Annotated in this window: 90 protein-coding genes, 4 pseudogenes, 4 CRISPR repeat arrays and 1 riboswitch (1 of these 99 only partly in view); of the genes and pseudogenes, 31 read left to right on the plus strand and 63 right to left on the minus strand. The window is 49.8% G+C overall.

Annotation, left to right across the window (positions count from 1 at the left end; all coding sequences use genetic code 11):
* Positions 1–2,217, minus strand: the 5' portion of a protein-coding gene (locus tag BN1247_RS08810) for a DNA internalization-related competence protein ComEC/Rec2 (RefSeq protein WP_074011100.1). It extends 504 nt beyond the left edge of the window; only the first 2,217 of its 2,721 coding nucleotides appear in the window; its start codon is at positions 2,215–2,217; the stop codon falls past the left edge of the window.
* A 215-nt stretch (positions 2,218–2,432) separates the two neighbouring features.
* Here BN1247_RS08810 and BN1247_RS17970 point away from each other — a divergent pair, with 215 nt between their 5' ends.
* Positions 2,433–2,633 (plus strand): hypothetical protein, encoded by a 201-nt coding sequence (locus BN1247_RS17970; protein WP_187119755.1) that lies wholly within the window; start codon positions 2,433–2,435, stop codon positions 2,631–2,633.
* Positions 2,634–2,648: 15 nt separating this feature from the next.
* Here the strand turns inward: BN1247_RS17970 and BN1247_RS08815 are convergent, their stop codons facing one another.
* The gene (locus BN1247_RS08815) at positions 2,649–3,158 is read right to left on the minus strand and encodes a GyrI-like domain-containing protein (RefSeq protein WP_054950056.1); all 510 of its coding nucleotides are present in this window, start codon (positions 3,156–3,158) and stop codon (positions 2,649–2,651) included.
* Between the two features lie 346 nt (positions 3,159–3,504).
* Here BN1247_RS08815 and BN1247_RS08820 point away from each other — a divergent pair, with 346 nt between their 5' ends.
* Positions 3,505–4,266 carry a polyphosphate polymerase domain-containing protein gene (locus BN1247_RS08820; protein ID WP_054950057.1) on the plus strand — a complete coding sequence of 254 codons (762 nt, stop codon included), beginning with the start codon at positions 3,505–3,507 and terminating at the stop codon, positions 4,264–4,266.
* Position 4,267: 1 nt separating this feature from the next.
* Complete coding sequence (locus BN1247_RS08825) at positions 4,268–4,951, plus strand: DUF4956 domain-containing protein (RefSeq protein ID WP_054950058.1); 684 nt, start codon at positions 4,268–4,270, stop codon at positions 4,949–4,951.
* 207 nt (positions 4,952–5,158) lie between these two features.
* On the opposite strand, the gene BN1247_RS08830 is transcribed toward BN1247_RS08825, so the two are convergent.
* From BN1247_RS08830 to BN1247_RS08840, 3 genes and pseudogenes are all read right to left on the minus strand, one after another.
* Positions 5,159–5,980 (minus strand): PepSY domain-containing protein, encoded by an 822-nt coding sequence (locus BN1247_RS08830; RefSeq protein ID WP_054950059.1) that lies wholly within the window; start codon positions 5,978–5,980, stop codon positions 5,159–5,161.
* A 47-nt stretch (positions 5,981–6,027) separates the two neighbouring features.
* A complete protein-coding gene (locus BN1247_RS08835; protein WP_054950060.1) occupies positions 6,028–7,380 on the minus strand; it encodes a HAMP domain-containing sensor histidine kinase in 1,353 nt (450 codons plus the stop codon).
* 29 nt (positions 7,381–7,409) lie between these two features.
* Positions 7,410–7,874, minus strand: a pseudogene (locus BN1247_RS08840) (winged helix-turn-helix domain-containing protein); the annotation flags it as partial.
* A 159-nt stretch (positions 7,875–8,033) separates the two neighbouring features.
* Here BN1247_RS08840 and istA point away from each other — a divergent pair.
* Positions 8,034–9,527, plus strand: a complete 1,494-nt coding sequence (gene istA / locus BN1247_RS08845; protein WP_231633401.1) for an IS21 family transposase — start codon at positions 8,034–8,036, stop codon at positions 9,525–9,527.
* The gene (gene istB, locus BN1247_RS08850; protein ID WP_054949837.1) at positions 9,524–10,246 is read left to right on the plus strand and encodes an IS21-like element helper ATPase IstB; all 723 of its coding nucleotides are present in this window, start codon (positions 9,524–9,526) and stop codon (positions 10,244–10,246) included. The genes istA and istB overlap by 4 nt, the downstream gene beginning before the upstream one ends.
* A 64-nt stretch (positions 10,247–10,310) precedes the next feature.
* Here the strand turns inward: istB and BN1247_RS08855 are convergent.
* From BN1247_RS08855 to BN1247_RS17110, 3 genes and pseudogenes are all read right to left on the minus strand, one after another.
* Positions 10,311–10,535 (minus strand): annotated as a pseudogene (locus BN1247_RS08855) (response regulator); the annotation flags it as partial.
* 270 nt (positions 10,536–10,805) lie between these two features.
* Complete coding sequence (locus BN1247_RS08860) at positions 10,806–11,399, minus strand: PepSY domain-containing protein (protein WP_054950062.1); 594 nt, start codon at positions 11,397–11,399, stop codon at positions 10,806–10,808.
* Positions 11,400–11,625: 226 nt separating this feature from the next.
* A pseudogene (locus BN1247_RS17110) lies at positions 11,626–11,769 on the minus strand (ATP-binding protein); the annotation flags it as partial.
* 19 nt (positions 11,770–11,788) lie between these two features.
* Positions 11,789–15,216: a CRISPR direct-repeat array (repeat unit 30 nt; unit sequence GTTTCAATTCCTCATAGGTAAGATCGTAAG).
* A gap of 75 nt (positions 15,217–15,291) precedes the next feature.
* Here BN1247_RS17110 and BN1247_RS08865 point away from each other — a divergent pair.
* On the plus strand, positions 15,292–15,603 hold the full coding sequence (locus BN1247_RS08865) for a transposase (RefSeq protein ID WP_054948915.1): 312 nt from the start codon (positions 15,292–15,294) through the stop codon (positions 15,601–15,603).
* A gap of 29 nt (positions 15,604–15,632) precedes the next feature.
* The gene (locus BN1247_RS08870) at positions 15,633–16,520 is read left to right on the plus strand and encodes an IS3 family transposase (protein WP_231633368.1); all 888 of its coding nucleotides are present in this window, start codon (positions 15,633–15,635) and stop codon (positions 16,518–16,520) included.
* Positions 16,521–16,752: 232 nt separating this feature from the next.
* Positions 16,753–18,120: a CRISPR direct-repeat array (repeat unit 30 nt; unit sequence GTTTCAATTCCTCATAGGTAAGATCGTAAG).
* Between the two features lie 348 nt (positions 18,121–18,468).
* Here BN1247_RS08870 and cas2 read toward each other — a convergent pair.
* The 21 genes and pseudogenes from cas2 to BN1247_RS08970 all read right to left on the minus strand — a co-directional run bounded on the left by cas2 (position 18,469) and on the right by BN1247_RS08970 (position 39,529).
* On the minus strand, positions 18,469–18,732 hold the full coding sequence (cas2, locus tag BN1247_RS08875; protein ID WP_054950063.1) for a CRISPR-associated endonuclease Cas2: 264 nt from the start codon (positions 18,730–18,732) through the stop codon (positions 18,469–18,471).
* Between the two features lie 276 nt (positions 18,733–19,008).
* A complete protein-coding gene (gene cas1b, locus BN1247_RS08880) occupies positions 19,009–20,013 on the minus strand; it encodes a type I-B CRISPR-associated endonuclease Cas1b (RefSeq protein WP_054950064.1) in 1,005 nt (334 codons plus the stop codon).
* A gap of 29 nt (positions 20,014–20,042) precedes the next feature.
* On the minus strand, positions 20,043–20,540 hold the full coding sequence (gene cas4, locus BN1247_RS08885; protein ID WP_054951579.1) for a CRISPR-associated protein Cas4: 498 nt from the start codon (positions 20,538–20,540) through the stop codon (positions 20,043–20,045).
* Positions 20,541–20,652: 112 nt separating this feature from the next.
* Complete coding sequence (locus tag BN1247_RS18175; RefSeq protein ID WP_054950065.1) at positions 20,653–23,118, minus strand: CRISPR-associated endonuclease Cas3''; 2,466 nt, start codon at positions 23,116–23,118, stop codon at positions 20,653–20,655.
* Complete coding sequence (gene cas5 / locus BN1247_RS08895; RefSeq protein WP_054950066.1) at positions 23,106–23,840, minus strand: CRISPR-associated protein Cas5; 735 nt, start codon at positions 23,838–23,840, stop codon at positions 23,106–23,108. The genes BN1247_RS18175 and cas5 overlap by 13 nt, the downstream gene beginning before the upstream one ends.
* Before the next feature lie 9 nt (positions 23,841–23,849).
* On the minus strand, positions 23,850–24,806 hold the full coding sequence (locus tag BN1247_RS08900) for a CRISPR-associated protein (RefSeq protein WP_187119756.1): 957 nt from the start codon (positions 24,804–24,806) through the stop codon (positions 23,850–23,852).
* Between the two features lie 3 nt (positions 24,807–24,809).
* Positions 24,810–26,801: a hypothetical protein gene (locus BN1247_RS08905; protein ID WP_054950067.1), complete on the minus strand. Its 1,992-nt coding sequence runs from the start codon at positions 26,799–26,801 to the stop codon at positions 24,810–24,812.
* 30 nt (positions 26,802–26,831) lie between these two features.
* The gene (gene cas6 / locus BN1247_RS08910; RefSeq protein WP_054950068.1) at positions 26,832–27,569 is read right to left on the minus strand and encodes a CRISPR-associated endoribonuclease Cas6; all 738 of its coding nucleotides are present in this window, start codon (positions 27,567–27,569) and stop codon (positions 26,832–26,834) included.
* A 337-nt stretch (positions 27,570–27,906) separates the two neighbouring features.
* A complete protein-coding gene (cmr6, locus tag BN1247_RS08915; protein ID WP_054950069.1) occupies positions 27,907–29,106 on the minus strand; it encodes a type III-B CRISPR module RAMP protein Cmr6 in 1,200 nt (399 codons plus the stop codon).
* A gap of 26 nt (positions 29,107–29,132) precedes the next feature.
* A complete protein-coding gene (cmr5, locus tag BN1247_RS08920) occupies positions 29,133–29,558 on the minus strand; it encodes a type III-B CRISPR module-associated protein Cmr5 (RefSeq protein WP_054950070.1) in 426 nt (141 codons plus the stop codon).
* Positions 29,555–30,499, minus strand: coding sequence for a type III-B CRISPR module RAMP protein Cmr4 (gene cmr4 / locus BN1247_RS08925; RefSeq protein ID WP_054950071.1), 945 nt, complete (start codon positions 30,497–30,499; stop codon positions 29,555–29,557). The genes cmr5 and cmr4 overlap by 4 nt, the downstream gene beginning before the upstream one ends.
* 61 nt (positions 30,500–30,560) lie before the next feature.
* Positions 30,561–31,679 carry a type III-B CRISPR module-associated Cmr3 family protein gene (locus tag BN1247_RS08930; protein ID WP_054950072.1) on the minus strand — a complete coding sequence of 373 codons (1,119 nt, stop codon included), beginning with the start codon at positions 31,677–31,679 and terminating at the stop codon, positions 30,561–30,563.
* Positions 31,676–33,334: a type III-B CRISPR-associated protein Cas10/Cmr2 gene (gene cas10, locus BN1247_RS08935; protein WP_054950073.1), complete on the minus strand. Its 1,659-nt coding sequence runs from the start codon at positions 33,332–33,334 to the stop codon at positions 31,676–31,678. The genes BN1247_RS08930 and cas10 overlap by 4 nt, the downstream gene beginning before the upstream one ends.
* On the minus strand, positions 33,331–34,332 hold the full coding sequence (locus tag BN1247_RS08940; protein WP_054950074.1) for an RAMP superfamily CRISPR-associated protein: 1,002 nt from the start codon (positions 34,330–34,332) through the stop codon (positions 33,331–33,333). Before BN1247_RS08940 ends, cas10 begins: the two co-directional genes overlap by 4 nt.
* 71 nt (positions 34,333–34,403) lie before the next feature.
* On the minus strand, positions 34,404–34,730 hold the full coding sequence (locus BN1247_RS08945) for a hypothetical protein (RefSeq protein ID WP_147675211.1): 327 nt from the start codon (positions 34,728–34,730) through the stop codon (positions 34,404–34,406).
* Positions 34,723–35,445: a TM1812 family CRISPR-associated protein gene (locus tag BN1247_RS08950; RefSeq protein WP_054950076.1), complete on the minus strand. Its 723-nt coding sequence runs from the start codon at positions 35,443–35,445 to the stop codon at positions 34,723–34,725. Before BN1247_RS08950 ends, BN1247_RS08945 begins: the two co-directional genes overlap by 8 nt.
* 25 nt (positions 35,446–35,470) lie before the next feature.
* Entirely contained in the window at positions 35,471–35,800 is a 330-nt protein-coding gene (locus BN1247_RS08955; RefSeq protein WP_187119757.1) for a hypothetical protein, read from the minus strand.
* A gap of 532 nt (positions 35,801–36,332) precedes the next feature.
* A pseudogene (locus tag BN1247_RS18635) lies at positions 36,333–36,735 on the minus strand (ATP-binding protein); the annotation flags it as partial.
* Between the two features lie 189 nt (positions 36,736–36,924).
* On the minus strand, positions 36,925–38,034 hold the full coding sequence (locus BN1247_RS08960) for a Cas10/Cmr2 second palm domain-containing protein (protein ID WP_054950078.1): 1,110 nt from the start codon (positions 38,032–38,034) through the stop codon (positions 36,925–36,927).
* A 30-nt stretch (positions 38,035–38,064) separates the two neighbouring features.
* Positions 38,065–38,493 carry a hypothetical protein gene (locus BN1247_RS08965; protein ID WP_054950079.1) on the minus strand — a complete coding sequence of 143 codons (429 nt, stop codon included), beginning with the start codon at positions 38,491–38,493 and terminating at the stop codon, positions 38,065–38,067.
* 64 nt (positions 38,494–38,557) lie between these two features.
* Positions 38,558–39,529, minus strand: coding sequence for a DUF6602 domain-containing protein (locus tag BN1247_RS08970; protein WP_054950080.1), 972 nt, complete (start codon positions 39,527–39,529; stop codon positions 38,558–38,560).
* A 257-nt stretch (positions 39,530–39,786) separates the two neighbouring features.
* Between BN1247_RS08970 and BN1247_RS08975 the strand changes: the two genes are divergently transcribed.
* The 3 genes from BN1247_RS08975 (at position 39,787) to BN1247_RS17450 (ending at position 41,570) form a co-directional block, all read left to right on the plus strand.
* Positions 39,787–40,098: a transposase gene (locus tag BN1247_RS08975; protein WP_054948915.1), complete on the plus strand. Its 312-nt coding sequence runs from the start codon at positions 39,787–39,789 to the stop codon at positions 40,096–40,098.
* A gap of 29 nt (positions 40,099–40,127) precedes the next feature.
* Positions 40,128–41,015 carry an IS3 family transposase gene (locus tag BN1247_RS08980; RefSeq protein WP_231633368.1) on the plus strand — a complete coding sequence of 296 codons (888 nt, stop codon included), beginning with the start codon at positions 40,128–40,130 and terminating at the stop codon, positions 41,013–41,015.
* Positions 41,016–41,426: 411 nt separating this feature from the next.
* Positions 41,427–41,570, plus strand: a complete 144-nt coding sequence (locus BN1247_RS17450; RefSeq protein ID WP_231633408.1) for a helix-turn-helix domain-containing protein — start codon at positions 41,427–41,429, stop codon at positions 41,568–41,570.
* Between the two features lie 403 nt (positions 41,571–41,973).
* Positions 41,974–45,228: a CRISPR direct-repeat array (repeat unit 30 nt; unit sequence GTTTCAATTCCTCATAGGTAAGATCAAAGC).
* Positions 45,229–45,464: 236 nt separating this feature from the next.
* Here the strand turns inward: BN1247_RS17450 and BN1247_RS08985 are convergent.
* Both BN1247_RS08985 and BN1247_RS08990 read right to left on the minus strand, forming a co-directional pair.
* Positions 45,465–46,391 (minus strand): IS3 family transposase, encoded by a 927-nt coding sequence (locus tag BN1247_RS08985; RefSeq protein WP_054948914.1) that lies wholly within the window; start codon positions 46,389–46,391, stop codon positions 45,465–45,467.
* Positions 46,382–46,693, minus strand: a complete 312-nt coding sequence (locus BN1247_RS08990) for a transposase (protein ID WP_054948915.1) — start codon at positions 46,691–46,693, stop codon at positions 46,382–46,384. Before BN1247_RS08990 ends, BN1247_RS08985 begins: the two co-directional genes overlap by 10 nt.
* Before the next feature lie 70 nt (positions 46,694–46,763).
* Positions 46,764–49,409: a CRISPR direct-repeat array (repeat unit 30 nt; unit sequence GTTTCAATTCCTCATAGGTAAGATCAAAGC).
* Between the two features lie 491 nt (positions 49,410–49,900).
* A riboswitch (molybdenum cofactor riboswitch) is annotated at positions 49,901–50,093 on the plus strand.
* Positions 50,094–50,219: 126 nt separating this feature from the next.
* Here BN1247_RS08990 and BN1247_RS08995 point away from each other — a divergent pair.
* From BN1247_RS08995 to modB, 5 genes are all read left to right on the plus strand, one after another.
* Complete coding sequence (locus BN1247_RS08995; RefSeq protein WP_082415866.1) at positions 50,220–51,314, plus strand: FecCD family ABC transporter permease; 1,095 nt, start codon at positions 50,220–50,222, stop codon at positions 51,312–51,314.
* Positions 51,311–52,090: an ABC transporter ATP-binding protein gene (locus BN1247_RS09000; RefSeq protein WP_054950081.1), complete on the plus strand. Its 780-nt coding sequence runs from the start codon at positions 51,311–51,313 to the stop codon at positions 52,088–52,090. The genes BN1247_RS08995 and BN1247_RS09000 overlap by 4 nt, the downstream gene beginning before the upstream one ends.
* A gap of 110 nt (positions 52,091–52,200) precedes the next feature.
* Complete coding sequence (locus tag BN1247_RS09005) at positions 52,201–53,385, plus strand: ABC transporter substrate-binding protein (RefSeq protein ID WP_054950082.1); 1,185 nt, start codon at positions 52,201–52,203, stop codon at positions 53,383–53,385.
* A gap of 225 nt (positions 53,386–53,610) precedes the next feature.
* Positions 53,611–54,489 (plus strand): molybdate ABC transporter substrate-binding protein, encoded by an 879-nt coding sequence (gene modA, locus BN1247_RS09010; protein WP_054950083.1) that lies wholly within the window; start codon positions 53,611–53,613, stop codon positions 54,487–54,489.
* A 53-nt stretch (positions 54,490–54,542) separates the two neighbouring features.
* Positions 54,543–55,184: a molybdate ABC transporter permease subunit gene (modB, locus tag BN1247_RS09015; protein ID WP_231633221.1), complete on the plus strand. Its 642-nt coding sequence runs from the start codon at positions 54,543–54,545 to the stop codon at positions 55,182–55,184.
* A gap of 724 nt (positions 55,185–55,908) precedes the next feature.
* Here modB and BN1247_RS09020 read toward each other — a convergent pair.
* The 10 genes from BN1247_RS09020 to BN1247_RS09065 form a co-directional block, all read right to left on the minus strand.
* Positions 55,909–56,511, minus strand: coding sequence for a class I SAM-dependent methyltransferase (locus tag BN1247_RS09020; protein WP_054950085.1), 603 nt, complete (start codon positions 56,509–56,511; stop codon positions 55,909–55,911).
* A 145-nt stretch (positions 56,512–56,656) separates the two neighbouring features.
* Positions 56,657–57,439 carry a TetR/AcrR family transcriptional regulator gene (locus BN1247_RS09025; protein ID WP_054950086.1) on the minus strand — a complete coding sequence of 261 codons (783 nt, stop codon included), beginning with the start codon at positions 57,437–57,439 and terminating at the stop codon, positions 56,657–56,659.
* A 188-nt stretch (positions 57,440–57,627) separates the two neighbouring features.
* The gene (locus BN1247_RS09030) at positions 57,628–58,551 is read right to left on the minus strand and encodes a D-alanyl-D-alanine carboxypeptidase family protein (protein WP_054950087.1); all 924 of its coding nucleotides are present in this window, start codon (positions 58,549–58,551) and stop codon (positions 57,628–57,630) included.
* Positions 58,552–59,026: 475 nt separating this feature from the next.
* Positions 59,027–59,695 carry a GTP pyrophosphokinase gene (locus BN1247_RS09035; RefSeq protein ID WP_082415868.1) on the minus strand — a complete coding sequence of 223 codons (669 nt, stop codon included), beginning with the start codon at positions 59,693–59,695 and terminating at the stop codon, positions 59,027–59,029.
* Positions 59,696–59,884: 189 nt separating this feature from the next.
* Positions 59,885–61,768 (minus strand): thiol reductant ABC exporter subunit CydC, encoded by a 1,884-nt coding sequence (gene cydC, locus BN1247_RS09040; protein ID WP_054950088.1) that lies wholly within the window; start codon positions 61,766–61,768, stop codon positions 59,885–59,887.
* Positions 61,765–63,618, minus strand: coding sequence for an ABC transporter ATP-binding protein/permease (locus BN1247_RS09045; RefSeq protein ID WP_054950089.1), 1,854 nt, complete (start codon positions 63,616–63,618; stop codon positions 61,765–61,767). Before BN1247_RS09045 ends, cydC begins: the two co-directional genes overlap by 4 nt.
* The gene (gene cydB / locus BN1247_RS09050) at positions 63,618–64,634 is read right to left on the minus strand and encodes a cytochrome d ubiquinol oxidase subunit II (RefSeq protein ID WP_054950090.1); all 1,017 of its coding nucleotides are present in this window, start codon (positions 64,632–64,634) and stop codon (positions 63,618–63,620) included. The genes BN1247_RS09045 and cydB overlap by 1 nt, the downstream gene beginning before the upstream one ends.
* Positions 64,621–66,021, minus strand: coding sequence for a cytochrome ubiquinol oxidase subunit I (locus BN1247_RS09055; protein WP_054950091.1), 1,401 nt, complete (start codon positions 66,019–66,021; stop codon positions 64,621–64,623). The genes cydB and BN1247_RS09055 overlap by 14 nt, the downstream gene beginning before the upstream one ends.
* A gap of 444 nt (positions 66,022–66,465) precedes the next feature.
* Positions 66,466–67,815 (minus strand): ABC transporter permease, encoded by a 1,350-nt coding sequence (locus BN1247_RS09060; RefSeq protein WP_054950092.1) that lies wholly within the window; start codon positions 67,813–67,815, stop codon positions 66,466–66,468.
* Positions 67,796–68,725: an ABC transporter ATP-binding protein gene (locus tag BN1247_RS09065; RefSeq protein ID WP_054950093.1), complete on the minus strand. Its 930-nt coding sequence runs from the start codon at positions 68,723–68,725 to the stop codon at positions 67,796–67,798. Before BN1247_RS09065 ends, BN1247_RS09060 begins: the two co-directional genes overlap by 20 nt.
* Positions 68,726–69,005: 280 nt before the next feature.
* On the opposite strand from BN1247_RS09065, the gene BN1247_RS09070 reads away from it, so the two are divergent.
* Entirely contained in the window at positions 69,006–69,764 is a 759-nt protein-coding gene (locus tag BN1247_RS09070) for a sugar phosphate isomerase/epimerase family protein (protein WP_054950094.1), read from the plus strand.
* Between the two features lie 107 nt (positions 69,765–69,871).
* On the opposite strand, the gene bshB2 is transcribed toward BN1247_RS09070, so the two are convergent.
* The 3 genes from bshB2 to BN1247_RS09085 form a co-directional block, all read right to left on the minus strand.
* Positions 69,872–70,543, minus strand: coding sequence for a bacillithiol biosynthesis deacetylase BshB2 (gene bshB2, locus BN1247_RS09075; protein ID WP_054950095.1), 672 nt, complete (start codon positions 70,541–70,543; stop codon positions 69,872–69,874).
* Positions 70,544–70,712: 169 nt separating this feature from the next.
* On the minus strand, positions 70,713–71,057 hold the full coding sequence (locus BN1247_RS09080; RefSeq protein WP_054950096.1) for a YojF family protein: 345 nt from the start codon (positions 71,055–71,057) through the stop codon (positions 70,713–70,715).
* Between the two features lie 230 nt (positions 71,058–71,287).
* Entirely contained in the window at positions 71,288–72,583 is a 1,296-nt protein-coding gene (locus BN1247_RS09085) for a NarK family nitrate/nitrite MFS transporter (RefSeq protein ID WP_054950097.1), read from the minus strand.
* Between the two features lie 289 nt (positions 72,584–72,872).
* Here BN1247_RS09085 and BN1247_RS09090 point away from each other — a divergent pair, with 289 nt between their 5' ends.
* The 8 genes from BN1247_RS09090 to BN1247_RS09125 all read left to right on the plus strand — a co-directional run bounded on the left by BN1247_RS09090 (position 72,873) and on the right by BN1247_RS09125 (position 83,230).
* Complete coding sequence (locus BN1247_RS09090; protein WP_054950098.1) at positions 72,873–73,577, plus strand: Crp/Fnr family transcriptional regulator; 705 nt, start codon at positions 72,873–72,875, stop codon at positions 73,575–73,577.
* A gap of 298 nt (positions 73,578–73,875) precedes the next feature.
* Positions 73,876–77,733, plus strand: a complete 3,858-nt coding sequence (locus BN1247_RS09095; RefSeq protein WP_054950099.1) for a nitrate reductase subunit alpha — start codon at positions 73,876–73,878, stop codon at positions 77,731–77,733.
* Positions 77,723–79,192 (plus strand): nitrate reductase subunit beta, encoded by a 1,470-nt coding sequence (narH, locus tag BN1247_RS09100; RefSeq protein ID WP_054950100.1) that lies wholly within the window; start codon positions 77,723–77,725, stop codon positions 79,190–79,192. Before BN1247_RS09095 ends, narH begins: the two co-directional genes overlap by 11 nt.
* 91 nt (positions 79,193–79,283) lie before the next feature.
* Positions 79,284–79,856: a nitrate reductase molybdenum cofactor assembly chaperone gene (gene narJ, locus BN1247_RS09105; RefSeq protein ID WP_054950101.1), complete on the plus strand. Its 573-nt coding sequence runs from the start codon at positions 79,284–79,286 to the stop codon at positions 79,854–79,856.
* A 22-nt stretch (positions 79,857–79,878) separates the two neighbouring features.
* Entirely contained in the window at positions 79,879–80,568 is a 690-nt protein-coding gene (gene narI, locus BN1247_RS09110) for a respiratory nitrate reductase subunit gamma (RefSeq protein WP_054950102.1), read from the plus strand.
* A gap of 326 nt (positions 80,569–80,894) precedes the next feature.
* On the plus strand, positions 80,895–81,767 hold the full coding sequence (locus tag BN1247_RS09115; RefSeq protein ID WP_054950103.1) for an amino acid ABC transporter substrate-binding protein: 873 nt from the start codon (positions 80,895–80,897) through the stop codon (positions 81,765–81,767).
* Positions 81,754–82,434 (plus strand): amino acid ABC transporter permease, encoded by a 681-nt coding sequence (locus BN1247_RS09120; protein ID WP_054950104.1) that lies wholly within the window; start codon positions 81,754–81,756, stop codon positions 82,432–82,434. The genes BN1247_RS09115 and BN1247_RS09120 overlap by 14 nt, the downstream gene beginning before the upstream one ends.
* Before the next feature lie 61 nt (positions 82,435–82,495).
* Positions 82,496–83,230 (plus strand): amino acid ABC transporter ATP-binding protein, encoded by a 735-nt coding sequence (locus BN1247_RS09125; RefSeq protein WP_054951583.1) that lies wholly within the window; start codon positions 82,496–82,498, stop codon positions 83,228–83,230.
* Between the two features lie 27 nt (positions 83,231–83,257).
* Here BN1247_RS09125 and BN1247_RS09130 read toward each other — a convergent pair whose 3' ends face one another.
* Positions 83,258–85,366: an apiosidase-like domain-containing protein gene (locus BN1247_RS09130; protein WP_054950105.1), complete on the minus strand. Its 2,109-nt coding sequence runs from the start codon at positions 85,364–85,366 to the stop codon at positions 83,258–83,260.
* A gap of 188 nt (positions 85,367–85,554) precedes the next feature.
* A complete protein-coding gene (gene trhA, locus BN1247_RS09135) occupies positions 85,555–86,196 on the minus strand; it encodes a PAQR family membrane homeostasis protein TrhA (protein ID WP_054950106.1) in 642 nt (213 codons plus the stop codon).
* Positions 86,197–86,794: 598 nt separating this feature from the next.
* Between trhA and BN1247_RS09140 the strand changes: the two genes are divergently transcribed.
* The 3 genes from BN1247_RS09140 (at position 86,795) to BN1247_RS09150 (ending at position 91,832) form a co-directional block, all read left to right on the plus strand.
* Entirely contained in the window at positions 86,795–88,258 is a 1,464-nt protein-coding gene (locus BN1247_RS09140; protein WP_231633223.1) for a YfcC family protein, read from the plus strand.
* 20 nt (positions 88,259–88,278) lie between these two features.
* Positions 88,279–89,580 carry a helix-turn-helix domain-containing protein gene (locus BN1247_RS09145; RefSeq protein WP_054950107.1) on the plus strand — a complete coding sequence of 434 codons (1,302 nt, stop codon included), beginning with the start codon at positions 88,279–88,281 and terminating at the stop codon, positions 89,578–89,580.
* A 143-nt stretch (positions 89,581–89,723) separates the two neighbouring features.
* Positions 89,724–91,832, plus strand: a complete 2,109-nt coding sequence (locus BN1247_RS09150; protein ID WP_054950108.1) for an N-acetylmuramoyl-L-alanine amidase — start codon at positions 89,724–89,726, stop codon at positions 91,830–91,832.
* A gap of 125 nt (positions 91,833–91,957) precedes the next feature.
* Here the strand turns inward: BN1247_RS09150 and BN1247_RS17125 are convergent, their stop codons facing one another.
* From BN1247_RS17125 to BN1247_RS09175, 6 genes are all read right to left on the minus strand, one after another.
* Positions 91,958–92,260: a DUF2399 domain-containing protein gene (locus BN1247_RS17125; RefSeq protein ID WP_082415870.1), complete on the minus strand. Its 303-nt coding sequence runs from the start codon at positions 92,258–92,260 to the stop codon at positions 91,958–91,960.
* A gap of 59 nt (positions 92,261–92,319) precedes the next feature.
* The gene (locus BN1247_RS09155) at positions 92,320–93,252 is read right to left on the minus strand and encodes an alpha/beta hydrolase (RefSeq protein WP_054950109.1); all 933 of its coding nucleotides are present in this window, start codon (positions 93,250–93,252) and stop codon (positions 92,320–92,322) included.
* Positions 93,253–93,741: 489 nt separating this feature from the next.
* Entirely contained in the window at positions 93,742–94,203 is a 462-nt protein-coding gene (locus BN1247_RS09160; RefSeq protein ID WP_315969688.1) for a DIP1984 family protein, read from the minus strand.
* A 112-nt stretch (positions 94,204–94,315) separates the two neighbouring features.
* Positions 94,316–95,623, minus strand: coding sequence for a GntP family permease (locus tag BN1247_RS09165; RefSeq protein WP_147675213.1), 1,308 nt, complete (start codon positions 95,621–95,623; stop codon positions 94,316–94,318).
* A 164-nt stretch (positions 95,624–95,787) separates the two neighbouring features.
* On the minus strand, positions 95,788–97,239 hold the full coding sequence (locus tag BN1247_RS09170; RefSeq protein ID WP_054950111.1) for a CoA-acylating methylmalonate-semialdehyde dehydrogenase: 1,452 nt from the start codon (positions 97,237–97,239) through the stop codon (positions 95,788–95,790).
* 140 nt (positions 97,240–97,379) lie between these two features.
* Positions 97,380–98,276, minus strand: a complete 897-nt coding sequence (locus BN1247_RS09175; protein WP_054950112.1) for an NAD(P)-dependent oxidoreductase — start codon at positions 98,274–98,276, stop codon at positions 97,380–97,382.
* Positions 98,277–98,651: 375 nt separating this feature from the next.
* Here BN1247_RS09175 and BN1247_RS09180 point away from each other — a divergent pair, with 375 nt between their 5' ends.
* The 4 genes from BN1247_RS09180 (at position 98,652) to BN1247_RS09195 (ending at position 104,782) form a co-directional block, all read left to right on the plus strand.
* Positions 98,652–100,436 carry a sigma 54-interacting transcriptional regulator gene (locus BN1247_RS09180; RefSeq protein ID WP_054950113.1) on the plus strand — a complete coding sequence of 595 codons (1,785 nt, stop codon included), beginning with the start codon at positions 98,652–98,654 and terminating at the stop codon, positions 100,434–100,436.
* Positions 100,437–100,640: 204 nt separating this feature from the next.
* On the plus strand, positions 100,641–102,599 hold the full coding sequence (locus tag BN1247_RS09185; RefSeq protein ID WP_054950114.1) for an acyl-CoA dehydrogenase family protein: 1,959 nt from the start codon (positions 100,641–100,643) through the stop codon (positions 102,597–102,599).
* Positions 102,600–102,768: 169 nt separating this feature from the next.
* Positions 102,769–103,554, plus strand: a complete 786-nt coding sequence (locus tag BN1247_RS09190; protein ID WP_074011104.1) for an enoyl-CoA hydratase-related protein — start codon at positions 102,769–102,771, stop codon at positions 103,552–103,554.
* 160 nt (positions 103,555–103,714) lie between these two features.
* The gene (locus BN1247_RS09195; protein ID WP_054950115.1) at positions 103,715–104,782 is read left to right on the plus strand and encodes an enoyl-CoA hydratase/isomerase family protein; all 1,068 of its coding nucleotides are present in this window, start codon (positions 103,715–103,717) and stop codon (positions 104,780–104,782) included.
* Between the two features lie 184 nt (positions 104,783–104,966).
* Here BN1247_RS09195 and BN1247_RS09200 read toward each other — a convergent pair whose 3' ends face one another.
* The 11 genes from BN1247_RS09200 to BN1247_RS09245 form a co-directional block, all read right to left on the minus strand.
* The gene (locus BN1247_RS09200) at positions 104,967–105,719 is read right to left on the minus strand and encodes a GntR family transcriptional regulator (protein WP_054950116.1); all 753 of its coding nucleotides are present in this window, start codon (positions 105,717–105,719) and stop codon (positions 104,967–104,969) included.
* Positions 105,720–106,054: 335 nt separating this feature from the next.
* Positions 106,055–106,891 (minus strand): beta/alpha barrel domain-containing protein, encoded by an 837-nt coding sequence (locus BN1247_RS09205; RefSeq protein ID WP_054950117.1) that lies wholly within the window; start codon positions 106,889–106,891, stop codon positions 106,055–106,057.
* Between the two features lie 7 nt (positions 106,892–106,898).
* Positions 106,899–108,473 (minus strand): PTS sugar transporter, encoded by a 1,575-nt coding sequence (locus BN1247_RS09210; protein WP_231633225.1) that lies wholly within the window; start codon positions 108,471–108,473, stop codon positions 106,899–106,901.
* Between the two features lie 392 nt (positions 108,474–108,865).
* Positions 108,866–109,042, minus strand: a complete 177-nt coding sequence (locus BN1247_RS09215; RefSeq protein ID WP_054950119.1) for a FeoB-associated Cys-rich membrane protein — start codon at positions 109,040–109,042, stop codon at positions 108,866–108,868.
* Between the two features lie 131 nt (positions 109,043–109,173).
* On the minus strand, positions 109,174–111,267 hold the full coding sequence (feoB, locus tag BN1247_RS09220) for a ferrous iron transport protein B (RefSeq protein ID WP_054950120.1): 2,094 nt from the start codon (positions 111,265–111,267) through the stop codon (positions 109,174–109,176).
* 1 nt (position 111,268) lies between these two features.
* Positions 111,269–111,535 carry a FeoA family protein gene (locus BN1247_RS09225; RefSeq protein ID WP_082415872.1) on the minus strand — a complete coding sequence of 89 codons (267 nt, stop codon included), beginning with the start codon at positions 111,533–111,535 and terminating at the stop codon, positions 111,269–111,271.
* A gap of 192 nt (positions 111,536–111,727) precedes the next feature.
* Positions 111,728–112,978: a sensor histidine kinase gene (locus BN1247_RS09230; RefSeq protein WP_082415873.1), complete on the minus strand. Its 1,251-nt coding sequence runs from the start codon at positions 112,976–112,978 to the stop codon at positions 111,728–111,730.
* A 165-nt stretch (positions 112,979–113,143) separates the two neighbouring features.
* Positions 113,144–114,070 carry an IS3 family transposase gene (locus BN1247_RS09235; protein ID WP_054948914.1) on the minus strand — a complete coding sequence of 309 codons (927 nt, stop codon included), beginning with the start codon at positions 114,068–114,070 and terminating at the stop codon, positions 113,144–113,146.
* Positions 114,061–114,372 (minus strand): transposase, encoded by a 312-nt coding sequence (locus tag BN1247_RS09240; protein ID WP_054948915.1) that lies wholly within the window; start codon positions 114,370–114,372, stop codon positions 114,061–114,063. The genes BN1247_RS09235 and BN1247_RS09240 overlap by 10 nt, the downstream gene beginning before the upstream one ends.
* Before the next feature lie 275 nt (positions 114,373–114,647).
* Complete coding sequence (locus tag BN1247_RS17980) at positions 114,648–114,806, minus strand: hypothetical protein (protein ID WP_187119759.1); 159 nt, start codon at positions 114,804–114,806, stop codon at positions 114,648–114,650.
* A 48-nt stretch (positions 114,807–114,854) separates the two neighbouring features.
* The gene (locus BN1247_RS09245) at positions 114,855–115,178 is read right to left on the minus strand and encodes a MazG nucleotide pyrophosphohydrolase domain-containing protein (protein WP_054950123.1); all 324 of its coding nucleotides are present in this window, start codon (positions 115,176–115,178) and stop codon (positions 114,855–114,857) included.
* Positions 115,179–115,343: the final 165 nt, after the last annotated feature.

The raw sequence follows: 115,343 nt of genomic DNA on the forward strand, positions 1-115,343 counted from the left end.
TAATGCCTGCATCAATTGCGTCTCTACTGTGGATGGCTCGCTCGTGTCAGGCCCACGTACAAAATGGCGCACGGGGACCGCTTCCACAATCGCCTGCATGCCCCCGATATGATCAGCGTCGCCGTGACTCATAACGAGGTAATCGATGGTGCGAATGCCGCGGTGGCGCAAATACGGGATGACGACCTGTTTGCCCGCATCGAACGGGTTACGGCGCTCTCGCCACCCTCCCGTACCGAATAGTGCCTTCGGTCCCGCATCGTACACAATCGTCTGCCGCTGCGGCGTCTCGACGACGACGGCATCTCCTTGACCGACATCGAGAAACGTCACCGTTAGCGGCCGATCCCCCCACGGTAACGGATTGTAAGCGAGCCACACGACCAACAGAAAGGCGAATGACGCGAACGCACGACGCCAGCAGGCGAGCACGAGTGGGCGCTGTAACCCGTACACGTACAACGCATACAGCGCGACAAAATACACGCCAATCCACCAAAGCGGCGGCGTCGCCCATACGAGGTGAAATTCTTCCCACGCAGCAAACTGATCAGCGAGCGCTAGCACACCCGTCACGACTAACGCGTTGAACTGTGCGAGCAAAGAGGCCAGCGGTACTGCAACCGCTGCCATCAATACCGTTAAAAATGCGAGCGGAATGACGACCACGCTTACAACGGGCACGACAATTGCGTTCGCCAACCCAGATAGAAGAGAAAATTCATTGAAGTAGTATATAATTAAAGGAAAGGAACACAGTTGTGCGATGAGCGTTGTAGCGAGTGTTTGCCGCAATACGAGTGGCCCGAACGCCAACCGTTCACTTAAAACTGGCACGCCGACGACGATGGCGACCGTAATGGCGAAGGATAATTGAAAGCCCGCTTCAAACAGCCAATACGGGTTCCACAGCAACATCGCCGCCCCCGCAAGCGCGAGAAAATGCAGACTGTCCTTCCACTGCCGCCAGACAATGGTGAGCAACACGAGCCCACCGACGATTGCCGCCCGTACGACCGGCGTACCCGCCCCAGTCAACAAGGCATACATCGGTAAAAACAGTAGCGCACAAAGTGCAGCCCGTTCCCGCGTCATCCCAAACCACTTTAACCCACCGTAACAGAGAGCCACGACGATCCCGACATGCAAACCGGAAATGGCGAGCAAATGGAGCAAGCCTAACGTCGCAAACTGCCGCTCGACAAGCGGGTCGACCGCCTGTCGCTCTCCGAGAATCATGCCGCGCACGAGTCCGGCGACCGGTTCGTCGTAAACGGCGGCAATGCGTTTACTCAAAAAGTTACGCAAGCTGTCTAACGGGCGCAACCAATGAAATCCGGAGGAGAGGCGCTCAACGTCCTCGAGCGTGTCCACTTTGGCGGTCCAGTGCACGTGCTGGCGGTACAAATAGGTGCGGTAATCGAAAGCGCCGGGGTTGCGCGCTTGCGGCGGCTGTTGCAACACAACTGTCATGCCGATACGGTTGCCGCGCTGGAGCGTTTGCGCCGTTTGTACGTCGGCGGGGCGCTTGACGGTGAGGCGGACGACAACTTTCTCCCCACCTGTTGCGGTGGGGGATACGATAGCCGCAGGCGTAGTGGCAACAGGCGGGGTGACAGCAGGCGGGATGACAACAGGCGGGAGTGCAGCAGGCGTAGTTGCAACAGGCGTAGTTGCAACAGGCGGGGGTGCAACAGGCGAGGTTTCCGCATGGAGGGTTGTGTCAGGCCAGGTTGCAGCTCGGGCATGGGGGCTTTCGCTAGGCGGTCGATTGTCCAATATTGACCGGTTTTCGCCCCATTGCCACGTCTCGCTCCTCAACGTGAATTGCACCCGGTTGCCGTCAATTGTAACTGGGGAAGCGATCTGACCGACAAGATAGCCGCGAAGTTCCACTGGATGAGTAGGTGATAGATGATTCGCTGATGGATCTTGAGCCGCTGAACGATCTGTTGACGCGGGTGCTGGCGGCTGTTCAGCTGACCAGACCGATCGGTTGTGGTCATCGACCCACGTCATATAGGTGGCCGCCATCAAAATAGCCGCAAGAAAGAGAAACGGTTGAAATCCGCTCCACCGCCAGTAGACCCACCACCCGCCAACCGCGATCACGAGAAGTGACACTGCAAGGAGCCATGCAAACGGTAGCCAACCGTGCGCGCCTCCCCACAGTCCAATGACCCATCCGGCAGTCCAAACGACCGACCACCTACGCATGACCCTCCCACGCTCCTTTTGCGGAAACTTACCTCTTAAATACTTATAACTATCTTTTAAACACCTATTAGGGGATATCTCCTGACACTCGTACTTTCTACAAGCCGCATATTTCCAAACAGCGTTCGATGAAAGCAAAGTATGAAAGTTAAAGTTTCTTGAGTTACGCTTCTTCCTGACAGATCATGGCAAGGTTGCCCTCCAGATCAGAAAGCGTGAAACAAGCCACGCCACCGTGGCGCTCGTTATTATGCACGTTCACGCAGCGGCAGACCGAGAAGTTCGCTGTACCACACCGCAGCGCGCCGCAAGTCCGTATCATGGACAAAAACAGTCGCTATCTCGTGTTGAAGCGGGTGGATCGAGCTGTGCAAGCCATCGTTTCAACCCCTTACGATTGTCGGTTCATTCGATAAGTTAGGTGAGCACATTCACTTACCCTCCTTATTTTTGGGGGAAATCGGGAAATACAGGTCAATCTCGGAATCTGGATCGCTCGCGTCCCGGTAGCGCTGGTCATAAAACTCAAACCCATACATGCCATCATATACATAGTCAGCCGTTGGCAGCCAAGAGTTCCAAAAATAATCGAACCCTTCCCCCAATCCATCCAGCATTCCCCGGTAAGTAACGACCGCATAAAGCGAAGCCGCGACCTCGACAGAGATCAATCCTTCAGGAAGGTGTTCGAACGAGTGAACGCCAACGCCGGCGATGTAGGTAAACGGGTCGCCCGGTTTAGACTCTGGGGTATGGTGAATTAGCCCATAACCGCGGTGTCCAACTTGATGAGAGATTTCGCCGGTACGCGCATTTACCCGATCCCACAGCTTGGCAATAGCGTTCTCCGACAGCTTCTCATCCATGCCTAATTGTACTTGCTCCTGAATGCCCACCACTCGAAAGACAGGCTTATGGACGAGCTTCGTTTCAATGATCATACGTCATCTTAACCTCCTTCACATGTTTGAGCTTCTTCACTTGCACGCATACAAAGAACATCGGGACGTCCTGACAAGGTTTGCGGGTCTGAGCGACGATCTAGTACTACACACATTCGACGTTGCCTCAGATATTCCTTCTAACCGGAACTAACCCGAAAAATGAACGTCTAGGTCATGGTTGCCGTGATCTCAGTTCTAATATAACAGAACAAACGTTCCGTTTCAATAGCAATCATAATAAGTTTCGGAAAAATTAATTCTCATCGGTTTCTAATCTTCTTCACAGAATGTACTCAGAATGGATAGTTATCGTTAACATAGAAACAGATGGGAGGTGAGACATATGGCCATTGAAATCTTCAGAAGGAGGGAACAAAAATATTTGCTGACACGCGAACAATACGCGCAGTTAGTCCACCACATGTCCCCCTTTATGCGTCCCGATCAACATGGCAAAGAGGGATGTTATACGGTGACGAGTCTGTACTTTGACAGCTGGGATCAAACGATATACTTCGAAACGAAGAACAAGTTAAAATTCCGTCAGAAACTTCGTTTACGAGTATACGACGACGCAGACATCTTTAGCGATGCCTTTTTTGAGGTTAAGCAAAAACATAAAAGTGTCGTCAACAAGCGAAGGATCGTCCTTCCACTCAAGGAGGCTTATCATTATTTGACCAATGGGACAAATAGTGCCTTTGAGAACTATCATCCATCCAATCCACAAGGTCTGCGCGAAATTCACCATTTCAAGCAACTATACGAATTGGAGCCTGAGATGGTCGTCAGTTATAACCGGCACGCCCTACATTGTAAGGACGATCCCGATTTAAGAGTGACGTTTGATTCGAATTTACGTTGCCGTAGAGAGGATCTACGGGTTGACCACGGCCCGTATGGCGATAACTTTGTTGACCCTAACGTCATCATTTTGGAAGTGAAAGTAAGCCACAGTGTCCCCTTATGGTTGACACGGATGTTACAAAATCTTAATTGCGAGCAAAAAAGTATATCAAAATTTTGCACAAGTATGGAGTTACTAAAACCAGAAGTCGTTCCAAATGAAGTCGCAAAAGAACTTATGAAAATAGGGAGTATGTAAAATGGATTTAATTAATGAGCTCTTCACATTTAATGCTGCAAAAAACGAACCAACTCTTTTAATGAGTTTAGTGGCAATGATCCTAGCCACCGTTCTGAGTTTAATCATTACGAAGGTATACCAAATCACATTTACTGGTGAGCGGTATTCACAAGCGTTCGTGCACACTATTATTATGATGAGCGTTATCATATCTGTGGTGATGAATGTTGTCAGTGGGAATGCAGGTGTCGCTTTCGGGTTATTTGCCGTATTTTCCTTGATTCGTTTTCGAAGTGCCGTAACTAACGCGAAGGATATCGCCTACATTTTTTTCGGGCTTTGCGTGGGCATGACATGCGGCTTATATCATTTTGGCTTAGCGGTTATGTTGACCTTATTTTCCTGCGCCATTTTTTACCTCATACATAAATTAAATTACGGTAAAGGAAGAAACACACAAATTTTAAAGGTAACAGTACCAGAAAACTTAAACTATGAAAATATGTTAGATGAAGTATTTAAGACGTATACGGAGCATCATGTCTTGCGGCAAATTGAGACGACAAATCTCGGGACGATGATTTTGTATACGTATGCGATTCGCAGTAAAAATAGTACAAAAGACAAAGAATTACTGGACCGCATTCGTGAAAAAAATGCCAATCTTAAAGTCTCCATTTCCTATTTACCGAGTGAAGAGTAATCACGTGAATTTATAAAGTTAAGGGCAATCAAGTTAACCCCCGCTAACCTGTAAGGGACAGCTTTTCACAAATAAACACCTCCCTCATTCGTACGCGAATGTAGGAGGTGTTTATTGATGCGTATTTATTGAAGCGTGTCTATTGTGGCGTGTTTATTGATGCGTGTTCATTTTTTCGTTCAATTGTTTTGATCGTTTAATCGTCGGCTAATCGTCGGCGTCGTCATCATCTTCTTCAAAAGTGACGGAAAGGATTTCACCAGTGTACGCCTGAACAATGACAGTGGCCTCTTTTCCTTTTGTTTCAATGTCTATTTCGTATACATACGAACCGTCACTTTCTTCGAGTTCAATGTCATCAATGACGCCTTTCACCTTCGATAACGCGATTTGCTTTGCCTTCTCGGGGGATATTTTATTTTTTGGCGTTGCTTTTTCGTTGTGCCGCGATTGGCCCTCTCGATCGTTCTGTTCGGTAGAATAAAATAAAACGTCCCCAGTATTTCCGTCAATCGTCAGCTCGACTTGCCCTTCCGCACCTTTGCCGTGAACGGTATAAACCGGTCTCCCCTTTTCGTTTTTCTGTTCAATTTTTGTAATTTTCCCGTTTCCTTTTATGCGATCTAGGGCGATTTGTTTCGCCTGGCGGTCATCGATTTTAGGCCGCGGCAATTTTTCGTCTGGTGATCCTTTTTTCTTTGCTTTAGTCCCCGCATCAGTCCCCGCATCTTTAGTCCCCGCAAATTTCTTAACGAGTTCAAGACTCAAAACATCCCCAGTTTGCTTGTCAAGCTGCACATTGTATGCTCCGAAAGTATTTTCCATGTAAATGTCATAAACATCTCCATCACTGGCAATTTTCTTTACGTTGCCGGCATACATCGTTTCTACTACCGTCACTGCCTCTGCCTCAGTTATCGTTTGTTTCTTTTGCGCAGCCATCAATTGCCTAGCACCGATCGCAATCCCGGTAACTAACAATAGGCCAATCAGCATGGCCAACCATTTCTTTTTTATGTGAGACTTCATGTGAGACCCCCCAACGTCAGACGTACAGTACGTTTAGCACGTCATTATTAATTATTGCTTAGAGCCGGAAAGATTACCGTCACTTTTGTTCCTACGCCTTCAACACTTTCCAGCTTAATGGATCCTTGGTGTACATCAACAATTTGTTTAGCAATCGCCAGTCCCAATCCCGTCCCACCGGTTGTGCGACTTCTTGCCTTGTCCACTCGGAAAAAACGGTCAAAGACGTGTGCCACCTCGTCTTCTGGAATGCCGATGCCGTGATCGTGCACTGCAAAAAACACGTGCTCCCCTTCTCTGCCGACTTGCACTTCGATCGCTTCTGAGCTGTATTTCCATGCATTATCCAAAAAAATAAACAAGAGTTGCTTCAGCTTTGACTCATCTGCTCGGGTGCGTACGTGCTTGCCGGATGCTTCAATGTGTACCTCCCGGTGGTACGTATTTTCGAATATCCGGCCTACATTTTCGCAAAGTTCTACTAGATCGACGCTTGAGTATTTTACGTTCAAGTCTTCGTCGCTTTCTGCTAGCTGCAACATTTGAGTCGTCATTTCTTTCATCCGAACGGTTTCCGAATGAATGGCATCAATTGCTTCCTCCAAAACCTCCGGCTTTTTCATTCCCCACCGCTTCAGTAGGCTTGCATAGCTTTCGATCACGGTCAACGGCGTTTTCAATTCATGCGACGCATCGGAAACAAATGCCCGTTGTTTTTCGAAGTTGTCCTCAAGGATGTCCATCGTGTGATTAAAGGTGTGCGCCATTTTATGCAATTCATCTTGTTGCTTTTCGCGTAAGGGGATTTTCTTGAATGTGCCACTTTGTTGAATATCGTTCATCGTATGAATCATGGAGTTGATCGGCCTCAATAAAATATTACCTAACAGTCGTCCCCCTAGTATTGAGGGGATCATCACCACAAAAAAGGCGATCGCTAATACCACCTTCAACACATTCAAGTTATTCCCAATCTCATGTAGGTTTTCGGTAACTTCTAATGTGACGACCCGCCCATCATTCCAAATAATCGGAACAGATACGACGCCGTAAGTTTCCCCCTTGACCTTTTGAAGACCAGTCGATTGAGACGATTGGAATTTAGGCGCAAGATCGGTCATTTCTGTGCTTTTTGTCGCTGTTAAGATCGGCTGGGAATGTCGGTTAACGACGCGGATCATGCCATTCGCAGGCAAATAAGCCCGCAGTAAATCCGCCGGGGCAACGTTGTTTCCCGGATTTACGGCAGTGGCGATGTTTTTCGTTTGACTCATCATGCGATTCAGCTCACTGTCCGTTGCGATTTTATAAAACAAAAAATAAATGGAAATGTTGACAATGAGCAAGATGACGAGTAACCAAGCTGTAGAGAAGAGATAAATCAATCGGCGGAGAGTCATTCGTTATTGCCCCTTGTTATTGCCTCTTGTTATTGCCCCTTTAATGTGTATCCCACGCCACGTACCGTATGAATAAGCGGCATTGCAAAACCTTCGTCTATTTTTTTCCTCAAGTAGCGAATATACACATCAACCACATTTGTATCCCCGTAATAATCAAATCCCCATACATTGGACAAAATTTGCTCTCTTGTTAATACTTGTCTTTCATTTTTCATTAAATAAATGAGCAAATCAAACTCGCGAGGCGTTAGGTCGATCGTTTGCTTTCCCTTCGTCACTTCTCGCGTTTTTTCGTTGACCGTGAGGTCTTCCACTTTAAGTATGCCCTCATGGGCTTTCCGTGTAACCGCGTGGCGCATTCGTAAGCACGCGCGAATTCGCGCGAGAAGCTCCTCAATTTCAAAAGGTTTCGAGACGTAATCGTTCGCCCCTTGGTCAAGGCCGCTCACCTTATCGGGAGTCGAATCCCTTGCTGTTAAAAGGATCACAGGCGTTGTATCTGTTTAGTGCAAAATAGAAATGGAGCAAAACGCAACTTAAAAATCCCGCATTGAGCTGGAAAACGAAAAGACCATTGCCAGCACCCCAATTAATTACTACCCTCTAATTGACGGCAATCAGTTAGAGGAGGAAAACACGAGGTGTTGACAATGGTTCACGTTCACTATATCAAGTCTTTATACGAAAGGGAAGGGCTATCTTTACGAGAAATTCAGCGGCGAACAACACACGACTTCAAAACGATTAAAAAGTACATCGACATGGAGGATTGGAATGAAACTCCGAAGCGGAAACCGCGTCGATCCAAACTGGATCCCTACAAGGAGACGATCGACGATTGGCTAGAGGGCGACTTAAAAGCTCCGCGTAAACAGAAGCATACTGCGCGACGCGTCTATGAACGCCTTAAGGAAATGCACGGTGAGGCCTTCAATGTATCGCTAAGGACCGTTCAGTACTACGTTGCCAAGAAGAAGACAGCACTTAAGGAGAAGACGCGCGGTTACATCCCGCTCGAACATACGCCGGGGGAGGCACAGGTCGACTTCGGAGAGGCTACGTTTGAAGAAAAGGGACAAGCCTTTAAAGGCTATTATTTAAACGTGTCGTTCCCATACAGCAATGCGGCCTACGTCCAAGTCTTCCGCGCACAAAATACCGAGTGTTTACTGGAAGGACTCAAACGAATCTTTGCGCATGTCGGTGGCGTCCCTACGCGTCTATGGTTTGACAACTTATCTGCGGCTGTAGCGACGATTTGTAAAAACGGTGAGCGCCAACTCGTCGATTCGTTTGCCCGGTTTGCCTATCACCACGGCTTCGAGCCTACCTTTTGCAACCCGAATAGCGGGAACGAAAAAGGGCATGTCGAAAATAAGGTCGGCTACCACCGGCGAAACTTCTTCGTCCCGATCCCTAAATTTGAGGATCTGGATGCTTATAACGCTGATCTACTACAGCGATGCGAACGGGATATGCAGCGTACGCACTATAAGCATCAGGAGCAGATCGCCGAACGGTTTCAAGCAGATGCTGCACAGTTCAAGCCACTGCCGCGCACAGCCTTTGACGTCCACCGCATGGTCAAAGCGAAAACTGATAAGTACGGAAAAGTATGCTTTCAGAAAAACCGTTACTCGACATCACCGGGGTTAGCACGTCAGGAAGTATGGCTCAAAGTGACCTGCGATCGCGTCATTGTACAAGATGAGTCCTATCGCACCATCGTCACGCACTCCCGTATCTACGGAGAAGGGAAAGAAGCGATGAAATGGACACCGTATTTGTCACTCATGGCGAAACGGCCCAATGCGATGAAGTATACGGCGTTTTACAGACAACTGCCCGACCCGTGGCGCGAGTACCTAACGGTCAAGGAGCGACGACCGAAGGGGTTGCGATTACTTGCGGAATTTCTAAGCCAAGGAGACATGCAACTTGCGACGACGGCATTGGAAGAAACACTCGCCCAAGGCGTGGATGACGCGGATAGCTTACTTGCCACTTGGTACCGTCTCACCGGGCGTGCGAATGAGTGCTCTACACTTGCTGTCTCACACGACGTGCCGTCACATGCTATTTACAAGACGGATCTTGGATCTTACGATCACTTGCTAAGAATAAGAAAAGGTGATGGGCGATGAAAGACATGATTGCCGCCCACTGCAAGGCGCTAAAACTCGGCAGTCACATCGTCGATGTTTATCCGACTATTCAGGCAGAGACACATGAACAGTTCCTTGCACAATTACTCGCTAGTGAAGTGGCACAGCGGGAGGTGAACCGTAAAAACCGGTTACTCAAGCAAGCGAATTTTGATAGGATCAAAACGTTTGAGGGGTATGTGTTCGAAGGGATCGAGCTCCCCCGCCCCCTCAGTATCGATACATTAAAGGAGGTATCTTTTGTTGCGCGTAAAGAAAACCTAATTCTTTACGGCCCAGTCGGCACAGGGAAGACGCATCTTGCCACAGCCATCGGTGTGGCAGCCTGCAACCAAGGGCAGCGCGTAAAGTTTTACCGCACAGCGGCGCTCGTGAATGCATTGATTGACGCTAACCAAAAGGGGCAATTGCAACGATTTATACAGCAGTTGGAGAAGGTGGACTTGCTCATCTGCGACGAATGGGGGTACATCCCCCTTAACGGGGAAGGCGCGCAGTTATTGTTTCAAGTCATTGCCGGATGCTATGAGAAGCGAAGCGTCATCCTCACGACTAACTTGGAATTTAGTAAGTGGAACAGTGTCTTTCACGATGAACGACTCACGAACGCGATCATCGATCGCCTTGTGCATTACAGTTACTTGATCACATTTAGTGGCACGAGTTACCGACTGAAGCATTCTTACATGAATTGGTAGATTTGGAAACCGGGGTGCTGGAAATTTTAATTGCACTTTGCTGGATTTTCTACTTGCATAATACAGTTGTATCGCCGGATTTGCGAATACGCCTTAGCACTTCAAGTCCGTTTAACTCGGGCAATCGAATATCAAGTAGTACGAGGTCAAAGTGGTTCCGTTGAAATGTTTCAAGTCCAATTCTCCCGTTTTCAGCGATTTCCGTCTTATAACCTTCATACTCTAACTCCAACTGAATGACACGTGCGATTTTTGCTTCGTCTTCAATAATCAGGATGCTCTCGGCCACCCCGGTACCTCCCACTGTAAATCCTTTTATACCTGTACCTTATCATCATATAAGAAAAAATCGCAGCCCGCAATTGTGGCCGATTCCGTGTAAACTGACTGATCAGGTGTAGACGGCTCACATAGGACATACAGTCAATAACATAGAACAGATTGTATATTGGACCACGGCAAGACAGTTGCAGGGATTTTACATAAAGACTATTGGAATAATTTTAATGTAACTTCCGCCGGACTGGCAGAAAAACGGGGCCTAAGCGGCACCCGTTTTTTAATCATCCAATTCCATCTCGACAACTTTTCCGGAATTGGCGTCGATTTTTAGATCGTATTCAAGCCCGTTTTGCGTCTCGATTTCAACTTTATACACCATTTCACCGTCATCTTGATCCAGTTTTACTTCTTCCACCCGACCATCTCGGCCATCTAGTTGGCTTAAAGCGATTTGCTCCGCATGGTCTATGCTAATTTTTGGATGAATCCCGTCTTTGTGCATTTGTTTATGTTTTCCCTCATCTTGTCCCTCATCGTGACCCTCATCGTCATCGCGTTCAACATCTATCTCGATGATTTTACCGGTCTCCGCGGAAACATCGCCGTCGATCCGTCCCTTTGCCGTATTTTTCATTTCCACCTCATACATTTTCTGACCGTGCTCCGTATCGATCTCAACGTTAATGACTTCTCCACCGAATTTATCTTTGGCAATTTGTACGGCCCGCGCCTCGTCGATCGGTTCTTGATCCGTTTGGGCAGCAGAAACTATATTAGCCGAACTAGACGAACCGAATACCGAACCAGCCACCCCAAAGCCCCCTACGACAACGAGTGATGCGATACAAATAGAAAAAACCTTTTTCTTCATTTAATGTTCCCCCCAAATTAGTTTCATCTTCCCTCAGATGAGTTTCAACCTAATCATAAAAGGATAAGATGAAAGCCCACTGAGAGCAACATTAAAATTTGATTAGAACACGTGTTTTTGAAAGCAAAAGGTATACAAAAATGCAAGGAAAAGTGCTGAGGGCTTGCCAGCCTAATTTTCATTAAGATTGGGCCGTCGGCGACACATGCGAAAGCGCGTGTGTCAGTCAGTAACTCTCCCCTTTGAAAGCTAAAATGTGTGCATGGTGCGCGGGACGATCTACCAAAGCTGCGGTTAACTGGTTGTTACCAAACACACGGTTCCATTGTCCGAACTCCAAATTGGAGGTCACAATGACGCTTTTTCGTTCCCGACCGCAACGACTAGTCGTTTCAATTCCTCATAGGTAAGATCGCAAGCTGTTAAACGCATCTCACAGTATCAATGATGCGTGTTTCAATTCCTCATAGGTAAGATCGCAAGGCGTCATCTCGCGCAGCTTCCTTCCGTCGTACGACCGATGTTTCAATTCCTCATAGGTAAGATCGTAAGGACGTCGTCCACAATTTCTGAAAGGGAATGAAACCGTTTCAATTCCTCATAGGTAAGATCGTAAGTAGTCGCGCATCGGTGTAGATTTCTCGGCACCGCTCCCAGTTTCAATTCCTCATAGGTAAGATCGTAAGGTTCCGCTCCGGCACATTGATGTTCGACGTGTCGGAGTTTCAATTCCTCATAGGTAAGATCGTAAGAGGAAACGGTGTCGGTTGGGGAGAAGTCTCCATCGACATGTTTCAATTCCTCATAGGTAAGATCGTAAGTATAAACAGCGACGGAATAGTATCTTTGCCGAACCAATGTTTCAATTCCTCATAGGTAAGATCGTAAGACATGATCGACCATGCAGTACAGGCGCGTGTAAAGGCGGTTTCAATTCCTCATAGGTAAGATCGTAAGCCGGAAACGTCTTTATTGATAGCGTTTCTTGATTATGTTTCAATTCCTCATAGGTAAGATCGTAAGAAGGAGATTCTCTGATGGCATACGCTCGTTTGTTATGTTTCAATTCCTCATAGGTAAGATCGTAAGGCGTTGAGCTTCGCGCATATCTAAATAGAGGCGATGTTTCAATTCCTCATAGGTAAGATCGTAAGTATCTCAGCGGGATTGCGTATGCACTACTTGGCGCGCGTTTCAATTCCTCATAGGTAAGATCGTAAGACTGGACAAGTGTATCTAGACGAGGGCGACTACATCGTTTCAATTCCTCATAGGTAAGATCGTAAGTTTACTCCGACGCTCGACCTACTTGCGGAAGTAGAGTTTCAATTCCTCATAGGTAAGATCGTAAGCGACGGGAAACCGTTGGGGATTCCAGAAAAATTCAAGTTTCAATTCCTCATAGGTAAGATCGTAAGGTTACAAAGAGAAACTGAAGGAAGAGCAGCAGCGCGAGTTTCAATTCCTCATAGGTAAGATCGTAAGGTTACAAAGAGAAACTGAAGGAAGAGCAGCAGCGCGAGTTTCAATTCCTCATAGGTAAGATCGTAAGGGGGCTGTATGCCCCAGAGCTTCGAGACCACTACTAGTTTCAATTCCTCATAGGTAAGATCGTAAGGTACGATCGTAGCGCAAGAACTTCACGGTCGGATCCTTGTTTCAATTCCTCATAGGTAAGATCGTAAGAGCAAATATGACGCTGCCCGCTGGCAGCGACCGTTCATGTTTCAATTCCTCATAGGTAAGATCGTAAGTCTATTTTTCTAGCTTCGGACGCATATATTGTGACGTTTCAATTCCTCATAGGTAAGATCGTAAGTGAGAAACTGCGAGATAGAAAATGTGACGGATGCGAGTTTCAATTCCTCATAGGTAAGATCGTAAGCGCGATCGCCGATCTTGACTCGCGTTGTCCAGCCGGTTTCAATTCCTCATAGGTAAGATCGTAAGCGGACACTTCTGTTTGCTACGGTGTCAGAATTTGTGTTTCAATTCCTCATAGGTAAGATCGTAAGCGACTGAATATCCATGAAGCGAAGCATTTCGTCGTTTGTGTTTCAATTCCTCATAGGTAAGATCGTAAGCGTGATTGACGTGGCCACGACGTACAGCCCCCGCAGTTTCAATTCCTCATAGGTAAGATCGTAAGGATATACGACTAGCGAACGCCTCGGGGCGCGGTACAGGGTTTCAATTCCTCATAGGTAAGATCGTAAGGCCCCCACCGCTTTTCGGCCTCCACGGCAGTCATCGTTTCAATTCCTCATAGGTAAGATCGTAAGCATGACCGCCGATGATGTGGAACTGCTTTTCGTCCCACGTTTCAATTCCTCATAGGTAAGATCGTAAGACTCATACCGCCCAGCGGGCTTGTCTTTGCGGAACCAGTTTCAATTCCTCATAGGTAAGATCGTAAGGCATTTGTTCGCTCTCCATTACGCACCGCTCCCTTTTTGTTTCAATTCCTCATAGGTAAGATCGTAAGTCGCGCCTGACACCGCTTTGACCCGCGACATGCTCGCCTGTTTCAATTCCTCATAGGTAAGATCGTAAGGTGTTCGCCTCGTATCTCCATGTCATTCCACCCCGGTTTCAATTCCTCATAGGTAAGATCGTAAGTTCGAATCAATGCCGCCGACCCTCTGGCGCAAGCGGGTTTCAATTCCTCATAGGTAAGATCGTAAGCGGTTTCGTTTTCGGTGACTAGTCTACTGATTAATGTGTTTCAATTCCTCATAGGTAAGATCGTAAGGATAGAGTAGAAGCAGAGCTGACAGGAGCCTGAGCCGTTTCAATTCCTCATAGGTAAGATCGTAAGTTATTCTTTTCGGCGTGGCGGCTTACGCCGTGTTTCCGTTTCAATTCCTCATAGGTAAGATCGTAAGCGTGCTTTGGCTCCGGCGCATCGATAACAAAACTATGAGTTTCAATTCCTCATAGGTAAGATCGTAAGGCACAGAAACAAAGGCAGCCGGGCTACCGCGATCGTAGGTTTCAATTCCTCATAGGTAAGATCGTAAGAATCAAACCCAAGCCGCGGTATTTGTTCGGGTTTATGTTTCAATTCCTCATAGGTAAGATCGTAAGATCGAACTCTTCTATCGAAGGCAAGTCGCGGTTATAAGTTTCAATTCCTCATAGGTAAGATCGTAAGAGGACACCCAAGGTGATAGCGATACAGTCGAAAAAAGTTTCAATTCCTCATAGGTAAGATCGTAAGCGCGTAGTACGGCGGCACAAACACGCCCAGGTGTTGGTGTTTCAATTCCTCATAGGTAAGATCGTAAGAATTCCAATTGAGCGCGTTCGCTCGTACTCCCTCTTTGTTTCAATTCCTCATAGGTAAGATCGTAAGTTGGAAAAACAGTGGGCAGAACAGGAGCAGATTAATGTTTCAATTCCTCATAGGTAAGATCGTAAGTCGGCGTGCATACGGCGTGTTCCATACCAGTCGTCCGTTTCAATTCCTCATAGGTAAGATCGTAAGCGGAGGATAGTCTTAGCACGCTGTCAGAGGCGCTCGTGTTTCAATTCCTCATAGGTAAGATCGTAAGACTCACCTGCTGTTCCTCGATAGAAAATCATTTCGTTCGTTTCAATTCCTCATAGGTAAGATCGTAAGTTTACAACCACTATTTTCAAACTCATTAAGCTGCTGTTTCAATTCCTCATAGGTAAGATCGTAAGGGTTTCACTTCTCCGGTTGACTTGACTACTTTTGTGTTTCAATTCCTCATAGGTAAGATCGTAAGGTGAGAGATTTCCACGGGGATGCTAGGTATAATCTGTTTCAATTCCTCATAGGTAAGATCGTAAGCTATTAAGCCCCTATAGTAACTTGGACATCACTAAACACTTTAAGTTATACTAGTGATGAAAGGGGCAGAATCAAATGAAACGCCGTCAGTTCACCAAGGAATTTAAAATCCAAGTCGCAAAGGAAGCCATGGAGGTTGGTAACCAAGCGCTAGTTGCTCGCCGCTATGATCTCGGTTCTAACTTGCTTAACCGATGGGTTCGCGAATATAAGGACGGGCACTACGGGGACGTCCCGATCGAATCCGCCCAACCACGCGAATTCAGTGATCTTGCTCAGGAAAATGATCAGCTAAAACGGTTGTTGGGCGAAAAGGATTTAGAAATTGCCATTTTGCGTGATCTTGTAAAAAAGCAGCACCCTCACTTGCTGAAAAGATTGAAGTAGCGGACAAGTGGATTTCTAAGGGATACCCGATCCAAACCGTTTTACGGATTGTCCACGTACCGCGTTCCACCTATTACTATCAGAAACACTATCGGGTGAAGGAGAAGAAAGTAAGTGGGGGGAGACCGGCACCAGGTTACTCCTTCACAAACAGCGGGCAAAAAGTGTCCGACGAACAAATTAAAGAATGGCTTATGGAGCTCGTCTCGGGTGATGGCTACGCGTATGGGTACCGAAAATTAACGGTGGCGCTCCGTTCGACGTACGATTTAGTCATTAATAAGAAAAAAGTGTACCGTCTCTGCAAACGGTTAGGCATCTTACTGCCGCAGCGACGGAAGCGAATCCGCCACCCTAGGCGCCTTGCACGTAACCGCCTCGTTGAGCGATCGAATGAGCTGTGGGAAACAGACATCAAGTATGGGTACATTGCCGGAGAAAACCGCTTTTTCTTCCTGCTTTCCTACATTGACGTTTATGACCGTTCGATTATTGACTATCATGTTGGATTAGCTTGCGAAGGTCAAGACGCTGTTCAGGTGCTACAACGAGCGCTTTCGACACGCGGGCTTCAGGAGGCACAAGAAAAGCCGATCATCCGGACGGACAATGGTCCACAGTTCGTATCTAAAGTATTCGAAGAAGCTTGTGAACACTACGGTTGTGAGCACGAACGTATTCCGCCGAACACACCGAATAAAAATGCCCATATTGAGGCGTTTCATCGGATCGTTGAGGACGAATGCTTCAACAAGTATTCCTTTGAGACGTACGAGGAAGCATATCGTACCGTCATAGGCTTTATGGACTTTTATAACAACCGCCGCATACACGGTAGTATTGGGGACATGAGCCCCGCGCAGTTTTTCCATGCGCATCAAACATCTTCGTTGCGCACGAAAGCCGTTCGACTCTGATCCTTCCCTTTCGTCTTCCAAGCCAACAGCCGCTGTAAGACGTGACGTCAAGGGCGAGCGAAAGCGAGGGCGTAGCCTTTACCCTTGACGGAAGGTCTGAAGCGACTACACTTCTATTGACGAAAGGAAGCGAGAACCAGAGATAACGTGAGCTTGTAGTTATGTATGTCCAGTTTTAAGGGGTTTATCCGGTAAGCGGCAAGGTTAGGGTTAGCTTTGATTGGTACACTGAGTTTCAATTCCTCATAGGTAAGATCGTAAGCGAATTGGTGTATCAAGGAAAAGTTCTCCACGAGAAGTTTCAATTCCTCATAGGTAAGATCGTAAGGCTTTCATGACTTTATTTGTGTACGTGGTTCGTTGCACTTGTTTCAATTCCTCATAGGTAAGATCGTAAGGGAAGAGCCTAGAGAAGTCGTACTCAAGGCAAAGTGGGTTTCAATTCCTCATAGGTAAGATCGTAAGGAAAAGTGGGCGAGAGAAAATGACGCTCCATCGCTGTTTCAATTCCTCATAGGTAAGATCGTAAGCGGACAACCAAACAGCAGAAGCATATCCGTCAGTCAGCGGTTTCAATTCCTCATAGGTAAGATCGTAAGGAAGTCTTACTAGGCCATGGCGTGCGGATCATCTCCGTTGTTTCAATTCCTCATAGGTAAGATCGTAAGTTCATTCGATCCCTCCTTATTCTGATGTGGAATACTGTTTCAATTCCTCATAGGTAAGATCGTAAGGTGTCGGGTCGTAGTCAATACCGTCGGGCTTTTTGGTTTCAATTCCTCATAGGTAAGATCGTAAGGAGACTGCCCTCTTGTCGGTAGCCAGCTGCCACGGTTTCAATTCCTCATAGGTAAGATCGTAAGAAGTTCTCCTCAAACGCCATTTTTCGCTTCATCGAAGAGTTTCAATTCCTCATAGGTAAGATCGTAAGTGGCAAGCATATATTCCAGTGAGTCCTGGAACTCGTGAGTTTCAATTCCTCATAGGTAAGATCGTAAGTCCGGCATCACCCTTTTCCCTTCCCAGTCCCGAGCGAAGTTTCAATTCCTCATAGGTAAGATCGTAAGGTCTGCGACTGAAAGCCACGACTACTTTATCGCGGCGCTGTTTCAATTCCTCATAGGTAAGATCGTAAGCCGTCTGTATTACAATCCGGGGTATAATTTTTCTAAGGAGTTTCAATTCCTCATAGGTAAGATCGTAAGTTTCCTGCAACCGCACCTCTTCGCGTTGCCTATGCTGTTTCAATTCCTCATAGGTAAGATCGTAAGCACTCGTCTTTGTAGTAGTTTGGACCGTACCGGCGCTGTTTCAATTCCTCATAGGTAAGATCGTAAGCTTTTATCACCGGATGGTTCGGTGGCGGGGGGTTGTTTCAATTCCTCATAGGTAAGATCGTAAGATTATGATTCCAGGAACTCCTTTTTCCAGAGCTCAAGGTTTCAATTCCTCATAGGTAAGATCGTAAGCTTTTTGCATTTGATACAGCAGTATGCCCCGTCATCGTTTCAATTCCTCATAGGTAAGATCGTAAGTTTAGAGAAAAACCTTTCATATTTCTTCGTGTCTTGTTTCAATTCCTCATAGGTAAGATCGTAAGCCCAAAAAACCCTTGAAACTACTACTAATCATACATTAGTCATCACACGATATACAACCTTTTCGTTAAACCGAAAACAATGCGTATCACATGGTAATCCCTTTCTTTCTTGCCCTTTCTCACAAATACTCGCTTTTTCAAATTGTCGTCGATCCCCCCGGGGTTACAACGCCATAGAGGGTCGACGACAAAAAAGCGGAAAAAATCCCCTTCAAAGCAAAGAAATACCGGCTTAATTGACAGCCATCGCCCACCCACAAACACATTTGAATAAACAACAAATATTCCCGTTGTCTTTCTTCATTTTCTTCATCACTAATAAAACAATACAACACTAATACGGCGCCATCACAAAATGAATTCTTCGCCGCCCTTCTTCAGTCCCATCTCCTCACGCTTTGAATACTTCTGCGTGCGGAACGTATAAAAGATCACCGAATCCTCCTCCTCATTCATAAGACGCTCTAACTCCATCTTCAATTTTACATAATTGGCGTTAGATATTTCCCCTTCTAGAACGGAGTTTTGCACCCAGTGTAAATACTTACGGGCAATCTTCAAAGCCTTCGCAACACGTTTTTCGTTGAAATCATATACAAGTATAACAAACATATTTCACCTCCTTACCTCGCCACTGATACCTACTAGTTGTCATCAACTACCGTACACGTGTACGCGACAAAGAATATTCACGAACAAATACGTACAATGATTGTTTGTCACCTAGTTAGGCCATTGGCCATCCACCGCATCACTGACACACCTAAAAATCACGCAACTAAAAACGTGACGACACTAGCTTTCCCCTAGGCCACTTAGCTTACGTTACAATCCGCCTAACATGACTACTCCATACCTAAAACTCCCTACCCAAACGTGATACATTCGTCACCACAACGATTGATACGGTTCATATAACCGTTCATCCAGAAAGTGTTTCTGGATTTTGTACAGTTCGAGCCGAATTAGGCGGCGGTAGGAGACAGATTTCCCCAAGTGGCGGTGGTTGACAGTCGTTTTCATCCGCTTGTCCAATTCTTGCACGAACTTCTTCCTTCCGGTCTCCGACAATAAGATCCCGTCTGTGTGCCCGTCAAAATCTTTCTTTGTAAGCATCTTCTTGTTAACGAGCGAAAAAATGAGGCGATCAACCATGATCGGTTTAAAAATCTCTGCCACATCCAAATTTAGTGAAAATCGACGGAAGTTCGTCGCGTGTAAATAGCCGATCCGTGGATCTAAAAATGTCTTATATATCTCACTCAACACCGTCGTATAGCAAATCGAATTTCCAAAACTAATCATCGCATTGACCCGGTTTTTTGGGGGTCGTTTCGTCCTCTTCTCAAATACGAAGTCGGGGTTGTTCATTATGTAGTCAAACGACTGGTAATACCGCTCGCGGGCGTGACCTTCCACTGCCATCAATTCTTCCACTGTCTCCGTCTCTGCAAGCTGTGATTGATCACTTTTCATCTGTATTAGCAATTCTTCTAAAACATCCCTACCAGATGCAACTCGACCTCGATAATACTTCAATACTTGCATCATTTGCGCGATTGAACCGTCCACAAAGGCGCGTGCTAAGGCAAGTCGTTTCTCTTGATCAATATAATGTTCAACTTGTTTTACGACGACATGGCCGGCATTGTAATGTTCCCGTGGGTAAAAAGTTCCCACGTAATACCCATGATGGTTAAAATAATGGACACAAATCTCCTTTTGTGACGCAAATTCAAGAAAGCGCTTCGAGACATCTACTTCGCCAAAAATGAAAATGTCGTTCGTGTCCTCGACAGGAATGTACTTCCGCCTTTCCTCCGATTCAAAGTAAAGACTGTTGTCTTTTCGCCTTAGTTCCCCGCTTTGAAAAATATACAACGTTTTCCTCATCGATTAGTCCTCCATTCGATATCCTCCGTTCAGCCCTCCGCCCAACAGTACTCGCGATACCCACACTGGCGACAGAGGTTGATTTTCTTCGGGGGAGGCGGCACCGGCATTTTCGCAATCCGCCGAATTTCACCAATGGCCTCCTCTAGCGCCGCCACCATTTCGTCCGTTAACGCGACACTCTCTTTCTTCTTTTCTTCCGGAAAAAGCAATTCGCCCCTTGCCGAAATACCCATCTGTCGCAATGTATACAAATAAAAAGCGAGCTGATGACGGGCACTCATTACAAACTTCGACGACTTCTTTACCTCTTTAACGACGAGCTCACCGGACTCTTTTTTCATGCGATCTATTTTAATCGCATCGATAGCAACTTCTTTTTTTTCGCGACCATAGCGATACTCGTGAATAAACCGCCCAATCTCAATGTTCTCATCCTCTTGATCAGGGGTAATTTGATGTTTGTTCAACCACACTTCTCGCTGACAAATAAAGTAATACCATATATCTGTCCCCGTCACTGGCATTTCCTGATCCCCATCTTTTGTCTGCAACTCTTCCACCGCTTTCACCTCCTAAAAGTTCCCTTAACAGACGCATTGGACAGCTTTTGAAACTTTACTAACTTTATTAGCGCAGTTAAATAAAGTTGTCATACTCCTCAAAGGGCGCCTTCAAACCGACCTGTGCGTCGTACGCATCGTTTCCATAAAGGCATGGCACTCGCTGCTGTAGAAAATCTTCTCTACTGGCGACTTGCAACGCTTTTTTGACTGGGACGTTTAACACGTAGTAACCGAACAAAATCATGAACTGTTTGCGTTCGTCAAATGACAGCTTCGCCATGTACGACTGATCAGCAAAACGATCATATACCTCATGACCGCTAAACACGTCGAACTTCTGCTGTAACGCAACAAACTTATTCGGTAACCATTGTCGCTCAGTATCAGTAGGGTCCCACGGTACAAACAACGGCAGTTTCAAATAGTCTGGGCCAAATGGTTGGAAGTCGGCAAGTTCTTCCCAACGGCCTTCATAAGCGCTACGAATGTGAGCAAGCACCGTTTCATACGTATTTTGACGAAACATTTCCTCGTAATACTGTTGCACGAGTTGTGTTAGTTCCGACTCGCTCCAGCGCGGCTTCGCCTCTATTAGCTCATCTGTAATTTGCCGCAATGCTTTAGCGTAAATGAACGTTCGCGTATTTGTCTTCCCGTGGCGCAAGAAAGGAAAGACAGTGATCGTTCCCTTTTTTCCACCTTCTGCGTGGCGGTTAACCCTTCCGGCCGCTTGCACGATCGACGGTAAAATCGGCAATGCCCGCGCGACGTGGCGAAAACTTACATCGACCCCCGCCTCAATGACTTGCGTCGACACGACATATAATGGCGGGCCGTCCGAATGTGCGAGTGCCGCACGTACTTTTTCAATGGCGATCGATTTGTGTAACGGTGTCATCAGACCATGTAATAAGAACAGCTGGCGCTCATCGTTCCGTTCGCCGTCGACCCCACCTTCATCCTTGCACGCTACACCCCAATGTTTGTCCTCCTCATCATTTCCGAACGTATGTCCAATACCAACTCCTTCAGTCGCTTCTGATCCTTCCCAACCGAGCGCATCCTTTAACTCGTGATACACGCGGTAAGCGTCCTCAATCGTATTTAAAATCGCTGCTTGTGACCGTGTCTCCCGATCCAATAAAAACTGCGTGAGTGACACTTCATCTTTTGCCTCTTCGCGTATTAATTCATAACGGTCGTTTTCTGCCGTTGCTTCGATGGTAAGTGCCGCTGGTCGCCGTGATAAACCGTAATGAAACGGTGGCATCGTCGCCGACAAAAAGATCACTTTCAAATTGACAAGTGACGCGAGCGCCTCTAAACCGCACAGAAATAAATTCCACACTTCCGGATTAAAGATTTGCGGCTCGTCGATAATGATGACACTATCGCGCAAAAAGGCGCGGCGTAGGGCATCCTGGGAGCGCCGCGGGAACAGCGCCTTACTGAACTGCTGAAAACTCGTGCAGACGATCGCATGTGCCCACGACTCCATCGCCAATTGACTACTCGCTGCCCGTTGCTCGTCATCGTCGTCTAACACTGCAAGCGAATGGTGCTCTAACGCTTTTTCCCGTAAAACCTCTTCGATCACGTGGCTCGTCTGTTCAAGAATCGATAAGTAAGGGGCTACGTATACGATCTTGCGATAGCCCTGCTGTTCGCCAAACCACGCTCCCATTTTTAAGGCAGTAACCGTCTTCCCGTAACCTGTAGGCATCTCTAATGTGTAAAACCTCGCATCCGCACGCTGAGCCAATTGCGCCATAATATCTGCTTGCGCTTTCACGCGCACGGTCGCAAGGGGATGATTGCCGTTCTCCCGGCAAAACTGTTCCAAATAACGCTGATGCTGTCTGTGCTGTTTAGGTGCGAGCCACACGGTATCCACTGTACGCACGTCGAATCGATCACCAGCGATTAAACTCGTCGTCAGATCCCGCCATTTTTGCAACTCTTCCATCAGCTGTAGGGCTTCCCACTCGTCGTAACCGAGGTCAAGGGCGTCCAGCGCTTCCTCAATCGCGTCCTCTGCTTCGTCGATCCACACTTCAAACGACTCTTCCGTACATGGCACATCACACAGCGTGTCGTACTGCTCGTGAATAAACGTTTCAATCCCAGGAAGGTCGTACATGTCCCAATCATAGCGTTTTAGCCAGCGGTCATCCGTCAAATTATGTAACTGGCTATGGTGGTCTGCAATATCGCGTGTCAACCAAAGCCAACAGACGCAATCGTCGTCCCAACGGTCTGTTTCTTGCAATAAGTGATAGCCGAAGTAGGAAAAAAAGAAGGCCCCACAAGCCGCGTGGGTGGGACCTTTCTTAATGCTGTCACTCACAATGTACGCCTGCCACTCAGCGTGACTTTTAGCTAGATCGTGACATAGCCCTGCGAGCCCGACGAGTTGGTGCAACGGCTCTTCTCGTTCCGGAAAATATCGCGCCATCGCCTTCCGAACACGAACGAGGTGATCGACTAGCAACGACCCTGGACGCGCGATACATTGTGAAAACGGAACTATACGAGACATATCGCTTTGCCCCCAATGTATGCGACGCGGCACGAAGCTTCGGCTTTATGGTTTAAACGGAAAGAAATCGGCCGCCCGTCTTTTTCATAAATGTAAGCGAGAGAGCGTTCAAACGTTCGCTCGCCGAGATAATCTTGCATAAAACCGCCTGCGCGACTGTAATAGCGCTCTTCCTCTAGAATAAGCTCCCGCACGAGCTGAGTCGGTACAACGGCGGGTGTTTCGATCACATCGTCTTCTGCTACGTTGGCTGCACTTGACGCGTTCTCCGTGTTAGACGCGTCTGCTGTATTTAACGTCTGAACGTCTGTTTCATAAGTGACAAGTTCCGGGAATGTCAACGCAAACGCTACCCCTAAGTACGTATGGTAGACGGACTGTCTGCTATTAAGCTTCTCCGCTAGTTCCGTCACGTGCTCGTCACCCACGTAATACAAACGATACGCTGGCGCAACGAGCAGTTCCATCGTCGTTGGTCGGTTAAAACTCTTTCCCGCATCTTTGCCGATCAGAGACAGCTGTTGTGCGGACGTACGCACCGGTTGGAGTAATTGAATCCCGATCTGATCATTCGTGACAAAATCAGTCTTTCCGAGAATGCTACCGACGAGCCCTTTTGCCGCGGTCGGCGTAATAAACGGGTAGGTCAACTGTGTCGCCGTCGTATCCGGACGGCGAAAGTGGGCCACCTTTCCTTTTAGATCAAATACTACCGCATCCATGGCGCTCGCCTACCACAAAGGTTGTTGGAACGTAGATATATCGCCATCGACAGTCACGGACGGATGCACCCAAACTCTGACGCGGGCAATTTTATCTCCGTATTGTTTTACGGTCTCCAACAACGGTTGCAATTGTATAGAAATGTCTTTAAGCGACGACGGACGTTTACCCGCACTACGCCATGCGTCTTCACCCGGATTTAACGAAATTAAATCTTCAAGGTAGCCGATGCGGAAGAACGGGTCGCGGTACTCGACGTGAGCGAGTAAAAGTGGTTGCTGTTGACCCCGACCTCGCGCCTGCCGATGTTGTGTGCCCTGCCACAACGCCTTCAATAGTAACTCTTGATCATCCGCAGTCATACCGGTCTGCGCGGCAATCTTCGCGTTGATCACGCCTGGCATCGCAAACACGGCGAAAGGCACGACATAGCTCGTCCAAATCGTCCCTTGTGTCTTCCCTTCTTCCCCGTCTTTCACGTCCGCACTCGGCATGACGACAGTGCCTTGCACGTATTGACTATCTACGGGGTGTAACGAATGTGCCCAGCCAAACTGCACCGGACCCGTCAAGTGAAACTTCGGCTTAACCGAGTAGACGATCCCGAAGGTACGCACGTCAAAACTGTGTTCGAGTAGCACATTCTTCATATCGGTTTTAGCTTCTTTTTCTTTGTTAACCGTCTTGGCAATTAAGTCAGCTAAGCTTCCACGCCCTAACAATTTCCCTTTGTCATTCACTTTTTGTTGGACGAAGATGAAATTGTTGCCTGCTTCGCCTCCGTCCGGCTCGGCGTCAATGACATAATCGCGCACGTCTCGCTTGATACTGACATCGCTCAGCGAAATCCGCCCGTCCTCTTCTGGAAACAAGCGGCGCGCGTCACTGTCTTGTAGCGGATCCCGGTTCGGTATCCCGTCCTTCACCGATTTAACGAACAAAATTTCTCCATTATTAATTGTCATCACTTATTCCTCCTCTTTTTTCTGATACATTAAGTAGCCAGACCAAAAAGCAGTCATAAATTGATCCTTCCCGGCAGAAAGCTTATTTTGTTGCTCAGCTTCAAGAAAACCTAACAGAACTTGTGCGAGTACGGGACGAAAGTTTTTCGCCAATTTCATATCCCATTGCGCCGCTAATTCTTCACACCGCAGCACACCGTCTTTCCAAATCATTTCTGGCGTCAACTTGTTCCCAAATTTCATGACGCGATGCTTGACAAAATCTTTCCCCGTCTTGTGGTGAAAGGAATTAGAAAACTGCTTTAAAAGTAGTCCGCTAACAAACCCAAGCGTTTCTGTATCCCGCAACTTTTCCATTGCGACCGTTCCCGTGTGATAATCTTCTAACGTTTGGCTCCAATCGGCCATCGTCTTCACCCTTTCTTCCTGTTTGGCAATCTCAGACTGATAGCGGCGGTAAAAAGCAAGGAACGCATAATGGAAGGTTAGTTCATCGACCATTCCCCAATGCTCTTCCTTGTTCGCCAGCTCGCTTAACTTGCGCGCCGTCGTACGGTAAAGCCGCTTCACCTTGATCGGTTGCCGATGAAACACGGATTGCAAGCTACTCCACACATAACCCGGCCCGTAGGCATTCGCTAGCAGCGACGGAAGTGACTGTGCACGGTAATAGTCTTTATCCGTGTTACTCCCGAACGCTTTGCGAATGTCGAACAAGTCTTTGCGATTAATCCCCCGCACTATTTTTTGTAACGTCGCCGCAACGGTCGGAATGACGTCTTCGATTACCATGCGGATGTGCATGTTGCCACGCGACAAATCACCAGAGTAATACAGTAATGTTAGGCGGTGGGCATCGCTCACCTTCGGCACGACTTTATCGATCCCAGCGAGCAACTGCAAATGTAAATCGCTGTCGTTTAACTCACTACCCCGGTTCAATATTTTTTGGTATTTGTCGTACAGTTGCTGCGAGTCACCTTCTACGAGCGGCAATACGAGCGGAACACCGAAAATAGGTTCAAAACTTGTAACCTTCATATGTTTTTTCGCTTCGACACTCGTAATCGGGGCAAACATCTCCTTGAGGATGCCACTCGAAATCGGCACGGTGATTTGCTTCAAAAACTGCACACCGTATAAATACGCTTCGTAAGTGGTGCGATCAATTTTAACGCCGCGCGTCCACTCTGCTTTACCCCAGTAAATCGAACGCGGCATTTCCCACGTCGGCGACAGCCATAACCAAAACTTATTGTAAATGGAAGCAACTTCGTCCTCTTCCCTGTTCGTAAACGTCGACACGGCGTTTTTTTCATGTCCGAGAGTCTTTGCTTCGGAAAACTTTGCTTCAATGATGCCGCTTAGTGCCGTATCACCGTCCAAGTACACGTGCTCATCGGGTTTCAGTTTGCTCTCCGTAATCCATAAATAGCGCGGGTCGGTGATGCGTTCGTCTTTCGTTTGGAACGTCGGCAGCGAGTGATCGACAATGTATAAAATGCCGAGTTGTTTTTCTTCCGTAATAAAGCTGTCGTAATGTGCTGCAAGGACGTCAGCGACTTTTTTTGCAATTGCCGTTAGTTGTTCATCTTCCGCACCGCTGTACACGACTGTGTTGCGAAGACGCGGCAACACCACCTTTTCTGCGAACGATTGCACGTCATTCATTCCGTTAATGTGCGGATCGTACATCAAATAACACGGTACGGGATATGTCCCTTGGGCCACTAGTGGGTTCCCGCCTTGTGGGTACAAAATTGGGTAAGCGTTATTTCTCGTTTTGTCGACGTGAAACTTTTTCTCTTCCCAGTTACCGACTTGCATAAAGTGAAACGCGGTACGCTCCCCGTCTAACTCGACGAGAAACACGTGTTGAAAGTAGTTTTTACAGTTTTCGCTATCCGCATCAGTAAGCCAACGTACGCGCTCCCGGTTCGGCAAGCTGCTGTTGACAATGGGCCTACCGATGCGAATGATCGATTCCGCGAGCATTCGTCCACCTCCTCTTATAAATACTCACGATCAAGCGAGTAACTCGAACAGGCCGAAGCCGGCCGAGTTCCTACTACCAAGACCAACTTGGTGCGCAAAGGTTAGCATTCTCGGAGTCGACTGTACTTCGTATATCCCGCCCCACGCGTTAATAATCGTCCCCTTAAATTTGGTAACGACTTTATGTTGGCGCGAAACCGAAAGCGGACGAATGACAAAGTCGTCTGTACGTGTCTCCCCGGTAAATGCTGTATATTTGCGTAGTAGATTTTCCTTCACCATATGTGAAAAGGCGAGGTCATCCGGTGCAAAGAAATGGGTCAACTTCTTGCCATCCTGCCCAACATACGTACTCGCAACAGTAATTGGCGACAACATTTTTATCTTGCACGTTGCGGATGTAATAGTTGGATTGCGATAGGTTACTTCTTTAACCAATATATCTTGTTGGTGCAATTGAAGAGACGGTTCCAGCAATAATGCTTGTCCTAAGTCGTGAATGAACGCAGGCAGTGCCGAACTCACTTGCCACTTCAATTCTCCGTCAAACGTCAATTTGCGCGTTTCCCGGTCATAGGCCCCCGCTCCCAGCAGCTTTGAAAAAGTAAACATTTTGAACGACCGCTTATTGTACTGGAAGCCACTATCGTGCAAAAATGACGTCAACTTCGGATTGGATAAGGAACGATAAATGACGCCCTGCATAATTTGCTCGTATTGCACCGGAATCGTGAGCTTATTAGCTTCGAGAACAACGTGTAGTCGCATCCAATTCACCTCCTCCCAACGGCGCGCACCACTTAAACATCATTCTAATTGCGACAAGCTAGTCTACTAATAGTTGCAGATTACTGTTAGTGTCATGTTGACCCTACAATTAGTAAAATGTAAGTCCTACAGCTAGATACAAAACAAGTTTACTGTTTTTCCCACACTGTCAAGTATAGCACAGTGATAGTGCCGGACTTTGTCAGCGAACAAAAGTTTGGGGCTGATTTTTTTCTCACAGCCCGATCATTTTTCTTGCACGCAAATTAGGCGTCATGGGGATGGATCGATCCACCTAGAAGCCATCCCCATTAACAACGACACACCTAACGTTCACTTATTCCCCTAGTATTTTCTTGATATCCTGTACCTTAGCGAATTGCTTCGACTTCTTATTCTTCACTTTCCATTGTCCTGTTGTGCGCCAGTATTCTCTCAATGCGGTGGCAACGTCTACATCGTTAGCCTCGACGATGCGCGTGTACAGCTCACCTTTACTTTTTTCAATGTCTTCTGGCCCCTCACCGAGTTGCCCTATATCGTAAAGGAGCCGTTCACGCGGTGACATTTTTGCTAATCGCTGTCGTTCTTCCTCCGCTTTTCGTGCGGCTTCCCGCGCGCGGCGTTCCTCGGCGAGCCGCTCTTTCCGCAACCGACGTTCTTCTTCCCGCTTTTTCAGTTGCCCGGCCAGTCTCTCTTCTGTCACATCTATCACTGACGAAAACCGACCGTAACCGGAGGCCGTCTTGGAGCCAATCCCGAGTTCCGTTAACGCGCGCGCCGTCCACGATACGACTAAATCGGCTAGCGCTTCGCTAGCAATCGCCTGTCCGTCTATGGAAGCAACCGTCGCTTTCGGAATCATAAAATACCACTCCGCCGACGACGCATTAACAGCATAAAATGTGATCGGGTTCGGATCTTGATCATCTGTCGCCGATTTCTTCCTGTTATAGTAATCTGGAAAGTGTGGAGTCAGCACATCGGGCTTTAACTCTAGTTGCTCGTGAAAAAAGAGGTCAGTAAACTGCACCGCCCCTTTGCGCTCTTGACTTCCAAACACAATGCGCCCCAACTGAGCCGACTCGCCGTCACCTTCTAACAAGTTCTTCTCCCTGCCGTCGAGAAACGCTTCGATATACCAGCGCCGCACCACCCCTTTAATACTGGAAGCTGGAATGTAGGGGACGCCGTACACGGGGTGTACGGTGAGGGACGTCTCACAGACGTGCCCTCCGCCTAGCCCGTGAACAAGTGCTGATGTTGGTTTCCCTTCCAACACTCGCACGTGTTGCTCGTCTGCAACGTCTAGGAGGGCGTTAAACCGCTGCACCATCGCCTGCTTGACGAGTTGTTTAAGACCCTCGGTCGGTTTAACCGGCGCGATGACTTTCTTCGCCTCATACTTACCCTTCTCAAACGTCATTTGGTCATAGTGAACGGCGTACCACATATGGTCTGAATATTTTGCATTATTGTGGCTCTGCTTTTCGATTGGTCGGCTCGCTTCTCGCGTGTCCCGCGGATGTGCGTACATCGTAGTCCCTCCTTCTGCTCCCGAAATCACTCATCGTCCGTGACCATTCCGTCGGCAAACTTACGCATCCAGTTTAAGAACGCAAGAGTTTCCATCGTCACGAAACGATAGTCTTTACTTTTGAGGTTAATGACAGTTTTAATCAGCTTGTACGCTTCGCGATCCGGCTGTTCTCGGAAGTATTCTGGAAACTTCTGTTCCAGCCACTTGGCCACCGACTGGTAAATTTCATCGTATATTTTTCCTTCGCCACTCCTCTTTCTTTTAGAGAAGTAAAAAGCTAACGTTTGTCCGAGTCCGTTCACTTGAATGAGTGAGGGCATTTTTTTTACATAGGCACGATATTTCTTACCGTCGATCCGCCCATCCCTTACCGACTGTGCCACTTCGTCAAAAGCAAATGCTGCCCGGCCACCTTCGATTTTTGCGATCGATTCGTTTACGTTCGTCATTGTCCGTCCTCCGCTAACCATATTCTCCGCATCATACCTTTACCGATCGTATAGTTGCCGCCGAGCTGGAATACCGCAGGGAAGTTCTCATCTTCCACCATAAACTGCGCGACGTCCGCGGCCGTCTGCATGCCATCGATCCCTTTTCCGCGCACGTTGCCGATAAAAAGGAAACTGTAAAACACTGCTTCCGGCGGGACGTTCTCTTCATACCAGAGCGCGCCGCTGTCTACGGTACCGTTGTCGCCAACTTTGATGCGCGCGTTCACTTCCGTCGATAATTTTACAAAGTCACTAAAGTCGCTGTCGCTCAGTACCGCTATCCGTTGTGCCACGTCGATCGACAAGTGATCGCCGAGCATTTGCGAAATTTGCCGCGCCAGTATTTGGGCTTCTTCGTCCACCGTCGCATGGAACGTATACTCCTCGAGTATGAGCTTGTCGTTCCCCACTAAAATGTGATCCGAGGATACGGGATAAACGCTAGCATCAGAACTAACGTCGGGAACGACCAACTCTTCCACTACGTTACCGTTTGCGTATACTTTCCGTTCATCGTTAAACCGCTTAAGCACGTGTGGACACGTAATCCATGTGAACACGCCGCGCAAGGAGCGAACGGGGAACAATAAGATGCGGGCGTCGCTAAAGGCGATCGCGCTCGCTTGCGTCTCGTTGGCATTGCTTGTATCGCCGGTATCATTTTCTGTCCGCGGTTTCGCACCGAACACGAGTTCAAATTTCTTCTTTTCCTGCTCAGACGTACAGCTACCTTCTGTTTGAAAACGAATGGCCCCTTTGAGTGACGAACTCTCAACTTTCGGGTACCCCGTATGTTTTTCCCGCTGAATCGGTAAGTCTACAATGCCAATTTCACTACCGCTACCTGCATGGACAGAAGTAATGGCATGAAGCAAAAACGGTTTAGCTTTTGTGTACACAATAAAACCTCCCATGATAAAATGAATGATGTTCCATTTTTACGAGCTGTACGCACACTTTTTATAAGTTTGGCACACCCGCAGCGACCGCGAATCCGAACCCTTCATGTGCCCCTTCATCCGTTAACGTAAACCCGTTAGCCAAAGCGATAAAGCGGTCAATGTCGGCCTCGGCGATCCGCACGTACAACACCGTACCAGCTGGTACCATCTGTCGCCGCTCTTTCGGCCGATGTTTCACGATGTCCCAGCCACCGTACATGTCTGGTCGCCCGACGGCAGCAGTAAGTACCTCTGCTCGCAACCCATTCGACAATTCAATTTCCTTCGTTTCTTCATTAAAGGAACCTGGCCGCGACCCGTTGCCCCACACCGCCGGCGAAAGCAACACGATGCGCGCGAGCTTCGTTGCGGCAAGTTGCTGGCGCAATTGTGCGAGTTCCTCCTCTTCCCACAGTGTCCACGAATGATCTTCTTCGGCAATTGTCCACGGACGGCTCTCGGCACCTAACCGCGCAAACGGAACGTCGGCAAAGTCTGGGCACGGATCGGCATACACTGCCAACTGGCAGCCGCCGACCATCGTAAGCATTTGTTGCTGGTAAAAATAATGCTTTTCCGCACGGCGTTCCTTATTGAGGTGAATGCCTACCTTTGGACTGCGTTGAATCAGGTCGGCGGCTGCCAGAAGAAATTCCGTCGACTCCCCAGATAATAAAAGTTTTTTCCAATCCCTCATCGGCACAAATTTCCCCGCCGCACTCGCCGACTTTTTGTTGGACGACGCCCGTAAACGCCACAGTGACGCGTTGTTCGACGACGGTAGGTCGTCGGGGGTTAACGTCAGTGGGTGTACTTCTAGTTTTTCTTCCTTTAACACCTGACAGTCGAGCGGTAACGGCAACAGTAACTCGTCATTCTTCATTAATAACAGCAACGCTTGTCGAAATGAACCGAACGATTCTGGAGTGCCCATCCATTCCTTAACGGCATCATCCTTACCTGCTGCAAAATCCTCGAATGTGCTGTGCTGGTGAATATAGGCGGCGCGCAACGCCCCGTATACAGTGTTCGAGCGCGGTGGAAACATGCCGTCAGCAACTGTATGTACACCAGCGTCCGCCGTTGCGTGCCCCTTAAAAAAGAATGTGTCTACTGGTTTTAGTCTGAGACGTTTCACAAGCGATTCACCCCTTTACGTTGGAAAAATGTCAGCATCTTCAACAAGCGAAAGAAATCATCCGTAGTAGGTACCACATCGTGCAGACGCATCGCCTTCTTTACGAAGTCGTCGAGATCGGCAATTGTTTTACCGTCTTTAAGTGAACGGCGAACTAAGCGCCCAAATTCTACCTCCAGCATGTCCTTACGCTCAATGCGCGGGACGTCAGGCGAACATACAAGCGGCGCAAATACTTGGGCAAACCGATAGATGAAGGTAGTAGAGAGCTCTTCTTCCAATGCATCAATCATGCGCTTCAATTGCGAAATTGTTTCTTCACCATCTGATTGCCATGGCACAACCGTCTCCGCTATTTCACCTGCGTGCGTGTGTACAGCGAGGGCGAGCGCGTCTTTTTCTTTTTCGGTCAATCGGTTTTTGTACTCTTTCGCCCGACCTTCTAGTTTGCGTACTTCGTTTAGCAAGTGATGCAGTGGCGCCTTTTTGTGCCCGATGACGACCCCTGCAGAAGCCGTCGCTTCCCGCCCGACGCCTTGCTTGTCACTACCGAAGGCGAGACGTAGTTCATTCGCCGCATCGAGCACTTGGTCGACGGGGAAAAATGCCAACACGTCGTCGCCCCCCGCGTAGACGATGACTCCCTCATACTTCGCGACAATTTTTGGCACCTCTTTCGCGGCAAAATGGGACAATCGTCTGCTTACATCGCGGTATTGCTCCAGCGTTTCCCCGGAGAACAACTTCCCCATATTGTCGCCGTCCAATTTTAAAATAGCGAAATACGACTGCGCTTTTACACCAATGTCTTGTGTCGACGGGAAGGAAGCGAACGGTTTGCTGACTTTGTAGTAGTCCTTCTTAAAATAGTCGCGAGCGACGCGCTTGCCCAAACATACGCCGCATAAGAATTCATTATCTTTAATCCGCGCGTGATCATTGTTTTCTCCTACTGTCGCTTCTATAGGAACGTGGAATTCTTCACTCCGCTGCTGCCACGTGTCACGCAGTTTTTTTCTCATGTGACCGTAGCGATCACTGTCGTTTACCGCGTACATCGAAAGCGCGTCACGTTCTTTACATACGGAACAAGTGATGCCCGCCCCCGTAAACTGGGAAAACTGCTTGTCGCTTTTCAGTGCATTGAGGCGCACCTCTAGCTCTTCTTGCTGTTCTGAAAAACTAGTTTCCGCAACGTAAGGCTGCAAGACCCAATACACTTCAAGTAATGCATCGACTTGCCTTTCTGCTTGCGACTGTAACGCTTCTTGAAATTCACGATCGGGAAACACATATTTAACCGCCCATGAACAAAACTGTTTAAAGGCATCCCGCACTATCGTTTCCGTCTGCCCCATCACCTCAGCCACTTCTTCCGGCGAGCCTTCAATGAGAGCCGTCAACCGGTTAGGGAGGGAGGCAATGTTTAAGTTGGCGTCGTTCTGCTTGTTATCGAGTGCGATCCTTTCCTTAGTCACTTGCGGAAAGATCATCTCGACATTGCGCCCCGCCGCGTAAAGCGCTTCGATCGCCCGTTCGACGAGAAAGGAGAGGACGTAACTGCCACTCCACAAATCTTCTGTCTTGCGAGCCGAAGCAATGAACGACTGCACTGGTCCGATTGTAAAAATCGCCATTTGGCGTGTTGCTGTCATACGTCTACCCCCAAAATGCGTAAAAACAGATCGCGGTCACTTTGATATCGCTGCCAATTACTCATGACCTTTTGCGAATGCAATTCGTTGACGACCGGGTAATATAGATTACCGATTTTGCGCACGGTACACCATAGTGGTGAAGCAAAGCGACCCCCCATCGCGGAACCGAGGGATTGTCCACGGCCATTGGCACGGTGCGACGCGTCCCCAATCTTTTTTAGGACGGCGTAGGCATCTTTTTCACCACTGCCAAGCCACACCGCTGCGAGCGTTGGGTGCTCACTCATCTTAGCCGCAGTCGTCGGCCTGTACGGCTGCCTAACCTGCACTTGTCCACCTGTACGCAAGGTATCATGTCTTTTGTCTAGGGCATCTTCCCCTGCCGCCGTTCGCAACAAGCACGTGTTGCTTGTTTGTCTTTCGTAACTTGCACCTAGATCGTCGAGCGCTGCGTATAGCGTTTGTCTGAAATTGTCAATTGTCGCAAACTGGTGCTCTTGCCCCTGTATCGCCCCGAATCCACGACGCGCTCGTTGCCCTACACTCGCAAGCAGAAGCGTGTAGTTGACGATTTTTTTGTACTGCATGACAGTGTCGATTGGGACTCGCTTCGCAAGTGCCAGCGTAAAAGTGACGGTGTGTCCTTGTTCTACAGCTGGCACCTTCCCTTTACCTTTATGTGGTAGAATGATCGCTTTCTGTCTAGATGTGTACTGTTGCGTCGACATAAATGTGATGGGCGACTTCTTACCACTTTCTCCATCACTTCCGTTCGTCCCACCGAACAATTCTTCTTCTTCTAGTATCAGCCCTCTCTTATTTTTACCGAACTGCAACGTCCGCCACCAATAGCGTAAAATTCCTTTGAAGGAAGAATGACGCCATTCTGCCATTTGCCTGTTGTCGGCACCGTGTACTGCCATCGGCGTCACGAGCGAAACGGTGTAGTCAATCGTACGAAGCGCTGTTCCCTCTTCGTATAAGGCTAGATTCATTTCCTGCACCTCCCACAGTAATAAAAGGTTTTTAGTAGTTTTACTCGTTGCATTCCGCTGCCCCTCGGCTATTAACTCAGTAGTGTCCCTTCCGCTAATACGATTTTATTTGCTACCTTCTGGAAAAACGGCTTCATCTCGCTTACAAACTCAACGATGGTACGCTCAATATTTTGTGCCGAAATACGTTCTATGTTCATCTCAGAGTGGTTAAGGTTGTTGCGAAATTTGACCAGATTACTGAACGGCTTTAACTGCTCACGATACGGTTCGATAACTGCAATTACGCGCTTAATTGTTTCGATGTCACCGCGCCATTCTTCCTCCGGCTTTTTTTGAAGGTAGACGCTTAGTGCACCGCCCACACTTTCTCGACTATCTACATCTAGTTCATCCAAGCCAGTTAATTTGCAAACAAACGATAGAGATGACGTACTCCTGAAGTAATGTGTACGCCAGTTGAATCAAACCGTGATCGACACACCAGCTCACAGCGTAATAACTGTTCATTACTTCATCGTCGGTGAAGTCAGCGTATTTTGCCTCAATTTCGTCGACGAGCGGTAGGAGTGGGCGCACGTGCTTCGTTTTAAGCTGCTTCACACGCTCAACCTCTCGCCTGAGTTCGCGTATTTTATCGATGTATGACCGACCACGGCACGTTTGAAAGGCCAAACTCGTTTGTTCCATGCGATTGGCCAACTTCTGTAGTTTCCCGAACTGCCTGCGGTCTTCTTTATCGACTTTGTCGGATTCGTTAGCATCGCGTGTGAAAAACCGCTGCGCCTCACCTTCCGTCAGTTCTTTAATTTTGGACGCGTCACCTGTCCGCAAATATTGGTCGACCCCGTTCGTCCAGTCGAGTAGCAAGGCCATGTTCGTGAAATCGACAATCGGTGCCAACCGCTCCACAACATTCATCGCCTTGATCTCGGGGAAACTTCCCAACTCTTCGATCCACCCATACATCATCTTTCCAATTGTCGCCCGCTTCAAAAAGCGCGCATAGTTAAGGACGATAAGGGCAACTACTGGATTGGTACGAAAACTGTGCGTAACGTCAAAATAAATGTCGTCACCGTTTTCAATTTCGTTCATAATCGCGTCGAACAATCCCCAGTTCGCCGCCTCATCTTGGCTACTCGAAATATCGACCAGCTAATTTTCCCGCTTTACGTAAGGCGTGCACGGCGGAGTACTCTGCACTTATTCTTTCTGGTTGATTGTCAATCTCCGGCATTAGTGTCTGGCAGTGACGAAACCAATCGGCTATTTTGACTTTCGTTTCCTCTGTTATTGTTTTCGCTTGAAGGTCGACAGAAAAATCCGTGTTGTGACCTTCTTTCTTTATCATGGTGAATAAGTTTCGTGGAAAATTAAAGGAAATTCCGCAAGTAATAACGATTGTATGGTACATAAGTTCCTCCTTAACATGTGCGTTTAATCCTTCAAGTACATACGCAATCATGCACGGCACTCGCAGCTATTCATTTTATAAACGTCTCACTACATTTTGACTGACAAACATACAAACCTGCAAACCTGCACCTCTCCAAAATAGCTGTCTACCAAAGAACATATTTCGACATAAAGTGCTGTTTTTCCTTCTTTAACGGGAATTGTATTGGCATCGTTCTCTTCCCCAACGGCAAATGACGATTGCTAATGATAAAAGTATACCGTATAGATTGTGCCAAAACCGGTCAGCAAACATACGTTCCCTACATAATCTTTTTTTGAGAAAGTATTCAAACTTAATTTGTGAGACTACCTACCGTACTTGCTGGCACCTATACGTCTCATTGAATGACTCACTGAACATACGTCTTGGTACCGAGTCATGACGGCGCAATAGACGAAAAAAACGAAGGAAAGCTTATGTAGCTGACGGTTTCAATTCCTCATAGGTGAGATTCGAACGGCTACACAGGGATGCTAGAATGTATTTGTTTCAACTCAAAAGCCGGCCAATTTCCGGCCATTTATTAATAGTACGAATATTAATAATAATGTTGTTGCAGTAACCATTTCTCCGTTTCCTTCATCCGGTACGAGCTGCCATTCATGTTGACCAAATACGCTTGGTGCGTGAGGCGTCGATCATTGCTGCTGTCATCACCTCGTCTTGAAAGATTTTGCCCCAGTGTTCGAAAGACAGATTAGTCGTAATAATCGTTGAGTGACGACCCGCACAAAGGGAAAGGTGGGTAAACAGTAACTCTGCGCCCTTGTCAAAGGAGATGTAACCATCTCGTCAGCGATAACGAGATCATACTTTTCGAAACGGCTTTGAAAGTTACGTAGGATTTTTTTCGCCCATGTTATATTAATCCTGTTGACCAAGAGTGGAACGGTCGTAAACCATACTTTAAATCCTTCCATACACGCTTTCATGCCAGTTCCATGGTCTTAGCATAATCAGAACCGACATGAGCGACGACGCGCATTCGGCACAAACCATAACCCGAACCTTTTGCTCCGCCTAAATATAAACGTTCGCTATCAAGCGATTGCTCCTGGGCACACGTTTTGGGCACTCATTAAAATAGAAGCCTCACTTGCCGAAAGTATTACACCTGTTCTTGACGAAGTTCATTGCTCGTTTTCCGCGACTAAAGCTGCATACTCCGAGTTCGCTTCGCCAAAGGTCTCTTGCACGATTTGAACGATTCGCTCGCAACCTTCCGTCTGGTTCGTTTCAAAAAACAGCTCGTATTGCTCCCACCCCGAATAAATGACTCGCTTTATTTTTTCCAAGATGGAGCTACTAATCGCTTTCTCCTTCTGCCCGACCTTATCCTCCTTTTGCCCTTCATTAATTTTTTGCACTAACCGAATAAAAGCACCGTAACTGTAAACGCCATCTTGTGCCGCTTCCTCTTGATCAATTCGCAAAGGTTTAAGGTGAAAGCGCTCTTCATATTGCCCGTGTCTGACGTAGTCCTCGTATGTATGATCACTGTCGACTTGCCCTTGGACAATCTCCCAATCGATAAACGACGCATTCGCGGCCTTACTGCCTTCCGTTCTGACTTTGTGCATCGACTCTTTGGCACGGTGACACAATGCTTCTGCTGTGCGAACGGCCTCAAAAAACGGATAGTTGTATTTAACAATCGCTACTCCCGCGCATGCGGTTAAGCCCTCTCCTTGTTGATCTCGGTCCATTAATTCGTGTAATACTTCCCGATCCCTGTTCTTTTCGAGGGATAATTTTTTAATATTTTCAACAATCGTCTTGGCTAGTTCAATTGCGTGTTCCGCTTCGACGATGAGGCATATGTCGTCCCCTGCCATCACAATCGGGGTGACAAGTATTTTTTGCAATTTGCCCTCTGTATCAGCGCTATACACAGATGCCGCATGAGTCAGTAAAGCATTACTGACTGCTTGACTATACAAATTATCGATCGCTTCACTAAACCGCTTTAGTTCCTTAAACGTCGTAATCTTGCTGACCATTTCTCCCATTTTATTGCCGTCGATCGCAATGACACCGATATAACTTTTGCCGTCTTCCCCTTTCTGATAGTCTTGCAATTCGTCCGTTATTTCGATGGGAGCGCTTGGTGTGTTCGCTTCGTTGTTGGACTCTAGTTTTTTCTTTAAAGACCGGAACAAATATTTCTTTGACAGATCATAATCCCTATCTTGCTTAACGTCACACCGTTCTGCTTGTCCCGTCTCGTCAATCTGCTCCACACCATATGTCCAACGCCGGAACTTAGCCCGTCATTTGTCTTTTAATTTATCTGCTTTTTCATGCAGTAACTCGCGAATTTTCTTTTCCTTAATCCCATCGATTCCACCGCAAACGCTAACAACTTCGTCCTCATCATCGTCAACCAAACTTATGTATAGCTCCAGATCAGGATAGTCTCTAAGGACTCTCCCGGAGTATGTTCGGACAAAGTGTTCTGCTTGTTCTTTAGTAGCGAAGCGAACGATGCTGTTTCCTCCACCTGAGTAGACAAACTCTACTTGCTCGCTGAAATGCCTCGTTAAATGCCGGCTTAACGAAATAAGCTTTTCCGGGGGCTCAGGGAGCTCTTCTGTCACGCACTTGATGATAAAGGAGTTATACAGGTTATCCCGGAGCTTATTATGTTTATAAATAAACTCCTGTTTCTGAGATACGTCGATAAACGCATACGTTGCCATTAAAACCCTCCTGTTCTTTTGAGTGGAATGACCCTTACCTTGCGGGCCGATCCCGTTATTCGGTTCAACTTTTCCTTTGTTTATTGTTTGCTGCTTTCTCATTTTCCATTTCCGCGACGATTTTATTGAAGGCCTTGGCGTACTCGAAATGCGGAAAAAGCATCGGGTTGTTGATGAGCATGAGCAGCTGGTTTAATTGCAGGTTTAAAGAGAGTAGTGGGTTGCCGGTTACCTTTAAATCTTTTAATGTGTTGGTTAGGTCATGGTCACTATCCTTTTTAAACTTTAACTCAGCGTCACTCCGAAGCTCTTTTTTGATTGGGAATTTAATATGAAGCGGTTCGTCCGAATTTTTATCAATAGTTCTCTCTTCCCACATATTTAATCGCTTCGCCCACCATCCTAGCGCCTTGTCTTCATATTTAATTGAAACCTGAAATCCCTCCATATCGCCTTGCATTTTTTGAATTATGAAGTCAAAGTAATCCCCTAGCTTTTCTTTATTTTTTTCTAGAGTGCTTTCCCGTGCGTTTGACTTAAGAGATGCTAAGATTTTGATGGGTTGTGTATTTATTTGTGATTCATTTGTGATTCCAGTAGTATAGCCGCTAACAATTCGCGCGATACCAGACCTCCTTGTCTTTAATTTCCCAATACAATCAGCCCATTCTATCAACTTGTTATCTGAAAAATCTTTACTCTTGCATTCTATTACAATAGCAACAGCTTCAATCGGAATAAATTTAAGTGTATTATATTGAAAGACGTACGGCGTATATTGCTCATCAAACACTGCAATATCGACTTCCTTGGAAACCTCCCCATAAGAATCAATGATCATGACCCCTTGAGCAATGGAGAACTTCCTAGGTATAATGCTTCTAAAAAATTTTATCCACATTTCCTCACGATGGTTACCGGTTAAACCACCATGCTTAGAAGCTATATCCATTTCTTCTACCATCATGTTGTTAACATAATTATAGTTATCATATATTTTTCCGAATACTTCAGCAGAATTCTTTTCCTGCGCCATTACATTCATTCCTTTCTTATCTTACCATTCTGTTTAGCCAAAATAATTAGGGTATCGAAAGAAGTTCAAAGCAACCTTCTTTTTTCACACACCGTAAGAAATAGGGTTCAAAAATCAAATGAAGCTTCACCTATACTCCTCAATCGTCATTAAAGTATGACTAACACTACTAAATAGTATACCTATTAAGCCCCTATAGTAACTTGGACATCACTAAACACTTTAAGTTATACTAGTGATGAAAGGGGCAGAATCAAATGAAACGCCGTCAGTTCACCAAGGAATTTAAAATCCAAGTCGCAAAGGAAGCCATGGAGGTTGGTAACCAAGCGCTAGTTGCTCGCCGCTATGATCTCGGTTCTAACTTGCTTAACCGATGGGTTCGCGAATATAAGGACGGGCACTACGGGGACGTCCCGATCGAATCCGCCCAACCACGCGAATTCAGTGATCTTGCTCAGGAAAATGATCAGCTAAAACGGTTGTTGGGCGAAAAGGATTTAGAAATTGCCATTTTGCGTGATCTTGTAAAAAAGCAGCACCCTCACTTGCTGAAAAGATTGAAGTAGCGGACAAGTGGATTTCTAAGGGATACCCGATCCAAACCGTTTTACGGATTGTCCACGTACCGCGTTCCACCTATTACTATCAGAAACACTATCGGGTGAAGGAGAAGAAAGTAAGTGGGGGGAGACCGGCACCAGGTTACTCCTTCACAAACAGCGGGCAAAAAGTGTCCGACGAACAAATTAAAGAATGGCTTATGGAGCTCGTCTCGGGTGATGGCTACGCGTATGGGTACCGAAAATTAACGGTGGCGCTCCGTTCGACGTACGATTTAGTCATTAATAAGAAAAAAGTGTACCGTCTCTGCAAACGGTTAGGCATCTTACTGCCGCAGCGACGGAAGCGAATCCGCCACCCTAGGCGCCTTGCACGTAACCGCCTCGTTGAGCGATCGAATGAGCTGTGGGAAACAGACATCAAGTATGGGTACATTGCCGGAGAAAACCGCTTTTTCTTCCTGCTTTCCTACATTGACGTTTATGACCGTTCGATTATTGACTATCATGTTGGATTAGCTTGCGAAGGTCAAGACGCTGTTCAGGTGCTACAACGAGCGCTTTCGACACGCGGGCTTCAGGAGGCACAAGAAAAGCCGATCATCCGGACGGACAATGGTCCACAGTTCGTATCTAAAGTATTCGAAGAAGCTTGTGAACACTACGGTTGTGAGCACGAACGTATTCCGCCGAACACACCGAATAAAAATGCCCATATTGAGGCGTTTCATCGGATCGTTGAGGACGAATGCTTCAACAAGTATTCCTTTGAGACGTACGAGGAAGCATATCGTACCGTCATAGGCTTTATGGACTTTTATAACAACCGCCGCATACACGGTAGTATTGGGGACATGAGCCCCGCGCAGTTTTTCCATGCGCATCAAACATCTTCGTTGCGCACGAAAGCCGTTCGACTCTGATCCTTCCCTTTCGTCTTCCAAGCCAACAGCCGCTGTAAGACGTGACGTCAAGGGCGAGCGAAAGCGAGGGCGTAGCCTTTACCCTTGACGGAAGGTCTGAAGCGACTACACTTCTATTGACGAAAGGAAGCGAGAACCAGAGATAACGTGAGCTTGTAGTTATGTATGTCCAGTTTTAAGGGGTTTATCCGATACCATATTGTGGAGTGATCGGGAATAGGTAGTCCTAAATAATACTTAGACTACTGACAATAGAAGCAGAAACTCAATGTTCCTAGTTATTTATGTTAACTTAAAAAACAGCCGCCTTGAGCATCGAAAAACCGGCCATTAAGATAGATGATCCTACTTGTCAATAAGACGAGTGGGGTAGGAGAGATGATCACGATGATCCAAAAATATCAAGTGCTCATGCTGTATGTGCATGAGGGAAAATCCTTCCGGGGGATCGCTCGTGAAGTGGGTATCCATCGGGAGACAGTCAGTAAATACGTACACGAATATGAGCAGAAGCGAAAGAATTTTGCTAGAACAAGACAACTCCCCAAATATTGACGCGCTCATTGAATCTCTTACGGAGAAACCCGTTATCCAATCGGTCTCTTTCCAGACGCAAACTAACGCCAGCGATCGAGCAAAGGATTCGTGAGTTTCTTCAAGAAAACCGAGAGAAGCGCCACAAAGGACAAGTCAACCAGCAAAAGACAGTCGTGGACATGTTTGAAGCGTTAATGGCGGAGGGGGTGGACATCAGTTACAGTACAGTTCGTCGGTTCGTACGCCAAACGGAGCGTAACACGTTAGCAATGCGTGGCTGACCACGAGCGTTTAGGCGGCAACCATCGATGGCACCTTGAGCTCGCCCATGTACTTAAGACTTTACAAAAAAAGCCTGGTGCATTAGCGGGCAGTTTATCCCTGCAGGTGAAACTACTGAGGAAATGTATCCTGCTCGACAGTTTCAATTCCTCATAGGTAAGATCAAAGCGGAGATAGTCCGCAAGTCATGATTACGACTACGCCGTTTCAATTCCTCATAGGTAAGATCAAAGCATTTACCATGAAAAAAGCTGAATTGAAAGAGTTGTTGATGTTTCAATTCCTCATAGGTAAGATCAAAGCCCCTCGACCAACATTGCGTTTGTACGATCGCTTTGACCCTGTTTCAATTCCTCATAGGTAAGATCAAAGCAAAAGCCGAACAATGTACCGCAAAAAAACATCCGAGTTTCAATTCCTCATAGGTAAGATCAAAGCCTACCACCGGATAGAAGAACTGAAAGCGGAGGTCGCGTTTCAATTCCTCATAGGTAAGATCAAAGCTGGCTTCGGCGCAACATTTGAAACGGCGTGCTTCGTTTCAATTCCTCATAGGTAAGATCAAAGCGCGCATATATAGTGTGAGCGAAAAACAGGAGGAAACGTTTCAATTCCTCATAGGTAAGATCAAAGCATTGGCCTAGGTCTACTTGCGCGGCACTTGCGAGGTTGTTTCAATTCCTCATAGGTAAGATCAAAGCCGTGAACATGTCCGTTGGCCTCGCGAAAGGCGGAAAGGTTTCAATTCCTCATAGGTAAGATCAAAGCGTATGCATCGCCCATAGCGCCCGCAGCCGGCCAACCCCGGTTTCAATTCCTCATAGGTAAGATCAAAGCTGTCGTGGTGTGCAATCGGCTTGATGCGCGTACGGAAGTTTCAATTCCTCATAGGTAAGATCAAAGCATTACCGTGCCCGCGTCTTTCCACGCCTGCAAGCGCAGTTTCAATTCCTCATAGGTAAGATCAAAGCACTGAAGCGCCCCTCTAAATGCGGAGGGGCATTGTCGTTTCAATTCCTCATAGGTAAGATCAAAGCACTCGGGCCGGCTACAGTAGAGTACGGCGACGGAGCCGAGTTTCAATTCCTCATAGGTAAGATCAAAGCCCGCGCCCGAGCCGCGGCATGAAACGGAGACTATCGTTTCAATTCCTCATAGGTAAGATCAAAGCGCTTTCGTGCCCGTTTCGATGAGCTTGCGGAACATCGGGTTTCAATTCCTCATAGGTAAGATCAAAGCTTGAATCACCTCTTTATCTATATCATACACTGCTGCGTTTCAATTCCTCATAGGTAAGATCAAAGCGGAGGACGAGGTGGACTTCGAAAGGTACGCAATGATGTTTCAATTCCTCATAGGTAAGATCAAAGCCATTTTGGCTGTATGACTGATACAGCGTTACGAAGGGAGTTTCAATTCCTCATAGGTAAGATCAAAGCCGCCCGTACCCGTCGACATGAAACTGAACCATTCGTGTTTCAATTCCTCATAGGTAAGATCAAAGCTCAGCTTGTGAGAGACCCCTTTTTGTTCTCAAGTCCTGTTTCAATTCCTCATAGGTAAGATCAAAGCTACCGTCGTTGACGGCCGCGTACTCTGCCGGTGATATTTGTTTCAATTCCTCATAGGTAAGATCAAAGCGGTACTTGTGCCTACCGGATTAGCATTCGCAATTCCAGTTTCAATTCCTCATAGGTAAGATCAAAGCGCCGGGCACATCGTCGCGGTTCCGGGGTTCGTTCGGTAAGTTTCAATTCCTCATAGGTAAGATCAAAGCGGTGGCAGGAGATTCTGGCCGATCGTTGTTGATCCGGGTTTCAATTCCTCATAGGTAAGATCAAAGCCCATCAAACGGTATTGATGGTATTATGCGGATCCTTGTGGTTTCAATTCCTCATAGGTAAGATCAAAGCTCTCTTTTGCAGAAGGCGTAAACCTGAAGTCGTACAGCTCAGCGTTTCAATTCCTCATAGGTAAGATCAAAGCACTTTTTTCATCCTTAGCTTTGACACCACCACATCCGGGTTTCAATTCCTCATAGGTAAGATCAAAGCGATGCGGTTGTTAAAGTTGTCCATCGAGTTAGACGGCGGTTTCAATTCCTCATAGGTAAGATCAAAGCCGCCGTTCACCTTCGTTCGTTTCTTCCGGCGTAAATGGTTTCAATTCCTCATAGGTAAGATCAAAGCAAGAAATAGCACTCGCACAAATTACTGTTTCAGCAGGGTTTCAATTCCTCATAGGTAAGATCAAAGCGCGACTGACGGCACCCCAAACGTCTTCAACCTCCCAGTCGTGTTTCAATTCCTCATAGGTAAGATCAAAGCCCTTACGAAACGGAGTGGTACGATCGCATGATTACGCGTTTCAATTCCTCATAGGTAAGATCAAAGCAAAATCAGCGACCAAGGGAACGTCCTGCACGATACCGGTTTCAATTCCTCATAGGTAAGATCAAAGCCCGCTGATCATGGAGACAGGATTCATACGGTTCAAGCAGTTTCAATTCCTCATAGGTAAGATCAAAGCAAACTGAACGGAAACCCGCGCGGGAGGTGGACCCGCGTTTCAATTCCTCATAGGTAAGATCAAAGCAGTTGATTGCATTCGCCATCAGTCATTTCCTCCTTGTTTCAATTCCTCATAGGTAAGATCAAAGCCCAGTGAGGCGATGGATCTTTTGGAGCGGGCCGAGGACTGTTTCAATTCCTCATAGGTAAGATCAAAGCCGTCTGGTTGTGTTGACTGTACAAGGGAAGACCGAAGTTTCAATTCCTCATAGGTAAGATCAAAGCCGGCGGTGATTCTATTTCCGTTGTCGGAAAACAACCGAGTTTCAATTCCTCATAGGTAAGATCAAAGCTCAGCGTGTCTCCGTCCAGCTTGATCGTGTCCATATCGTTTCAATTCCTCATAGGTAAGATCAAAGCGCCGCATTACGCGAGGGCGTGAGGATCGGGCATGAGTGTTTCAATTCCTCATAGGTAAGATCAAAGCGTCCGCCCAGTTGATTGAGTGTCTCGATCTGCCATGGTTTCAATTCCTCATAGGTAAGATCAAAGCTGAATACCGGGATCTCTGTTCTATGCAGCCGATTGAGTTTCAATTCCTCATAGGTAAGATCAAAGCGTAGAGGCGCCGGAAGGAGGCGATATACTTCGCAAGTTTCAATTCCTCATAGGTAAGATCAAAGCTTAACCTCGCGGTCGATAGACCGTTCGCGAATCAAGTTTCAATTCCTCATAGGTAAGATCAAAGCCGCACCCATGATGTAACTACTGACAGCGGCATTCTCGAGTTTCAATTCCTCATAGGTAAGATCAAAGCCAGAATATGGCGGCATGATATGCGCTCAAATGTATCCGTTTCAATTCCTCATAGGTAAGATCAAAGCCCCCGACCCACATCCGTAAGTCAGCACTCATCGACGGTTTCAATTCGGATAAACCCCTTAAAACTGGACATACATAACTACAAGCTCACGTTATCTCTGGTTCTCGCTTCCTTTCGTCAATAGAAGTGTAGTCGCTTCAGACCTTCCGTCAAGGGTAAAGGCTACGCCCTCGCTTTCGCTCGCCCTTGACGTCACGTCTTACAGCGGCTGTTGGCTTGGAAGACGAAAGGGAAGGATCAGAGTCGAACGGCTTTCGTGCGCAACGAAGATGTTTGATGCGCATGGAAAAACTGCGCGGGGCTCATGTCCCCAATACTACCGTGTATGCGGCGGTTGTTATAAAAGTCCATAAAGCCTATGACGGTACGATATGCTTCCTCGTACGTCTCAAAGGAATACTTGTTGAAGCATTCGTCCTCAACGATCCGATGAAACGCCTCAATATGGGCATTTTTATTCGGTGTGTTCGGCGGAATACGTTCGTGCTCACAACCGTAGTGTTCACAAGCTTCTTCGAATACTTTAGATACGAACTGTGGACCATTGTCCGTCCGGATGATCGGCTTTTCTTGTGCCTCCTGAAGCCCGCGTGTCGAAAGCGCTCGTTGTAGCACCTGAACAGCGTCTTGACCTTCGCAAGCTAATCCAACATGATAGTCAATAATCGAACGGTCATAAACGTCAATGTAGGAAAGCAGGAAGAAAAAGCGGTTTTCTCCGGCAATGTACCCATACTTGATGTCTGTTTCCCACAGCTCATTCGATCGCTCAACGAGGCGGTTACGTGCAAGGCGCCTAGGGTGGCGGATTCGCTTCCGTCGCTGCGGCAGTAAGATGCCTAACCGTTTGCAGAGACGGTACACTTTTTTCTTATTAATGACTAAATCGTACGTCGAACGGAGCGCCACCGTTAATTTTCGGTACCCATACGCGTAGCCATCACCCGAGACGAGCTCCATAAGCCATTCTTTAATTTGTTCGTCGGACACTTTTTGCCCGCTGTTTGTGAAGGAGTAACCTGGTGCCGGTCTCCCCCCACTTACTTTCTTCTCCTTCACCCGATAGTGTTTCTGATAGTAATAGGTGGAACGCGGTACGTGGACAATCCGTAAAACGGTTTGGATCGGGTATCCCTTAGAAATCCACTTGTCCGCTACTTCAATCTTTTCAGCAAGTGAGGGTGCTGCTTTTTTACAAGATCACGCAAAATGGCAATTTCTAAATCCTTTTCGCCCAACAACCGTTTTAGCTGATCATTTTCCTGAGCAAGATCACTGAATTCGCGTGGTTGGGCGGATTCGATCGGGACGTCCCCGTAGTGCCCGTCCTTATATTCGCGAACCCATCGGTTAAGCAAGTTAGAACCGAGATCATAGCGGCGAGCAACTAGCGCTTGGTTACCAACCTCCATGGCTTCCTTTGCGACTTGGATTTTAAATTCCTTGGTGAACTGACGGCGTTTCATTTGATTCTGCCCCTTTCATCACTAGTATAACTTAAAGTGTTTAGTGATGTCCAAGTTACTATAGGGGCTTAATAGAATTCCTCATAGGTAAGATCAAAGCGGTGGACCGAATTAGAGCGCTAGGAAATGCTGTTGTACCTGTTTCAATTCCTCATAGGTAAGATCAAAGCAAAGTGTACAAGGATCACATCGAGATACATACCTTCGTTTCAATTCCTCATAGGTAAGATCAAAGCTTAGCGCCGTTCAAAGCGCTACTCAAAGCGTGGTCGTTTCAATTCCTCATAGGTAAGATCAAAGCTTTCAGCTCCGTCTTGGCGTTGCGGATCGCGCGTTCAAGTTTCAATTCCTCATAGGTAAGATCAAAGCTTAAGGGACTGCCTAATTTCATCTTGGCCAATGTCGTTTCAATTCCTCATAGGTAAGATCAAAGCATTTAACCTCGCGGTCGATAGACCGTTCGCGAATCAAGTTTCAATTCCTCATAGGTAAGATCAAAGCGTCCCGCACGTGGCCGTCAGCGGATACAAGCCGCAGTTTCAATTCCTCATAGGTAAGATCAAAGCCCAACCGTTATCGAGGTGAGCGGTCGGAGGTATACGCTGGTTTCAATTCCTCATAGGTAAGATCAAAGCTCCCTTAACCTGCAAGCCCTGCTTATAAAAGTTATGTTTCAATTCCTCATAGGTAAGATCAAAGCTGGAAGTTACGTCCAAAAACGATAGGAAACGAAAGTGCGTTTCAATTCCTCATAGGTAAGATCAAAGCGTTTTCAACGACACGCCGGAACGCGGTCTAACCTGGTTTCAATTCCTCATAGGTAAGATCAAAGCGTATCCGCTTGCTTCGGCGTCTTGATCTCTGAGCGTAGTTTCAATTCCTCATAGGTAAGATCAAAGCCAATGCTGCCGTTGATGATGCGGCGCATCAAAGCGAGTTTCAATTCCTCATAGGTAAGATCAAAGCTCGAAACGGACTTTTTCGTGCATCAGCCATGTCGCGGTTTCAATTCCTCATAGGTAAGATCAAAGCTCGCAGCGACCGGATTGTTTGAAGTGGCGTTCCAAGTTTCAATTCCTCATAGGTAAGATCAAAGCTCCAGCGCATCTCAAACCGTTCCACACACCAATCAACGTTTCAATTCCTCATAGGTAAGATCAAAGCGCCATCTCGTCGCCACGTTTCGCTGCCTTGGCAATCGAGTTTCAATTCCTCATAGGTAAGATCAAAGCTAAAAATGATAGACCCTATGGCGTGTTCAATAGAGGAGTTTCAATTCCTCATAGGTAAGATCAAAGCATTGAACGCTCCCCATTGACAACCAGTGTTCGCGAGTTTCAATTCCTCATAGGTAAGATCAAAGCGCCCTCATTCTCTTTCAGCCGCTTCACGATGGCGAGGTTTCAATTCCTCATAGGTAAGATCAAAGCTCGCTACCCGCCGATGTCGACCGCGAGGAGTTCATCGAAGTTTCAATTCCTCATAGGTAAGATCAAAGCCTTTGACCGCGTCGGCCAACTCGCGTTTGTACGCCGGTTTCAATTCCTCATAGGTAAGATCAAAGCTACTAGTCCAACCACGAACGGAAATACGGCGGGGATGTTTCAATTCCTCATAGGTAAGATCAAAGCCACCCGCGGTTTCTCGCTGTAGAACTTTTGAACACTGGTTTCAATTCCTCATAGGTAAGATCAAAGCAAGGACAAAAACCCGAAAGCTCAGGGTCTATGGTACGAGGTTTCAATTCCTCATAGGTAAGATCAAAGCGGTCACCTAGAAGAGACATGTTTTTCCCTCCTTCTGAGGTTTCAATTCCTCATAGGTAAGATCAAAGCTCATCGAGGAGACAGGGAGAACTCGGCGATATGACCGGGTTTCAATTCCTCATAGGTAAGATCAAAGCTCTTCAGCAGTTTTTATGTTCTCCTTACTCCAGTTCATGTTTCAATTCCTCATAGGTAAGATCAAAGCCCGCAGAACGGCACAGGCAATGATGCAAGCGTACGAGGTTTCAATTCCTCATAGGTAAGATCAAAGCCCGATATTGTCGCCAAGAAAATCCTTCGCAATTTCCTTCTGTTTCAATTCCTCATAGGTAAGATCAAAGCCGTGATGAACTCGTATTTGTTGTCGAGCTCGTTTCGCGAAGTTTCAATTCCTCATAGGTAAGATCAAAGCGATCTCTTCCAGCCGTCGCGCCCACTCCATGCGTTCCGTTTCAATTCCTCATAGGTAAGATCAAAGCGTAAGGGACGCGAAAGAAAAGGCGAATGATGAGGATAGGTTTCAATTCCTCATAGGTAAGATCAAAGCGGACAAAGTCTGTCTCCCGTTCCCCTTGTTGGTTTGGTTTCAATTCCTCATAGGTAAGATCAAAGCGTGTCCGTTTGCCGTCGTTGCCCGTGGTCTCCCCTGTGGTTTCAATTCCTCATAGGTAAGATCAAAGCTTCCCACGTCATCGCCTGTTCTATGGCTTCGTAAACGTGTTTCAATTCCTCATAGGTAAGATCAAAGCGCGGTACCCGTACCCGACATTCACTTTCATGTGGTCGTAGTTTCAATTCCTCATAGGTAAGATCAAAGCCTGCCGCAGAAAAATTCGAGGAGTGGGTTTTCGACGTTTCAATTCCTCATAGGTAAGATCAAAGCAACCAGAAAGGTGACCATCACCACTACCGGCATCCAAGTTTCAATTCCTCATAGGTAAGATCAAAGCCCAAAAAAACCTTGCTAGTGCTACTAAGTATACATTATGGATCACACGACAAACAACCTACCCATCTAACTGAAACCATTACAAAACACAATCCTACCTTCCCCTTACTCCTCTATCCTCCCAAACCCTCCCCTTCTCATATTGTCGTCGATCTCCCGGGGTTACAACGCTATAGGAGGTCGACGACAAAAAAGCAACCAGCTAACGAAAACCGATTTGCGCACCAAACCGACCCTTCCAAATTATTAATTCAACTTCATTGTAAATACCACCTTACACAAAGGCAACACAAAAAACCTAACCAATTTAACACAAATAATATAACACTAGAAACCGGACGGCGGCCCGGTGTACCCTCCCGGCAATAACATATTTCGCCCCCCCACTCCCCTCCCCAAACCGCCCCAAAACGTTCATACATCCCCAAAAACACATATGCTATACTTGGCATGTGTCGCCTACTTGCCTCTTAAAACCCGACACCACAAAAACTGCATCTTCACCTCCGAGCCACGCGATCTAAGGGCTACACAACCCGTCATGCGCACCTACCACGCAATGAACAGCATGACACCTATCGACACCTGCCTACGAGCGCGCGGCCTGGACCGTAGAGTCCACGGGGTATACATGGAAACGTGTATGCCTTCCCATTTGTCGTAAAGGAGGCACTAGCGGCTCATCAACAGAGAGAGTCTTAGTTCCTTACGGCCTAAGACTCTTTTTTATTTGTCAAAAAACGTACCGTTAAACTTCTCAAATCTCTCAAACCTATCAAAAAATCGTACAAACAAGAAAGGAGGCCCTCCCTTGCAGCGCTCGACAGCTCCAGATCATCCGAAAGCCCCGTCAGCTCACGGAACCGCCACCGATCAACAAGCCGCCACCCGATCACACCTTAAGTCGCGGCTCAAATGGTTGCTCATCGTGCTTTCGCCTGTCATCGTCACCTTGTGTGCGCTCCCACTCGGCCGCTACCCCGTCTCGTTGGAACAACTGTGGCTAGCGCTCGCGGGATTCGTCAGCGGTACCGACTACGGCCTGCCCGATCCGATCGCCAACGTACTGTTCAACATCCGCCTGCCGCGCATTGCGGCGACGCTGCTCGTCGGCGCCGCGCTCGCCGTGTCTGGGTCGGCGTACCAGGGCATTTTTCGCAACCCGCTCGTCTCCCCCGACATTTTAGGGGCAAGTGCGGGTGCGGGGTTTGGGGCAGCGCTCGCCATCTTAATGTCGTGGAGCGTCTTCAGCGTGCAACTGTCGGCGTTTTTGTTCGGCGTGTTAGCTGTCGCGATTACATACGGGCTGAGCGCGCGCATGCGCCAAGGGGATCGCACACTCGTGCTCATCCTGACGGGCGTCCTCGTCGGCACATTGTTTTCTTCGTCAATCTCCTTTATAAAATACGTCGCCGACCCGTATGACAAGCTGCCGGCGATCACTTTTTGGCTGATGGGGAGTCTCGCCTCGGTGAGTGCGAAAGACGTCTACCTCGTCCTCGTGCCGATCGTGCTCGGATTCGTGCCGCTGTACCTCGTCCGCTGGCGCTTAAACGTCATTTCCTTCGGTGACGAGGAGGCGCAGGCGCTCGGCATCAATACAAAACGGTTGCGGCTGGTTACCATTTTTTGCTCGACGCTGTTGACCGCTTCCGTCGTCGCCATTAGCGGCATGATCGGCTGGGTCGGGCTCGTCATCCCGCACTTGGCGCGGGCACTCGTCGGACCGAATTACCGCGCACTGCTGCCGGCGACGGTCTTTATCGGGAGCGCCTACATGCTACTCGTCGACACGCTAGCACGCGTGCTGCTGCCGGTGGAGATTCCGCTCGGCATACTGACATCATTTATTGGCGCGCCCTTCTTCATTTTCTTACTCGCGCGCTCGCGGAAGGGATGGGCATGAAACTCGAAATTAAACAAGCTGCTTTTCAGTACGGCGCAAAAAAAGTGTTCGACAATGTATCGCTCTCGCTGGAAGCGGGTGAAGTCCTGTCCATACTAGGACCGAACGGTACCGGGAAGACGACGCTGTTCAAAGTCGTGTTGGGCTTTTTAAAACCGCAGCGAGGCGAGGTGCTTTTGAACGGGGAAAACTTACACGCCCGCACGCCGCAACAAATCGCGCACTTGATCGGCTACGTGCCACAAAACCATACGCCGCCCTTTCCGTTTACGGTACGGGACGTCGTGTTGATGGGACGTACGGCGCATCTGTCCCGCTTTGCCGCCCCATCAAAAAAAGACGCCGCCATTGCCGAGCACGCCTTAGAAGTGCTGAGGATTGCCCACTTGCGCGATCACATGTATACCGAAATTAGCGGTGGCGAGCGGCAACTCGTCCTCATCGCCAGGGCACTGGCACAACAACCGCAAATATTAATCATGGACGAGCCGACATCGAACTTAGATTTCGGTAACCAAGTCAAAGTGCTGCACCACATCAAGCGACTCGTCGACGGAGGGCTTGCCGTCATTATGTCGACGCACCATCCCGATCACGCCCTTCTATTTGCGACGAAAGTTGCGTTGATGAAGGGAGGCGGGTTAATCGAAGTCGGAGCGCCAGAAGACGTCATTACAGCCGAGAATTTACATAAAATTTACGGCGTCCAAGCAAAAGTCGCAAGTTTTTCATTAGGCGAAAACCGTGAAGTGAAGACGTGTCTCCCACTTTTGTAGCTCCTAGCTCCGGGATGCAAGTTGTGAACCTTGTCGTCCCATCTGTCACACGTAAACACGTGTCTTACAATGTCCTTTTTCAAAAAAATGTTAGAGTGGAGTGGTGTAACGTGAAGAAAAAAGCACTCATTATCCTTACCGCGCTCATGCTAATTGTCGGTCTCATCGGCTGTCAAGCCGCACCGGACAAGCAAGCCTCGTCCGGAAGTGAGACGACAAAAACGAACGATGCCAAGACGAATGAAGAAAAAACTGACAATGAGAAAGACGGCAACAAAGACGGTGAAGCCACTGCTGACTTTCGCGAAATAAAGGACATGTCCGGCCGTACCGTTAAAGTACCGGCCAAAATTGAAAAAGTGTTTGGGACGAGTGAAATTAGCACGCTGTTCCTCTATTCGTTAGCACCGGACAAAGTGGCGGCACTAAACCGCGAGCTAACCGCGGACCAGAAAAAGTTTTTTGACGAGAGGATTCACGATTTACCCGCGTTAGGCAGTTGGAAAGGCAAAGGCGGGGACACGAACTTAGAAGAGATTTTAAAGGCCGAACCGGACATCATCATTAATATGGGGGACATGGACGAGCGCTACCAGTCTGGCGCAGACGAAATGCAAGAAAAACTCGGCATCCCCGTGTTGTTGATCGACGGCAGCCTGGAGAACTTACACGACGCGTACCGTTACGCTGGCGACCTCCTCGACGTCAAAGAGCGCGCCGACACGTTGGCCGAATACTGTGAGACGGCGATGGCCAAAGTGACTGACACCGTGAAGGACATTCCGGAGAAAGACCGCCTCCCCGTCTACTACGCGGTCGGCATGGATGGCCTAGAAACGGCGCCTAAAGGGACGATTAACACCGAAGTGCTCGAGCTGGCCGGCGGGGACAACGTCGCCAGCACCGGAGACAAGCCGCGGGGCAAAGCAGTCGAAGTATCGATGGAACAAGTGCTGAAGTGGGATCCAGAGCTCATCGTCGTCAGCCCGGCTTTTGACTCTGAGACAAACGAAGCGTACGACCTCATTTTAAAGGATGACAAGTGGAAAGACCTTAAAGCCGTGAAAAATAAGCTCGTGTTCGAAATTCCGAACCTACCGTTCAACTGGTTCAACCGCCCACCGACGATTAACCGCATCCTCGGCGTGCAATGGTTGACGAACTTGTTGTACCCGGAACAATACGACATCGATCCGGCCGAGACGGCGCAAGAGTTCTTCTCCACCTTCTATCAAGTGGAGCTATCTGACGACGACATCGGCGAATTACTCAAACACGCCGTACGGGAAAAATAATCGGTACCACAAAAGACGACGCGACATTGAGGGGGCAGCCTCCCTCAATGTCCGAAACGCACGCATTCGTTCGTCACAAAGTCTTCTGCTCCATAAATCTTATGCTCTATAAGTTTTTACCCACGTATTTATGTTCCCGCACAAATTGAAGATGACCGTCGTCAACGGTGTTGTCTCACTTTTGACAAGCTGTATATACTAATAGCCACATGGAGGAATCCTCAAATGTTTAAAAGAAACGTGTTTATTGCCCTCTTAGTAGCGATGTTGTTGCTCGTAGGCTGCACGAATGACTCGGGTATGCGTACCGAGCAACCCGCGCCGCAGTCGAAAACAGAAAATACATCGAAAGGAGATCAGGACGCTAAGGACGGAACAGACGCAAAAAAGGACGTCAAAGGTGAAACGGTCGAGTTAAATGTGTCGGCGGCGATTAGTTTAAGTGACGTGTTAAAAGAGGTTGCCGAAACGTATGAAAAAGATCACCCGAACGTGCGCATTACGTACAACCTCGGCGCTTCAGGTAGCTTACAGCGGCAAATTGAGCAAGATGCACCGGTTGACTTGTTTATTTCTGCCGGAAAACCGCAGATGGATGCCCTCGTCGAACAACAACTGATTGACAAAGCGCAAACAGCGACTCTCGTGCACAACGCGTTAGTACTCATTCAGCCAGCTGAGGCTGACCAAGAGCTCAAAGGAATGAAAGATTTAACGACAGACAAAGTGACACAACTCGCGGTCGGGGAACCGGAATCTGTTCCCGCCGGCAACTACTCGCGGCAGGCACTAGAGCACTTTAAACTGTGGGACAAACTGCAGCCGAAAATCGTCTTTGCCAAAGATGTGCGGCAAGTACTGACCTATGTGGAAACGGGCAACGTTGACGCGGGTCTCGTCTACCATTCCGACGCCTTGTCCACCGATGCTGTCAGCATCGTCGAAACGGTCGATTCGGCTAGCCACGACCCGATTGAATATCCGATCGGCATCGTCAAAAAAACCGCTCACATCAAGGAAGCGGAGCAGTTTTACAACTACTTGTTATCGGAGAAGACTGCCCCACTGTTTGAAAAATACGGGTTTGACCCGGCTAGTAACTAGTAACTAGTAAATAGAGAGGTTGTCGTCTGTTGATACATTCTTTTTGGGACCCGGTGCTATTGTCAATTCGCGTCGCCCTACTCGCAACGGCAATCGTCATCGTGTGCGGTACAGCGATCGGCTGGTGGATGGCTCGCTACACCTTTCCGGGAAAAGTTATCCTGGAAACGATCCTTATGTTGCCGCTCGTTTTACCGCCAACCGTCGTCGGGCTCGGACTGCTCATGCTATTCGGTAAGCGCGGTTGGATTGGCGAATGGCTCGATCAGACGTTGAACGTCTCCTTGCTGTTTACTTACTGGGGAGCAGTACTCGCGGCAGCCGTCGTCTCCTTTCCGCTCGTGTATCAGACGATTAAGACGGGCTTCACCTCGATCGACAAAAACTTAGAGCTCGTCGCACGCTCCGACGGCGCAAACGGGTGGAAAGTGTTTTGGCACATTAGTCTTCCGCTCACATGGCGTCACATTTGTACAGCGATCGTCTTCGGCTTCACCCGCGGATTGGGGGAATTCGGTGCCACGTTAATGTTTGCCGGCAACATCCCGGGCAAAACACAAACGATCCCGACGGCGATTTACGTCGCCGTCGAATCGGGGCAAATGGCCATCGCCGGCACGTGGGCACTTAGCATGGTCGTCCTGTCGTTCGCCATGTTGCTCGTCGTCTACCGATTACAAAATAACACGGAGTGAGCACACCACCTGTTTCAGACTGACTGACAGAACTACTTTGTTTAAACTTACAGATTCTGTGACAAATACTGTGACAAAACAGATATTGTAACAAATACTCCAACAGATACTACTCTGTTCCTGGACAAGCGGAATCGAGTAGTTTTTTGTCAATCGCAGCAAAGACCGCTTCCGGATTCACGTGCGGGATCATGTGACCAGTGTGGGCAACACGACGAGCTTAGATGTAGGAATGTCGCGGTGTAACCTAAAAGACTGCTGCTCCGGATTAAAAGAATCGGCATCCTAAGGCGACGCTCGTGACGGGAACACGAATGAGGCGGTAACGCTCACTTAACGAGTTAATACAGTCGGACTAAATGTCGCGACATCTTCCCTGTTCGCCTTAAACTGACGCGGCAGCGGCCAAAGGTCTGCAGCAACTTTAAAAAAAGCTCTTCAAAATAAGCTGGAGATACCGGATCGGGGGAGAACGTCGCCTGAAGCGTCGGCTTGACCATCCGTCCGCCTAAAGGGACTAATAACGTCGGTAAGAGAAACTTGCCGAGGATAGGCGTACGTACGACGGCATTGAGAATGTCGTCCGCTTGACTCGTCGGGTATGCGTTGCCCCGTAGGCCGCCGGGGCGAGCAACACGATGTGGGAAACGTCGTCCGGATACAGGAATACAGGAGTGCGTATGCGAGGACGAGTGTACCGTTCCACGAATGACCGTGGGTCCCCTTAATCCGGTTTGGCCCAAACCAAATGCACCATTCCCGCCAGATAATGCTCCGCTCGCTCGACGACGATTCCGGACGACCGGATGAGGTCCATCACGTCCCTCGTCTGGTGACACCCGACGACGCGATATGAAAGGGGATTCAACACTTTTTGTACAGAGGCAACAATACGGTTGGAGCTAATTCCGTGTTCCATGAGCAAGATACGGCCATCTTTTTTACACCATCGCCTGCACTTTTTTAAAAAGCGTAACGGGGCGTTGTAGCTGCATAACGACAACGTCGAAACAACCGTATCGAACGAGTCGGGAGCAAACGTGATGTCTTCGATGTCAGCTTGCACAAACTCGGCTGTGATTCCGTATTCTGCCGCTGCTTCTCGCGCCTTTTGCAACATTTCCGGACTGAAGTCCACCGCTGTCACTTCCACCCGCGCATCGAAAAAAGGAAAATTGGCGCCTGCCCCGACACCCAGTTCCAACACCTGCCCCTCTGCCGTTTGCAATAGCTTTTGCCGCCACTGTTTTTGCTCTAGCCTTTTCCGCCTTTTTTCGTACATGCGTGCCTGTTTGTCAAACTTTCCGATTAGCTTCGCCCGCTTCATCCGTACATCTCCTTTTCTGACCCTTTCCGAATCCGTAAGATTTCCTCTTGTCCTGGAGCCGTAAGTTGCCAACATCGGTCGAATCCATGACATTTCATCTTATTCTTGCGCCCGGCGTTCAGAGCTCCTAGGCGTTTATTTCCCCTCATTCCCTTGCCGGACGTAACCCTTTCCACAACACGCGGGAAACGTCTGGAACGAGCGAGTTAGCTGGCACGCGTTCGGGATCGATCAACCACGTGAGCAAAAAGCCGTTGACGAGCGCGTACAACATGGTCGTTACTGCCTTTGGATCGATATCTGCCGCTAGTAAACCTTCTTCCTGCATTTTCGCGATAAGCGAATCAGTGCCGTTAAACATTTTTGCATACGTGTCACGTAGTTTTTCTTTGATCGCCGGCTCGCGGCTGGAGGTGATGAACTCGAAGAAAAGCATCGGATCACCTTCCCTTCGCTCACAACACGCCAATTGCGCTTGCAACCACGAAGCGAGTGCCTGTAGCGGTTCCGCCGTCGCAAACATATCTTTCGCTTGGCTGGACAGCTGTTGCAACTGTTGTGCCATGTTGCGATCGCAAATCGCGAGAAACAGGTCACTTTTCCCGGAAAAATGCCAGTAAACAGCGCCTTTCGTCAGCCCGGCATCAGCAGCGACTTGTTCTAACGTCGCCCCGTCGTACCCATGCGCCGCGAACACCCGGGCAGCCGCATCCAAAATGCGCGTGCGTGTGTCTGCCAGCGGTTGCCCCCCTGCCGCCTGCCACTCCGCTAACAACTTGCGCATTTCTTGTTTACTCCCAAAGTGCCGCCTGACGACCGTCCAGTGTACGCCGACAGTTTGAGCAATCTCAGCAAACGTAATTTTGTCAAACGGGCGCTGTTCGGCCAAGTCGTAAGCGGCCTGTCTTATTTGTTCGTGCAACGACATGCAATGACGTCTCCTTCTAAGTGTGTGTTTGTACGATGAAACGACTGGACGTACCAGTATTATATTCCCGTACTTATAAGTATGTGAATATTATAAAGAAGTGTGTAACCGCCGTCAAGATGAATGAAATTATTTAATGTGGAGTAGTTGTGACTATGATATAGAGTGCGATACAGTTCCCAAAAAACCTACCACGAGAACCCCGCTACCATTTCTCGCAGTGATGGAAACGACGGCAACTGCTTCTCGCCAAACCCCAAACTGAGTAGCTTCTTCGTCTCCACAAAACGTTCCCTATCACCGGGCGTCCCCATGACGACCGAAATTAAGCGCTGTTCCCCTCGCTTCGCCGTGCCAGCGAAACAGTATCCGGCGCTGTCGATAAACCCTGTCTTTAACCCGTCGACACCATCGAACCGGACGTTCGGGTCGCCCGCGGCTAACATGCGGTTCGTGCTGGCTAACACGGAGCCGTCGAAGTTTAATGCATACTGAGCTAAATGTGCTGTATCTAACACCTCGGGGTAATCGTCGAGTAAGCGTTTGGCGAGGCGCGCGACGTCTTCCGCGGTCATGAGCGACGACGTACCGTTCTCATCAAGTCCCGTCGCATTAATGAACGTCGTCTTAAGAGACAGTCCGAGTGCTTTTGCCTTCGCGTTCATTAACTGAGTAAATGCTTCTTCACTACCCGCAATGTGTTCTGCGAGAGCGACGGCCGCATTGTTGGCAGAGGCGACGACGACGGCACTGTACAAATCGCGCACGGTCAACGTGTCCCCTGGATGGATGTCTATTTTTGCCCCTTCCTTATACGCCGCGGCTCTGCTAATCGTCACTGGATCGTCCCAACCGATCGCGCCGTCACCGATCTTTTCTAACACGATATATTCGGTCATCATTTTCGACATACTTGCCGGCGGCAGCGGTTCGTCGCTATTGTGCTTGAACAAAATTTTTCCCGATTGCGCATCGATAAGGATGGCCGCTTTGGCGTGAATGGATAGGCCCTTCGTATAAAAGATCCAACCGTTTAACACGACAAATACAGCCGCTAAAAAGAGAATGCATCTAATGGACCGCTTCGACACTTTCGCTTTGGACGTTTTCATTTTCATAGTTCCCCCTCACACGTACACAGTATATGTGCAAAAGCTCAATTGGCAGCTAAGCAGGAGTAAAGAAACGCTAAAGATTACGCTAAAAAAAACACAAGCTAACAAGCTTAAGATGAAAGGCTAAAGGAACCACCCCTGCCTGCGACGGACTCTCCGCGGTGTACCTTTGCTTTTGTTTTGTGCACATCTTTCATGATTGGCAGCACGGCACACGAATATACCCGGGACAGTCGTACACAAAAACCGCACCAACATATTGCAAAACGATCCCAAAAAAATAAGGCACCCCCGGATCATTTCCGGTCGATGCCTTAGAATCGCTCATCGTCACTTCTCATTTTAATTATCCTACTACAGTGTTTCCGTTCACTTATAGGCCCGCAACTGCGCATCGGATTATTCTCGCTCATTAATTGGCACGGCACGTTGCCATCCATCGTCCAATTACCACCGCGCCACCGTACAACCGTTATGACGTAATCCGGTATGCGTCTGTTTGATTCGTTAATAGCTGGCTTCTTAATACCGACATTTTTTCATCGAGGGAAAAAGCAGCTTCTGCGATTTCCATCAATTGTCTCTTTGACGCTTCCGGTACTTCCCCGCCTTCGTACTTGTAATTCAGTTTATGTTCCGTGGATGCCCAAAAATCCATCGACAGCGTACGTAGCTGGATTTCTGCCGGTACCCACAACACGTCGTTGGATAAAATGACTTGTGTCTCTACGACGAGGTGCAAGCTTTTATAGCCGCTCGGTTTCGGGTTTTGAATGTAATCTTTCACTTCTACGACGCGGATGTCTTCGCGCTGATCGATATGTTCGCTAAGCATGTATACGTCGTCGAGGAAACCGGTCACGATCCGTAGACCGGCGATATCCTTTATGTTCGCCTGTACAGATTCCTTCGAAAAAGGTAAGTTTCGTTTCTCTAGTTTTTTCAAGATCGACTGCGGTGTTTTCAATCGCGTTTTTAAATGTTCAATCGGGGAATAGCCGTGCTTTGATTGCCATTCCAAATCGATAATTTGGAAGTCACTCACTAACTCTTTCAAAGCCATCTCATACTGCCGAAAAAACGTCCCCCAATTTTTCTCGATCCGATCGAGCAATTCTGCACCGATTAGCTTGGCGGTCATACGTATCCACTCCCTACCGTATAAATGAGGGCCGCTTATATTATACCATTCGGCAGTCACCTGTTTCACCCATTACAACATCTAGTTCAAATTGATTTCAGATTTTTACGTACCGTTCGGTATACGGCGGTTCAGCGAACGACCTTTTTTCTTATGCATCTGGTTGTGCGCTACGGAGCTGTGCTTGCTTCAGGTTTTCAAAAGTGCGGCCGGTACGTCGAGGGCGTACAGTTGTCGGTAACGCGCACTTTGCGCCAGTAACTCACTGTGTGAGCCGGTCATCGCCACCTGCCCGTCTTCGAGAAACACAATATCGTCCATCTGCTCCACGCCCGTCAAATGGTGTGTCACCCACAGCAACGTTTTGTCTTTCGTCACTTGAAACACGGTCGACAGTAGCGCATTTTCGGTGTGCGGGTCGAGCCCGATCGTGGGCTCATCCAATACGACGATCGGCGCATCTTGCAACAAAATGCGCGCTAAAGCGATGCGTTGCCGTTCCCCGCCGGAAAACCGCTGTCCCATTTCGTGTGTCAGTGTGTCGTAACCGTGTGGAAGCGATTCGATGAGTTCGTGCAGTTGCGCTTTGCGCGCCGCCTCGCGCACCTCTTCGTCCGACGCATCTGGTCGCCCGAGGCGGATGTTGTTCCCGACCGTCGTGTCAAACAAGTGCGGGCTCTGGTTCAACACCGAGACGACGCGGGAGATACCGTCGCCCAACCGGTGCACGTCGATCCCGTTTGCGGTCACAGAACCCCGTTCCGGTTGTAGGGCACCTTGGACGAGTTTCAGCACCGTCGATTTACCGGCCCCGCTACGCCCGATGAGGGCGACTTTTTTCCCGTGCGGAATGTCGAGGGAGACGTCGCGCAAGATCCAGTTGACGATCCCCGGGTAGCGGTACGACACGCAGTCCAAGCGGATATGCACGGACTGAGCAAACGCCACTGGGGACGGCGCGATGCCGTTCGGTGACACGACGCCCGACGGGGGTACACGACTCGCGTCCCCTTCGCCCTGCCGCAGCGCCTTCACCTCGCCACCACCGATTACATGCTCTTGCGAAGTGCCTTCGTTCGCACCCTGTCCACCCGTCTCTCCTTGTTGACTTTGTTCAGCCTGCCTCTCCTCAACCGCGGCGATGCGTCGCAAAGAGTCGTTGTAGCGCGGCAATTTTTCCACCGCTTCCGACATTGGGACGAACGTGTTCATCAACGGCAATGTCACTAAGACGAACGCCGCAATGAGCACCGCAGACAATTCGTCTGCCGCCGCTTGCTGTCCGCTCCACGCCACCATCGAAAGCACAGCGACGGCAAGGACAGCTTCGGCGAGCAAGCCCCGCCAGTGCGCCCACGCGTGTACCTTCCGTTCGACGCGTGCCAGTTCGCGTTCACTCGCTTCGTAAGCGCGCACGAATTCATCTTTTCTACCACTGACGAGCCAGTCGTTAATACCGAGTACCGCGTCCGTCAGCTTCTGGTACAACTGATTGCGGCCACGCTTTAACTGGACGTGTTTGCGCCGCGTCACAGCTAGTGAAAGGAGTGGCAGCACAAACACGAGGACGGCGGCGTACAGTGCCATGAGCAAAGCGAACGACCAGTCAAACAGCCCGACGGAAAAAATGAATATACCGTAAATACATAAAGAGACGAGACTCGGAAAAACGGTGCGCAAGTAGACGTCTTGCAAATGCTCAATGTCGTCGGACAGCACACCGAGCATGTCCCCGGTTCGGTAGCGGGAACGAATAAACAGCGCTTGCGGCTCTAAAACGACGTACAGCCGTTCCCGCATCGCGGCTAATATGCGCAAGACGGTGTCGTGGCCGACGAGTCGCTCCACATAGCGAAGGGCTGCCTGTCCGATGCTGAAGGCCCGCACGGCGACGATTGGGACGTACAGCAGCATAATATTGCGCGGGCGCAGCGCCGCTTCCGATATTAAGTAACCGGATGTGAACATGAGCGCGGCCGAAGAAGCGACGCCGAGTACCCCTAACGCCACTGCCAACAATAAGCGCCAACGATGTTTTTGGACATACGGGCGCAGCCATCCTTCGCCGTTCATCGAATCCCCTCCACTTGCGACCGAATCAAGTTGTAGTAGACGCCCTGCTTCTTCACGAGTTCTGCGTGTGTTCCGCTTTCCGCCACCCGCCCGCGTTGGAGTACGACAATGTGATCCATGTGCGGCATCCAGTGGAGGCGGTGGGTAGCGAGAAAGACCAATCTGCCTGCAAACAGTTGCAACATCGTCTGTTTCAACTCATATTCCGTTTCCACATCTAAATGGGCGGTCGGTTCGTCCAACAAGACAATCCACGGCTCGCTTAAAAACGCGCGCGCGAGTGCGACACGCTGTTCTTGACCGCCACTTAACGGGCGCCCGCCGTTACCGATCACTTCGTCATAACCGAGCGGCAACGTCTTGACGAAACGTTCCAACCCAGCAGCCCGGACCGCACGATCGACGTCTTCCTCGGACGCATCGGGGGTGTAAAAGCGGATGTTATCGCCAAGCGTCGCATTAAAAATGTACGGGTGCTGCGGGATGTACGTCGTCTGTGCGTGCCAGGCGCCGTCGTTGAGTGAATGGCGCACGGTTCCGTCCCAGGTGATCCTTCCGCGCGAAGGGTGTAAAAACCCTCCTAACACGTCGATCAAGGTCGACTTGCCCGCCCCACTCGCCCCGACGATGCCAACTTTTAACGTCCCTTGTACGTCGAGTGACACGTCGCGCAGCGAAAAAACGGTACCTTGTTCGTCTTCCGCTTCAGAAGTAGCAGCCTCGTCCCCGCTCTCATTTCCGTTCCTCTCTTGCTTCGCGCGGATCGGCTCCTGCTGCGTACGCACCCCTTCGTTCTCCCGATCATCGTCTCCTTTGCGGTGCGCCACCGTCACACCGCTCAGTGACAAGCGACTGTCTGCGCCCCACGGCTTTACCCGTGTCGCTTCACCTGTCGCCTCACCGGTAGGATGCGCCAAGATCGCCTCAATGTTTTCTTCCGCTGTCTGCCCGTCCAATGTGGCGTGAAAATCCGCCCCGACGTCGCGAATCGGCAAGAAATACTCGGGCGCCAAAATGAGCACCGTAAGCGCCGTCGACAAACCGATCGTCCCGTCGACGAGGCGCCACCCGAGACCGACCGCGACGAACGCAACGGCGAGACTCGTAAAGAAATCCAACGCAAATGAAGAAAGAAAAGCGACGCGCAACGTGCGCACCGTCGCCGAGCGGTATTGGTCGCTTACGCGGGCGATCGCCGTCTTGTGCCGCTTACTTTGCCCTAAAAACTTTAGCGTCTCCAAGCCGCGCAGGGTGTCGACAAAGTGGTTGGACAATATGCGGTACGATTGCCACTGCTTATCCATCTGTTTCTTCGCCGCCAACCCTAGCAAGATCATAAACACAATAATGATCGGTACGGTGACGATTAAGAGCACCGCCGACATTTTATCTTGCCAAAACACGTAGGCGACGATAACGACTGGTAAAATCGCCGTGCCGACCAGGCGCGGTAAATACAGTTCGATATACGTACGCAACTGGGAAACGCCTTCTAGCGCTAAAGTGACAAGTTTGCCCGTCCCTTCGGAACGGGCAAAGCGTGGACCGAGCGCAAACAGTTTTGCCAGCAACTTTTTGCGCGTCCGGGTTGCCGTTTTGTCGGCGAAGCGGTAAGCGAGCTTTTGGCGCACAAACGTGAGCACGCTTCGTCCCATGAACGCACTGACAAAGATAAACATGTCTCCGTACAAATTCGCCACCGACTCGCCGTAGAAGAGCGCCGTTACCATCCGCGCGAGCCAAGCTGCTTGCACTATGATACAACCACTCTGAAGCAAGGTGATGACGCTGAGCGCCAAAAAGTGCCGCTTAACACCGTCGTATGACGGCAACTTTCTTTTTCTGTCCATCAGTACTCCATTTGTTCTTTGTGCTTAATTCGTTTGCGGAACACGTAGTAGCTCCACACTTGGTACCCTAACACGAATGGAAGTAACGTCAGCGCAATGTATGTCATCACCTTTAGCGTATAAGCGCCAGAAGCGGCGTTGTAAATCGTTAAGCTGTTTTCCGGACTGAGCGAGCTAATTAAGACATTCGGGAACAATCCGATAAACACACTTGCCACGGACAAAATAATGACTGTCCCCGTCATCGCAAACGCCCAGCCGTCGCGTTCTCTTTTTAGGAAGTGACCGGCGGCGGCAAAAGCGACGACACCAAGGGCAATGAGCGCAGTCCACAAGACCCCGTGCTTCGCAAAAATGTCGGTACTGAAGTACGTCATCACCGCAAACGCGCTGAGGACAATCGCGACAGCCGGTCCGACTTTCCAAGCGGCTTGCCGCGCCCGCTCCCGCATCTCACCCGTCGTGCGCAACGTAATGAACACGAGCCCGTGTAACACACAGAGGAGCAAGGCCGCGACGCCGCCGAGCAGAGCATAACCGCTCAACAGTTCAAACAGACTGCCGACAATTTCTTTCTGACCGTCGATCGGCACGCCGCGGATGAAGTTGGCGAACACGACCCCGAACAAAAACGGCGGTAGCAAACTACCGTAAAACAGGGCAGCGTCCCACGTCTTTTTCCAGGCGGTGTTTTCTACCTTACCCCGAAACTCGAAGGAGACACCGCGAACGATGAGCGCAAGTAACAAAATGACGAACGGGATGTAGAAGCCACTGAACAACGTCGCATACCACTCGGGGAAGGCGGCAAACATGGCCCCGCCAGCCGTCAGTAGCCACACTTCGTTCGCATCCCAGAACGGTCCAATCGTATTGATCACCATGCGCCGTTCCAAATCGTTTTTTCCGAGGATGCGCGACGCGATCCCGACGCCGAAATCAAAACCTTCCAGGAAGAAAAAACCGACAAACAACACCGTAATTAAGACAAACCACAACGCATTAAGCGAGAGCATTGTACCCCTCCTTGTCGAACGGGTCGGTCGTATGCATATCGTCAGACTGCTGTCCGACACCTTCGCGGCGAATGACGCGGGTGAACAAATAGGCACTAGTTGCAGCGAGAATCCCGTACAGTGTCGTAAAGGCGATGAGCGAAAACAGCAAGCTACCAGCTGTCACGGAGGGCGACACCGCGTCTTCGACCCGCATCACCCCGTACACGACCCACGGTTGCCGACCCATCTCTGCCATCAGCCAGCCAGTTGTGTTCGCAATGAACGGTAGGGCGATGGCCCAAACCATAAACTGTAAGTAGCGTCGCTTCAGCTCCAGCTTCCCTTTGCGCGCGTAAATGAAACCGAAGATTGCCAGTAAGGCCATAATGCCCCCGAGTACGGTCATAATTCTAAAGCTCCAGAACGTCGTCTTTACTGCTGGGATGTAATCGCCCGCACCGAGCTCACTCTCGAAAGACGCCTGTAGCTCATTCATCCCTTCGATCGAACCACTGAACTTGTTGAACGATAAGAAACTGAGCATGTACGGAATTTTTATTTCCGCCGAGTTTTGTTTGTTTTCCGTGTCAATATTGGCGAAGACAGTAAACGGCGCCGGATCTTCACTGTGCTCCCACAGTGCCTCGGCGGCAGCCATCTTCATCGGCTGGCTTTCCACGAGAAATTGCGCTTGTTGGTGCCCGGCTACAATGACGAGCAAGCTCGAGATGAGCCCTACCGAAATCGCGATAAAGAAAGACTTTTTAAACATGTCTTTGGCGTGCCCTTTTAACAACTTCCACGCACTGACCCCAGCGATAAAGAACGCGCCGGTCGCGAGGGCCGAGAACAACACGTGCGGGAACTGTACCCACAAGTGTGAGTTCGTGACAATGCTGAAGAAATCGTTCATTTCCGCACGGCCGTTTTGCAGTGCGTAGCCTACCGGCGACTGCATAAACGAGTTCGCGGACAAAATCCAAAACGTCGACAGGACCGTACCGATCGACAGCAGCCAAATACAGGCGAGGTGTACCTTCTTCGATAAACGATCCCACCCGAACACCCACAAACCGATAAACGTCGACTCTAAAAAGAACGCGGCCAACGCTTCAATGGCGAGCGACGGTCCGAAGACGTCGCCGACGAAACGGGAATAATTCGACCAGTTCATACCGAATTGAAACTCTTGTAAAATACCTGTGACCACGCCGACGGCGAAGTTAATGAGCAACAGCTTGCCCCAAAACTTCGTCATCCGCTTATACGTTTCGTTTCCTTTGACTACGTACAGCGTCTCCATTATGGCCACTAAAAATGCTAAGCCAATCGACATCGGGACAAAAATGTAGTGAAAAATGGTCGTTGCTGCGAACTGGATCCGCGCAAGAAGTAATGCGTCCAATACTCTCTCCTCCATCCTAATAGTGATCCAGCGTAAAAAATATCGACTAGAAAGGCAATAAACATACTTCTGCATAACGATAAATAACTTTGTTCATATATGCACATATATGCAACTCCCATCACCATTACACGGGAGCTTGCACGGTTTCACTCGAATACACGAGTGATCTTACTTTTTATTTTATGATGTTTTGAAACAGAGCGCATGTGAATTATGTCACAAAAGTGGGGCTAAGCAGTGGCATTTTTGCGACTATCGTATGGCTAAACTGTGTCGAGCAAGGGCTAACCCCGCGCCGCGCACCAGTTTGTACGCGGCTTAAGTCAGCCCTTTCCTTAAGAATGTGGCAATGCGGAGGATCTGTTCTCAGGCAACTTCTTCTCCACACCGTATGCGATTGCGTCTATATACTATTCTGTGTGTGAGTACTTTCTTACAGTGCTATTGACGAATCCAGCGCCATATTTCTTTCGGTGTCGCGTTTTTCCCGTACAGCAAAATGCCAGTGCGGAAGATCTTACCCGCAGCTTTCATCGCGAACCAAATGCTAACGCCGAGAACGAGCATTGTCAACACGACATCGAGCACTGGCAGTTCCGGACTAGCCGCGATGCGCGCCACCATCACCCCGGGCGTCGTCAGTGGAATATACGACGCGACGCGGGCGACAACACCGTCTGGATTGCTGAACACAGGAGCGATTAACATAAATTGCACAAAGGGAGCTAAAAACACGAACGAATGAAAGTTTCCTGCAGTGCTCAAGTCGTCAATCGTTGCGCCGAAACTCGCGAAAATTCCCGCGAACAACAAATAACCAGCTAATGCGTAAAACAGTGCCAGAGCGAATTCAGGAACGAACAAATGGGGTAAAATATTGATATCAAACACCATTTGTACGAACGGAATACCGAATATGAGCCAGACGACGACTTGGGAAATACCGATGACGAAGTGCCCGATAATCTTCCCTTGCATGAGACTCGTCGCTGACACGGACGACAAAATCATCTCCGCAATTTTATCTTTTTTCTCTTGCATCGAACTGTTGAACGGTCCCATCCCTTGCATGACGATCCCGAACAAAAACACCATCGCCACAGCGGAGGGGATCATGTCGCCGAATCCGTCGGCCTCGTCAGGCTCGTGAATCCCATGCTCACCCGCGTTCCCCACTGTGGCCGACTTAGCGTCCTCTTTAGACGCATCCGAACTTGTGCCATTATCAGCCGCGATTCCTTCGCCCCCTGCTACCGATGCGGCATCGTCCGGTGCTTCTGCAGCGGTGGCAAGTGGCAGTTCGTCGAGTATCACAGGCGCGAGTGCGCGCTCGGCATCTTTTTCACTCAACCCTTGCGCCATCAACCCGTGCTTTTGTAAGGCGCTGTCCACGATGTGCTCCACGGCCATACGCTGTGCGTAGCTTAGATCGGCCCCCGTATAGAGGTCAACCCTATTATCCTTTAAGCCACGTGCGTCTAATACGACGATCCCTTCCGCCGCATCTTCGGCGATGGCGGCTTGAAGTTTTGCCACATCGCCGCTATATTTTTTCACGTGCACGGAGTCGTCGTGCAGTTCGGCCGCCTGTTCAACTGCCTGATACACGTTCAATCGGTCGACGACGTGTAGCGTATACGTTTTTTCCTCATCCTTAAACAGCTGGGGCAGCATGCCAAAGGCGACAAACAGAATCGGCGTTAACAGCACCGAAATAATAAAGGACTTGTTTTTCATGTGGCGCGTCATTTCCCATGAAGCGACTTTCCAACTATCCCGCCACGTTTTCATCCGATGTACCTCCTTTAGCGACACTGACAAAAATGTCGTGCAGCGAGATGCGGTCGATTTTCAGCTCATCGATGCGGAGCTGTTCTGGTAAGGCTTTAAGTACGTGGAGCGGATTGGCGTCGTGCGTCAAGTGCAGCGTCAATTGACGCGCGCCCCGGACGACTCGTTCCACGCCCGGCACCCCCGCCAGATCGACGTCGCCGTTGTCACCGACAATGTCGCACTTAAAGTTGGCGTACGTTTCCTTAATCTTGTCGAGGTGACCGTACAATATTTTTTGCCCGCGGTTGATCATGTAGATGCGGTCACACAATTCTTCGACGAGGTTCATCTGGTGCGCGGACAGCAAAATCGCCTTCCCGTCCGCCGCCAGCTGTTTAATCTCCGTCTTGAAGACGTCTTGGCTCACAGGATCCAAGCCAGAAAACGGCTCATCGAGCACGATGATGTCCGGATCGTGAACAATCGAAGCGATAAATTGCACTTTTTGCGCCATCCCTTTGGACAGCTCTTCAATTTTCGCCTTCTCTTTTCCTTTTAAATCAAATTTTTCTAAGTACTGTAATGCCCGTTGCCGCGCCTTGTCTAGCGGGTAATCTTTCAATTTGGCAAAGTAAAGAATAATGTCCATCACTTTTACACTGCGGTATAACCCGCGTTCTTCCGGCAAAAAACCAATCGCTTCCCGCGGCACGTCTGTCGTTTCCCGCCCCTCAAGCGAAAATTGTACGCGCCCTTCATCCGGCAAAATAATGCCCATCAAGCAACGAATCGTCGTCGATTTTCCGGCCCCGTTCGGCCCTAAAATGCCGAGGATCTCCCCCGGGTACACCTCTAAAGAGATGTCGCCCAAGACGCGCCGCTCTTTAAACGACTTGCCGAGCCCGTGTATTTGTATAACTGGTTTCACGTTGTATTCCCCCGTTCTATCGTCTATGGCATACCCTTTATTAACGTTCGATAGATGTTAGACCTTCTTCGAGCGACTAATATTAGACCCTATTACTTATACGAGCAAATTCCGATTTTGTTTCAAAAAAATATATATGTAATGAGGTCATACGCTACAGCGATCTTGTCGTAAAATACGTATAGGACGCGTGCCCATGAAGGTGGCGCAATGAGGACACGCGCTGAAGAAAGTAAGCATTTACTAGTTTACTAACGGTTCGAAAGGAGTGCACAGTACGATGCGGGAAAAATTTGCGGTTCAGTTGTACACGTTACGCGATCAGTTGGAGGAAGATTTTCGAGGTGTACTCAAACAACTTGGACAGATGGGTTGGGCCGGGGTGGAACTTGCTGGCTTACACGGTTATCCAGCCGAACAAATTGCCGACTGGCTACAAGCATGCAACTTGGAGGTCGCGGGCATGCACGTCGACATCGCGCGACTCGAAAAAGAGTTGGAGGACGTACTTGCCGAAGCGCGCTTATTTCAGACGCGGGATATCATTTGCCCATATTTAATAGAAAGTATACGGCACGAAGCAGGTTACAAGAAAGTGCGCCAGACGTTGAACGACATTGCCGAAAAAGTAGCGCCACAAGGATTCCGCATCAGCTACCACAACCACGACTTTGAGTTTAAGACGACGGTCGCGGGGACATCGGCCCTCGAATACTTACTTGCGTCCACTGCAGACAACGCTGTACTGGCAGAAATCGATGTTTATTGGGTAAAAAAAAGCGGTCGCGACCCGCTTACGTTTATAGAACCGTATGCGTGGCGCATGCCGCTCGTGCACTTGAAAGATATGACCGCCGACGCACGCGAAACGTTCGCGGCCGTCGGGAGCGGCTGCATCGATTTTGCTCCCATCCTCAACTGGTGCGAACAAAACGGCGTCGAATGGTACATCGTCGAACAGGACGTCTGTCCGGGGAACCCACTGCACAGCATCGAAGCGAGCTTACGCCATTTGCAGCAATTGGCTAGCTACATTTGACAACACGAAGTTTGGCGGGGAACGCCCGTCCCATGTAGTTACACATATACTTCATAGGCGGGCGATCTGCCGCCTATAGCGGCGGGACGGCGGGCGGATTGAAACGTCTATTTTTGAGGTAGCACCCGGTACGTCCAATACGTCTCTTGTGTGAGCCAGGCGAGCAATTCCGGATCGTTCGCCTCAAGTTTCGGTTGCCACTGCCGCATCATCCACTCCGTTTGCGAGCGGTGCGCGCGCAGTACGTCAAGCTTCCGCTGCAGCACGTGGCTGATGTCGTTGACGACGTCGGGCTTGCCGAGCACGTCCTCACAGCCGTGCGAGAACGCTTTGCAGTAAATTTTTGGCCGTTGCTCTTTCGGCAGACGTTGCGCTGCGCGAATGACGGCCGCCCCGAATGCGTCGTGGTCGGGGTGTACCGCAAATCCCGGATAAAACGTAATGATGAGCGACGGGTTAATCTCGTCGATAATCGCTGTCATTTTATCGGCGACGAAATCTTCGTCCTCAAATTCAATCGTCTTATCGCGCAAACCGAGCAAGCGCAAGTCTTGAATGCCCATAACCGCGCAAGCGGCTTGTAGCTCCTGTTTGCGAATTTCCGGAAGCGTCTCCCGCGTGGCGAAAAACGGCTGCCCCATGTTCCGCCCCATCTCCCCGAGCGTGCCGCAAGCATAAGTGACCGGTACGCCTTTTTCCGTATAGTTTATAATCGTTCCCGCAACGCCGAACGCTTCGTCGTCCGGATGCGGAAACGCAACGAGCACATGGCGTTCCATCGGATCCCCCCTTTTTTAAAACAAAATGTATATGACGCCTTAATGTATACGTCTGCAACGTTTCTCGTACGCAACAATGCCAGTACCAGTGTTGCATTTTCAAAACGCCGGCATCGCAGCGTTTCATTGCTATATCCGACTCGTCTATATCCGACTCGCTGTACGTTCGTTACCGAAATGGCGTCTTACTTAGTTGTAAGGCGGCAGCGAGCTTTCCTTCCGCATTGTGCCCGGCGAGCAGCAATCGGCCTTGCCCGTCAACTTCCCAATCGGTGAGCCCTTCCGCGTACACCCAGCCGTCGTCTAGTTTCAAACCGACGCGAAACGGCCCCGCACCAGTGATTTTTCCGCGGGAGTAACGGATTTTTGCATTGCGGATAAACGCACCGACGGACAACTCCTTTTGGCGATAACCGGTATAGGCGCCGTTCGTCGTCTCTAGATGCAAAAACAGCTCGACGTTCGCGAAATCGTTTAACACCTTTTGCACATTTTCTCGCTCAATCGGTCCCATGTCAACCTCCCTAACTCCGTTATATCGTCTCATGCTCATTATACCATTAACATTTTTGCTAACAGCAACATTTTTAGGGAAAGATCCAGTCCATCCGCTCCGTCTATAACAGCAAATGAGCGTCTCAATCCACCTGGATCGAGACGCTAGAACTTACCATGCGCGCTTATAATGCTAATGATGTGAATCATTTTAATACTACAAGCACGCTTATAATGCCGGGACATTCGCTAACACTTAATTTCCGCGTTGCTGCGGGCATAGTAGTACCAGTTAATCCCAAGGCTAATGACGTACAAGGCAATTAAAATATACAGAGCTGATACTGCCGACCCGCTTTGCTCGATCGACCACCCGAACAGTTTCGGGATAAAAAAAGCGCCGTAAGCCGCAATCGCAGCCGTAAAACCTAACACGGGCGCAGCCTCTTTTTCCGGGAAAATGATCGGGATCATACGGAACGTCGAACCGTTAGCAATACCAGTCGTCGTAAACAAAATGAGGAACATCGTCAAAAACCCGGCAAAGTTGTGCTGCTCGAGGAAATAGACGACTCCAAACGTCGCTAAAATCATCACTGCAAAGTCCCAAAACGTCACGCGCGCCCCACCGAGCTTGTCCGCAATCCACCCGCCGACCGGGCGAAACGCGGCCCCGACTAACGGCCCTAGAAACGACAAGTGCATCACATTCAACTCGGGAAACTCACTGTTGATCAGGAGCGGAAACACCGCCGCAAACCCGATAAAAGAACCGAAACACATCGTATAGAGCCACGTCATAATCCACGTATGTTTCCGTTTGAAAATAACGGCCTGCTCTTTGAAGGACTGTTTCGCACTCGGAATGTTGTCCATACAAAACATGGCCGCAACGACCACGACGACGATCGGGATGACCCAGAAGTAGGCCGCATTTTGCAACCAAATATGGTCGCCGTTTTCCAGTAGTTGCCCGCTCCCGCCAAGCGCACCGAACATGCCTGCGGTAATGACAAGCGGCGTGACAAACTGGACGACACTGACCCCTAAGTTGCCGATGCCGGCATTAATGCCGAGCGCAAATCCTTTGTGCTTTTTCGGGAAGAAAAAGCTAATGTTCGCCATCGACGAGGAGAAGTTCCCGCCGCCGAACCCGCACATCGCCGCCAAAATAGCCAACGTCGTAAACGATGTATCTGGATTTTGCACCGCCACTCCGATGCCGATCGCCGGAATGAGCAACATCGCGGTCGAAATGACCGTCCAGTTCCTACCGCCAAATATGCCGACGAAAAAAGTGTAAAAGATACGCAAAGTAGCGCCGACTAAACCAGGCAACGCCGCCAGCGTAAACAGTTGACTCGGTGTTAAATTAAACCCGATGTCATTCAAGCGTGCAGCCGCAATGGACCAAATTTGCCAGACGATAAAGGCGAGTGTTAAGGCAAATACAGAAATCCACAAGTTGCGATTGGCGATCTTTCTCCCTTCCCGCTCCCAAAATTGCTCATCTTCCGGATTCCAATTCGCGCCTACGCGTTTCATCGCTAAAACCTCCATATTGTATCGTTTGCACGAAAGCGCGGACCGTCTCGTCGCCCGAGCACAGCTATTTAGGGCCCACAAGATCCACAAAGTCACATCGGCAAACGATATATTGTGATGGTTATCACAAGTGTTCTTCCCCTCAATCGTAAGAAATGGGGCGGTTTCGCGATGTGAAGAAGTTAACATTCTGGCACTTTTTCGCAAATTTATCACAAAGCGTTACAAACTTCATATAGATGTTTGCTATATGATAAAAATAGTACTTAAGGCATGAAGGAGAGTGACCATGTCTACAAAGCACGTCAAACCGACGCAATCGGTTAAAATTGAACAACTGTTACAGATCGCCGACCGCAAGTTTTACGCTAAAAGAGGGACGTACCTGTTTCGCGAAGGGACAGTCGCGGACGAGCTTTATGTCATCGCCTCAGGCAAAGTGGAAATTAGTAAACTAACTTCCGACGGGCGAAAGCTTTCCTTACGCATTTGCGACAAAAACGAAATTTGCGGCGAACTCACATTGTACACACAGGCGCCGATCACGTATTTATTTAACGCACTGGTCATGGAAGATGCAAAGGTTTACGCCGTAAAAAACCACGTGTTAGAAAAAGAAATCTTTCACAATAGCGAACTCGGCTTGGAGTTTATTAAGTGGATGAGTGACCACGTGCGCAAGACGATGACGAAGTTTCGCGACCTCGTCTTACACGGGAGAAAAGGCGCACTATACTCTACGTTAATCCGCATGACGAACAGTTTTGGCGTACCGGCCGCGGACGGTATTTTAATCGACCTGTCGCTGACGAATCAGGAATTAGCCAACTTTTGCGGGATCTCGCGCGAAAGTACGAACCGCATTTTGAACGAACTGAAAGACAAGAACGTTATTTCCATTAATAAAAAGAAAATTACCATCCATGACTTGCAATTTCTCAAAGAAGAAATCAACTGTGAAAACTGCCCCGCCGTTTACTGCAGCATTGAGTAGATGCCCCGCGTACCGTTCCCGGGAACGGCATGGCCTTGGCTAGGCCAACTCGAAGTTACCGATTCGCGCGGCGATCTCCTACGTTAAACGTGTCACGGACGCCTCACTCCCCCATTCGCAACGCGCTCCCCACTAATAGCGCATCCCTCACATCACATAACAGCACGCCACAAAAAAGCGGCAAATGTTTGACATTACCGTGTCATCGTCTCCATTTGTGAAGAGCTTCACAGTTTTCCGCCTGAACCGACAGCTATATTAAGGGCGAGGAGGTCTCTAACTTTAAGGAGAGATGAAGATGCAGAAGAAACATTCACCGCTTTATAACCGCTTAAAATACTTGTCTCCGATCGAAAAACACGCCAATGCACACAGTCAGACGACGTATGAGCCACGTGATTGGGAAAATGCCTACCGCAAACGGTGGCAACACGATAAAGTCGTCCGCTCCACGCACGGCGTCAACTGTACCGGCTCGTGCAGCTGGAACATTTACGTCAAAGACGGCATCGTCACGTGGGAAGGGCAACAGCTCGACTACCCGTCGACTGGCCCCGACATGCCCGATTTTGAACCGCGGGGCTGTCCGCGTGGGGCCAGCTTCTCTTGGTACATTTACAGCCCGCTGCGGGTGAAATACCCGTATGTGCGCGGTGTCTTAATCAACATGTGGCGCGACGCCTTGAAAGAACATAGCGATCCGTTATCTGCCTGGCGCAGCATCGTCGAAGACCCGGACAAAGCACTTAGGTACAAACGAGCCCGGGGCAAAGGCGGTTTCGTTCGAGTCGACTGGGAAGAAGTGTCGAAGCTCATCGCCGCTTCGCTCCTGTATACCGCTCTCACGTACGGACCGGACCGCAACGTCGGCTTTACCCCCATTCCCGCGATGTCGATGGTGAGCTACGCTTCCGGGGCCCGCTTTATGCAATTGATGGGCGGTCCGATGCTCAGTTTTTACGACTGGTACGCCGACTTGCCGCCCGCCTCGCCACAAATTTGGGGCGACCAGACCGATGTGCCGGAAAGCAGTGACTGGTACAACGCCGGTTACATCATGACGTGGGGTTCCAACGTACCGCTTACGCGCACGCCGGACGCGCACTTCCTCGCCGAAGTGCGTTACAAAGGGACGAAAGTAATCTCCGTCAGTCCCGATTACGCCGAATCGACGACGCTCGCCGACGACTGGATGCGGGTGAAGCAAGGGGCGGACGGCGCGTTGGCGATGGCGATGGGCCACGTCATTTTAAAAGAGTTTTACGTCGACAACACCCACGATTACTTCATAAATTACGCGAAACAGTACACCGATTTTCCTTTCGTCGTCACCTTGCGACCAGAAGGGGAACACTTCGTCCCCGATCGCTTCTTAAACGCTGCAGATTTAGGAAAAAACGTCGGCAACGGCGAATGGAAGCCGCTCCTGTACGATGAGACGCGCGGCGATTACGTCATTCCACAGGGTACGCTCGGCGCCCGCTGGGAGGACAAGACGAAGTGGAATTTAGAAATGGAAGACGAAGAAACAGGTGCCCCAATTGCCCCGCGCCTTTCATTTAAAGGAATGAGTGACGAAATCGGCACCGTCAAACTACCGTACTTCTCCCACGAAGGGAACGACATTTTGTACCGTCCCGTACCAGTTAAAAAAGTGGTCTGCAACGGACAGACGTTTTACACGACGACGGTGTTTGACTTAGTGCTGGCCAACTACGGCGTCGATCGCTTACTTGACCACAAGAGGCAAGTAAGTGGCGACGAGGGGCAAGTGAGTGGCGATGGCAGCCAAGAAAGTGTCCACAAAGGTCAGGAAAGCGGCCATGGCGGCCAGGGAAGTAGCGGTGTCGATCGTAGCTGCAGTTGGGACGTGGCGAAAAACTACGACGATCCGATCCCGTTCACCCCGGCGTGGCAAGAAAACATTACAGGGGTAAAAAAAGAACTCGTCATCAAAATCGCGCGCGAGTTTGCCCAGAACGCCCTAGAGACGAAGGGCCGCTCGATGATTATCGTCGGCGCCGGCATTAACCACTGGTTTAACTCGGACACGATTTACCGCGCCGTGCTCAACTTAGTGTTGTTCGTCGGTGCCGAAGGGGTCAACGGCGGCGGGTGGGCCCACTATGTCGGGCAAGAAAAACTGCGCCCGATCGAAGGTTGGCAAAACATCGCCACCGCCCGCGACTGGCAAATGCCACCCAAACTGCAAAACGGCACGTCGTTCTTCTACTTTGCCACCGATCAATGGCGCTACGAAGAACAACCTGTAAGCGAGCACGTCTCACCCATCGCAGGGAAAGCGCGCTACGACCATTACGCCGACTACAACGTGTTAGCCGCGCGCCTCGGATGGCTTCCGTCTTATCCGACCTTCGACAAGAACGGCTTTGACCTGTACCGCGAAGCCGTAGCGGCAGGCGCAAAGACACCGCAAGCGATTGGAAAGTATGTCGCCGAGCAGCTGAAACAACGTAAGCTGCAGTTCGCGATTGAAGACCCTGACCACCCGAACAACGTGCCGCGCAACTTGTTCGTCTGGCGTGCCAACTTAATTTCGAGCTCGGGCAAAGGGCACGAATACTTTTTAAAACATTTACTCGGGACGTCCCACGGGCTAATGAACGACGACGAAGACAGCTTGCGCCCCGAAGAGGTTGAGTGGCGCGAACAAGCTGTCGAAGGAAAGCTCGACTTGCTAATCTGCCTCGACTTCCGCATGGCCGGAACAGCCCTTTACTCCGACATCGTCTTGCCGGCGGCGACTTGGTACGAAAAGCACGATCTGAGCAGCACGGACATGCACCCGTTCATCCATCCGTTTAACCCGGCGATCCCGACTCCGTGGGAATCGCGTTCGGACTGGGACATTTTTAGAACTCTCGCTAAAGCGGTCACCGAAGTGGCGGACGAGGCCGAGTTGGCACCACTCAACGACGTCGTTGCAACGCCGCTGCTGCACGATACGCCGCAGGAGCTGGCACAACCGCTCGGACACATTGCCGACTGGAGTAAAGGAGACTGTGAACCGATCCCCGGCCAGACGATGCCGCAAATTCACATCGTCGAACGGGACTACCGCCGCATTTTTGACAAGTTTACCGCCCTCGGGCCAAACATTAAAAAACTGCCCTACGGTGTCAACGGCATCAACTGGTCGGCGGAAGAAGAATATGAGCTGTTGAAGAAGGAACTCGGGACGGTTCAGCGCACGTTAGGAGAGGACGGGATTACGGAGGGCGGGGAGAAGGCAAACCTAGCCCCACAATCGCTCGACTGTCCAGATTTGTCGACGGCGAAACACGCGGCTGAAGCGATTTTAACGCTATCGTCGACGTCGAACGGCAAAGTGGCAGTAAAGGCGTGGCGCGCCCTCGAAAACAAAACGGATCTCGAACTGGTCGACCTCGCGGCTGACCGCGAGCGGGAACGGTTCACGTTTGCCGACATTACGGCACAGCCGAAAACGGTGATCACCTCCCCCGCCTTCACCGGGTCGGAACAAGGTGGCCGCCGCTACGCCCCGTTTACGAACAACGTGGAACGGCTCATTCCGTGGCGTACCGTGACCGGCCGCCAATCGTACTACCTCGACCACGAAATGATGCGCGAGTTCGGGGAGAGTATGGCGACGTTTAAGCCGATCTTACAGCACCCGCCCTTCCGCAAAAACCGCCTGCAGGCAGCAGGCAAAGAGATCGTACTCAACTATTTGACGCCGCACAACAAGTGGTCGATCCACAGCATGTACTTTGATTCGCTGCCGATGTTGACCTTGTTCCGCGGCGGACCGACGATCTGGTTGAACAAAGACGATGCCGCCGCCATCGACGTCCACGACAACGACTGGCTCGAATGTTTTAACCGCAACGGCGTCGTCGTCGCCCGCGCCGTCGTCTCGCACCGCATCCCGCGCGGCATGGCGTACATGCACCACGCCCAAGACCGGCACATTAACGTCCCGGGGTCGCGCCTTACGAACAACCGCGGCGGCACCCACAACAGCCCGACGCGCATTCACGTCAAACCGACACATATGATCGGCGGCTACGGGCAATTAAGCTGGGGCTTTAACTATTACGGCCCAACCGGCAACCAACGCGACTTAAACGTCGTCATCCGCAAATTGGAGGAGGTCGATTGGTTTGAAGATTAAAGCACAAATCGGAATGGTCATGAACTTGGACAAATGCATCGGCTGTCACACGTGCAGCGTGACGTGTAAAAACACGTGGACGAACCGTCCCGGGACGGAATACATGTACTTCAACAACGTGGAAACGAAGCCGGGCATCGGCTATCCGAAACGGTGGGAAGACCAAGAGGCGTACCGCGGCGGTTGGGAAGTGAAAGACGGCAAGTTGCAGCTTAAATCCGGTTCCAAAGCGAACCGGTTGCTGCAACTGTTCCACAACCCGCACATGCCGACGATCGACGACTACTACGAACCGTGGAACTACGACTATGAGAAACTGACGAATAGCCCAGCGCGTCAAACACAGCCCGTCGCCCGGCCCAAGTCGGCGATCACGGGCGACTACATGGACATCGAGTGGGGCCCAAACTGGGAAGACGACCTCGCCGGCGCCCACGTCACCGCGCACATCGACCCGAACGTGGAAAAAATGGAAGAAAGCATCCGCACCGAGTTTGAAGATGTGTTCATGATGTACTTGCCGCGCCTGTGCGAACATTGCCTGAACCCCGCCTGCGTCAGTGCCTGTCCGTCTGGTGCGATGTACAAGCGCGAAGAGGACGGCATCGTACTCGTCGACCAAAACGCCTGCCGGGCATGGCGGCATTGCGTCTCCTCCTGCCCGTATAAGAAAGTTTACTTTAACTGGAACACGAACAAAGCGGAAAAATGCACCTTATGTTTTCCGCGCATCGAAGCGGGCAAACCGACGATTTGCTCCGAAACGTGCGTCGGGCGCGTGCGCTACCTCGGCATCATGCTGTACGATGCTGATCGCGTACAAGAAGCAGCGCTGGCGGAAGAAGACAAGCTGTACGAAAGCCAACTGGACGTCTTTCTCGACCCGCACGATCCGGACATCGTGGCAGCGGCCAAAGCAGAGGGGATCCCGCGCGCCTGGATCGAAGCGGCGCAGCGCTCCCCCATTTACAAAATGGTGAAAGAGTGGGAAATCGCGTTGCCGCTCCATCCGGAATACCGCACGTTGCCGATGGTGTGGTACATTCCACCGCTCAGCCCGATCATGAACATGTTTGAAGGGGTGGACAGCGCGGCCGAGGCGGACGACATCTTCCCTGCGATCGAGCAAATGCGCATCCCGATCGAGTATTTGGCTAACTTATTAACGGCGGGCGACGAAGCGCCGATTCGGACGACGCTGAAGAAAATGGCGACGATGCGCAGCTACATGCGCAGCTTGCAAACGAATAAACAGCCCGATCTCGCCCGCATGGAGCAAGTCGGTCTCACCGGACAGGACATCGAAGAGATGTACCGCCTGCTCGCCATCGCCAAATACGATGACCGCTTCGTCATCCCCGCCTCCCACCGCGAAGGAGTGGCTGACCTGTACAGCGAACGCGGCAGTTGTGGCCTCGACTTTGCGGGCGGACCTGGTGCGTGTGGCACATTGTCCTGAGATGGACAGCCACGTTGTGTATATTAATGAATTGTGTGTGTTAATGAATTGTGGGTGTTAAGGAAATATATAGTGGAAGCAGGTGATCGCGATGAATAATGGACACGATGAAATGAACAACGCACATGTTCCTCCATCCGGAACCGTACAACACGTGTTGGGCATATGTTCGTATTTGTTATCGTATCCCGACGAGATGTTTCAGCAATCCCTCGCGGAAATCGAGCATGAGATCGCTCAACTGCCAGCACACAAAATGACAGCTTCTTTACAAACCTTTTGTACCGAGGCTGAGAAACTACCTTTACCCGCATTGATCGACACGTACGTGTACACGTTTGACTTCGGCAAAAAAACGAACTTGTACGTCACGTACATGACGAGCGGCGAACAGCGCGAACGCGGACAGGACTTGCTCTATTTAAAAAACCACTACAAACAGCACGGGTTTTCCGCGACGGACGCGGAACTTCCCGACTATTTGCCACTCATGTTAGAGTTTGCCGGACAAGTAGAAACAGCGGCCTTCCAGCCGATTTTCGCCAAGTACTACGCCAACGTGCGCGAAATAAGCGACAACCTTCACGCACAAAACAACGTTTACCGCCACGTCCTTGCGGCGATCGTCTCGGCATTGCACGAAGTCGGCATTACAGATCATTGACCGTCAAAGGAGTGAACACGTCATGTTAGAGCAGTTTTTATGGGTCGTCCTCCCGTACATTGTGCTCACCGTTTTTATCGGCGGCCACATCTACCGGTACAATCGCGATCAGTTCGGGTGGACCACCAAATCGAGTGAATTGTTGGAAAATAAACTGCTTCGTCTCGGGAGCAACCTTTTTCACTGGGGGATCGTCGTCGTCTTTTTCGGCCATGTACTCGGCCTGTTAATTCCAGTCGCCTTCTACGAATCGCTTGGCATTAGCGAGTCGCAATACCATATGCTGACGTTAATCGGCGGCATTCCGGCCGGCCTTGTGGCAGCGTGCGGCTTATTCATACTCATGTACCGCCGCATGACGGTGCGTCGACTGATCGCCACGAGCACGCCTGGCGACTACGTCGCCCTCTTCTTTCTAGCCATCGTCATTTTGTCCGGTTTGTCGGCGACGTTTTTGAACGTCAATCCGCACGGCTTTGACTACCGTACGACGATCGGACCTTGGCTACGCGGTGTGCTAACGTTCCGCGCTGACGCGAGTTACTTGACAACTGTCCCCGTGTGGTTCAAAATTCACATGCTCGCCTCCCTCGGATTGTTCGCCGCGTGGCCGTTCACGCGACTCGTTCACGCGTTTAGCGTTCCACTGCGCTATTTGTCGCGCAGCTACGTCATTTACCGCAAGCGGAAGCCGCAGGAGCACACATTGTAACGCTCGTGGTGTGACGCACATTGGGTGTGACGCACATTGTAACGCTCGTGGTGTGACTCACATTGTGCCGCTCGTTATATTCGTTTAGACCTCTTAGCCTCCCCCTTGCCGAGAGGTCTTTTTTATGCAATGGGTTTGGTGCGTGCTGCGCGCCCGTGCATAAACTAACTTGCCTCAGAATAAAAATGTACAAGCATTGCGGTACACGAGTTGATTGTTATTAATCAGCGAGGGCATACCGAAATAGAAGACCGAAAAAGACTGTTTGACAAACATGGTAAACATACTTATATTATAATTCATATCTAATTAGGGGGATTAATGTCATGCAAATACTGCGCGTCCTATTAACAGTACTCGTACTGATCCTCGCATTGGCAGGTTGCGCAAGCAGTGAGAGCAACGGATCAGCACAAGACGAACAGACTTCGGCAAAAAAACAGGCGAACAACAGTCAGTCTAAAGGAGAAAAACGTGATTCGAAGCAAAGCGATGCCAACCTGTTAGAAAAAATTAAAGCGGAAGGAAAGATCCGCATCGGCACAGAAGGTACGTACCGCCCGTACACCTTTCATGACAATGCAGGCAAACTGACGGGCTTTGACGTCGAGATCTCCGAAGAAATAGCGAAACGGCTAGGGGTTTCTGCCGAATTTATGGAAACGCAATGGGACGGCATGTTCGCTGGTCTCGACGCCAAACGGTTTGATATCATCGTCAATCAAGTCGGCATTCGCCCCGACCGCGAAAAAAAATACGACTTCTCCCATCCGTACAGCGTATCCGCGGGGTCGCTCGTCGTGCACAAAGACAACGAAACGGTGAAGAGTTTTAACGACGTTAAAGGTTTAAAAGCGGGGCAATCGCTCACGAGCAACTGGACCGACATCGCGCGGGAACACGGCGCAGAAATCGTCGCCACCGACGGTTTTAATCAAGCGATCGAGCTTCTCGCCAACAAACGGATCGACGTCACGATCAACGATGGCCTGTCGATCCTCGATTACTTGCAGCAACATCCGGACGCCCCGGTAAAAATTGTCGCCAAACACGAGGAACAATCCAAAAGTGGCGTCACTTTCCGCAAAGGCAACCGCGACTTAGTCGAAGCTGTCAATAAAGCGTTGGACGAAATGAAAGCGGACGGCACGTACCAAAAAATATCCGAGAAATGGTTTGGTACCGATGTTTCTAACTGATTATGATCGGTACATCGACATCGTGTGTAACTCTTTTTTGCCGCTATTGAAGGGAGCACTGTTCTATTCGTTAACACTGACCGTCCTATCGTTTGCAATCGGCATGTCACTCGCAATCGTTACGGCGCTCGCGCGCCTGTCGCCTTTTAAACCGCTCATTTGGCTGGCGCGCGCATACGTTTCATTCATTCGCGGCACGCCGCTACTCGTGCAGCTGTTCATCATTTTTTACGGATTACCCAATCTTGGGGTGACGTTAGAACCTTTTCCGGCCGCGGTGATCGGCTTTTCCCTCAGTGTCGGCGCCTACGGCTCGGAAATCGTGCGCGCCGCCATTTTATCCATTCCGAAGGGTCAATGGGAAGCGGCCTACTCGATCGGCATGACATATGTACAAGCGTTGCGCCGTATCATTTTACCGCAAGCAGCGCGCGTTTCGCTACCGCCTTGGGCGAACTCGTTTATTAGTTTAGTGAAGGATACGTCACTCGCAGCAGTCATCCTTGTCCCGGAAATGTTCCGCAAAGCGCAAGAAATCGCCGCCGCCAACTACGAGTACTTACTCGTGTATAGCGAAGCTGCACTCATTTACTGGATTATTTGTTTCTTCCTGTCGCTCGTTCAAGACCGCCTGGAACAGAGACTAGACCGCTACGTGGCGCGGTAATATGACGACGAACGTAAAACCGACAACAAAATTGCTAAGCTCGACCAAGGGGTGGCACGCATTGATACACATCGCGAACTTGTATAAATCGTTTGGACAATTGCCTGTACTCAAAGGGATCGACTTGACGATCGCCCAAGGTAAGGTCGTCGTCGTCATCGGACCGTCCGGCTCGGGAAAAACGACCTTGCTCCGCTGTTTAAACGCATTGGAAACACCGACGAGCGGCACACTGCAAATCGGTGATATCCGCTTAGATTTTTCCACGGCAGTGACGCGCCAACAAATTGCCGCACTGCGAAAGCAGACGGGGATGGTGTTTCAAAATTACAACTTATTTCCCCATATGACTGCCGTGGAAAATGTAATGGAAGGATTAATGACGGTCAAAGGCAAACAAAAGACGAGCGCTCGGCAAAAAGCAGCCAGACTGCTCGCACAAGTCGGTTTGGCGGGCAAAACGGACGACTATCCTTTCCAGCTATCCGGCGGGCAACAGCAACGGATCGGCATCGCGCGGGCCTTAGCGATGGACCCGCGCGTGATGTTGTTCGATGAGCCGACGTCGGCACTCGATCCGGAGTTAGTACAAGACGTGCTAAAAGTCATTAAGACGTTAACTGGAACGGGGATGACCATGGTCATCGTCACCCACGAAATGGGTTTTGCCCGCGACGTCGCCGACGAAGTGATCTTCATGGATGGTGGTGTCATCGTCGAACGGGGCGAGCCAACGGCGTTGTTCAACCGACCGCGAGAAACGCGCACGAAGCAGTTTGTACAGCGCATCGGTTAACTATAAATCGACTGGCATTTAAATCAGTCACTCTAAAAACTGAATCTGCACAATCTCTGCTAAAGAAAGTGCTCCTAAAGAGTCTGCTTTACTCCCGAACACGCGAATCTGATCGATAATGCCGCGGAACATCCGATCGGGGGCATAATGACGTGTCACACTGTTAAAGTGCCCGACGGTCAAGGCGGGGCCGATGTTTGAACCCGTCATCCCTCGGCTATAATTTTTGGCTACGTCGAGTGTCGCGTCCACTCCTTGTGCCCCAAAGTAAAACTTCACTTGTGCACTACTTAACGCTGCATCGTACGTGACAGCAAAAAACCGCCAATTTGCCGCACTAGCATTGGCATCGGTCGGGATTTGACCCCCTGAACTGATCGCCGGGCTACCGTCAGGCCACTGATTAATGCCGAGTTGTAATGCGCCACTGCTTACATACACTAAGTCGACACCTTCGCCGCCATTATTGATCCAAGAAACGATGCGGTTTCCTCCAGAACCAGTGACTGCACTATTGTTGTTCACCCACCCCGTAATCGTAAACGACTTAAGTCCTTTTAACGGTTCAATTTGCCCTGTCAGATCGATCGCATACCGATCAGCGACAGTACCAAAATCAAGGGCGCTCTGTCCCCCGCTCGGGGCTGCATTCGCCGTCCATAAGGGACGATTTGCCGTCAAGGTTGCCTGCGGATAACTACTAGAACTAGTCCCAGTATTGGCCGTCGCCGTGCCACCGTTTTCGTTGAAAAGCAGTTCGATAATCGGCTTTCCGGGCTCTGGGGTCGGTTCGCTGTGTCCAGGAGGAGGGAAATTTTTGGTCGCATCGTCAAGAACGAGAACCCAATCGTTCCCCCGACCACTAGACGGCGGTGTAAACGAGCGAGTCCCGCTATTCGGAAATTGTCCGATGAGAGTTGAAGTGCCTTCTCGCGGGTTATACCAGTATGTTTTCACTGTTCCTCCGGAAATTTTCGTCATGTCGACCGTGACCGTGTCCCCGAGCGGAGTGTAGAGAAACGCGTAACTGCCGTCGGAAGACCGAGTCGCTTGCATATGCCCCGCCCCACTGACTTGTCCTGCCGCGATAACGGATTGATCGGGAATACGCGTAAAAAACGGCCGTCCTTCAATGAGCGTACGGATGTGAGACATATGCGATGCCCCGGGAGCATCGAGTGAGTCGTACCAATATCCGATCGGATCAAAGGCTGGGTTACGTCCAGGTGCATACATTTGCCAAACGCTATTATGGCCGTAAGTGATACCGTGTGCACCGGCAAACAACGCCCAGTATTCCGCTTGGCGCACATCAAAATCGGTAATTCTACCGTTGGCAGGGTTAAAGCCGGATGGAATTGTTTCATATCTCGGTTCGCCGTCGATCGTCGGCTTGGCAGGTGTTAGATTATAGTCGTTCGCAATCATATTGTAATTATCGTGGTCAAAGTGGTGCGCCGATTGTAACATGTTAAAATCTAGCCAAGTGTCATTGTGGAACCACGCAGAAGAGGAATTTATCCCTTGTGGATGGAATGTCATTAAGTGTTTCCCGCAATCCCCTTCAGTGAGCCCCCGTGCCATCTCGCGCCAAACGCTTTCAAAGCCCGTCGGAATTGTATCCCCGCCGAGTACCCATATAATGTTAGGCACATCCCTGTAGCGGTTACTAATATATTTTCCCCAATTGTAAGCATTGGCAAGTCCCTGATTCTGAGGATTAAACGCCCCCCACGTTTCGGTTACCTGGTTGCCCCAAGTCGGCAGCACCGCGAGGTAAATCCCTTTTGCCTGTGCACGGTTAACGACATAATCGACGTGCTCAAAAAACGGTTCATTCGGCTGGTTCACATCACCGTTAATGACCGGTGGGTGTCCGTAAGCGTTCGGATTGACTGTCCCTCCGTATGCCGACAAGATGACGGCTTGAATCGCAGTAAAACCTTTCTGCCTTCGGTTTTCCAAATACATTTCCGTTTCTTCTCTCGTCAGTCGGGTGAACAGCTCCCACGCCGTATCTGCCATGTAAAAAAACGGCGCTCCGTCCACATGTTGCAAATAGCGGCCATTCGAATGAAGGACTAAATCCCCGCCATTAAAACCAGTTGACCAGGTACTTCCTACGGTTTGAGACAACAAATATCCCCCCATGTTCAAAATGTGATGAAGCAGTTGCGCCCTACCTATTAACCTTTTATGAATTCATCAATAATTTTATGACGAATTTCAGGGGGGAGGGAGGAGTAAGTCGCACGTGAATAGATGTGAATGTTCCTTTACCTACCGACAGACACAGTTAAAATAGAAAAAGCGAACAGAGACCACTACGGCAAAACATACAGTAAAATAGCAAAAAAATGCGTCACCGACCCGCCGAGGACGAACAAATGCCACACCGCGTGGTGAAACGGAAAACTACGCCACATGTAAAACACCGTACCGACCGTATACAGAACACCACCGACGACGAGTAGAACGATCCCTTCAACAGAAAGGTTTGCCGTTAGCGGTCGCCACGCAAGGACGATGATCCACCCCATGGCGATATAAATGAGCGTCGAAGTGAACAAAAACTTTTTCGTGAAGAACAACTTAAAGACGACTCCGAACAGAGCAATGCCCCAAACGATCCCGAATAGAGTCCATCCTAAGGTTCCATCTAATACCGTTAAAACGATCGGCGTATACGTGCCAGCGATAAAAATATATATGGAAGAGTGATCCATAATCTCCAATATATCCTTCGCCTTCCCCTCTGGGAAACTGTGGACGAGAGTCGAAGCTGTATACAGTAGCAACATCGAGACTCCGTAAACGGTAAAACTGACGATATGCACCGCTGTCCCTTTTAACGAAGCGAAGACGATAAGTAGGATGAGCCCCGCTAGACTAAGTAATCCACCAATCCCGTGTGTGATCGCGTTCGCTACTTCTTCCCGCCGCGTGTACGTGTGTGTCGTTGCGATTGTGCTCCCGACCTTTCTCCGTGTAATGTGACCTCATTATACCTTATCCTTTGCTCTTTTTCTTGTCTACAATAAAACCTCTAGCAATCGTGACCAGTAAGACGCATCCCCATTTTTTGTAAGACATTTCCCCTCAATTCCTTTAATCGACGCGTAATCTGCGTGTTTCCATCGCAAAGTTGACTAATAGTATCTTTATCTTACCAATTTTCCCCGTTCCTGTACAGGAACAAGTTACTACTGTACGAGAACAAGAAAGAGATCCAAAAAAGAGATCTATCCACTTGCATATCTTCATGTCCGAAAATATGTTTTAAATAAAAGTCATCATTTCCTTTACAACACCTTGTATTTCGCCTATTATTTTATTATGTATTTTGGACGAACCTTCGGTACTGTCGCTGCACACAGGTGGATCCGATCGCCACTGTTGATTAATAGACGCCTATCGCCTATATTCGCAGTAATCTGTATATTACGCCCAATCCAACGATAGTATATGTTGCTTGTAAGAAAAAGTTGTCCGCGCTGTAAACGTTTTTACTTTGAGCACGCGCTTCACGCGCACATTAAACACGTATTGTACGGAGGGATCTGAATGAAGTCTATCAAATCCGCGACGGGAGACATGACTGGAATGCCGAATCACTTAGAGAACCCACCACCTGGAAAGGAGACGGTGAAGAAGGAAAAAAAGGGGAAAGTGCCGCACATATATGTTATTCTCTTTCTAATGACCGCCCTCGTATCATTAGCTAGTTACGTTATTCCCGCAGGACAATTCGAGCGAGTGGAAGGGCCGACGGGAGCACAAATTATTCAGCCCGGCACGTTCTCCTTCATCGAAGCGACGCCCGTCAGTTTTTTTGACTTTCTACTTGCCATTCCAAAAGGACTCATCGAAGCGTCCGAAATCGTCTTCGGTACGTTAATGATCGGTGGCATGTTTGGCGTCATTAGCCGCACTGGCATCATCGACCTCGGCGTGAACAAGTTAGCCCACCGCTTTTCCGACAAAGGCATTTGGATTATTCCACTGCTTATGGTTCCGTTCGCTATTTTTACAACTTTTACGGGACAAGTTGAGTTATCGCTCGTCTACTTACCAATCGTCTTGCCACTCATTTTGCGCCTTGGCTTTGACAAAATAACAGCAGCCGCAATCGTCCTTATTTCGACCATTGCCGGCTTTGGAGTCGCCCTAACGGCCCCCGCGAACCTAGGAGTCGCACAAAGGGTTGCCGAAGTACCCCTCTATTCGGGTATGGGCCTCCGCTCGGTGTTACTGACAATCATTCTACTAACCGGCATCGTTTACGTGTGGCGCCATGCGAAAAAGGTGCAGGCCAATCCGGTATTAGCCAAGAATGAACAGCAACAGCTCGCGGCGAAACAAACACAAGTGCCAAAAGCTTCGAAAAGACAATTAATTGCTTCTGTCGCCCTATTGTTGCTTTTAGGTGTTATGATTTACGGCATGATCGTTTACAAATGGTACTTTCTCCAACTGTCCGGGCTGTACATCTTGATCGCCGTAACAGTAGGACTCATCGCCGGACTCTCCTCGTCACAAATTTCGGAGGGTTTCACCGAAGGATTCCAAAATATTTTAGTAGGTGCACTCATAATTGGTATCGCCCGCGGCATTTCGGTCGCCTTAAACGATGGCAATATATTAGACACGATCGTTTACGGCATTAGCGAATTACTGAACGCCGTACCCGAACCTGTCACTGCCGTCTTTATGTTGCTCGTCCAGGGATTGTTCAATTTCCTCGTCCCGTCGGGAAGTGGACAAGCGTTAATTACGATGCCGATCATGACCGGGCTAGCCGACCTCGCCGGAGTCACAAGGCAAACAGCTGTTCTCGCCTTCCAATTGGGCGACGGCTTCTCAAACATTTTTTATCCGACTTCCGGCTACTTCATGGCTACTCTCGCCTTAGGAGGCATTCGGTGGGAGAAATGGATTCGCTTTATCCTCCCGTTACTCATCTTGTGGTATACTGTGGGAGCTATTTTCCTCGTCATTGCACAGTTGATGAACTGGGGACCGATTTAAACTTGCGGAGGTAGATTCGAGTGACAATTCGCGTCGGTCTAATTGGTGTAAGTGATACGCTCAAAATTATGCAAGAAACGGCAGGCGAATTCCAAGAGGTGACTTGTCTGCCGCTCTGCCACGAGCGTTTGGAGGAAATTCCCGATCAACTAAACATACACGATGACGCTGTCGATGTCTGGCTTTTTTCCGGGAGACTTACTTACCGTATGCTGGAGAAGTCCGGGGTTAAGACTCCTGCCTTTTACGTCCCTTATACGGGATCGAGTGTGTATCGTATTTTGTACACGATTGCTCAGGAGACGGCATGTCACCCGGAGCGTTTAAGCTTTGATTTTTTGGAGCGTCAGGCCCTTGCACACGTCTTTCGAGAAATCGAGGCGCCAGCTAAAAACATACACCTATGCCCGGAAAGCGACCAAGTGCAACGCATTGCCGACTTCCACGAATCGCTTTGGAAAACCCGGCAAACAGAAGCGGCAGTCACCTGCGCGTGGGAAGTGCATTGGGAACTTCAACGACGCAACGTCCCGACATACCGGGTCGTCCCGACGCGCTCAGCTGTTCGCTCGGTCTTAAATACTGCGCTCCGTACGGTAGAAATGCTCCGTTTTAAGGAAATGCAAATCGCCGTGCAACTCGTACAATTGGACATGACCGAGGAGTTACACGCCGCAATGACTGTTTCCGACGATATTGCGCAGCACGAACTAAAGGTTACGGAACATTTATTAAATTACGCAAGACATTTACACGGTTCGCTAAAACCTGCTGGCCTTAGCCGCTTCGTTATTTTTACAACCCGAGGCGTGCTACAGAAAAAAACAGGAAACTTCCGCCACCTCCCCGACACACCCGAAACGGAGGCCATTAAAGGCATCGCAACTGCTAGCGGGATCGGTGTCGGTTCATCTGCTCTCCATGCCGAAGCGCTGGCCGGAAAAGCGTTAGCTTACGCCAAGCAATACGGAAATGGTTCATGGTTTACTGCGTTGGAAAACGAGGCTGTCGTCGGACCGCTTGGCAGCATCGATACAGAATGGCACGCCCTGGGCGCTGAACAGGCCCGACAAATCAGCCAACAAACGCACATGGACGTCGCCACGGTCATGAAGGTCGGCCTCGCGTTGCGCCAGCGAGGTAACGATGTGTTTACCGCACAAGAATTGGCACACTACATGCGTATTGTGCCTCGAAGCGCCCGGCGCATTCTCAGCGCCTTGGAAAAAGGGGGCTACGCCGTGGTCATCGCTAGTGAGAGTCCCCGACAACGCGGCCGACCACCTAAACGGTACAAAATAACGCTCGGGTCACAACCGTGATCCGAGCCCTTTAGCTTAGTTAATTATCCCACTTCGCAAAAAAATTGAATAGAAATTGGTTTATAGGCAGGATCTAAGCCGCGTCTGCCGAACTCCTTTAAACACACATGTTTGAAAATACGAGTTTATAGGAGGAACAAACCGTGTTCACGCGTAACAGAAACCCCCGCATCTACCTTACCGTCTTTACTGTCGCTGTTCTGTTGGCCACCTCATTCGCTACGTCGCTCGCACACCGTGCCGACGCCGCCAATGCCGGTCATGACACCAATTCCGTCAACGCCACAAGTGCCTACGGCGCCAACGCCACCGACTCACTCCAAGCGACCCCAAGCACCTTACAAGAAGCGTTTGCTGCTGCCGCCGATGAATTTGGTGTTCCGGAAAGCGTCCTACTGTCCGTCGCTTACAACGTTTCTCGCTGGGACCACCACGACGGTTCTCCGAGTACGACGGGTGGCTACGGCGTGATGCACCTTACCCAAGTAGACGTCCCTCCTGCTGCCAACCGTTTTAAAGGCGATGCGAGTGGCTTAAAAGGTGATGAAAGCAGTCAAAAAAGCGATTCTAGAAGCTTAATGAGCGATGCCCGCAGCGGAACGGATCACGCTGACAAGATCAACCGCGACAACGAACCGCGAAGCGCGTCACTGTTAAGTGCCCCTCATTTTCACACGTTGGACAAGGCCGCTTCGCTGTTAGGGATCAATCCCGAGCATCTTAAGCGCGACCCGGTACAAAACATACGCGGCGGTGCAGCCTTACTAGCCGCGTATGCCCGCGAGACGGTACGTACTGTCTCGGATGACCCCGCGGATTGGTACGGCGCCGTCGCTAAGTACAGCGGATCGGATGTGTCCGAGGTGGCACGCGATTTCGCCGACCGCGTGTTCGAAACGATCCAAACAGGTGTCGCCCACACTGTTCCAAGCGGTGAACACGTCGTTCTCGCAGCGCAAACCGTCGAACCAAAAACGCACACTGCGAAACGGCTAAACTTGCAGCCGATGCGAAAAAAAGATACGGATTGCCCCAAAGGGTTAAATTGCCAATTCATCCCTGCAGCTTATAAGCTGTTTTCCGACGACCCGACCAACTACGGAAACTATGACTTGGCCAATCGTCCACAAGACGGACAAGACATCCGCTATCTCATCATCCACGACACGGAAGGAAGTTTCGAATCCGCTGTCAACTGGTTCCAAGCGCAGTCGTATGCGAGTGCCCAATACGTGATCAAGTCGTCCAACGGCCAAGTGGCACAAATGGTTAAATTGAACGACGTCGCGTGGCAAGCGGGTAACTGGTACTTCAATACGCACTCCATTGGCATCGAACACGAAGGGTACGCCCTCGACGGCACGTGGTACAGTGAGCAAATGTATCACGCCTCGGCCAAGCTCGTTAAATACTTGGCGAAAAAGTACAACATTCCCCTCGATCGCGACCACGTTTTGGGCCATGACAACGTTCCCGGGACGAGTCCTAAGTCGCAAACCGGCATGCACTGGGATCCGGGCCCGTACTGGGACTGGGCACACTACTTCCGCTTGCTCGGCGCACCGCTCGAGCGGCCGCATCTGCCGCCGGGTCACCCGAAACAGCGCAACATCGTTACCATCAACCCGAAATTCAAAAAGAACAAACCGCCGCTAACGTATAAAGGCGAACCGCTTCAGCCGCAACCGTCCAACTTCGTTTACTTGTACACCGAACCGCGCTTTGATGCACCGTACATCAGCGACCCGGCGATCCAGCCCGACGGCCGTCCCGGAACAACCGAGGCCAACGATTGGGGCAACAAGGCAGTTGCCGGACAGCGGTTTTACAAAGCGGAACAACGGGGCAATTGGACCGCTGTCTTCTACGGGGGGCAAAAAGCTTGGTTTCACAACCCGAAAGGCAAAAACGCCGTACGCGGAAAAGGGATGCTCATCACACCGAAAGAAGGCCGCGACTCCATTCCGGTGTATGGCACTGCTTGGCCGGAAGATGCCGCCTACGATGGGACTGGCATCCCCGAGTCGGGTCGCGGGAACATCGCGCCGTTGCAGTACACGATTCCAGCCGGTCAATTTTATCCGGCGATCGGACCGTTTACTTCCGACTACTACTACGCCAAACTGTATAACGACCTCGAAGGGAATAAGGTAGTGCGAGGCAAGGATGAATACTACCAAATTTCCTTCAACCACCGCGTCGCATTCGTCAAAAAGAGCGACGTCCGCGTAATCGGTGGTGGGCGACGTTAAATACTACGTTTATCAGTGGTACTAAGTACTAAACGATCTGACAAAATAGGCGGCAGGTATTTCCCCTGCCGCCTACCAAAAGTCGCCACCGTAATAAAATATACCGCCTCGCGCGACCTCGCGACCTATTGATCGAGTAACTGTAGGGCAGCGACATGGGGCTGTCCCCTAGTTAACGCAAGTTGCGGTCGTGAACATATCCCCTCTCCTTCCCACGCATCGATGATCGCGCTGAACACGGACGGATTTTCCACGACGTACAGCGGCCGTGCACACACCCATTGCCACGCCTGGCGTAAATGGCGCAGTGTCAGTACGAATGGGTAATCGCGCGCTGGGAATGGAATAGTCGCATCTACTGCATCCGCACCACTTGCCCCAACCGTTAGCCCAAATGTCGTCACGTTTGAAGAAATGTCATCATCCATCTAGTTGAAGCGATAGAGACTAAAAAAACGAATTGTCATACGCATCTCCTCCGCGCTGCTCACACCAACCGCTGCGCCAACCAGCTCACAACGTCACCGTACACCTCTTCCTTCCTTTTTTCGTTTAAAAGTTCGTGGCGCCTGTCGGAATACAACTTACACGTCACATCTTCCACCCCCGCCCTCTCGTAGAGCGCCTGCACCTGGCGTACGCCTTTGCCGTAATTGCCGACCGGGTCATCTGCGCCAGCGATGAGGAAAATTGGGAGCGTTGAAGGCGTCTTTTTCACATTTTCCATACGGTGAATCGCGAGAATCCCGCTTAGCAAGTCCACGTAAAAACTCGCACTCATGACATTCCCACACAACGGGTCGGCTACGTATTTGTCCACTTCTGCTTTGTCGCGGTTCAACCAGTCAAACGCCGTCCGCGCTGGGCGGAAGCGGCGGTTGTAATTGCCGAAGATTAGTTTGTCCATCGTCGGGCTGAGCGTTTTCGCTCCTTTGCGCCTCACTTCCCGCTTAGCGATGCGCAGCCCGACCTTTCCTAGCATACCGGGATCGCCACCGGTGCCACAGAGGATGACGCCGCTAAGGTCGCTACCGTACCGCTGTACGTAACGCCGTGACAAAAAAGAACCCATACTGTGGCCAAATAAAAACAGCGGCAAGTCCTGATGCTTGCGGCGGATAATTTGTGTCAAAACATACATGTCGTCGACGACGCATTCAAACCCGTCGACATCGGCAAAGTAGCCTAAGTTCTCTTTGCCTCCCGCTGTTTGTCCGTGACCGCGGTGGTCGTTACCGTAGACGACAAAGCCGTGTGACACTAGAAACTGGGCAAACTGTTCATAGCGGGCAATGTGCTCGGCCATACCGTGGGCTATTTGCATGACGGCACGTGGCGTCTCGGTTCCTTCCCACTTAAGCGCATGGATCGTCACATTGTCCTTCCCTGGAGATGGATAAGTAAATGTTGTGCGGTTCATAGACGATCGATCCTTTCTCGCGTCTTCCTAGTTTAATCGTATCAGTAAACACAAAAATGTTTAACTGACAAAAAAAGCCGTCCCGTTCACCTTATAGATGACAGACGGCACATTATTATATCATGTCCCCAGCCCCACCCTCACCGTTAGCGGAAATCAGCATTTGGTAGTTACAATTACATGACTCAGTACACGTGTGACATTACTGGGCGTAACTTGTTATAGAAAAGGGATTCGAACCCATTGGGCTGCCCCTCGCCCAATCACATACCAAGGAGTTTGTTTAAAAAAAGGTCATGCTCGCCTTTCCTTGCTAACGGTTACCTTCTTGTATCGTTTCGACTTACATCATTTGCATCACTTATCACTTGTATCGATTGGCGACATACGTCGTCACTATATACCGATATACGTCAATACGCAATCGACTTAACATACAGCACTTTTGCTTGACTTTTATTGCTGTATTATAGTATAGCGTCGACAACTTTACACGAGTTCCGTACGCCAATTCGTCGCTTGAATGTTCATGTCCAACTCGCGATACTGTTTCGCCAAGTGGTCCATTTGCTTTTGCAACTCGACGACGTTCACCGTCGCCGTGTACTTTATTTCCGAACGACTGTAGCGATTATGGCGCATGCCTGCTTCATCGTTGAGCGACTCTAACACACTCCGTTTCAGTGCGAGCATATCCCGGTCCGCTAACGCATCGGCGAGCGTGCGCACGTCGTCAAACGCGACACTGACGTTCGTTTTATTAATGCGCTTAATGAGCGTTGTCAGTTCAGTCACGCATTCATCTAACTCTTGCAGTAATTCTTTCGGGTCTTCGGCAGGCGTTTCCCCTTCCTGCACTTTCGCATTTGTCTCCAACCGCTCGCGTAATTGTTCGACTCTCGTCTGACAATCAGCGCGCAAAATGAGCGCTTCCGCTAGTTTCACTCGCATCATCTCCTTACGTCTACGATCCACTACTACCGCTTTAATCATCGACCACTACACTAGTCGCAACGACTACTAATTGGCTACTATGTTATCCGATTATGGGAAAGATGTCCATTCAAAAAATAGTGTACAATAGCACCGAGAGTAACACAGCTAGCGTCGGAATGACCACACTTAACATAAAAATCGGCTTGTATGCCCTTTCATGTGTTTCGCCGCAAATGACTCTTACCGTCGTTACGACATACCCGTTGTGCGGAAGCGAATCTAAACCGCCCGACGCCAAAGCCGACACGCGGTGCATCGCCCCCGGGTCTAAGCCTTGTGCCATGTAAATGGGAGCCAGCAGCGGCAAAGCGATCCCCAACCCGCCTGTCGCTGAGCCGGTAATGCCGCTGATCACCGTGACGCCGATCGCTAAACCGAGTAGCGGCGAAGCGGGAATGTGCACGAGTGAGTCGACAATCGCTTGAAACGAGGTTGCCTCGGCGGCGACACTGCCGAAGCCGACGACGGCACACGTATTGGCGGTCGCAATGAGCGCGTTCTGCGTCCCCGTTGCCCACGGATCCCAAAATTTACGCAAAAACTTATAATTAATTAATATAATCAAGGCGACACCCACAGAGAGTGAAAGGAGAGCCGCTGTCGACGCGGCCATGAACTGGGCCAGTATATTAAGTAAGACAACGACGGCAAGTAACGGGATGAGCGACAACAGCGGGTGGGGTAACGTCGCCTCGCCTTTTTCGTCACGCGCAAACAGTTGCTGCTGTTTTACGGGAAGCTGAAATCCTTCTCCCTGCGCCTTTGCTTTTCTGACCATCCTCCCGAGAGCGAGACCCCCTGCCACCATAATTAACAAACCGATGAGGACGCCGATCACCCCACCCGCCGTCGGCGTCGTCTGAAAATACTCTGTCGGAATTAAGTTTTGCACCTCGGGCGAGCCGGGAGATGTCATCGTGAATGAAATCGAACCGAAAACGAGTGCGGCAGGAATGAAACGGTGCGGCAAATTCGCTTTTTGAAACAACGCTACCGCAATCGGGTAAAGCGTAAACCCGACGATAAACACACTCACTCCGCCGTACGTCATAATGGCGCACGCGGCGACGACCGCGAACACGGCGCGTTCTGGGCCGAATGTGCGACTTATCCATTCGGCAATCGCATCCGCCGCCTTCGTTTCCAGCATAAACTGCCCGAACACCGCTCCGACCATAAAAATTAAAAACCACGAAGCGAGGAAGCCTGTAAAGCCATTCATATAATAGTCGGTGAGCGCTTGTTCGACATTCAAATGATTCGTAAGGGCTAACAAGATCGAACAAGCGATGGCCGACACGATGATGTTAATGCCGCGCATCGTCAAAAAAACGAGTAGCGCCAGCGACAGAAGCAACCCGAACAACTCGAACAAACAATCGCCCTCCCACTATAAATTCTCGTATTAACCGCATTCAGCTATTTTCTCTATTATTACTTTTTGACCAAAATAAAGGAATTAACCTGTGAAAAATTTTTGCGATCGCACGAGATATGTACGATCGCAAAAAGCATTCGCGGTGAGCGCCAACTGTCAACTTAAAACCAGCGCTGCGTGACGACTTTTTTACGCGTATAAAATTGTACACCGTCCCTGCCGTTCGTCCCTAAATCTCCATAAAACGACGCTTTATTGCCGGCAAAAGCGAAGAAAGCCATCGGCGCGGGCACGTTCACATTGACCCCGATCATCCCGGCATCGATTGCATCCCGGAACTGCTGCACGGATTTACCGCTCGACGTGTAAATGACGGCACCGTTAGCAAACTGCGACCGATTGACGAGCGCAATGCCTTCCTCCAAGTTTTTTACGCGGACAACCGAAAGTACCGGTCCAAAAATCTCGTCCCTCCAGATCGCCATCTCCGGGGTGACGTGGTCAAAAATAGTTGCACCCAAGTAATAGCCGGCGCCCACTTCGACCACTCTTCCGTCCAACAACAGGCTTGCCCCTTCCGCAACACCGCGGTCGACGTAACTGGCGACGCGGTCGCGATGCGCTTCGCGAATGAGCGGACCAAAAAACGCCGCTTCATCCATGCCGTCGCCGACTTTCAGCTCCTTCGCACCCGCCACCAATTGCGCGACGAGCTCGTCGGCAACCTCTTCTAAAGCGACGACGACTGAGCAGGCCATGCACCGTTCCCCCGAACTGCCAAACGCCGCCGCCAAAATGCCTTGCACCGTCTTTTCCATGTGGCAGTCAGGCATGACGATGGCGTGGTTTTTCGCGCCGGCTAACGCTTGGACACGCTTGCCGTGCGCAGCGCCCGTCTTGTACACATGCTCGGCCACCGGCTGTGAGCCGACAAAGGAAATCGCCGCCACATCTTCGTGTGTGAGCAGCCCGTTAACGACGTCGTGGGCACCGTGCACGACGTTTAGCACCCCGGCAGGTAAACCGGCTTCCATCATGTAATTGACGAGGTGTTCCGCTAAGATCGGCGTCCGTTCCGATGGTTTCAAGACGAACGTGTTGCCACAGGCAATCGCCAGCGGAAACATCCACAGCGGAACCATCATCGGAAAGTTAAACGGCGTAATGCCAGCGACGACACCGAGCGGGTAGCGATAAATGCCCCCGTCTATTCCGGCAGCAATGTTCGCGAGGCCGTCTTCCATCATTAACGTCGGCGTCGCCGTCGCCATCTCAACGACTTCAATCCCCCGCTGCACCTCACCGCGCGCATCCGTGAGTGACTTCCCGTTTTCCAGCGTAATAATTTCTGCTAGCTCTTCGTTGTTTTTCGTCAGCAGTTGGTGGTACGCATACAAGATGCGCGTCCGTTGCGGCACTGGGACTGTCCGCCACGTCTCATACGCCTCTTTCGCCACCGCCACCGCCTGGTCGACATCTTCCTGTGACGACAGCGGCACTTGGGCAATCGTCTCGCCCGTCGCCGGATTAGGCACGTCCTCCAATTTTGCCCCCGCCACTTCCACCCAGTTGCCGTTAATAAAGTTTCTGATCGTTTTTACTGCTACCGTCATTTTACGCACCTTCCTCTAACTATTCGTATGTCGCAACTTCATTGCCATATGCGGCCATAGGCGCTCATTCGCACCTTCATCTGAAGTCCCTTCATTCCGTTAAAGCTATGCCACGCCATCACAACCTGCGTACACGAGGCTCAACTTCCCGCCACTCGCGCCCCCGCCTGCGCCTTGACAATTTCGTATAAATACGCCATGTCGTTCGCGCCGTAGCCCTCTTGCTCCGCCTGCTCATAAACGGCGGCCAACATTTTGCTCACCGGCAAGTTTAAACCGTGGGCGTCGGCAAGCTCCATCGCTAGATCTAAGTCTTTTAACAGCAAACTAATCGTAAACCCGGGCGTGTAATCCCCTGCGGCGATATACTCCTTATAATTGCGCTCATAAATGCGGCTTTGTCCGTAGCTGACGTTCAAAATGTCGAACAACTGCTCGTGGGCGATGCCACACTCCTTGGCCAATGTAAGCACTTCCGCTACAGCTGACGTATAAAAACCGATAAACAGGTTGTTCATCAACTTGACAACCGTCCCGCTGCCCTCGTTTTCACCGACGTGAAAAATATTCGCACCGAGCACGTTGACGATGTCGTGCACGTCGTCCAGCACAGCTCTCGGTCCCCCGACCATGAAGGTCAACGTACGGTTCACCGCCCCGATCACGCCGCCACTGACGGGAGCGCCGACGTACTTGAGCCCTTTTTCTTTCGCTTGCGTGCCGATATCTACATTCAAACTTGGGGACACGGTACTCGTATCGACGAGCACCACGCGCTTCGGTGTATGGGCGAGCAATCCGTCTGTCCCCAGATACACGTCCTTGACGACTCCGGGGGTGGGCAAACTCGTCAAAATGGCGTCCACTTTTTGCACGAGCTCTGGGATGGTCGATCCGATTTGGCCCCCTTCCTCCGCCAGTGCCCGCTCCGCCTCGCGGTTCACATCGATCCCATGAACCTCAAAACCGCTCTGCAACAAGTTTTTCGCCATTGGCAAGCCCATCTTCCCAAGCCCGATCACGCCAATGCGTTTCACGACAACCTCTCCCTTCCGTTCGTTCCATTTTTAGCTCTCTCCACTCACTTCACTGCACACGCGGTGCGAGCGATCTACTTTGCTTCACGCAAATCTCTCTATACATTACTTGAGCAAATGTCGTGCCAAACTTGAGCAAATATCGTGGCAATTTGGGCTCGATCGCGAGATGGCTTCAAATATTGGTCACCCTCAAATGTAACTGCCCTTTTTTTATCGTTATGCACCGCACCCGCAAGTAAGCGGTTTTATTTTCAACCGGGTGAACTGTCTTGACATTTTGTTTAAACAGTTGTATACACACTAGTAGCGGATCAAACAGGTCCTGTACAAATCGCAGTGATGGCAAAATACTGTGAGAAGGAGCGTGTGAGTATGTCCGACCACCCCTTTTTTCGCGTCAAACCGTGGATGAATCCCCGTGTACAAACAGTGGCGCCCGACGATACCGTCGCACGCGCCATGTCTAAACTGGCTGCGTCTGAGCGCGACGAGCTACCCGTCATCGCCGAAAAAGGGCAGCTCATCGGTGTGTTGTCGCTCTCTCATTGCGTAAAACAGATGGCGGACGGCTTGGAGACTGTCCGCGTGCAAAGGATCATGAGTCATTCTTTTAAAACGCTGCACCTTAGCGACCTATTCCCGGCGCACGAAATTGAAACCGTCTACATCACTGATTCCGACAACAGATTACTCGGCGTGATCGGTAGACCCGAACAAAAACGTCGCTATCACATGCTACAGGCGTTACTAGCCGAGAAAGAGAAGACGATTACGTTACTAAACGTCTGTTTTGACACCGTTTACGAAGGGTTGTGCATCGTCGACAAAAAAGGGATTATCCGCATGTTTAACGACGCCTACAGCCGCTATGTCGGCGTCGCCAAAGAAAAAGCGATCGGTCGACCGGCCGAAGAGGTCATTGAACGCACGCGTCTGCCTGTCGTCTTAGAAACTGGTATACCGGAAAGAAACCAGGCACACCAAATTGAAGGCCAAGACATTGTCGTTCATCGCATCCCGATATGGCGAGACGGCAATATTATCGGTGCGATCGGCGTGCTCATGTTCGAAGGGGTGTCAGAGGTGTATAATATATTGGAGCGCATGCACCGCTTCCACCGAGATCGAGAAGAGAAGACGTCGGTCGCTTTGGAACCGCCTTCACCAAAAAAGTCGCCCATTTCGTTTGAGCATATTTTAGGGTTCAGTGAGCCGATCACCTTAACGAAAAAGATGGCCCGCCGCGCGGCGAAATCGACGGCCGCGATTTTACTTCTCGGGGAAAGCGGCGTCGGCAAAGAACTGTTCGCCAAAGCCATTCACCATGGGAGTGCCGTACGCGAAGGTCCTTTTATAAGCGTCAACTGTGCGGCTATCCCCGAGACGTTACTCGAATCGGAGTTGTTTGGCTATGCCGAAGGGGCGTTCACTGGGTCGAAACGGCGGGGAAAACCGGGAAAGTTTGAACTTGCGCACGGAGGGACGCTTTTTCTCGACGAAATCGGCGATATGCCGCTGGCGATGCAAGCGAAAATCCTCCGCGTCCTGCAAGAAAACGAAGTGGAACGCGTCGGGGGCACGCAGCCGATTCCTATCGACTTTCGCCTCATTGCCGCCACTAATCAGCCACTAAAGGAAATGGTGCGCCAAGGTACGTTTAGGGAAGATTTATTCTACCGGTTAAACGTTATTCCAATCCACATCCCCCCTCTGCGCGAGCGAAAAGAGGACATCCCACTCCTCCTGTCCGAAATACTGCAAAAAAAGTGCGCCGCGTACGGGATGCCGTTTAAAGAAATTCATAAAGACGCCCTCGATCGTCTACTCACCTATGAGTGGCCGGGAAATGTGCGGGAGCTCGTGCACTTTTTGGAAAGACTCGTCGTACTCGTCGACCGGCAGCGCGTCTTTCTCGAAGACTTACCGCCAGAAATCGCCGCCTCTGCCGACTCCGTCGCTGCTAGCGGTTGGCGTCAAGCGGAACCCACGAGGACAACAGCAAATGCACAATTAGCGGATGCAGATGTAGGTGTGGAAAAAGACAATCTACTTAGGGCACTGGAAAAAGCCCACGGCAACAAATCTGCGGCAGCAAAAATGCTCGGCATCTCCCGTTCGACGTTGTACAACAAATTGTGGCGTCACGGTATCCACTGATCACTAGCTGCTTCACTTCGTGTAAAACGGAACCGTTTACACGCCTAGCCTGCCGGTTTTTAAGACGAGAGCACCCCGCACACACGAGAGCACCCCGCACACAAAGGATCGACAATACCGGCGTCACACGCGTCGCCTTTAGCCACAACTATTGGCACGAAAATTGCTAATAAACGGTTACCGAACAAAAAAGGGGGACATGAGATGTCGCAACAGAGTGAAAGTGCTTTGCGCACGATCGGGTTTTTAAACGACGACTCCCATGCGGAGGCAATTGTCACACCGGAAGACATGACTGCCGAACACCGCCTCATCGCCAAAACGACGGCAGACTTTGTCGACGAGGAAATTCGTCCACACTTAGAAACGCTAGATAAAAAAAATTTTTCACTGGCGCTTAAGCTGTTTCAACAAGCGGGGGAACTGGGCCTAATGGGTGCAGGCATTCCGGAAGCGTATGGCGGGTTAGGCCTCGATCCACTCAGTGCCGCCTTAGTTACAGAAAAAATCGCGCCGACGAGCGGCTTTGCCGTCGCGCACAACATTCACGTCGGTCCGGGGACGTTGCCGCTCGTCTACTTCGGAACCGAACAGCAAAAACAAAAGTACCTCCCCGCATTAGCTTCAGGGGAAAAAATAGCAGCTTACGCGCTAACCGAGCCTGGTTCCGGTTCGGACGCCTTAGCTGCAAAAGCGACGGCACAGTTAGACGAAAGCGGTTCATTTTATTTGTTAGACGGGGAAAAGCAGTGGATTACGAATGCGTCCATCGCCGACGTCTTTATCGTCTTCGCTAAAGTGGATCGGGAAAAGTTAACCGCTTTTATCGTTGAACGGGACTTTCCTGGAGTCAGCACCGGCGTCGAAGAGAAAAAAATGGGCATCCACAGCTGCTCGACAGCAACACTCCTTCTAGATCGCGCCAAAGTGCCGACAGAAAACGTACTCGGTACGATCGGACGCGGGCACGAAGTCGCCTTGAACATTTTAAACTTAGCCCGCCACAAATTAGCTGTATCCAACGTCGGACTCGCAAAAAGGGCGCTCGAAGTAGCCGTCCAATACGCGGGCGTTCGGGAACAATTCCGCACGCCGCTGTCGTCGTTCCCACTTATCCAAGAAAAATTAGCGGACATGGCGATCGCCGTATACGCCGCGGAAAGCGCCGTCTACCGCACGATCGGCCTGTTGACGGAGCAATTGGAGAAATTGCCGAGTGAAGGGGCACTAGATCGCGGCCATGTGGTGCAAGCGCTGTCTGCGCAAATTATCGAATGTGCGCTAAACAAGTTTTATGCTTCAGAAGTGCTCGACTTTGTCGTCGACGAAGCGGTACAAATCCACGGCGGCTACGGTTATATGGCCGAATACGAAGTGGAAACGATGTATCGCGACGCGCGCATTAACCGCATTTTCGAAGGGACGAATGAAATAAACCGCCTCACCGTGGCCCGCACGTTGGTTAAAAAAGCATTAGGCGGTGACATCGACCCGCAGCAAAAAGCGCGTCTTTACGGCGCAAGGCCTTGCGGCGGTGTCAACGGTACCGATCACGGGGGTAAAACAGATGCTGTGTGTAAGACTGAGGCCGTCGTTGGCGCAGACACTGACACCGCAGGCGGATTAACTCACAAAGGCACACTTGCCGAGAATGCACTTGCCACCGCGTACGAACGCCTACACGATGGGAAAGGCGCCTTTTGGCTCACCTTCGACGCCGCGCTACGCACATACGACAAGAGGCTCAACGACGAACAAGAGGTACTCGCCAATATCGCGGATACCGTCAATGAGCTGTACGCGATGGAAGCGGTCATTAAGCGTACCGAGAAAGCTGTTGCAAGTGGCGACCGAACAGGCGAATGGAAGCACGGTATCGCGACAGTTTTCTGTCAGGAAGCGTTTGACCGCATCCTCCTCCACACGAGAGAGACGTTAGCCAAACTAGCCGAAGACGGGGACGCAAACGAAACAAGCGGCGCCAGCGACACCAGCTCCGTTAGTAGCACCATCTCTGCCAGTAGCACCCGCGCTTCCCGCTCTAGCGCAGCCGCAGCCGCGCGGTTCGTCGGCGAATGTATGATGAAACCGCGCCTTAATGTCATCGCTCGCAAACGAACCATTGCCGCAAAAGTGATTGCCGCCGAACGCTACCCCATGTAAACGCGTATAAGCGCGTCGCCATTGCAGCACCCGTTGCAGCATCTGTTGCAGCATCGGTTGTAGCATTCGTTGCAGCATTCGTTTTTAAGAGCGAACGGCAATTGAGCGGTTCGTGACTAAGCGGACAGCCATCCTAACAATTTTTATCGAAACAAAGGAGTGTTAACAGTTGAATTTTAAGAACATCCAATTAGAAATCGCGCAAGGAGTCGCCCGCCTCACCTTAAATCATCCGCCCGCTAATACGTTAAGTGTCGAGACGCTGCGGGAAATATCCACTGCTGTTGACGCCATTGCGCAAAACGATGCGGTCAAAGCGGCAATCTTGACCGGAGCAGGGAAATTTTTTTGTGCCGGCGCCCACATTAAGGAGTTCCCCGAAGCGCTTGGCAGTGAGGAAAAAGGAGAAGAAATGGCCCGTTACGGCCAAGCCGTGTGCGACAAAATCGAACAACTGAACAAACCAGTCATTGCGGTGATTAACGGCCCCTGTCTCGGAGGCGGCTTGGAACTCGCCCTAAGTTGCCACATCCGACTCGCAACAAACGACGCCCAGCTCGGCTTGCCTGAATTGAAGCTCGGTCTCATCCCCGGGTTCGGTGGCACGCAGCGGCTCGCCCGCTTAACAAATGTCGCGCTGGCGTATGAATTTATTTTAACGAGCCGCGTCGTCACCGGTGCAGAAGCAGAAAAAATCGGCCTCGTGAACCGCGCGCTGCCACTCGATCAGCTGATGCCCGAAGCGGAGCAGCTATCCCGCCTCATCGCGGAAGAAAAAAGCGCCGTTTCCGTCGCCAGAGCGATCACCGCCATCCGCTACGGAAGAGACGCGACCTTAGCAGACGGCCTTAAACGAGAGGCACAACTTTTTGGGGAGTTAATGACGACACACGATGCCACCGAAGGAGTCAACGCCTTTATCGAAAAAAGGCCGGCTACATTTAACGATCGATAACTGGGATCGCTAGCAGGAACCGCTAAGATAGATCGCTAGCAAGTTGCCACCCCTTGTGATACGGGTTACACTCGAGTTAGCGTATCCGAAAAGGTTGGATGCGTTACTGGATGCGCTAACATCACCTTTTCATTACACGATAGAAACGGAGGGTCGTCCGATGGAACAAGCGACGATCTTATACGAACGCATGGGGAAGGTCTGCTGGGTGACACTCAACCGCCCGCACGTACTCAACTCACTCAGTCTAGAAATGATTCACAGTTTATACGACCAGATGAAACAGTGGGCGAACGACCCCGACGTCGCCCTCGTCATTTTAAAAGGCGCGGGGCAGAAAGGTTTATGCGCAGGCGGCGACATCCGCGCCCTGTACGATCGCGGCAAATCAGGCGACAAATCGCTGGCACGCGAGTTTTTTTCAACCGAATATGCACTAGATCGCACCATCCACGAGTTCCCGAAACCGATGCTCGTCTACATGGACGGCATCGTCATGGGCGGTGGCGTCGGCTTAGCCACTGGCTGCAGCCATCGCGTCGTGACCGAAAAGACGAAGTGGGCCATGCCCGAAGCGAACATCGGCTTTTTCCCTGATGTCGGTGCCAGTTACTTTTTGAACAAAATGCCTGGGGCAACGGGTCGCTATTTGTCGATGACGTCGACGGTTATTTCCGGTAGCGACGCCATTTATAGCGGCATGGCCGACTACTATTTACCGAGCGAACAGTGGGAAGGTCTTACGAAAGCTATTCGCACCCAGCAGTGGACAGCGGAAACAGCCGCCGCTGAACTCGATCGCCTCTTAGAGGTGCACTGTACGCCTCCGCCAGCCCCCGCGCTCGCCGAAAAACAAGCGGCGATCGACCGTCACTTTGGCCACGATACCGTCGAAGCGATTGTCGCCTCGCTGCAAGAAGCAGCCGACGAAGGCGACACTTGGGCAAACGAGACGAAGGGCAAACTGTTAGCCAAAGCGCCGACTTCGTTAAAAGTGATGTTGGAACAGCTACGCCAGGGCATTGGCAAGTCGCTTGCCGAATGTTTGGCGATGGAACTAAACATTGCACTAAACTTCATGACGCACGACGATTTTTATGAAGGCGTCCGCGCCGTGCTCGTCGACAAAGACAACCGCCCCGCGTGGCAACCTGTGTCGCTCGATGCGGTTTCGAAGGATAAGGTCGCCTCCTTCTTCGCGCCTGTCGATGCAGACGGTAGCCAGTGAGCAACTAACCAATAAGCACAAGAACAGATGTCGCTTTGGATGGAACAATATCGCAAACAACTAACATAGACTTAAAACTTCGCGAAGGGCCTCGCACAACTTTCAACAGGTCCTTCGCGCCGATCCCTTTCCGTTTTAAGGCTTTTAGCTGTATCACATTTCCGGTTTGATCTGTTCATTTCGTTTAACTGCGACGTACTTGCCGACGGGGCATGTTCACAGTAAAAATGTACCGTTCTTTCGGATACTTCGCATGAGTGATAAATAAAGGACGCGAATTGTGTGTATAGTTGAGGCACTCCATATACAAAATGGAGGAAAAAGGCTCAACCTGCAGTAATTCTGCCTCTGCTGGCGACGCTTTTTCAGCATCGAGAGAAATACTACCATAGCTGATCGACAGACGATACACATCTTCAACCAAATTGTACAAAGACTGCTTCGCCAAATCTTGTTCAGCGAGCCCTGGACATACGTTTTCCTCAATATATACCGTCTCTAAAGACATCGGCGTTTCATCTGCCAAACGCAAACGAACGATTTTCAGTAGCCGATTGCGGGAAGTTAACCCGAGCTGCAGTTGCATTTTTTGATCCGGTCGAATATTTGACTGGATCTCGATGACCTTCGAGGAAGGCTGTTTACCTCTGGCGCGCATCTGCTCGGAAAAACTCGTTAAAATCGTCAGTTCATATTGGGAACGCCGTTTTTGCACGAACGTCCCTTTCCCTTGTTGGCGATACAAAAGCCCCTCATCAATTAACAGCTGCAGTGCTTGACGCAACGTTTGCCGACTGACACCGAGATCTTTACTCAAAACCGGTTCAGGCGGTAATTGGGTACCAGGTGTCCATTCGTTTTCGTCAATGTTGTGTTTGATCCACTCGTATACTTGTTTATATAGAGGAATGTCGTCCCTACGTACAAATATTTCCATATTCGATGCTCCTAATTGGATTCTCCCAGCCATAAATAGCCGTTTAAAGCTCGCCCACTATAATTCACGATACGATTACTAGTTGCTACCATTATACATAAATAAGCATATGTTGTGGTACTTCTGGATAAAAGTAACTTCAAGTCACCGAATGAAAAAACTCCCCTTCAGCATGCGCGTCGTTTTGGACGCGCACCTGTAAGGAGAGCGTATGATAACCGTTAAAAATGTTGCGAGAGGGACGGAAAATGGACAGTCGAATCTATCGTTATGACATTAGGTAGCTCTGACATTAGGTAGTTCTGACACTTAGGCTTCTTATAGTTAAACAGTTTTTATGAAATAAACGTCTTAACAACTTCTTGTGCCGATTGTTGAACCATCTGATCGATCGATGTGCCGACAACGAGGACGTGCACTCCAGTTTTTCGGAAGGCCTTATAGTTCGTCGTATTAATGCCGCCTTCAGCCAACGTCGGTACCGACACAGAAGTAATTAACGCTTCTAACCGCTCTTTAATGATATCTGGTATTTCGCCCGCCTTTACCCCGTTGTAACTCATTCCGGTCATCAACCCGATCATGTCGACACCGATCGCTTCCATCTGTTTTGCTGCTTCTGCTACTTCCGCAGGAGTGCGTGCCGGTATTCCGAACGGGTGTTGATCGTCCGGATGGGCAATGTAAGCGTCGACTAACAGCCCGTAGTCATGCGCTTTTTTTACAATCTCTTCTAAATCGGACAGGTCGCACTTGTGCGTATGCAACCCGTCAGTTCCAGCGCGCGAGATCCGGAAAAAGTCTTCGTCGGCAATCGGAACTGGCATCGTCTCTGTAAAGCCCCCGGGCACACCGACAGTAATAAACGGTTCTTCCCCGACAACGCTGCGAATACCTCGGACGACATCAACCATTTCGGAAAAGTTAACATCGTGCCTTACATGCTCTGCATCGTGCATCGTCGTCACACCTTGGTGGCCGCGGGCGAGCGCGACGGCTGGGTGGTTCGGCTCTAACATCTTCACGCCAGCATCGACGACCGCTTTCGCAATTCTCGCATCGTCACCAGTAATACCAGTACTTAAAATGGTTTGTCCGTTGTGTTCGTCAATCGCTTGCCACACTTTTTTAATCGCCAGTTTACGTTTTCTCTCCATATCTCCTTTAAACATACGATACTCACTCCTCATTAGATTCTGGTTTATTTTTGCTTATTTTATTTGCAATGAACGTAATGACAAATGAACAAATAAATCCGCCAGCCATCGCTATAACTTGTCCGATGACATTGTTAGATAAGAAAGGTGATACGAGCGACGGCACGTAGGCGGTACCTCTCACATCGAATAATCCAACGAGCATACCCGCTAAACCTGCGGAGCCGATCGCACCAGCAAAGACGATTTTGTTAGAAAACATAAAGGGATAGGCCGCTTCGACGAATGTTCCGAATCCCATATTGATTAAAAATCCGGGTGCTGCTAACGTCGCTTCCCCTTTTTTACGCGGTGCGACCATGTTTGCTAACGTAATTCCTGCTGACACCATGACTAGCCCGCACATATCGACGGCACCGAGAAAGCTATTACCTGTCTTTTCCATTTCTAACAACACGATCGGTAAGATTGCTGCGTGATACACACCGCCAAGAATAGCTGGCCAAATGAGTAGCCCCGCGACAAGGCCCGCCAAGATTGGGCTTAAAGCGATCGTATATTCAATCGCTGCCCGAATTAATACGCCTGCTTGCAGCGCCAGCGGTGCGATGAGAAAGTAAACAAACAATCCCGCAATAATCCCCGATAGCCCGCCAGCGACAATATTAACGGTCGTAGTCGGGAAGTTCCAGCGCACGCACTTTTGAAACAAGTAGTTTACGAGAATACCGGCGAGAATACCGGCGACGATCCCGCCAATGATCCCGCCGTCGACAGATAACACACCGGCCACAATCCCGGCCACGATCGCGATTTCGTCTAAACCGGATATTTGTCTTGCGGCGATCGCAGCTAACACGACTGGCAACGCTTTGATCAAAATATCAAACACGTCACCTAAACTTTCTAATCCAGGTATTTTGCTTAGAGCGAGAATGAGCGCTAGGGAAATAAACGCCGGTAACGCTGCTAACATAATTCCCCTAAATTGAATTCGCTTTAACGGGTTGTCCGCCGCGCTACCTTTAGACGATTGACCAATCGCCGGTCGGTAACTTATTCCCCAATGCTTACTGAGCGAGCTAATAAAAGAGACAGCGCGCGTGCGGTTCGTCGTTCCCGTCGTTCCCGAGGTAGCGATCACATTGCCGCCTTTAGAACTCGTTGTCGCCATGGACGTACCACCTGTTCCGACAATCGGCACGCGCTGTTTAATCGCTGCTGCAATCGCTTCACGGTTCGCACCGTTAGGGTCTGCACTCATTAACACAATGCCATCAATTCGCCCAGCGTCGATTTCGCTCGCAACCCTTTGATCGACTTGTCCAACCTTTTCGTTCACTTCCTTGAGTGTACCCGAAAACGTCGCCTGGGCCGTTTGTGTTTGAGCATCCCACACATATAGTGTCGCCGGTGTCGTCTCCTTAATATTATCCATCGACGCTTTTGCTCCGATAAACTGCACGATACCGATTTCAACGTTAGCCGCTTCACACTGCGTATGAATTTCTTGCAACAACTTTACCGGATCATCTCCACCGAGACTATACAAGTTTCCCCCACTGCTTCCCAAGATGGCGATCCTTTTGCTACTCAATTTACTAACCTCCTCCACCTTTAATTGTACGTACATTTATTGTACGTACAATTAATATAAGCGATTTCATAGAGGCTGTCAAGATAAACAGTACATCCTATTCGTGGCTGTTTTGTGAATACGTTTAAAGATTATAGTATGAAGACCTGGTCTGCAAAGGCTTTCATGTTTTAATTGTATAAAGTAGTATGCCCAATATCACATGCTATTTAGGCACTATTGAAGACACTATTGAAAGAGAGGTGCGTGACCGTGTGCAATGACACATCCTTGCGCCGTAACAGTTATCCATCCACACTAAACGACAGCCGCCAGCGATGTTAGCCGGCGGCTGTCGTTTAGCCATACTACACAGGAGCGGGCGGGCGTTGACTTGTACGGGAACATCTCCTTCATCTTCCGTCAGGCTCCACTGTCTGCCCTGCCATGCTGCAGCAATCACTTTTTTGACAGGAGTCTTTAATCGAACAAGCGGCACAAGCCCCTTGCTTACTTTTTTTCACAAAGCGTACGAGCGCCCAGGCCGAATACCCTAAAATGACTACCCCGAGCACGATACTCGCGAGCACGACGACCACCTCCGACGAAAAAATGTAAGCGAGCGATCGCGGGACAAGTCAACCAATCGCCTCAACCAATCGCCAAAAAATGTATCAAATAGCTGAACGAAAGATCCTGCCATTCCGCCACTATTTAGCCACTATTGAAACCCGAGCCAACCGCCGCCAATGTAAACGAGCAGCGACAACAAGTAAGCGACGGCGAGTGCGTACACGATCGAGAAAATCGTCCATTTCCATTGCCGCCCTGTCTCGCGGTGAATAACGGCTACCGTCGCCAAACACGGCACGTACAACAGCGTGAATACTAAAAAACTGTAAGCGCCGAGCGGCGTGATCTGACTGGCGAGCACGTCGCGCAGCGCGCCTAAGCTCGGTGCGGCGTAAATAATGTTCATCGTCGAGACGACGACCTCTTTCGCCAAAAACCCGGTCAACAACGCCGCCGCTGCTTGCCACGTACCAAACCCGAGCGGGGCCAAAAGAGGCGCGATCGCACCGCCGATCATCGCTAAAAAGCTGTCGTCGATCGGCACGTCGAGCCCGCCGGGACCGGAGTAAGCGAGGAGCCAAATGACGACCGAACCGGCAAAAATAAACGTCCCCGCTTTACGCAAAAATCCTTTCCCTTTATCCCACGCACTGCGCAGCAACGTCTTAGCGTGTGGCAGGCGATATGGCGGCAACTCTACGATAAACGCCGCTTTCTCTTGCCGAAACATGAGCACGGAGAACAGTTTTGCTAGGATGAGCGCAACGACAATGCCGAGCACGTATAGCGAAAACACGATCTCCGCTTGATGGTTCCGAAAAAAGGCGACCGTAAATAACGTATAGATCGATAGCCGCGCGGAACATGACATGAGCGGCGTTAGCAACACGGTCAACAGCCGCTCCTTAGGATGTTCGATCGTGCGCGCCGCCATGACCGCGGGCACGTTACACCCGAAACCGATAATCATCGGAATGAACGACTTTCCACCTAAGCCGACCTTCTCCAGCAAGCGGTCCATAACGACGGCGACGCGCGACATGTATCCCGAATCCTCAAAGACAGAAATGAAGAAGAACAGCGTGAAAATTTGCGGGAAAAAGACGAGTACGCCTCCGACGCCGGCAATAATCCCGTCGACGATTAAATCTTGCATAAACGGCGTTACCGCGAGCGCCTGTAGCGCACTGGTGACCCAATCGCTAAATGCCCCGTTAATAAAGTCCTCCAAACCGTCCGAAAGTGGCCCGCCAATCCAATCGAACGTCGCTTTGAACATGAGAAACATGAGCAAGAAAAAGATCGGAATCCCGACATAGCGATTCATCGCCAGTGCATCGAGGCGGTCAGTGAGGGACGGACCGCCTAGCCCTCGCTCGCATACCGCATCCGCTAACACGGAGTCCACAAACTGTTTGCGCACCGCGCGAATGTGATCAGTCACATCGTCCGACAACTCGTTACCGGCCTCGGCGACTATTTCGGCAATGGCCGGCCGCAGCGCCGCTAACTGTTTGTCGTACCCAAACACCGCGTCGTTCCCTTCCAGCAACTGCAATGCGACCCAACGCGGCGACAATCCTGTCGGTGGCAATAGCTTCTCCACGCGTGCGATGGACGGTTCTAGTACTCCGTAGTCGAGTCGGAACGCCGGTTGTGTCCAAGCGTGCACTCGCTCACTGATCCGCCCAGCAAACTGCTCACCGACCTGTCCACCAAATTGCCCACCGACCCGCTCGCCTAACGCTGCTTCTAGCGCATCGACCCCTTTACCCGTCCGTGCCACAATCGGGAACACCGGCGTCCTTAAGACGCGCGACAGTTTTTGCACATCGACTTCTACCCCGTCCCGTTCCGCGACGTCCATCATGTTCAACGCGATGATGACTGGCTTACCGTACTCGAGCAACTGCACCGTTAAATACAAATTGCGGATCAGTTGCGCCGCATTGACGATGTTTAAAAAACTTGCCGCCGTGCCCTCGAGTAAATAGCGCATGACGATCGCTTCGTCTTCTGACAGCGGGTGCAGCGAGTACGTCCCCGGTAAATCGAGCAACTGCCCGTCCGCTTTGCGCAACGTGCCACACTTTTTCTCCACGGTGACACCTGACCAGTTACCGATGTATGCATATGAATCCGTCAGTATGTTGAACAGTGACGTTTTGCCGATATTTGGGTTGCCGATGAGCGCAATTTCATCACGTGTATGTGTCGGAAGCGGTTGTTGTACGTGTCCCATGTCAACCACTCACTTCGATCGTGCACCCGTCTGCGTAGCGAATGCCGAACGACTGCCCACACGCTTTCAAATGTAACGGCCCTTTAAACGGCAGTTTTTGCACGACCGTCACCGCCGTTCCCTCGTCAATTCCTATATCTAACAACCGCCGCCGCAACCGTTCATCGCATTGATCAAAGGCGACGATCACGGCCGTTTTACCGTTTGGTACCTCAGACAACACCATCGCACTCACCTCATACGTCCATTTAGCGGGAAAATGATTCATCGATAATCGCCCTCAAATATATGTCAAATGATAATCATTTTCATACAAAATGGCAACGGTCTTTTTCTGAACGTTATGTTGCTTTTTTGTGAACGCTTTTATTAATTATTTCTTACGATTACTATTAAATAAGCTTTATGCGGATATAGGTGCGATCGTCGAAGGACACATTCCCTTTGACTAGTCCTTTTGCTAGCTTAAATTCGCGAAAATCGGCACTAAATCATCTGTCTTTTTGATGGCGTAACGCATCATTTCTGCAAGCGCGACGACAATGCGGCTAATTTGTGTAACGCCCTTCATCTTTGCCATCCAATTAACCGTTTCCAACGTATTGTATAGGAAGTGCGGATTGATTTGCGCCTTAAGCGCCTTTAGTTCGGACTCTTTGAGCCGGACTTGTTTCTTATACCCTTCGCGAATTAATTGACGCAACTGCACCGTCATTCGGTTAAAACTGCGTCCGAGCATCCCGATATCGTCGTTGTACTTCGCCTTAAAGCGGACATCAAGCCTCCCGACTTCGACGTCTTTCATCAAAGCGGTTAATCGCTCTAGCGGTCTCGTCACCGTCATCGACAAAAAATAGGCTAACAACGCTGACAACAACAACCCTAACGTTGCGATCGTAATCGTCAACTTGTGGATGAGGTCGTTTTTTTCACTAATTTGTTGCAGTGGTACAAAACTAGCCACTTTAAAGCGCGTCGCTTCGGCTGTATCGTAGACGAGAATGTGCGGGGCACCTTGCCAATCAGTTTCAAAAAAACCGTCGTCCCCTTTTAAAATGCGCGGTAAACCGTCGTAAGCCATCTTCATACCTACTGGCGCCTTGTTTGGATAACTAGAAATAACGTAACCTTGTGCATCGAGCAAAAACAGTTGCTCCCCTTCAGTACTACGGTAAATGTCGGCAAGCGCCGATTCTAAAATATCGATCACTATGTAGCCGAGCACCTTACCCGTGTCTACGTCTTTTAAGACGCGTGCCGCACTTAACACGATTTCTTGTTGATCGACTTTGCGGATGCTGTAATGCGTATCCCACACGACAGCTCCGTCCGCCGCTTTCGCTTTGCGAAAAATGCCCCACTGTTCCTCATAGCGGTCATAGCGCGGCGGAAGGTACTCACCGGTAAAATAGCGATCGCCGTTTGAACCGATCACGTACACGTTAACGTCCCACTTTTTCGACCCTAATACCGTCTCGAACAAGTGATTCATCTGCTTAAAATCGGCATGTTTTTCAATTGCGTCGCGTGCCGCTCGTTTGTTCAAAATGTGTTGTACAGCGTCATGGCGATAAATGTACATCGATAAATGGGCGACATCTTCCATAAAAAAGGATAAGTTTTTATTGATTTGTTTTAACTTTTGCGCTGCACCTTCACTCATTTGTTCTTGCAGCATGTGAGCTCGGATAAACCCCTTAAAACTGGACATACATAACTACAAGCTCACGTTATCTCTGGTTCTCGCTTCCTTTCGTCAATAGAAGTGTAGTCGCTTCAGACCTTCCGTCAAGGGTAAAGGCTACGCCCTCGCTTTCGCTCGCCCTTGACGTCACGTCTTACAGCGGCTGTTGGCTTGGAAGACGAAAGGGAAGGATCAGAGTCGAACGGCTTTCGTGCGCAACGAAGATGTTTGATGCGCATGGAAAAACTGCGCGGGGCTCATGTCCCCAATACTACCGTGTATGCGGCGGTTGTTATAAAAGTCCATAAAGCCTATGACGGTACGATATGCTTCCTCGTACGTCTCAAAGGAATACTTGTTGAAGCATTCGTCCTCAACGATCCGATGAAACGCCTCAATATGGGCATTTTTATTCGGTGTGTTCGGCGGAATACGTTCGTGCTCACAACCGTAGTGTTCACAAGCTTCTTCGAATACTTTAGATACGAACTGTGGACCATTGTCCGTCCGGATGATCGGCTTTTCTTGTGCCTCCTGAAGCCCGCGTGTCGAAAGCGCTCGTTGTAGCACCTGAACAGCGTCTTGACCTTCGCAAGCTAATCCAACATGATAGTCAATAATCGAACGGTCATAAACGTCAATGTAGGAAAGCAGGAAGAAAAAGCGGTTTTCTCCGGCAATGTACCCATACTTGATGTCTGTTTCCCACAGCTCATTCGATCGCTCAACGAGGCGGTTACGTGCAAGGCGCCTAGGGTGGCGGATTCGCTTCCGTCGCTGCGGCAGTAAGATGCCTAACCGTTTGCAGAGACGGTACACTTTTTTCTTATTAATGACTAAATCGTACGTCGAACGGAGCGCCACCGTTAATTTTCGGTACCCATACGCGTAGCCATCACCCGAGACGAGCTCCATAAGCCATTCTTTAATTTGTTCGTCGGACACTTTTTGCCCGCTGTTTGTGAAGGAGTAACCTGGTGCCGGTCTCCCCCCACTTACTTTCTTCTCCTTCACCCGATAGTGTTTCTGATAGTAATAGGTGGAACGCGGTACGTGGACAATCCGTAAAACGGTTTGGATCGGGTATCCCTTAGAAATCCACTTGTCCGCTACTTCAATCTTTTCAGCAAGTGAGGGTGCTGCTTTTTTACAAGATCACGCAAAATGGCAATTTCTAAATCCTTTTCGCCCAACAACCGTTTTAGCTGATCATTTTCCTGAGCAAGATCACTGAATTCGCGTGGTTGGGCGGATTCGATCGGGACGTCCCCGTAGTGCCCGTCCTTATATTCGCGAACCCATCGGTTAAGCAAGTTAGAACCGAGATCATAGCGGCGAGCAACTAGCGCTTGGTTACCAACCTCCATGGCTTCCTTTGCGACTTGGATTTTAAATTCCTTGGTGAACTGACGGCGTTTCATTTGATTCTGCCCCTTTCATCACTAGTATAACTTAAAGTGTTTAGTGATGTCCAAGTTACTATAGGGGCTTAATAGAGCTGATTTTTGATAAGAGAAAAAACCTAACAATAAAAGCGGTAACAAAGCGATTGGAATGAAGATAACGATTAGCTTCATCCGCAGCGGCAGATTCATAAAGTTGCACACCAAGACCACCCTCCCGTAGCCAAAATTATAGCGAGAAAGTCCAAGAGAGAACAGAACGGCGAAACAGTCCCCAGAAGAATTTCTCATTGTCAACTGTAAAAGACAAAAACAGCAGTTACGGGGGCAAGATCTTCTGTTTCAAACAAACTTGCAAAAGGACCGGGTAAATCACCCCGTCCTTTTTCCGTCATCGGCAAGCCGACTTGTAACAAACCTTCGTACTTATAGGCAAAATGAGACGCGAACACGCGGTCAAAAAACCTTTCAGGATCGCTGCTATTCCTTATACTGTTTTTCTACGTACAATTCTTAAAGCGGTGCGTGAGCTTTTCACGGTGCCCCTCTAACACTTCCTCTAACGAGAATCCGTACATGTCCATGAGAATAATTAAGTTTACGAGGACGTCGCCGCACTCCTCACGCAGATCATCTTCTAACTCCTGCAGTGTCTTCGCATGCTCGTCGGGTCGATCCCTGCCAATTTCGTACGCGCGCACCGCCTGCGCAATTTCCCCGACCTCTTCCATCAAAAAGGTGACCCGCTCGAACGGCCCGTATTCCGACCACTTCCGCTGCTTGTAAAAATTTTCAATCCACACTTTCGATTCGTTAATCGACATGGCACTCTCCCTAACTACTAGTAAAAAATCAACCTGTTGTGTTTTATGCCTTTATAGTATACTATATTTTGGCGTTCACACCATTAACTTGGCGTTATATAGTAGATGCTATGGCATAGACGCCGTCGTAGGCGCCGTTAGATAAGCGATATACATTTAGCCAAG

Source organism: Numidum massiliense (genome assembly GCF_001375555.1).
Classification (GTDB): domain Bacteria; phylum Bacillota; class Bacilli; order Thermoactinomycetales; family Novibacillaceae; genus Numidum; species Numidum massiliense.

Coding starts and splice junctions, on each gene's coding strand:
- BN1247_RS08940 (WP_054950074.1), bottom strand. CDS start 34,332: ATGAATCTAGCCTTATACGAAGAGGGAACAGCGCTTCGTACGATTGAC.
- cas5 (WP_054950066.1), bottom strand. CDS start 23,840: ATGGATGCGGTAGTATTTGATCTAAAAGGAAAGGTGGCCCACTTTCGC.
- cas1b (WP_054950064.1), bottom strand. CDS start 20,013: ATGAGGAAAACGTTGTATATTTTTCAAAGCGGGGAACTAAGGCGAAAA.
- BN1247_RS08965 (WP_054950079.1), bottom strand. CDS start 38,493: ATGGCAACGTATGCGTTTATCGACGTATCTCAGAAACAGGAGTTTATT.
- bshB2 (WP_054950095.1), bottom strand. CDS start 70,543: ATGGAACGCCATGTGCTCGTTGCGTTTCCGCATCCGGACGACGAAGCG.
- BN1247_RS08905 (WP_054950067.1), bottom strand. CDS start 26,801: ATGCTCGCGGAATCGATCATTCGCATCGGTAGGCCCATTGTCAACAGC.
- narI (WP_054950102.1), top strand. CDS start 79,879: ATGTTAGAGCAGTTTTTATGGGTCGTCCTCCCGTACATTGTGCTCACC.
- cydC (WP_054950088.1), bottom strand. CDS start 61,768: ATGAACGGCGAAGGATGGCTGCGCCCGTATGTCCAAAAACATCGTTGG.
- BN1247_RS09155 (WP_054950109.1), bottom strand. CDS start 93,252: ATGAACCGCACAACATTTACTTATCCATCTCCAGGGAAGGACAATGTG.
- cas2 (WP_054950063.1), bottom strand. CDS start 18,732: ATGTTTGTTATACTTGTATATGATTTCAACGAAAAACGTGTTGCGAAG.
- BN1247_RS09000 (WP_054950081.1), top strand. CDS start 51,311: ATGAAACTCGAAATTAAACAAGCTGCTTTTCAGTACGGCGCAAAAAAA.
- BN1247_RS08835 (WP_054950060.1), bottom strand. CDS start 7,380: ATGACTCTCCGCCGATTGATTTATCTCTTCTCTACAGCTTGGTTACTC.
- cas10 (WP_054950073.1), bottom strand. CDS start 33,334: ATGACAGCAACACGCCAAATGGCGATTTTTACAATCGGACCAGTGCAG.
- BN1247_RS08975 (WP_054948915.1), top strand. CDS start 39,787: ATGAAACGCCGTCAGTTCACCAAGGAATTTAAAATCCAAGTCGCAAAG.
- BN1247_RS09180 (WP_054950113.1), top strand. CDS start 98,652: ATGTCCGACCACCCCTTTTTTCGCGTCAAACCGTGGATGAATCCCCGT.
- cydB (WP_054950090.1), bottom strand. CDS start 64,634: ATGCTCTCGCTTAATGCGTTGTGGTTTGTCTTAATTACGGTGTTGTTT.
- BN1247_RS09245 (WP_054950123.1), bottom strand. CDS start 115,178: ATGTCGATTAACGAATCGAAAGTGTGGATTGAAAATTTTTACAAGCAG.
- cmr6 (WP_054950069.1), bottom strand. CDS start 29,106: ATGTACGCACATCCGCGGGACACGCGAGAAGCGAGCCGACCAATCGAA.
- feoB (WP_054950120.1), bottom strand. CDS start 111,267: ATGGGACACGTACAACAACCGCTTCCGACACATACACGTGATGAAATT.
- BN1247_RS09080 (WP_054950096.1), bottom strand. CDS start 71,057: ATGGGACCGATTGAGCGAGAAAATGTGCAAAAGGTGTTAAACGATTTC.
- modA (WP_054950083.1), top strand. CDS start 53,611: ATGTTTAAAAGAAACGTGTTTATTGCCCTCTTAGTAGCGATGTTGTTG.
- BN1247_RS08955 (WP_187119757.1), bottom strand. CDS start 35,800: ATGATTGCGTATGTACTTGAAGGATTAAACGCACATGTTAAGGAGGAA.
- BN1247_RS09225 (WP_082415872.1), bottom strand. CDS start 111,535: ATGAATCATTTTCCCGCTAAATGGACGTATGAGGTGAGTGCGATGGTG.
- BN1247_RS08860 (WP_054950062.1), bottom strand. CDS start 11,399: ATGAAGAAAAAGGTTTTTTCTATTTGTATCGCATCACTCGTTGTCGTA.
- BN1247_RS09200 (WP_054950116.1), bottom strand. CDS start 105,719: ATGGAAATATTTGTACGTAGGGACGACATTCCTCTATATAAACAAGTA.
- BN1247_RS08970 (WP_054950080.1), bottom strand. CDS start 39,529: ATGGCGCAGGAAAAGAATTCTGCTGAAGTATTCGGAAAAATATATGAT.
- BN1247_RS09120 (WP_054950104.1), top strand. CDS start 81,754: ATGTTTCTAACTGATTATGATCGGTACATCGACATCGTGTGTAACTCT.
- BN1247_RS09195 (WP_054950115.1), top strand. CDS start 103,715: ATGGAACAAGCGACGATCTTATACGAACGCATGGGGAAGGTCTGCTGG.
- BN1247_RS09095 (WP_054950099.1), top strand. CDS start 73,876: ATGCAGAAGAAACATTCACCGCTTTATAACCGCTTAAAATACTTGTCT.
- BN1247_RS08865 (WP_054948915.1), top strand. CDS start 15,292: ATGAAACGCCGTCAGTTCACCAAGGAATTTAAAATCCAAGTCGCAAAG.
- BN1247_RS09230 (WP_082415873.1), bottom strand. CDS start 112,978: ATGTCCAGTTTTAAGGGGTTTATCCGAGCTCACATGCTGCAAGAACAA.
- BN1247_RS09035 (WP_082415868.1), bottom strand. CDS start 59,695: ATGACCGCCAAGCTAATCGGTGCAGAATTGCTCGATCGGATCGAGAAA.
- BN1247_RS09045 (WP_054950089.1), bottom strand. CDS start 63,618: ATGGACAGAAAAAGAAAGTTGCCGTCATACGACGGTGTTAAGCGGCAC.
- BN1247_RS08830 (WP_054950059.1), bottom strand. CDS start 5,980: ATGAAGTCTCACATAAAAAAGAAATGGTTGGCCATGCTGATTGGCCTA.
- BN1247_RS08900 (WP_187119756.1), bottom strand. CDS start 24,806: ATGACAATTAATAATGGAGAAATTTTGTTCGTTAAATCGGTGAAGGAC.
- BN1247_RS09160 (WP_315969688.1), bottom strand. CDS start 94,203: ATGCGAGTGAAACTAGCGGAAGCGCTCATTTTGCGCGCTGATTGTCAG.
- BN1247_RS09030 (WP_054950087.1), bottom strand. CDS start 58,551: ATGAAAACGTCCAAAGCGAAAGTGTCGAAGCGGTCCATTAGATGCATT.
- BN1247_RS08815 (WP_054950056.1), bottom strand. CDS start 3,158: ATGATCATTGAAACGAAGCTCGTCCATAAGCCTGTCTTTCGAGTGGTG.
- BN1247_RS09025 (WP_054950086.1), bottom strand. CDS start 57,439: ATGTCGTTGCACGAACAAATAAGACAGGCCGCTTACGACTTGGCCGAA.
- BN1247_RS17450 (WP_231633408.1), top strand. CDS start 41,427: ATGCTGTATGTGCATGAGGGAAAATCCTTCCGGGGGATCGCTCGTGAA.
- cas6 (WP_054950068.1), bottom strand. CDS start 27,569: ATGCGACTACACGTTGTTCTCGAAGCTAATAAGCTCACGATTCCGGTG.
- BN1247_RS09070 (WP_054950094.1), top strand. CDS start 69,006: ATGCGGGAAAAATTTGCGGTTCAGTTGTACACGTTACGCGATCAGTTG.
- BN1247_RS08990 (WP_054948915.1), bottom strand. CDS start 46,693: ATGAAACGCCGTCAGTTCACCAAGGAATTTAAAATCCAAGTCGCAAAG.
- cas4 (WP_054951579.1), bottom strand. CDS start 20,540: ATGCCAGTGACGGGGACAGATATATGGTATTACTTTATTTGTCAGCGA.
- BN1247_RS08825 (WP_054950058.1), top strand. CDS start 4,268: ATGGATTTAATTAATGAGCTCTTCACATTTAATGCTGCAAAAAACGAA.
- BN1247_RS09090 (WP_054950098.1), top strand. CDS start 72,873: ATGTCTACAAAGCACGTCAAACCGACGCAATCGGTTAAAATTGAACAA.
- BN1247_RS17125 (WP_082415870.1), bottom strand. CDS start 92,260: ATGGATGATGACATTTCTTCAAACGTGACGACATTTGGGCTAACGGTT.
- BN1247_RS09060 (WP_054950092.1), bottom strand. CDS start 67,815: ATGAAAACGTGGCGGGATAGTTGGAAAGTCGCTTCATGGGAAATGACG.
- istA (WP_231633401.1), top strand. CDS start 8,034: ATGGTTCACGTTCACTATATCAAGTCTTTATACGAAAGGGAAGGGCTA.
- BN1247_RS09185 (WP_054950114.1), top strand. CDS start 100,641: ATGTCGCAACAGAGTGAAAGTGCTTTGCGCACGATCGGGTTTTTAAAC.
- BN1247_RS09140 (WP_231633223.1), top strand. CDS start 86,795: ATGAAGTCTATCAAATCCGCGACGGGAGACATGACTGGAATGCCGAAT.
- BN1247_RS08820 (WP_054950057.1), top strand. CDS start 3,505: ATGGCCATTGAAATCTTCAGAAGGAGGGAACAAAAATATTTGCTGACA.
- BN1247_RS09240 (WP_054948915.1), bottom strand. CDS start 114,372: ATGAAACGCCGTCAGTTCACCAAGGAATTTAAAATCCAAGTCGCAAAG.
- BN1247_RS09020 (WP_054950085.1), bottom strand. CDS start 56,511: ATGAAGCGGGCGAAGCTAATCGGAAAGTTTGACAAACAGGCACGCATG.
- BN1247_RS09085 (WP_054950097.1), bottom strand. CDS start 72,583: ATGAAACGCGTAGGCGCGAATTGGAATCCGGAAGATGAGCAATTTTGG.
- BN1247_RS09115 (WP_054950103.1), top strand. CDS start 80,895: ATGCAAATACTGCGCGTCCTATTAACAGTACTCGTACTGATCCTCGCA.
- BN1247_RS18175 (WP_054950065.1), bottom strand. CDS start 23,118: ATGTCTCGTATAGTTCCGTTTTCACAATGTATCGCGCGTCCAGGGTCG.
- istB (WP_054949837.1), top strand. CDS start 9,524: ATGAAAGACATGATTGCCGCCCACTGCAAGGCGCTAAAACTCGGCAGT.
- BN1247_RS09205 (WP_054950117.1), bottom strand. CDS start 106,891: ATGTTTAAAGGAGATATGGAGAGAAAACGTAAACTGGCGATTAAAAAA.
- BN1247_RS09170 (WP_054950111.1), bottom strand. CDS start 97,239: ATGACGGTAGCAGTAAAAACGATCAGAAACTTTATTAACGGCAACTGG.
- cmr5 (WP_054950070.1), bottom strand. CDS start 29,558: ATGACGAACGTAAACGAATCGATCGCAAAAATCGAAGGTGGCCGGGCA.
- narJ (WP_054950101.1), top strand. CDS start 79,284: ATGAATAATGGACACGATGAAATGAACAACGCACATGTTCCTCCATCC.